The following is a 115,343-nucleotide window of genomic DNA, read 5'->3' as shown; positions in this document are numbered from 1 at the left end:
CATTACCCTCGGTTTCATTTATGGCGCCTATTTCACCGAAACCTTCCGCGGCGCCTTCATGGCGGTGCCGAAAGGGCAGATCGAGGCGGCGACGGCCTACGGGTTTACCGGCGCGCAGATTTTCCGCCGCATTCTGTTCCCGGCGATGATGCGCTTCGCCTTGCCGGGCATCGGCAACAACTGGCAGGTGATCCTGAAGGCGACGGCGCTGGTGTCTATCCTTGGCCTGAACGACGTGGTGAAAGCCACGCAGCTGGCCGGTAAAGGCACCTACCAGCCGTTCTTCTTCGCCATCGTGGCCGGCGTGGTTTATCTGATCTTCACCACCGTTTCCAACGGCGTGTTGCTGTGGCTTGAACGGCGTTATTCATTGGGCGTCAAGAGGGCCGAACTATGATCGACATTTTGCAACAGTATTGGCAGTCGCTGTTGTGGAGCGACGGCTATCGCTTCACCGGCGTGGCGGTGACGCTGTGGCTGCTGATCGCGTCGGTGGTGATGGGCGGCCTGCTGGCGATCCCGATGGCGGTGGCGCGCGTTTCCGCCATCAGATGGGTGCGCTTTCCGGTGTGGCTCTATACCTACGTGTTTCGCGGCACGCCGCTGTACGTGCAGCTGCTGGTGTTCTACTCCGGCATGTACAGCCTGGAGATCGTGCGCGGCAGCGAGTTCCTCAACGCGTTTTTCCGCAGCGGGCTCAACTGCACCATTTTGGCGCTGACGCTCAACACCTGCGCCTACACCACCGAGATCTTCGCCGGGGCGATCCGTTCGGTGCCGCACGGTGAAATCGAGGCGGCCAACGCCTACGGCTTTTCCCGCTTCAAGATGTATCGCTGCATTATTTTGCCCTCGGCGCTGCGCACCGCGCTGCCGGCCTACAGCAACGAAGTGATCCTGATGCTGCACTCCACCGCGCTGGCGTTTACCGCCACCGTGCCGGACCTGCTGAAGATCGCGCGCGACATCAACGCCGCGACCTATCAACCGTTCTATGCGTTCGGCATTGCGGCGGTGCTGTATCTGATCATCTCCTACGTGTTAATCAGCCTGTTCCGCAAAGCCGAGAAACGCTGGATGGCACACGTTAGCCACTGATAAATGACGGGAAGAAACCATGTCTGAGAATAAATTAGCCGTCACGGAACTGCATAAGCGCTATGGCGACCACGAGGTGCTGAAAGGCGTGTCGCTGGCGGCCAACGCCGGCGATGTGATCAGCATCATCGGTTCCTCAGGGTCCGGCAAAAGCACTTTCCTGCGCTGCATCAACTTCCTCGAAAAACCGAGCGAGGGTTCGATCAGCCTGAACAATGAAGATATCCGCATGGTGCGCGACAAGGACGGCCAGCTGAAGGTGTTCGACAAGAAACAGCTGCAGCTGCTGCGCACCCGCCTGACCATGGTGTTCCAGCATTTTAACCTGTGGAGCCACATGACGGTGCTGGAGAACGTGATGGAGGCGCCGGTGCAGGTGCTGGGGCTCAGCAAGGCCGAAGCGCGCGAGCGCGCGGTGCGCTACCTGGACAAGGTCGGCATCGACGAACGCGCGCGCGGCAAATACCCGGTGCATCTGTCTGGCGGCCAGCAGCAGCGCGTTTCCATCGCCCGCGCGTTGGCGATGGAGCCGGAGGTATTGCTGTTTGACGAACCGACCTCGGCGCTGGATCCCGAGCTGGTGGGCGAAGTGCTGCGCATCATGCAAAAGCTGGCGGAGGAGGGGAAAACCATGGTGGTGGTGACGCACGAAATGGAGTTTGCGCGCCACGTTTCCAGCCATGTGATTTTCCTGCACAAGGGGCTGATTGAAGAGCAGGGGCCGCCGGCCGAGCTGTTTGGCAACCCTAAAAGCCCGCGCCTGCAGCAGTTCCTGTCCGGCGCGTTGAAATAATCCCCTCAGCGGGCCGCCGCGGCCCGCTGATTGATAACATCGTCCAGCGCCTGCTCCAGTTCCAGATAGCGGAAATGGAAGCCGGCTTCCTCCAGACGTTTCGGCACCGCCCGCTGGCCGCCGAGCACCAGCACCGCGGCTTCCCCCATCAATAAACGCATGGCGAAAGCCGGCACCCGCATAAACGCCGGGCGGTCGAGCACGTTGGCCAACTGGGCGGCGAACTGTTCATTGTGCACCGGATAAGGCGCGACCATATTGAACGGGCCCTGCAGGGTTTCGTGCTCCAGCAGGAAGACGATGCCGTTGACCATGTCTTCCAGGTGGATCCACGGCAGGTACTGCCGGCCGTCGCCAATCGGGCCGCCGAGGCCCAGCCGGAACGGCGGCAGCATTTTGGCCAAAGCGCCGCCCTGCGGCGCCAGCACCACGCCGGTGCGCAGCAGGCAGACCCGGGTGGCGTCGCTCTGCGCCCGCAGCGCCAGGGATTCCCAGCGTTGGCACAGCTGGTGGGTGAACTCGTCATGCGGGGCTTCTTCTTCCGTAACCACCGCCTGCCCCTGATCGCCGTAATAACCGACGGCGGAGCCGGAAATCAGCACCCTGGGCGGCGTGCTGCCGGCCTTGATCAGCGCCGCCAGCCGTTCGGTCAGATCCCAGCGGCTGCGGCACAGGCGCTCTTTCTGCGCCGCGCTCCAGCGTTTGTCGGCGATGGGTTCGCCGGCCAGGTTGATCACCGCATCGAATTCGTCCAGCGAGGTCCGGTCATCCAGCGTCTGCCAATAGTCGGGCAGCTCGCCGAGGCGGCTGCGCGCCCGCTGCAGGTCGCGCGTCAGCACGGTTATCTGGTGGGAAAGCGCCAGCAAGCGCGCCGTCAGGCTGCTGCCGATCAATCCCGTTGCGCCGGTGATCAGGACTCGCATGATCTGTCTCCCTGAGTTAGTCCCGGCGATAGCTCATGGTCATGGAAACCGAGTCGGCATAGCGCAGGGCCAATAGTTTATCTATCTCTACTTCAGCATAGGTTACCCAGGCGTGTTCTTTCACGATATCGAGCACATCCTGAGTTAATTTTTCCAGCAGGGCGAAGCGGTTATCCTCAACGTGACGAATGATCGCCTTGGTGATGGTGCGGTAGTTGAGCGCATCGTCGATATTCTCGCTGTTGCGCGCTTTATCTGCCGGGTAGTGGATCACCACGTTAATCAGGATGTCCTGGCGGTTGTTGATTTCTTCTTCCTTGATACCGATGAAAGTACGCAACCGCAGATTTTTGATACGAATAATGGCGTCGGGTTGACTGAATGACATCAGAGATTCTCCACAGGTCTGATTATTGGCGCTCAGAATACACGGAAAGTGGGGAAATGATAACGAACGGGCTAACTCCCCGCTCGGCCGGGGAGTCGGGAAGGCTTAAGCCTGCTCGGCCAGCTTGTAGGCGCGTTCGGTCGCCGGCCGGTTGCTGATGCGTTCGAACCAGTTGCGCACCGCCGGGTAATCCGCCAGGTCAACGCGCTGGCGCGGATGCGACACCACCCAGGGGTAGGTGGCGATATCGGCGATGCTGTAATTGTCGCCGCCCAGGTACGGGTGTTTTTGCAGCTCGGCTTCCAGCACGCCATACAGCCGTTTGGTTTCCAGATGGTAACGCTCGATGGCGTACGGCACCGGCTGCGGGGCGTAGTGGTTGAAATGATGGTTCTGCCCGAGCATCGGCCCGAAGCCCGCCACCTGCCAGAACAGCCACTGCAGCGTGGCGGCGCGCTCGCGCAGCCCTTTGCTCAGCAGTTTGCCGGTCTTCTCCGCCAGATACAGCAGAATTACGCCGGACTCGAACAGGCTGATTGGCGCGCCGCCGTCCACCGGCTGTTGGTCGACGATGGCCGGGATCTTGTTGTTGGGGGAAATGCTCAGGAACGCCGGCTTGAACTGGTCGCCGGCGCCGATGTTTACGCGGTGGATACGGTAGGGTAAGCCGACCTCTTCCAAAAATAGGGTAATTTTATGACCATTGGGAGTAGGCGCGTAATACAGGTCAATCATGTTGCCTCCTGCGGTAAGGTGATCTGTAATTCATTACACGTTGCTGCGGTCTTCGCCGCGCACAAAGGTATTTCAGCGATCTGACTATAGGGATACCAACAATAGCAGCTAAGGATAGCAGGCTATGTGAGATTCGTCCGATGCTATCTGCGCAAGCGGGATCACAATTCTCGCCGGACGAACGCGGCCGGGCAGCGGGCGTTTCAACGCAAAAAATCTTCGCGCTGCGGCGTAAAGGTATCCAGCAGCGTGCCGGCCTCCAGGCAGACGCAGCCGTGCACCACGTGCGGCTTTTTGTACAGGGTGTCGCCGGCGGCCACTTCGCGCGTTTCATCGCCGATGGTGAAGCGAAAACGCCCGGATAACACATAGGTCAGCTGCTCGTGCGGGTGGCTGTGCAGCGGGCCCACGGCATTTTTCTGAAAATTGACCTCAACCGCCATCAGGGCGCCGCCGTGGGCCAATATGCGCCGCGTTACGCCATTGCCCAGGTCTTCCAGTGCGGTGTGCTGCTTATGGATAAACATGCGATGCCTCGGTATGAAATGGCCCAGGGGGTTAGGGCCGGGTTAAATCAAAATATCATTTCATTATTTTAGAAAAGTGATGCCGGCGCAATCCCGGGTGGCCGTTCGCTGCGTCTGTTTCTGCTAGCCGTGTCGCATAAATGATTTTTACCCCCCTCGGCCTCGTATGCTAACCCCCGCGCCGACGTTGCGCTAGAATAGGGGTTATTTCCCTGTTAAAGGCATGGTTATGAAGCTGATGTTTGCCTCGGATATCCACGGTTCGCTGCCCGCGACCGAACGCGTGCTGGAACGCTTCGCACAAAGCGCCGCCGACTGGCTGATTCTTCTGGGCGATTTGCTGAATCACGGCCCGCGCAACGCGCTGCCGGCCGGCTATCAGCCGGCTCAGGTTGCCGAACGATTGAATCGCTATAGCGACAAGATCATCGCCGTTCGCGGCAATTGCGACAGCGAGGTCGACCAGATGCTGCTGGCGTTTCCCATCACCGCGCCCTGGCAGCAGGTGCTGTGGCAAAAAAGACGATTGTTTTTGACCCACGGTCACCTTTATCATCCCTCGACACCGCCGCCGTTATCTTCCGGCGATGTGCTGGTCTACGGCCACACGCATCTGCCGCAGGCGGAGCGGCGGGGGGATATTTACTGCTTCAATCCGGGTTCGGTCAGCATTCCCAAGGGGGCTTTCCGGCCAGTTATGGCATACTGGATCGGGGCATTTTGAGTGTGGTCACGTTGGACGGCGGCGAGGCTGTTGCAGAGGTGGCGTTAACGCACTAATTTATACACACACCATAAAAATCTTTGAAAAACACTCATTGATTAACCAGTGCGCGGGATGCATCGCGCCAAAATAGAAGGTTTTAGAGGATGGCGGAACAGGGTCAGGCTGCAGATACCGAGTGGGTTGATATCGTCAACGAGCAAAACGAGGTGATTGCTCAATCCAGTCGTCAACAGATGCGGGCTCAACGGCTGCGTCATCGTGCTACCTATATTGTGGTGCATGATGGAATGGGAAAAATTCTGGTGCAGCGTCGCACCGATATCAAGGACTTCTATCCGGGCTGGCTGGACGCCACCGCGGGCGGCGTGGTGCAAAGCGGGGAAAACGTGCTGGATTCGGCGCGCCGCGAGGCGGAAGAGGAGCTGGGCATTGCCGGCGTGCCTTTCGCCGAGCACGGCCTGTTCTACTTCGAGGAAGAACAGTGCCGGGTGTGGGGCGCGCTGTTCAGCTGCGTGTCGCACGGTCCTTTTGCGTTGCAGGAAGAGGAAGTGGTCGAGGTGAACTGGCTGACGCCGGAAGAGATCACCGCACGCTGCGACGAGTTCACGCCGGATTCGCTGAAGGCGCTGTCGCTGTGGCTGACGCGCAACAACGAACAGGCCTATGGCAAACCGCTGCGCGATGCGGATGAAAACGCCTGACTTCTCGGCATGCAAAAGATAAAAAGCCGGCTGACAGACAGCCGGCTTTTTTATGCTCCGGATTCAGCAGCTGTCGCGCCGGCACAGCGTCGAGGGCAGGGAGCCTGCCTGACGCCAGGGTTCATCGTTCAGCCGCGCCAGCAGCGCCTGGCCGGCCTGAATGCCGATCTCACGGTGCGGGATGGTCATGGTGGTCAACGGCGGCTGACACACCCGGCTGAACTCACCGTTGCCGAATCCCACCACCGCCAGCTGATCCGGCACCTTGATGCGCCGGCGCTGGCATTCATACAGCGCGCCGCAGGCCAGCTCGTCCGAGGCGCACACCAGCGCGTCCAGCTCCGGCCAGGCCAGCAGAAACTCCGGCAGCTGCTGTGCGCCGGTGCTGAAGCTGGCGGGCTGCGCGGCGTTGATCACCCGATGCGGCGACATGTGGTTGCGCAGCAGCGCCTTGTGCCAGCCCTGCAGGTGCTGCTGGAAAATCCACTGCTCCTGATTGGCGCACAGCAGGCCGAGGTTTTGATAACCGCTGGCGATCACCGTTTGCGTCAGCTGATACATGGCCGCCACGTAATCGATGCCGATATTCATATCGATCGGGTCGGCGCGCATCGCGCCGATTTCCACCACGGGAATATTGGCGGCGATCAGCGCGTTGCGGGTATTTTGCGAATGCTCGACGCTGAGCAGCACCGCCGCCGCCAGGTTATACGACAGCAGGGTTTCCAGCAGCTTCTCTTCGCGTTCCAGGTGGTGTTGCGACTCGGCCAGCATGATTTGATAACCCGCCGGCTGCAGCACTTTCTGCAAGCCGGCGAACATGTCGGCGCAGCCCGATTCGGACAGGCTGGGCACCACCATGGCGACGGTATAAGACGAGGCCGACGCCAACGAGCTGGCGGCCAGGTTGGGCAGATAGCCCAGCTCGCTGACCGCCGCTTCAATCTTCTCTCTCAGTTTGTCTGAAACCTGCTCCGGGGTGCGCAGCGCCCGCGAAACGGTCATGGTGCCGACGCCCGCCAGCTGCGCCACGTCGGCCAGCGTCACCCTTCCTGTGCTGCGTCGTTTTTTACCGATCGACATTCGTAATCCCGACTGAAATGCGCATGCCGCGCATAAAAATTGTGATGATGGGAAGCCGGCAAAGCGGCTTCGACGATCCCAGTATGCGACACATTCTAACCCGTTACCCCGGCCAGCGATAAAAAATTGTGGTTAACGCCATCCTGCGGCCCGGCGTTTTGATAGCGCTATCACAGATCTGCATGATAGAACTTTGGTAGCGCTATCTTTGTGATGCGAATCACAGTGTGCCGCCGGGGCGTTGATTAAAGTTTTACCGTCGCCGGGGAGTGGTTCTTCGGCGCGGGGCTAACACATTGACCATCGGGGGATACGTGCTGAAAGACTGGCTGAGCGCCGAGCATATACAGCTGTGCGAGCGGGTGGAGGACTGGCGGCAGGCGGTGACGCTGAGCGCCCGGCCGCTGCTGCAGCGCAATATCATCACGCCGGATTATCTGACGGCGATTTTTCGGCAGCACGCGGCGCTGGGGCCGTATTTCGTGTTGGCGCCGGGCATCGCCATGCCGCACGCCCGGCCGGAAGAGGGCGCCAACGCGCTGGGGCTGTCGCTGCTGAAGGTTCATCAGGGGGTGCGCTTTCACTCCGAAGATAACGACCCGGTGTGGATAGTGGTGATGCTCTCCGCACCCGACAGCAGCAGCCATATTGAATTAATCTCGCAGCTGGCGGAGTTGTTTTCGGATAGCCCGGCGATGGACGCCTTATTTCAGGCGCGAGACAAACAACAGATCGAGGATATTATTGCCCGCTACTAATTTTTAATCACCAGGCCGAATAATGACGTCTTGCTCCGTCAGATTTATTTCTGACGGCGCTACCCTACATGCGAAATTTAACAGGTGAATACAATGAAAATCATGGCGATTTGCGGTTCAGGTCTTGGCAGCAGCTTTATGGTGGAAATGAACATCAAAAAAGTGCTGAAAAAAATGGCGATAGAAGCCGAGGTCGAACACTCCGATCTCTCTTCCGCCACGCCCGGCGCCGCCGATATTTTCGTGATGGCGAAGGACATCGCCGACAGCGCCAGCGTGCCGGCGGAACAGCTGGTGGTCATCAGCAATATCATCGACATCAATGAGCTGGAAGCCAAGCTGCGCGCTTACTTCGAAGCTCACTCAATCATCTGAATAAACCGATTGGCGAGGTGGATATGTTTATCCAGGAAACGCTTAAGTTTGTGGTTGATATATTAAAGGTGCCTTCAGTGCTGGTCGGTCTTATTGCCCTGATCGGTTTGCTGGCGCAAAAAAAATCATTCTCCGACGTGGTGAAGGGCACGGTAAAAACCATTCTCGGCTTTATTGTGTTGGGCGGCGGCGCCACCGTGCTGGTGGGCTCGTTGAACCCGCTCGGCGGCATGTTCGAACACGCCTTCAATATTCAGGGCATCATTCCGAATAACGAAGCGATCGTCTCCATCGCGCTGGAGAAATACGGCGCCTCCACCGCGTTGATCATGGCGTTCGGCATGGTGGCGAACATCGTGGTGGCGCGCTTTACCCGGCTGAAATACATCTTCCTGACCGGCCACCACACCTTCTACATGGCCTGCATGATCGGCATCATCCTGACGGTGGCGGGCTTTGAAGGCGTGCCGCTGGTGTTTACCGGCGCGCTGACGCTGGGGCTGATCATGGCGTTCTTCCCGGCGATCGCCCAGCGCTATATGCGCCGCATCACCGGCAACGACGACATCGCCTTCGGCCACTTCGGCACCCTGGGCTATGTGTTGTCCGGTTGGATCGGTTCGAAGGTCGGCAAAAACTCGCGCTCCACCGAGGAAATGAACCTGCCGAAAAACCTCAGCTTCCTGCGCGACAGCTCCATTTCCATCTCGATGACCATGATCGTCATCTACCTGATCCTGGCGATCTGCGCCGGGCGGGCCTACGTCGAGGGCCAGCTCAGCGGCGGCCAGAACTACCTGGTGTATTCGATTATTCAGGCCATCACCTTCGCCGCCGGGGTGTTCATCATCCTGCAGGGCGTGCGCCTGATCCTGGCGGAAATCGTACCGGCGTTTACCGGCTTTTCGGAAAAACTGGTGCCTAACGCGCGGCCGGCGCTGGACTGCCCGGTGGTTTATCCCTACGCCCCCAACGCGGTGCTGATCGGCTTTCTGTTCAGCTTCCTCGGCGGCCTGGCCGGGCTGTTCCTGCTGGGGCAGCTGAAGATGGTGCTGATCCTGCCCGGCGTGGTGCCGCACTTCTTCACCGGCGCCACCGCCGGGGTGTTCGGCAACGCCACCGGCGGCCGCCGCGGCGCGATGCTGGGCGCCTTCGCCAACGGCCTGCTGATCACCTTCCTGCCGGTGTTGCTGTTGCCGGTGCTGGGGGCGCTGGGCTTCGCCAACACCACCTTCTCCGACGCCGACTTCGGCGTGGTGGGCATCCTGCTGGGCAACATGGCGCGCTTTATGTCGAAAGAAATGATCATGCTGGCGATCGTCGCCGTGTTTGCGCTGTTGGTGGCGCACAACTTCCTGGGAAAACGCAAAAGCGCGCCTGCCGCCGACCGCGTTGAAAAATAAGCGAGGACAGTTCTGATGAGTCATACAATCACGGAAATTGAAGAGTTGCGCACCCTGGCGCGCGATATTCGCCTGGAAACGCTGAAGGCGCTGACCGGGCTGGGTTTCGGCCACTACGGCGGCTGCATGTCGGTAGTGGAAACGCTGGCGGTACTGTACGGCGGCGTGATGCGCATCGATCCGGCGGATCCGGACTGGCCGGAGCGCGATTACTTCGTGCTGTCCAAGGGCCATGCCGGCCCGGCGCTGTACAGCACGCTGGCGATCAAGGGGTATTTCCCGCAGGCGGAGCTGAAGACGCTCAACCAGAACGGCACCCGGCTGCCGAGCCACCCGGACCGGCTGCGCACCCGCGGGGTGGACGCCACCACCGGGTCGCTGGGGCAGGGCGTGTCGATCGCCGCCGGCATGGCGCTGTCGCATCGGCTGGCGGGACGGCGCAATCGGGTATTCAGCATCCTCGGCGACGGCGAGCTGAACGAAGGGCAGTGCTGGGAAGCCTTCCAGTTTATTGCCCATCACAACCTGAACAACCTGACGCTGTTTATCGATTACAACAAGCAGCAGCTGGACGGCCTGCTGGACGAGGTGATCAAGCCGTTCGATCTGGCCGGCAAGTTCCGCGCCTTCGGTTTTGAGGTGCAGACCATCAAGGGCGACGACATCGCCGCGTTGCATGAGGCGGCGGCGCCGGCGCGCGGCGGCGAACAGCGGCCGCTGGTGATCGTGCTCGACAGCATCAAGGGGCAGGGCGTGAGCTATCTGGAGAACCTGCAGAACTCGCATCACCTGCGTTTGACGCCGGACGTACAGCAAGAAATCGAAAAAGCCATCGCCGAACTGGAGGCCGCCCATGTTTAACGTAGTGACCGAGTTGGAAAACGACGCTATAGAGATGCGCAAAGTGTATGCCGGCATGGTGCGCCGGCAGATTGAGGCGGATACGCCGATCATCGCGCTGGAGGCGGACCTGATGAGCTCGATGGCGATGGACGGGGTGCACAAGGACCATCCGCGGCACGTGATCAACTGCGGCATCATGGAGGCCAACGTGATCGGCGTGTCCGCCGGGCTGGCGCTCACCGGCCGGGTGCCTTTCGTGCACACCTTCACCGCCTTCGCCAGCCGCCGCTGTTTCGATCAGCTGTTCATGTCGCTGGATTACCAGCGCAACAACGTCAAGGTGATCGCCTCCGACGCCGGGGTAACCGCCTGCCACAACGGCGGCACCCATATGTCGTTCGAAGACATGGGCATCGTGCGCGGCCTGGCGCATTCGGTGGTGCTGGAAGTGACCGACGCCACCATGTTCGCCGATATCCTGCAGCAGCTGATGGATTTGCAAGGCTTCTACTGGGTGCGCACCATCCGCAAGCAGGCGACGCGCATCTATCAGGACGGCTCGCGCTTCACCATCGGCAAGGGCAACCTGCTGCGCGACGGCGACGACATCACGCTGATGGCCAACGGCATCATGGTGGCCGAAGCGCTGAAGGCGGCGCAGATGCTGGAACAGCGTGGCGTCAGCGCGGCGGTGATCGACATGTTCACCCTCAAGCCTATCGACCGCGACATCATCAAAACCTATGCCGCCAAGACCGGCAAAATCGTCACCTGCGAGAACCACAGCATCCACAACGGCCTGGGTTCGGCGGTGGCCGAGGTGCTGGCGGAAGAATGCCCGGTGCCGATGCGGCGGGTGGGGGTGAAAGAGCGCTATGGCCAGGTGGGCACCCAGGCGTTTCTGCAGCAGGAGTACGGCCTGACCGCCGAGCATATTTTGGATGCGGCGCAGCAGTTGTTGTAACTGCAGGGCCGGCAATGCCGGCCCTCAACAGTGTCATTCCCCGCGCGTTGCCAGATCCAGAGCCGTTTATCAACGCGTTACCGACCGCAAAGTCCCTTAGGGGACTTTTTGGATTTTTATTGATAATAAGTGGTCAGTTTTGAGACGAAAAGCGATAATGAGGAAATAAATTCAATAAATACATATTGTTATATTCAAGGAGTGAATGATAACAACAATAAGCCGAAGGATGCCGATTCCAAACGCTTCTGGCAGCGCAGTTTCTCGCTGAAAATCAGTGACGGCCAGATTTCGCAGGTTATTGTCAGCGCAGAGTAATAAAGCCAAAGAGGGATGATAGGCATAACGCTTGAGAGAGTGCCGTTGGGTAACGATATCATTGGCATAACACGAGATTCTTGGTTGATAGAATTCGGTAGTACACAGTACGAATAATAGACTCTATTACAGCGCAGATAAGCGTCTTCTTATACCTAAGGGGATCGTTATATTTCTGCACCATAAGTTACATTCGGTTCTCAAGGAGGAGATTATGGCCGTGGTTCCATTACTGCCGCCAGGCGGTTTTACCGTTCTCGCCAGAAACTTGCGCGAGGCGCGCAGGCAGGGGCAACCGCGCAACATGGCGTTGCCTGGTACTTACTATTGGTTCTACCATCAGGTAAAAAATCGGGGCCCCTGGGATTACAAACAGCAAAATCGCGCCTTGGCTAACTTTGGTAATTTCAATTATGGTGCAACCGGTACCGCGGCTGGAATTCCCGCAGATATTTTGTTGATGGGCGCTGGATTTGCTCAGTCACGTGCAGGAACATCGCGGTTAGAATGGAGTCATTGGTATCAACGCCCGCCGTATGGTGATGACCCTCGGGATCAATATTGGATCAAACAAGGAATTGATTATGCAACTCGGCATGGTTACTAAATGGGCTCATCGGCTATTGACGACGGTTTTGTTGGTTATTGTCGTTGGCTTTGTGGGGTATTGGTATGCCACCCGCGATACTTATGACGATAAGCTCTACAGCAAAAAGCAGTTGACCGACGAGATTTGGCTCTATGTCACCGAGTACCAGAATGCGGGGGCCACCGACACGGATGTGTATCGTTACTATTTGAACGGAAGCCTGGATGGCGACCCTATCAACGTGCTGAGTCAAAGCGCGCCAATTTTGACGGCGGATCGGGCTGATGCAACTATCCGCGGCGAGGGCAACCGCGTCACCATCAATTTTTCCGGGAAGGTGTATTCCTTTACGAATTCGGCATTTTTCTATGCCAAGAACAGCCAAACACCCGTCATGCCTACCGTTGATTTTTCTGCGCGGGGCGTCAGCGCCTGGCGATGATGGAGTATGCAGCGGGGGCGGATATTGCCTAAAACAGCATTATCGCCAAAAGTATCAGGCATAAAAAAAGCCAGTCAGGATTAACTGACTGGCTTTTTTTTAACGGTTTATTACGCCTTGGCGGCGGCGTCAGCCTGGGAAGACTGGATCGCCGTCAGCGCGACGGTATACACGATATCGTCTACCAGTGCGCCGCGCGACAGGTCGTTCACCGGCTTGCGCATGCCTTGCAGCATCGGCCCGATGGACACCAGATCGGCGGAACGCTGTACCGCTTTATAGGTGGTGTTGCCGGTGTTCAGATCCGGGAAGATGAACACGGTAGCCTGGCCGGCGACCGGTGAGTTCGGCGCCTTGGACTTGGCGACGTCGGCCATGATGGCGGCGTCGTACTGCAGCGGGCCGTCGATGATCAGATCCGGGCGTTTTTCCTGCGCCAGACGGGTCGCTTCGCGCACCTTCTCAACGTCGCTGCCCGCACCGGAGTTGCCGGTGGAGTAGGAGATCATCGCCACGCGCGGTTCGATGCCGAAGGCGGCGGCGGAATCCGCCGACTGGATGGCGATTTCAGACAGCTGTTCGGCGGTCGGATCCGGGTTGATCGCGCAGTCGCCGTAGACCAGAACCTGGTCAGGCAGCAACATGAAGAACACGGAAGACACCAGCGAGCTGCCCGGCGCGGTTTTGATCAGCTGCAGCGGCGGGCGGATGGTGTTGGCGGTGGTGTGAACCGCGCCGGATACCAGACCGTCGACTTCGCCTTTTTCGAGCATCAGGGTGCCGAGCACCACGTTGTCTTCCAGCTGCTCGCGGGCAACCACTTCGGTCATGCCCTTGCTTTTACGCAGCTCGACCAGGCGCGGCACGTAGTTTTCACGCACGGCGACCGGATCGACGATCTCGATGCCTTTGCCCAGTTCAACGCCCTGCGCAGCGGCAACGCGCTGGATCTCGTCCGGGTTGCCCAGCAGCACGCATTCCGCGATGCCGCGTTCGGCGCAGATGGCCGCCGCTTTCACGGTGCGCGGCTCGTCGCCTTCCGGCAGCACGATGCGCTTGCCGGCTTTGCGCGCCAGCTCGGTCAGCTCGTAACGGAACGCCGGCGGCGACAGGCGACGCGAACGCTCGGAGGTGGCGGTCAGCGACTCGATCCACTCGGCGTTGATGTGGCTGGCCACGTAGTTCTGCACTTTCTCGATGCGCTGATGGTCGTCAGACGGCACTTCGAGGTTGAAGCTCTGCAGGCTGAGCGAGGTCTGCCAGGTGTTGGTGTCGACCATGAATACCGGCAGGCCGGTCTGGAAGGCGCGTTCGCACAGCTTTCTGATCGGCTCGTCGATGGCGTAGCCGCCGGTCAGCAGGATGGCGCCGATTTCCACGCCGTTCATCGCCGCCAGGCAGGCGGAAACCAGCACGTCGGGGCGGTCTGCGGAGGTCACCAGCAGGGAGCCCGGGCGGAAGTGTTCCAGCATGTGCGGGATGCTGCGCGCGCAGAAGGTCACGGATTTCACGCGGCGCGTCATGATGTCGCCTTCGTTGACCACGCGGGCCTTCAGGTGGCGAGCCATGTCGATGGCGCGGGTGGCGATCAGATCGAAGCTCCACGGCACGCAGCCCAGCACCGGCAGCGGGCTGTTGGCGAACAGCTGCGCCGGATCGACGTTGGTGACGCTGGCCTTGGTGGAGTCGTCGAAGATTTCAGACAGGTCAGGGCGGGTGCGGCCCTGCTCGTCGACCGGGGCGTTCAGCTTGTTGATGATCACGCCGGTGATGTTTTTGTTCTTGCTGCCGCCGAAGCTGCTGCGCGCCAGTTCGATGCGCTCTTTCAGCTGCGCCGGGGAATCGTTGCCCAGCGCCAGCACGAAGACGATTTCCGCATTCAGGGTCTTGGCGATTTCGTAGTTCAGCGCGTTGGCGAACTGGTGTTTACGGGTCGGCACCAGGCCTTCGATCAGCACCACTTCCGCGTCTTTGGTGTTTTCGTGGTAGCGCGCCACGATCTCTTCCATCAGTACGTCCTGCTGGTTGGAGCTCAGCAGGCCTTCGACGTAGCTCATGCGCAGCGGTTCGGCCGCCGGGATGGTGGAGTTGCTGCGGATGATGGTGGTGGTCTGGTCGAGAGAGTCGCCGCCGGAGCGCGGCTGGGCGATGGGTTTGAACACGCTCAGGCGAACGCCTTGCTGCTCCATGGAGCGGATGACGCCCAGGCTGACGCTGGTCAGACCGACGCTGGTGCCGGTGGGGATCAACATAATTGTACGTGACACAGAATAGTCCTCTTCACGATTAACATGAGGCTAAAACAACACCGTCAGCCTGGGCTGACGGTGTTTGAGAGCATTACGCGGTCAGGCGGGATGCGTCCTGCGCGATGACCAACTCTTCGTTGGTCGGGATCACCAGCGCCAGGCGGCTGCCGTCTTTGGTGATGGCGCCGGATTTGCCGAAGCGCGCGGCCATGTTGCGTTCGTGGTCGATTTCGAAGCCCAGCAGGCCCAGTTTGTCGAGGGTCAGCTCACGCACCATGCCGGCGTTTTCGCCGATGCCGCCGGTGAAGATCACCGCGTCCAGACGGCCCTCCATCAGCGCGCTATAAGCGCCGATGTATTTGGCCAGGCGGTGGCAGAATACGTCCATCGCGCGTTTGGCGTCGGCCTTGCTGTCGTAATTGTCTTCAACATAGCGGCAGTCGCTGGTGACTTCGGTCAGGCCCAGCAGGCCGGACTCTTTGGTCAGCATTTTATTGATCTGGTCAACGCTCATGCCCAGGGAGTCGTGCAGGTGGAAGATGATCGCCGGATCGATGTCACCGCTGCGGGTGCCCATCACCAGGCCTTCCAGCGGGGTCAGACCCATGGAGGTGTCAACGCATTTGCCGTTGCGCACCGCGGTGACCGAGCCGCCGTTGCCCAGGTGGCAAGTGATCACGTTCACTTCTTCCACCGGCTTGTTCAGCATCTTCGCGGCTTCTTGCGTCACGTAGAAGTGGCTGGTGCCGTGCGCGCCGTAGCGGCGAACGCCGTGGTCGCGGTACAGGCTGTACGGCAGAGCGTACAGGTAAGATTCTTCCGGCATGGTCTGATGGAACGCGGTGTCGAACACGGCGACGTTTTTATCAGCCAGTTTCGGGAAAGATTTCAATGCTTCAGCGATACCGATCAGGTGCGCCGGGTTATGCAGTGGTGCAAACGGCACGGAATCTTTGATACCCTGCAGGACTTCGTCGTTGATCACGGCGGAGGCGGTAAACTTCTCGCCGCCGTGCACGATGCGGTGGCCGATAGCGGTCAGCTGGGCTGAAAGCTCCGGTTTTTGTGCCAGAATAGTATTAACAATGAAGTTCAGCGCTTCGCTGTGTGCAGCGCCGGCACCCAGGGCAGCTTCGTGTTTGGCGCCGTCCATTTTCCACTTGATGCGGGCTTCAGGCAGGTGGAAACACTCGGCCAAACCGGAGAGGAATTCTTCACCGTTAACGGCGTCGATGATGGCGAATTTCAGGGAAGAACTGCCGCAGTTAAGAACCAGTACTAGCTTACTCGACATGGAAGTACCTACTTAATAGTTCGTGTTGTTAAAGAAAAACCAAAAACACGTGGTGAATTAATCGTCAATCAGACAACAAGCGTAGCGCATAATGCCGTTGACATTTATGATTAACATCATGTGAATTGCACAAATCGCATGATGATGAAAAAACCGATGATTTCTCTGCGGTTTAAATAATCTTGATTTTTATAGGGCTAAAAGTTGACAGAATTCTTGTCGTCTTCTACCGGCCAAAAGGCCGGCTTAGGATACCGATAGCCCGCAGCAAACACAAAATAAATTTAAAGCTTCAAATTTTTTAGTATTGTGTCTGCAGACGCCTTTTATTTTTTACGTGAAGTTGAGGTACGCGATGACGAGCAAACCGTCCGGTTCCGTAAGCTGGTTTCAGGTCTTCCAGCGCGGGCAGCATTATATGAAAACCTGGCCGTCAGACAAACGTCTGGCTCCGGTCTTTCCGGAGAATCGCGTTGCGCGTGCCACCCGTTTTGCCATCCGCTTTATGCCGCCGCTGGCGATATTTACCCTGACCTGGCAAATTGCGCTGGGCGGCCAGCTCGGCCCGGCGATCGCCACCGCGCTGTTCGCCTGCAGCCTGCCGATGCAGGGGCTGTGGTGGCTGGGCCGCCGCTCGGCGACGCCGTTGCCGCCGACGCTGCTGCAGTGGTTCCATGAGGTGCGCAACAAGCTGGCGGAAGCCGGCCAGGCGGTGGCGCCGGTCGAAGGCACGCCGACCTATCAGGCGCTGGCCGATCTGCTGAAGCGCGCCTTCAAGCAGTTGGATAAAACCTTCCTCGACGATCTGTAAGCGAAAAGGGCCGCGCCGAGCGCGGCCTTTTTGACGATAGCGCCAATAACCCCGGTTTAAATCAAAGAACGGTCGAGTTGTGATTTCCTGCGATATTGCGCTGTGCGATGCTCTCGCCATCATACAGAAACGAGGAAATCCTGATGGAAATGACCCATGCCCAACGGCTGATCCTGTCGAATCAGTACAAGATGATGACCCTGCTCGATCCGGACAACGCCGATCGTTATCGCCGGTTGCAGACCATCATCGAGCGCGGCTTCGGCCTGCAGATGCGCGAGCTGGATCGCGATTTCGGCGAACTGAGCGAAGAAGTGTGCCGCACCATCATCAACGTGATGGAGATGCATCACGCGCTGCAGGTCTCCTGGGGCAACCTGAAGGAAAAACAGGGGCTGGATGAACGCCGTCTGGCGTTTCTCGGCTTCGACGCCGCCACCGAAGCGCGCTACCTGAGCTACGTGCGTTTCCTGGTCGGCACCGAGGGGCGCTATACTCACTTCGATTCCGGCAGCCACGGCTTTAACGCCCAAACCAAGATGTGGGACAAATACCAGCGCATGCTGGCCGTCTGGCTGTCTTGCCCGCGTCAGTACCATTTGAGCGCCGTTGAGATAGCGCAAATTATCAATGCTTGATTAAAAAGAGGTTTCCTGTGGAGTGTAAGGGTTTTCTGTTCGATCTTGATGGCACCCTGGTAGATTCGCTGCCGGCGGTGGAGCGCGCCTGGATTAACTGGGCCAAACGCCGCGGCGTCAGCCCGCAGGACGTACTGGATTTCATTCACGGTAAACAGGCCATTACCTCCTTGCGCCACTTTATGCCGGGCGAAAGCGAGGAAGCCATCCAGCGGGAATTCTTGCTGCTGGAACAGGTGGAGGCGCAGGATACCGACGGCGTCCGTGCGCTGCCGGGCGCGGCCGCGCTGCTGGCGCAGCTGAACGCGCTGGGCATCCCCTGGGCGATCGTCACTTCGGGTTCTGTCCCGGTGGCCAGCGCTCGCCGTCAGGCCGCGGGGCTGCCGCAGCCGGAGGTGTTCATCACCGCCGAACAGGTGCGACACGGCAAACCCCAGCCCGACGCTTACCTGCTGGGCGCCGAGCGCCTGGGGCTGGCGCCGCGGGACTGCGTGGTGGTGGAAGATGCGCCCGCCGGCATCCTGTCCGGCCTGGCGGCCGGTTGCCAGGTGATCGCGGTCAACGCGCCGGCCGACGCGCCGAAGCTGGATCGGGTCGATCTGCGGTTGTCTTCGCTGGAGCAGATCGCCGTCAGCAAAAGCGCCGCCGGCGCCAGCATCACCCGGGTGGACTGATCGCCGTTATCTTCACCCAAATTGATTAGACCCCGCATCGGCGGGGTTTTTTTATGCTAGTTTTTAGGCCCCTGGATATGTTGCCGGATGAGGCCGTTTTGAACAGCGAATTACTGTGGGTGCTGAGTTTACTGTTAATCGCCATCGTGCTGTTTACCACCAACAAGCTGCGAATGGACGTGGTGGCGCTGCTGGTGATCATCGCCTTTGTGCTGAGCGGCACGCTGAGCATGCAGGAGGCGACGGCCGGCTTCAGCGATCCCAACGTGATTCTGATCGCCGCGCTGTTCGTGATCGGCGAAGGGCTGGTGCGCACCGGCGTGGCCTATCAGGTGGGGGACTGGTTGGTTAAGGTGGCCGGCAGCAGCGAAACCAAAATGTTGATGCTGCTGATGGTGACGGTGACCGGGCTGGGCGCCTTCATGAGTTCGACCGGCGTGGTGGCGATCTTCATTCCGGTGGTGCTCAGCGTGACGGCGCGGATGAAAATCGCGCCGGGGCGGCTGATGATGCCGCTGAGCTTCGCCGGCCTGATCAGCGGCATGATGACGCTGGTGGCGACGCCGCCGAACATGGTGGTGAACAGCGAGCTGGTGCGCGAAGGCATCGTGGGGTTCGGCTTCTTCGGCGTCACGCCGATCGGCCTGGCGGTGCTGGTGCTGGGCGTGGGCTATATGCTGGTGGCCCGGCGCTGGCTGGGCAACGACGCCGCCGGCAAGGCGAGGGAAACCTGGCAGCGCCGCACCTTCCGCGATCTTGTTCGCGACTATAAGCTGGCCGGCCGCGCGCGGCGTTTGGCGGTTCGCAGCGCTTCGCCGCTGATTGGCCGTTCGCTGGACGAGCTGCACCTGCGCGCCCGCTACGGCGCCAACGTGGTGGGCATCGAACGCTGGAAACGCTTCCGCCGGGTGATGATCAGCGCCTCCGGCAGCACCGAGCTGCGCGAAGGCGATGTGTTGCTGATCGACATGTCCGACAGCCAGGTCGATCTGCGCGAATTCTGCGGCGAGCAGCAGCTGGAGCCGATGGTGCTACGCGGCGACTACTTCTCCGAGCAGTCGCGCAACGTCGGCATGGCGGAGGTGACGTTGATCCCCGATTCGGCGCTGCTGGGCACCAGCCTGCGCGAGGCGGCGTTCCGCAGCCGCTATGATCTGAACGTGGTGGGCATTCGCCGCAGCGGCGAGACGCTGGCCGGCAAGCTGGTGGACGAACCGCTGGCGCTGGGCGACATTCTATTGGTGATCGGCGACTGGAAGGCGATACGCCAGCTGCAGGCCAACACCCATGACTTTATCGTGCTTAACCTGCCCGCCGAGGTGGATGAGGTGGCGCCGGCCATCACCCAGGCGCCGCATGCGCTGTTCTGTCTGGCGTTGATGGTGGCGATGATGCTGACCGATGAAATCCCCAACCCGATCGCCGCGCTGGCAGCCTGCCTGCTGATGGGCAAGTTCCGCTGCATCGACATGGCAAGCGCCTACAAATCTATCCACTGGCCGAGCATCATTTTGATCGTCGGCATGATGCCGTTCGCTCAGGCGCTGCAGAAAACCGGCGGGGTGGACCTGATCGTGCGCGGCCTGATGGACGTCGCCGGCGGCGCCGGGCCGCGGGTGATGCTGCTGTGCCTGTTCGTGCTGTGCGCCACCATCGGGCTGTTTATTTCCAATACCGCCACCGCGGTGCTGATGGCGCCGATCGCCATCGCCGCCGCGCGGGAAATGGGGGTGTCGCCGTACCCCTTCGCCATGATTATCGCCATTGCCGCTTCCGCCGCCTTTATGACGCCGGTCTCGTCGCCGGTCAACACGCTGGTGCTGGGGCCGGGCAACTACAGGTTCGGGGATTTCGTGCGCATCGGCGTGCCTTTCACCCTGCTGGTGATGGCGGTCAGCGTGATGGTAGTGCCCTGGTTATACGCTTTTTGACGGCGCGACGGTCGCCGCGCCGGCGGGATCACAGCGAGGCGTCGAGGCTGATTTCATCCAGCGACAGGCTGAAGCTCGGGATAAACACCTCCATGAAGTAGTCCATTTCCGGGCTGCGGCGCTGCTGCAGGGTTTTGTCCAGGCGCGCCTTGGCCAGCGTGAATTCGTTATTGCCGGCGGACAGTTCCTCCAGGCATTTGAGGTAGGCGCACAGCGCATCGGCCTGCTTCACCAGCAGCTTTTCATCTTCGCTGTAGTAGTGCTCATCGAGGATCGAGCGGAAATCGTTGCGCAGCTCCGCCGGGATCATGTCCAGCAGCTTTTGCTGGGCGATCTTTTCGATCTTCTTGTACTCGTGGGCGATCTGCGGATTGTAATACTTGATCGGCGTCGGCATGTCGCCGGTGATCACTTCGCTGGCGTCGTGGTACATCGCCAATAGCGCCACCCGGTCGGCGTTCAGATTGCCATTGAACTTGCGGTTCTTGATCACCGCCAACGCGTGGGCGACAAACGCCACCTGCAGGCTGTGCTCGGAGACGTTTTCGGTACGCACGTTGCGCATCAGCGGCCAGCGGTTGATCAGTTTCAGGCGGGACAGGTGGGCAAAAAAATGGCTCTGGCTCATGGTGCTCTCTTTTACAACGGCAAGTGAGGGCTCCATTGTGAAGCAGTGACCTGAAGTTATGCAACCGGCGTGTGCAGGGAAGGGGCGCAGCAGAGCGCTGCGCCCGCGGCGATTACTGGCGATAGCTTTCCAGGAAGCGGCCCAGCTTGCCGACCGCCATTTCCAGCTCGTCCACGCGCGGCAGGGTGACGATGCGCACGTGGTCCGGATACGGCCAGTTGAAAGCGCTGCCCTGTACCAGCAGCACTTTTTCCTGCAGCAGCAGATCCAGCACCATTTTCTGGTCGTCGTGAATGTTGAAACGCTTGGCGTCGATGCGCGGGAACATATACAGCGCACCCTGCGGCTTCACGCAGGAAACGCCCGGGATGTCGTTGAGCAGTTCCCAGGTGCGGTTGCGCTGTTCATACAGGCGGCCGCCGGGCTGGATGAACTCGCTGATGCTTTGATAGCCGCCCAGCGCGGTCTGGATGGCGTGCTGCATCGGCACGTTGGCGCACAGGCGCATCGAGGCCAGCATTTCCAGCCCCTCGATGTAGCCCTTGGCGTGTTTCTTCGGCCCGTTGAGCACCATCCAACCCTGGCGGAAGCCCGCCACGCGATAGGTTTTCGACAGCCCGTTGAAGGTGACGGTCAGCAGGTCCGGCGCCAATGCGGCGATCGAGTGGTGCTCGGCTTCGTCATACAGGATCTTGTCGTAAATCTCGTCGGAGAAAATGATCAGGTTATGCTGCCGGGCGATCTCGACGATCTGCTCCAGCAGGGCCTTGCTGTAGACCGCGCCGGTCGGGTTGTTCGGGTTGATGATCACGATGCCGCGGGTGCGCGGCGTGATCTTGCTGATGATGTCGTCCAGATCCGGGAACCAGCCGGCCTGCTCGTCGCACAGGTAGTGCACCGCCTTGCCGCCGGACAGCGATACCGCCGCGGTCCACAGCGGGTAATCCGGCGCCGGCACCAGCAGTTCGTCGCCGCTGTTGAGCAGCGCCTGCATGGACTGGACGATCAGCTCGGATACGCCGTTGCCAATGTAGATATCCTCAACGGTAACGTCACGCATGTTGCGCGCCTGGTAGTGCTGCATGATCGCCTTGCGCGCCGAGAAGAGCCCCTTGGAATCGCAATAACCCTGCGCGGTCGGCAGGTTGCGGATCACGTCGACCAGGATTTCATCCGGGGCGTCGAAGCCGAACGGGGCCGGGTTGCCGATGTTCAGTTTCAGGACCTTATTGCCTTCTTCTTCAAGACGTTTAGCTTCTTTGAGCACCGGGCCGCGAATGTCATAACAGACGTTGTCCAGTTTGCTGGATTTCTCAATGGGGGACATAGAAAGTTGAGCCTTTTGCTGGGATAGGGGCGTTCCTACCGTGGAACGCCGCAACCCGCCCAATGTACTCCTGGCGCTGATGCTTTTGAAGGGTTATGCACGCCTTTGGTGCAAACGCATGGCGCAAGGCGGAATTTTAGTGATGATAAACAAAGGAAAACGATGTTTGTGGTCTATAATGCCTTTGTTTATCATTTTGTTGGGGTTTTATTCTGATTTAAGCGGCGTATGTAAACGTTCTTGCCCCACCTGGCGGCGCCCGGCGGCGGGCACTGATAAGCGGCGGGGGAGGATAGCGTCAGATAAACTGTAAAGAAATGATAATACCGGAGTAGTCTGATGGCAGCCTGGCGTCAGCCGAACCACACTGGCTTAAACGGTTAATTACATTAGCGATGCTTTATCTTGTATCTTAAGAAAAGGTTAACTGACTATCGGAATATTATTGATTGGGAAAATCTTACTGATTGAATTTATTAAAATCAGGCGGGGATGAAACGGCGAACGCGGCGAGTCTCGTTTATATTTTTGGCCGACAAAAGGTCGGCGCCGCCCTGAGGTTCGGCGTTCTCTACAGCACGAATGGAGTGGTAATTGGGCGACGAGCATGAGTAAAATCTTTCATTTGGTAAAAGTTAAACACTTTTACTCGTATTAACCCCCCGCGTTCTATAAGCGTTTGCGATAGATCGCATTTTAAAAAGCGATAGAGGTAACGAAATATAAGTAATTTTTTTGCCCTCCACTAATGAGTGGGGTACTGTCATAACAGGCATCGTCCCTTTTCAACGATGTCTTGGAAACACACCAGGGTAGTTTGTAAATTAGAATTTAAAAAAGTGAAGAATACACTATGACAACTGCAAATCGTCCGATACTTAATCTCGACCTCGATCTGCTAAGAACCTTTGTTGCTGTTGCTGATTTGAATACCTTTGCGGCCGCGGCGGTCGCCGTTTGTCGCACTCAATCAGCGGTCAGTCAACAAATGCAGCGGTTAGAGCAACTGGTAGGCAAGGAACTGTTTGCCCGCCATGGGCGCAACAAACTCTTGACTGAGCACGGTATCCAGCTTCTCGGCTACGCCAGGAAAATCCTGCGTTTCAACGACGAAGCCTGTACCTCTCTGATGTACAACAATATAAAGGGCGTTCTGACTATCGGTGCTTCAGACGACACTGCCGATACCATTTTGCCTTTCCTGTTGAACCGCGTGACCTCGATTTACCCCAAGCTGGCGATCGACGTGCGGGTAAAACGCAGCCCGCAGATGGTCGACATGCTGAAAGAAGGCGAGGTCGATCTGGCGATCACCACGGCAGACGCCGAGGGGCAGCCGCATATCGTGCTGCGCACCTCGCCGACGCTGTGGTATTGCGCGGCGGATTATCACTACCAGGCCGGTGAACCCATTCCGCTGGTGGTGATGGACGAACCCAGTCCGTTCCGCACCATGGCCATCAAGCATCTGGACGAGGCCGGCATTCCGTGGCGCATCGCCTACGTGGCCTCAACGCTGTCCGCCGTTCGCGCCGCCTGCAAGGCCGGCCTGGGCGTAACCGTACGGCCGGTTGAGATGATGAGCCCTGACCTGCGGGTGTTGGGCGCCGCAGAGGGCCTGCCGCCGTTGCCGGATACCCAGTATGCCTTATGTAAAGACGCCCGGTGCGACAACGAGCTGGCGATGGCCATCTTCAGCGCGATGCAGGGCGGCAACGACAGCTATAACCTCAACGGGCAGGGCGGTACGGCGCAAGACGACGCCAGCCTGGTGGATGAGGAAGAATAACGCCGGACTGCGTTGACCATGACCAGAAAACCTCCGCTTCGGCGGAGGTTTTTTTTGGCCTTTTTTTAAGAAAATCGGCTGTTATGCGCATTTGGCTGAGGTTTTGTCATGAGTTGGTTATTTGTTTAACTCTTTCCATTAATTAAAAACCGGCTCAGGCCGCCGCAGACGAAAATCGTTTGCTTTATGACCAATTGGGTCGGAGCGTAAAGGCATGGAAATAATATGGTTATTTTGTTAGATTATGGCGAACGTTTTTTCGGCTGAATTTGACAAAAATTGTTAAAGGCCCACACTTTTTTTGAGGATTTATGCTGAAAACGTGTCCTGGATCAAAAAAATACCCCTAGGTAGTGAGTGGAAGAACAGGGAATTCCTGAGACAATGATATAGTAAAACTGAAATATGCATGACGGCTTATATCTGTCTGTTTCTACACAAAAATTAACTGACACGATTTAGCCTGAGCCTGGCGCATCAAATGTTAATCAAATGATGCGTATGTAAACTAGTGTGTAGATACTTTTGTCAAAGTTGACAAAAGGTTATAGAAAGGAGTAAAAAGCCCACAGTAAAACGCTGCCTAACTCGCTGTAAAAGCAGTTTGTTTGTGTGGTTAATTTATCCTTCCCTTAAATCGATGTGGTGCACTAACTGCCGGGTACAAGAGCAGAGCGATCGACGCCACTTTTGATGAGTAAGCATAGAGTATGTCAACAACCACTGAAGTTATCGCTCATCACTGGGCGTTCGCCGTATTTCTTGTCGTGGCTATCGGGCTCTGCGGCTTAATGCTGCTGGGTGCGTTCTTCCTGGGCGGGAGAGCCCGGGCGCGCGCCAAACACACCCCGTTCGAATCCGGGATCGACTCGGTCGGTACGGCGCGCATGCGTCTGTCCGCCAAGTTCTACCTGGTCGCCATGTTCTTCGTAATTTTCGACGTTGAAGCCTTATACCTGTACGCCTGGTCGGTCTCGGTTCGCGAGAGTGGCTGGGTAGGCTTTATCGAAGCCGCCATTTTCATTTTGGTGCTATTGGCCGGCCTGGTTTATCTGGTGCGCATCGGCGCGTTGGATTGGACTCCGGCGCGTTCCCGACGCCAGAGCAAACCCGGCACCATCACTAACACCAACAGTCATCCGCAGTAACAGCGAGGCATTAAGATGGACTATACGCTCACCCGCATAGACCCGAACGGTGAGAACGACCGTTATCCCCTGCAAAAACAGGAGGTCGTCGCCGATCCCCTGGAACAACAGGTCCACCGCACGGTTTACATGGGTAAACTCGAGCATGCATTGCATGACATGGTGAACTGGGGGCGTAAAAACTCTATTTGGCCATATAACTTTGGCCTTTCGTGCTGTTACGTGGAGATGGTGACGTCGTTTACCGCCGTTCACGACGTGGCGCGTTTCGGCGCTGAAGTGTTGCGCGCATCGCCGCGTCAGGCTGACCTGATGGTGGTCGCCGGCACCTGTTTCACCAAGATGGCCCCGGTCATTCAGCGCCTGTACGAGCAGATGCTGGAACCCAAGTGGGTGATCTCGATGGGCGCCTGCGCCAACTCCGGCGGCATGTACGACATCTATTCCGTGGTGCAGGGCGTGGACAAGTTCCTGCCGGTCGACGTGTACATTCCCGGCTGCCCGCCGCGTCCGGAAGCCTATATGCAGGCGCTGATGCTGTTGCAGGAATCCATTGGCAAAGAACGCCGCCCGCTGTCGTGGGTTGTCGGCGATCAGGGCGTTTACCGCGCCAACATGCAGTCTGAAAGAGAGCGTAAACACGGCGAGCGCATCGCGGTGACCAACCTTCGGACGCCTGACGAGATTTAAGACGTTCATTTAACGTCCATCTTAGTGCGCTATTGGTTAACACAGCGAAAGTGAAAATTGCGGCGAAATAACCCTTTAGTGTGGTGAAAAAAATTATGACAGATTTGACGACGCACGACGCCTTGCCTGCCTGGCAAACCCGAGATCACCTTGACGACCCGGTGATCGGCGAACTGCGCAACCGTTTTGGGCCGGAAGCCTTTACTGTTCAGCCCACCCGTACCGGAATGCCCGTGGTATGGGTCAAGCCTGACCAGTTGCTGGAAGTAATGACGTTCCTGAGAAAACAGCCGAAGCCTTACGTCATGCTGTTCGATCTGCATGGCGTGGACGAGCGTCTTCGCACCCACCGTGACGGTTTGCCCGCCGCGGATTTTTCTGTTTTCTATCATCTGATTTCCATCGAACGCAACCGCGACATCATGCTGAAAGTGGCGCTGTCTGAAAAAGACCTGCACGTGCCCACGGCCACCAAGGTTTTCCCTAACGCCAACTGGTATGAGCGCGAAACCTGGGAGATGTTCGGTATTACCTTCGACGGCCACCCGCACCTGTCGCGCATCATGATGCCGCAGACCTGGGAAGGCCACCCGCTGCGTAAAGACTACCCGGCGCGCGCCACCGAGTTCGATCCTTTCGTGTTGACCAAACAGAAAGAAGATCTGGAAATGGAATCGCTGACCTTCAAGCCGGAAGACTGGGGCATGAAGCGCGGCACCGAAAACGAGGACTTCATGTTCCTCAACCTCGGCCCTAACCACCCGTCGGCGCACGGGGCTTTCCGCATCATTCTGCAGCTGGACGGCGAAGAGATCGTCGACTGCGTGCCCGACATCGGCTACCACCACCGCGGCGCCGAAAAAATGGGCGAGCGCCAGTCCTGGCACAGCTACATTCCGTATACCGACCGCATCGAGTACCTCGGCGGCTGCGTAAACGAAATGCCTTACGTGCTGGCGGTCGAGAAGCTGGCCGGCATCAAGGTGCCGGAGCGCGTCGACACCATCCGCGTGATGCTGTCCGAACTGTTCCGCATCAACAGCCACCTGCTGTACATCAGCACCTTCATTCAGGACGTCGGCGCCATGACCCCGGTGTTCTTCGCCTTTACCGATCGGCAGAAAATCTACGACCTGGTGGAAGCGATTACCGGTTTCCGCATGCACCCGGCCTGGTTCCGCATCGGCGGCGTCGCGCACGACCTGCCGCGCGGCTGGGATCGCCTGCTGCGCGAGTTCCTCGAGTGGATGCCGAAGCGCCTGGACTCTTACGTCAAGGCGGCGCTGAAGAACAGCATTCTGAAAGGCCGCTCCGTCGGCGTGGCGTCTTATAACGCCAAGGAAGCGCTGGAGTGGGGCGTGACCGGCGCCGGCCTGCGCGCCACCGGCATCGAGTTTGACGTGCGCAAATGGCGCCCGTATTCCGGCTACGAGAATTTCGACTTCGAAATCCCGGTCGGCGACGGCAACAGCGACTGCTACACCCGCGTGATGCTGAAGGTGGAAGAGCTGCGCCAGAGCCTGCGCATCCTCGAACAGTGCCTGAACAACATGCCGGAAGGCCCGTTCAAGGCCGATCACCCGCTGACCACGCCGCCGCCGAAAGAGCGCACGTTGCAGCATATTGAAACGCTGATCACCCACTTCCTGCAGGTTTCCTGGGGCCCGGTGATGCCAGCCAACGAATCATTCCAGATGATTGAAGCCACCAAAGGGATCAACAGCTACTACCTGACCAGCGACGGCAGCACCATGAGCTACCGCACCCGGGTACGTACGCCAAGCTTTGCGCACCTGCAGCAGATCCCGGCGGTAATCCGTGGCAGCCTGGTCTCCGACCTGATCGTCTATCTGGGCAGTATCGATTTTGTTATGTCAGATGTGGACCGCTAATTATGCACTCTCAAAAAGACAATCACGCAGTCAACGATGCGCTTGAGCCCATCAATGCAGCCGCTCCTCAGAGCGGCGCTGATGCATTTGAGCTGAGTGCGGAAGAACGTGAGGCGATCGAGCATGAAAAGCACCATTACGAGGATCCGCGCGCCGCTTCCATCGAAGCACTGAAAATTGTGCAGAAGAAGCGCGGCTGGGTTCCGGACGGTGCGATTTACGCCATCGCGGAAGTGCTGGGCATCCCGGCCAGCGACGTAGAAGGCGTGGCCACGTTCTACAGCCAGATTTTCCGTCAGCCGGTAGGACGTCACGTGATCCGTTATTGTGACAGCGTTGTTTGTCACATCACCGGTTACCAGGGCATTCAGGCCGCCATTGAGAAGAAGCTGAACATCAAACCGGGTCAAACCACCTTTGATGGCCGCTTCACTCTGCTGCCGACCTGCTGCCTGGGCAACTGCGATAAAGGGCCGACCATGATGATTGATGAGGACACTCACAGTCAGCTGAAGCCTGAAGATATCGAGACGCTACTGGAGCAGTATCAATGATTAAAGACATTGTGCGCACTCCCGAAACGCATCCGCTGACCTGGCGTCTGCGCGACGACAAACAGCCGCTGTGGCTGGATGAATATCGCAGCAAGAACGGCTATGCCGGTGCGGAAAAAGCCCTCAAGGGCCTGGCTCCCGACGAAATAGTCGGCCTGGTGAAAGACTCCGGGCTGAAGGGCCGCGGCGGCGCAGGCTTCTCCACCGGTTTGAAGTGGAGCCTGATGCCGAAAGACGAGTCCATGAACATCCGTTACCTGCTGTGTAACGCCGATGAAATGGAGCCGGGCACCTATAAAGACCGTCTGCTGATGGAGCAGCTGCCGCACCTGCTGGTGGAAGGCATGCTGATCTCCGCGTTCGCGCTGAAGGCTTACCGCGGTTACATCTTCCTGCGCGGCGAATACGTCGAAGCGGCGGTGCACCTGCGCCGCGCCATCGCGGAAGCCACCGAAGCCGGTTACCTGGGCAAGAACATTCTCGGCACCGGCTTTGATTTCGAGCTGATCGTGCACACCGGCGCCGGCCGCTATATTTGCGGCGAAGAAACCGCGCTGATCAACTCGCTGGAAGGCCGCCGCGCCAACCCGCGTTCCAAGCCGCCGTTCCCGGCCTCCGCCGGCGCCTGGGGCAAGCCGACCTGCGTCAACAACGTGGAAACGCTGTGCAACGTGCCGGCCATTCTGGCCAACGGCGTTGAGTGGTACACCGGCATCTCCGCCAGCGAAGACAAAGGCACCAAGCTGATGGGCTTCTCCGGCCGGGTGAAAAACCCGGGCGTCTGGGAGCTGCCGTTCGGCACCACCGCACGCGAGATCCTCGAAGATTACGCCGGCGGCATGCGCGACGGCTTGCGCTTCAAGGCCTGGCAACCGGGCGGCGCGGGCACCGACTTCCTGACCGCCGATCACCTCGATCTGCCGATGGAATACGGCGCAATCGGCAAGGCCGGCAGCCGTTTGGGCACCGCGCTGGCGATGGCGGTGGACCACGAAATCGGCATGGTTCCGCTGGTGCGCAACCTGGAAGAGTTCTTCGCCCGCGAGTCCTGCGGCTGGTGTACGCCATGCCGCGACGGCCTGCCGTGGAGCGTGAAGATCCTGCGCGCGTTGGAAAACGGCGAAGGGCAGCCGGGGGATATCGAAACCCTCGAGCAGCTGTGCCGTTCCCTCGGCCCGGGCAAAACCTTCTGCGCCCACGCGCCAGGTGCCGTAGAGCCACTGCAAAGCGCGATTAAATATTTCCGTGAAGAGTTCGAAGCGGGTATTGCCGTTAAGCACTACGGCAACGCACATGCGATTGGCGGCATTCAGCCGAACAACCTGCTGAAGCAACGCTGGTAAGCCGGCTAGCTCGCAACACGGCCAGAATTTTTGATTAACGCCTGCCGCAAGGCAGGCCACTTGGAAGCATGCTGACTATGGCTACGATTCATGTAGACGGCAAAGAATACGACGTAGACGGAGCGGACAACCTGCTGCAGGCCTGTCTCTCCCTCGGGCTCGATATTCCTTACTTTTGCTGGCATCCGGCGCTGGGAAGCGTCGGCGCTTGCCGCCAATGCGCGGTAAAGCAATACCAAAACGCGGAAGATACGCGTGGCCGTTTGGTGATGTCCTGTATGACACCGGCATCCGATGGAACCTTTATTTCCATCGACGATGGCGAAGCGAAACAGTTCCGCGAGAGCGTGGTCGAGTGGTTGATGACCAACCACCCGCACGACTGTCCGGTCTGTGAAGAAGGCGGTAACTGTCACCTGCAGGATATGACGGTAATGACCGGCCACAGCTTCCGTCGCTACCGTTTCACCAAGCGCACCCACAACAACCAGGAGCTGGGGCCGTTTATCTCGCACGAGATGAACCGCTGCATCGCCTGCTACCGCTGCGTGCGTTATTACAAAGACTACGCCGACGGCACCGACTTCGGCGTGTACGGCGCGCACGACAACGTCTATTTCGGCCGTCCGGAAAGCGGCACGCTGGAAAGCGAGTTCTCCGGCAACCTGGTGGAAGTGTGCCCGACCGGCGTATTCACCGACAAGACGCACTCCGAGCGCTACAACCGTAAATGGGACATGCAGTTTGCGCCCAGCATCTGCCAGCAGTGCAGCATCGGCTGCAACACCAGCCCGGGCGAGCGCTATGGCGAGCTGCGCCGCATCGAGAACCGTTACAACGGCAGCGTGAACCACTACTTCCTGTGCGACCGCGGCCGCTTCGGCTACGGCTACGTCAACCAGAAGGATCGCCCGCGTCAACCGCAGCAGCTGCGCGGCAACGACTGGATCACCCTGAACGCCGAACAGGCGATGCAGGGCGCGGCGGACATCCTGCGTCAGGCGAAGAAAACCATCGGCATCGGCTCCCCGCGCGCCAGCCTGGAAAGCAACTTCGCGCTGCGCGAGCTGGTCGGCGCCGAGAACTACTACACCGGCATCGCTCAGGCCGAGCAGTCGCGCCTGGCGCTGATGCTGAAGGTGCTGAAAAACGGCGGCGTTCATACCCCGGCGCTGCGTGAAATCGAAGAGTACGACGCGGTGCTGGTGCTGGGTGAAGATCTGACCCAAACCGGCGCGCGCATCGCGCTGTCGGTGCGTCAGGCCGTCAAGGGCAAGGCCCGCGCGATGGCGGCGGCGCAGCGCGTCGCCGACTGGCAGATCGCGGCGGTGCAGAACATCGGTCAGCACGCCAAGTATCCGCTGTTCACCACCAACGTCGACGACACCCGTCTGGACGACATCGCCGCGTGGAACTATCGCGCGCCGGTCGATGAACAGGCGCGCTTCGGTTTCGCCATCGCCCATGCGCTGGATAACGCGGCGCCGGCGGTGAACGATTTGGCCGCAGGCCTGAACAAGAAGGTCGACATCATCGTGCAGGCGCTGACCGGCGCCCGCAAACCGCTGATCGTCACCGGCAGCAACGCCGGCAGCGAAGCCATCATCGAAGCGGCGGCCAACATCGCCAAGGCGTTGAAAGGCCGCGGTTCCGACGTCGGCATCACCTTCGTGGCGGGCGCGGCCAACAGCATGGGCCTGGCGATGATCGGCGGCGGTTCGCTCGATCAGGCGCTGGAACAGCTGGCCAGCGGCGCAGCCGACACCGCCATCGTGATGGAGAACGATCTCTATCGCCATGCGCCGGCGGCGAAAGTGGACGCCGCGCTGGCCAAGGTCAGCAACCTGATCGTCGCCGATCATCAGCGCACCGCCATCATGGACAAGGCCAACCTGATCCTGTCGGCGGCCAGCTTCGCCGAGAGCGACGGCACCCTGGTCAACCAGGAAGGCCGCGCGCAGCGCTTCTTCCAGGTTTACGACCCGGCCTATTACGATGACGCCAAGAAGAATCAGTTCACCGTGATGCTGGAAAGCTGGCGCTGGATGCACTCGCTGCACTCCACCTACACCAGCCGCCACGTGGACTGGACCCAGCTCGATGACGTGATTGCCGCCTGCGTTGAGGCGTTGCCGCAGCTGCAGGGCATCGTCGAAGCGGCGCCGGACGCGGCCTTCCGCATCCGCGGCCAGAAGCTGGCGCGCTCTCCGCATCGCTCCAGCGGCCGTACCGCCATGCGCGCCAACATCAGCGTGCACGAGCCGCGTCAGCCGCAGGACAAAGACACCATGTTCTCCTTCTCGATGGAAGGGAACAACAGCCCGCTGGCCGATCGTCAGCAGATCCCGTTCGCCTGGGCGCCAGGCTGGAACTCACCGCAGGCGTGGAACAAGTTCCAGGCCGAAGTGGGCGGCAAGCTGCGCCACGGCGATCCGGGCGTACGCCTGATCGAAGCGGGGGAGGGCAGCCTGGGCTACTTCACCGAGGTGCCTGCCGCGTTCAATGCGGCCGATGGCTGGCGCGTCGCGCCTTACTACCATCTGTTCGGCAGCGATGAAATGTCGCAGCGCTCCAACGTGATCCAGCAACGCATGCCGGAAGCCTACGCGATGGTCAACCCGGCCGACGCCGCCGCGCTTGGCGTTAACGCCGGTGCATTGGTGGAGTTCAGCTGTGCGGGCCAGACGCTGCGTCTGCCGGTGCGTCTGAGCGAAACCCTGACCCAGGGCCAGGTTGGTTTGCCGCTCGGCTTGCCAGGGATCCCGCCGATTTTGGTGGGTGCAACGGTTGAAAATCTGCGGGAGGCGGCACGATGAGCTGGTTTACCCCTGAGGTGATCGACATCCTGATCGCCATTCTTAAAGCGGTAGTGATCCTGCTGGTGGTCGTGGCCTGCGGCGCCTTCATGAGCTTCGGCGAACGCCGCCTGCTCGGCCTGTTCCAGAACCGCTACGGACCTAACCGCGTCGGCTGGGGCGGCTCGCTGCAACTGGTCGCCGACATGATCAAAATGTTCTTCAAGGAAGACTGGGTACCGAGATTCTCCGACCGGGTGATCTTCACCCTGGCGCCGATGATCGCCTTTACTTCCCTGTTGCTGGCATTCGCCATCGTGCCGGTCAGCCCGACCTGGGCGGTGTCCGATCTCAACATCGGTATTTTGTTCTTCCTGATGATGGCCGGCCTGGCGGTATACGCCGTGCTGTTCGCCGGCTGGTCGAGCAACAACAAATACTCGCTGTTGGGCGCGATGCGCGCCTCCGCGCAAACCCTGAGCTATGAAGTGTTCATCGGCCTGTCGCTGATGGGCGTGGTGATGCAGGCTGACTCGTTCAACATGCAGGCCATCGTTGAATCTCAGGCGCACGTCTGGAACGTCATACCGCAGTTCTTCGGCTTCGTGACCTTCGCGATCGCCGGGGTTGCGGTGTGTCACCGCCACCCGTTCGACCAACCGGAAGCCGAGCAGGAACTGGCCGACGGTTATCACATCGAATATTCCGGCATGAAGTTCGGTCTGTTCTTCGTGGGGGAATACATCGGTATCGTCACCGTGTCCGCCCTGATTGTGACGTTGTTCTTCGGCGGCTGGCAGGGTCCGTTCCTGCCGCCATTCATCTGGTTCGCACTGAAAACGGCCTTCTTCATGATGATGTTCATTCTGATTCGTGCTGCCTTGCCGCGCCCGCGCTACGACCAGGTGATGTCTTTCGGCTGGAAAGTGTGCCTGCCGCTGACGCTGCTGAACCTGCTGGCAACCGCCGCGGTCATTTTGTACAACGCTCAATAAGGGGTGAATAAACCATGACATTGAAAGAGTTATTGGTTGGTTTCGGCACCCAGGTGCGCAGCATTTGGATGATTGGCATGCATGCCTTCGCCAAGCGCGAAACCCAGATGTATCCGGAAGAACCGGTTTACCTGCCGCCGCGCTACCGCGGCCGCATCGTGCTGACGCGCGATCCGGACGGCGAAGAACGCTGCGTCGCCTGTAACCTGTGTGCGGTTGCCTGCCCGGTCGGCTGTATCTCGCTGCAAAAAGCGGAACAGAAAGACGGCCGTTGGTACCCGGAATTCTTCCGCATCAACTTCTCGCGCTGCATCTTCTGCGGCCTGTGCGAAGAGGCTTGCCCGACCACCGCTATCCAGCTGACGCCGGATTTCGAACTGGGCGAGTACAAGCGTCAGGATCTGGTGTACGAAAAAGAAGATCTGTTGATCTCGGGGCCGGGTAAATATCCGGAATATAACTTCTACCGGATGGCCGGTATGGCGATTGACGGCAAAGCCAAAGGCGAAGCCGAAAACGAAGCCAAACCGATCGACGTCAAAGGTCTGTTGCCCTAAGGAGCCAGCAAGCATGGAAATCGCATTTTATCTGGCAGGCTTGATTGCGGTGGTCGCGACGATTCGCGTGATCACCCATACCAACCCTGTGCATGCGCTGCTGTATCTGATCGTCTCGTTATTGGCGATCTCGGCAGTCTTCTTCTCCCTCGGCGCCTACTTCGCCGCCGCGCTGGAAATCATCGTTTATGCGGGCGCCATCATGGTGTTGTTCGTGTTCGTGGTGATGATGCTGAACCTCGGCAACGTGCAGCAGCAAGAGCGCGACTGGATGAAGCCGAGGGTATGGATCGGGCCTGGCCTGATGTCGCTGGCGTTGCTGGTGGTGCTGATTATCGCTATCCGCAGCGTCTCCGATCAGGGTATCAGCGGCGAGATGGTGGACGCGAAGGCGGTGGGCATCAGCCTGTTCGGTCCTTACGTGTTGGCGGTTGAGCTGGCTTCAATGCTGCTGTTGGCGGGCCTGGTTGTCGCCTTCCACATCGGCCGTGAGCACAAGCCCGGCGAAGTGCTGAGCAACGCGCCGGCGAGTGGCGAAATGGCGAGAAGAAAATCGGAGGAGCAAGCATGATCCCTCTTCAACACGGCCTGATCCTGGCGGCTATCCTGTTCGTGCTCGGGCTGACCGGGCTGCTGGTGCGCCGCAACCTGCTGTTTATGCTGATCAGTCTGGAAGTGATGATCAACGCCGCGGCGTTGGCGTTTATCGTGGCGGGAAGCTATTGGGGCCAGGCGGACGGGCAGGTGATGTACATCCTGGCGATCAGCCTGGCGGCAGCCGAGGCCAGTATCGGCCTGGCGCTGTTGCTGCAGCTCTACCGTCGTCGTCATACCCTGAATATCGATACTGTCAGTGAGATGCGCGGATGAACCTATTATATTTAACAATTCTGCTACCGCTGATCGGGTTCCTGCTGTTGGCATTTTCCCGCGGTCGCTGGTCCGAGAACACCTCGGCAACCGTCGGCGTGGGCTCCATCGGCCTGGCCGCGCTGGTGACGGTTTATGTGGCGATGGACTTCTTCGCCCAGAAAGCCGCCGGCGTGCAGCTGTTCGAACAAAGCCTGTGGACCTGGATGTCGGTCGGCAATTTCAATATCGGCGTAACCCTGACGCTGGACGGCCTGTCGCTGACCATGCTGTCGGTGGTGACCGGCGTCGGCTTCTTCATCCACATGTTCGCGTCCTGGTACATGCGCGGTGAAGAGGGCTACTCGCGCTTCTTCGCCTACACCAACCTGTTTATCGCCAGCATGGTGGTATTGGTGCTGGCGGACAACCTGCTGCTGATGTACCTGGGTTGGGAAGGCGTGGGCCTGTGCAGCTACCTGCTGATCGGTTTCTACTACAAGGATCCGGCCAACGGCGCGGCGGCGATGAAAGCCTTCATCGTGACCCGCGTCGGCGACGTGTTCCTGGCGTTCGCGCTGTTCATTCTCTACAACGAGCTGGGCACCCTGAACATCCGTGAACTGATGATCCTGGCGCCGCAGAAGCTGGCGGTAGGGGATACGGCCATCACCTGGGCAACCCTGATGCTGCTGGGCGGCGCGGTCGGCAAATCGGCGCAGCTGCCGTTGCAAACCTGGCTGGCGGACGCGATGGCGGGCCCGACCCCGGTTTCCGCTCTGATCCACGCGGCGACCATGGTGACCGCGGGCGTTTACCTGATCGCCCGCACGCACGGCCTGTTCCTGATGGCGCCGGAAGTGCTGCACCTGGTGGGCATCGTCGGTGCGGTGACCCTGCTGCTGGCCGGCTTCGCCGCGCTGGTGCAGACCGACATCAAACGCGTGCTCGCTTACTCCACCATGAGCCAGATTGGCTACATGTTCCTGGCGCTGGGCGTACAGGCGTGGGACGCGGCGATCTTCCACCTGATGACCCACGCGTTCTTCAAGGCGCTGCTGTTCCTGTCGTCCGGTTCGGTGATCCTGGCCTGCCACCACGAGCAGAACATCTTCAAGATGGGCGGCCTGCGCAAGAGCATTCCGCTGGTTTACGCCTGCTTCCTGGTGGGCGGCGCGGCGCTGTCGGCCTTGCCGCTGATTACCGCCGGCTTCTTCAGTAAGGATGAGATCCTGGCGGGCGCGATGGCGAACGGCCACATCAACCTGATGATTGCCGGTCTGGTCGGTGCGTTCATGACCTCGCTGTACACCTTCCGCATGATTTTCATCGTGTTCCACGGCGAAGAAAAAATCAAAGCGCATGCCGGTAAAGGCATCACTCACCACCTGCCGCTGCTGGTGCTGCTGGTGCTGTCCACCTTCGTCGGCGCGATGATCGTGCCGCCGCTGCAGGGCGTACTGCCGGACACCACCGAGCTGGCGCACGGCAGCGTGCTGCAGCTGGAGATCGCTTCCGGCGTGGTGGCTGTGGTCGGCATCTTGCTGGCGGCCGCGCTGTGGCTGGGCAAACGCAGCCTGGTCACCCGCATCGCCAACAGCGCGCCGGGCCGCTTCTTCTCGACCTGGTGGTTCCATGCCTGGGGCTTCGACTGGCTGTACGACAAAGTCTTCGTCAAACCTTATCTGGGCATTGCGAAGCTGTTGCAGCGCGACCCGCTGAACTCGCTGATGAACCTGCCGGCCATCTTCTCCCGCTGGGGGAACCGTGGCCTGACGGTGAGCGAGAACGGCCAGGTGCGTTGGTATATAGCGTCTATGGGTGTGGGTGCAGTGGTCGTATTGGCTCTGTTGATTTTGGTGTAACAGAACAATTCGAATACGGTTATCGGGCGTAGCGCTCCTTATAGTCAGCGCTATGTACAATGTTTTTGCTTTATACCCAAGGATTTCGGGTTGTGGCCAGGCGGCAAGTGCGTGAATCCCCGGGAGCTTACTGAAGTAAGTGACCGGGGTGAGCGAACGTAGCCAACGACGCCACAGCGTGAAAGACAAAGGTAGAATAAGGGACACAAAACGCCATGCTATTACCTTGGCTAATTCTTATCCCCTTTATCGGCGGTCTGCTGTGCTGGCAGCTGGAGCGCTTCGGTACTAAGGTGCCGCGCTGGATAGCGCTGATCGCAATGGGGCTGACGTTGGCGCTTTCCCTGCAGCTGTGGTTGCAGGGTGGCTACACATTGACTACGCCGAAAGGCATTCCGCAGTGGCAGAGCGAGTTCCTGCTGCCGTGGATCCCGCGCTTTGGCATTTCCATCCACCTGGCGCTGGACGGCCTGTCGCTGCTGATGGTAGTGCTGACCGGCCTGCTGGGCGTGCTGGCGATCCTCTGTTCCTGGCGTGAAATCCAGAAATATCAGGGCTTCTTCCACCTCAACCTGCTGTGGATCCTGGGCGGCGTTATCGGCGTGTTCCTCGCCATCGACATGTTCCTGTTCTTCTTCTTCTGGGAAATGATGTTGGTGCCGATGTACTTCCTGATCGCCCTGTGGGGTCACAAGGCGTCGGACGGTAAAACCCGCATCACCGCGGCCACCAAGTTCTTCATCTATACCCAGGCCAGCGGCCTGGTGATGCTGATTGCGATCCTGGGCCTGGTGTTCGTGCACTACAACGCCACCGGCGTGTGGACCTTCGATTACGAAGACCTGCTGCAAACCCCGATGTCCCACAACGTGCAGTATCTGCTGATGCTGGGCTTCTTCATCGCCTTCGCGGTGAAAATGCCGGTGGTGCCGCTGCACGGCTGGCTGCCTGACGCGCACAGCCAGGCGCCGACCGCCGGCTCCGTCGACCTGGCGGGGATCTTGCTGAAAACCGCGGCCTACGGCCTGCTGCGTTTCAGCCTGCCGCTGTTCCCGGAAGCTTCGCACGAGTTCGCGCCCATCGCCATGTGGCTGGGCGTGATCGGCATCTTCTACGGCGCCTGGATGGCGTTCGCGCAGACCGACATCAAGCGCCTGATCGCCTACACCTCGGTTTCCCACATGGGCTTCGTGCTGATCGCCATCTACACCGGCAGCCAGCTGGCTTACCAGGGCGCGGTGATCCAGATGATCGCGCACGGCCTGTCCGCCGCCGGCATGTTCATCATCTGCGGCCAGCTGTACGAGCGTCTGCATACCCGCGATATGCGTCAGATGGGCGGCCTGTGGGGGCGCATCAAGTTCATCCCCGCGCTGTCGCTGTTCTTCGCCGTGGCGACGCTGGGGATGCCGGGCACCGGTAACTTCGTCGGTGAGTTCATGATCCTGTTCGGCAGCTACCAGGTGGTGCCGGTGATCACCGTGATTTCTACCTTCGGTCTGGTGTTCGCTTCGGTTTACTCGTTGATCATGATGCAGCGCGCCTACTACGGCAAAGCCAAATCTGACCAACCGTTGCCGGGCATGACCGCGCGCGAACTGTTCATCATTCTGCTGTTGGTGGTATTGCTGGTTCTGCTGGGGTTCTACCCGCAGCCGATTCTGGATACCTCACATGCGGCGATGAGCAACGTGCAACACTGGTTTGGTTCGTCAGTTTCAGCAATTTCAACAACAAGGCCGTAATTCGCCATGACAATAACTCCTCAACAACTGATCGCACTGTTGCCGCTGTTGATCGTCGGATTGACGGTGGTGGTTGTGATGCTAGGCATTGCGTGGCGACGCGACCACTTTATCAACGCCACCCTGACGGTGATCGGTCTCAACCTGGCACTGCTTTCGCTGTACTTTGTCGGCCAGGCCGGCCCAATGGACGTCACCCCGCTGCTGCGGGTTGACGGTTACTCGATGTTCTATACCGGGCTGGTACTGCTGGCGAGTCTGGCGACCTGCACCTTCGCCTACCCGTGGCTGGTCGGTTACCCGGACAACCGCGAAGAGTTCTACCTGCTGGTGCTGATTGCCGCGCTGGGTGGCATTCTGCTGGCGAGCGCCAACCATCTGGCGTCGCTGTTCATCGGTATCGAACTGATCTCGCTGCCGCTGTTCGGCCTGGTGGGCTATGCCTACCGCCAGAAGCGTCCGCTGGAAGCCGCCATCAAGTACATGCTGCTGTCCGCCGCCGCCTCGTCATTCCTGCTGTTCGGCATGGCGCTGCTGTACGCTGAGTCCGGCGACCTGTCGCTGGCCGGCCTGGGCAAAAGCCTGCAGGAAAACATGATGCACCAGCCGCTGATCCTGGCCGGCATGGGCATGATGATCGTCGGCCTGGGCTTCAAGCTGTCGCTGGTGCCGTTCCAGCTGTGGACGCCGGACGTGTATCAGGGGGCGCCTGCGCCGGTCTCGACCTTCCTGGCCACCGCCAGCAAGATTGCGATCTTCGCGGTAGTGATGCGCCTGTTCCTGTACGCCCCGGCGGCCGACAGCGAGGCGCTGCGCCTGGTGCTGTCGATCATCGCCTTCTGTTCGATCCTGTTCGGCAACCTGATGGCCATCAGCCAGACCAACATCAAGCGTCTGCTGGGCTACTCGTCGATCGCTCACCTGGGCTATCTGCTGGTGGCGCTGATTGCGGTGCAAACGCATCAGCTGTCGCTGGAAACCGCCGGGGTTTACCTGGCCGGTTACCTGTTCAGCAGCCTGGGCGCGTTCGGCGTGGTCAGCCTGATGTCCAGCCCGTACCGCGGGCCGGATGCGGATTCGCTGTTCTCCTACCGCGGCCTGTTCTGGCATAAGCCAATCCTGTCCGCGGTGATGACGGTGATGATGCTGTCGCTGGCCGGTATCCCGATGACCCTGGGCTTCATCGGCAAGTTCTTCGTGATTGCGATGGGCGTCAGCGCGCACCTGTGGTGGCTGACCGGCGCGGTGGTGGTGGGCAGTGCCATTGGCCTGTACTACTATCTGCGCGTCACCGTCAGCCTGTTCCTCAGCGCGCCGGAATCGCTGCAGCGCGATACCCCGAACAACTGGGCGTTGACCGCCGGCGGCGTGGTGGTCTTGATCTCCGCGGCGCTGGTGCTGCTGCTGGGGGTTTATCCGCAGCCGCTGATTACCCTGGTGCAGATGGCGCAGCCGATGTTCTGATCGGGGTTCAGACAGCAAAAAGGTCGCTTCGGCGACCTTTTTTTGTCAGCCCTAAACCACCTCCTGGGGAGGTGGTTTAGGGCTGACAATCAAAGCGGGAGGGTTAACCCTCCCGCTTTGATTTCCACCAGTCAAATTCTGCATGTAGCCAGATGGCCAGCATGACGATGCAAGAGATGAACATCGTCTCAGGCCAACGGGTGAACCCCGTCGCAACAGATAGCGCAGAAAGTAAGCCGGCAAACCTGACGAAACCACGTTTAGCCATGGACTAAATAACCTCGGCGTAAAAAAGGCCCATCTGCGTGGGCCTTATTGGGGTGATATCCTGGTGTTGGAGTGTTTACCTATTAATACCATTTATTTGATCGAAATTGACAATCGATTACACAGATCAATATTTCGATTTCGATCGGTTTTGGCGATCAACTAGGCCCACCGTACAAACAAAAAAAAGCCGGCATTTCGCCGGCTTAATTTTCATGTAACTATTTATTTTCTATCTTTTTTGTCGGATATAAACCAAGTTAAACCGTAGATGGCCAGGGCAGCAATGAAGATAACCACCGGCCACACGACACGCATAATGCCTTCGCTCAGGAACCCAGTCATGAACATCCCTAACACACCGACGGATATCACCAGCGCCCCGGAGACCTCAGCAATAACCTTCCTGATGACTCTAAATATTTTCGATAGCACTGATAAATTTCTCCGTGTTTTGCGGATTATTGCGCAGTTCGCGCCCAGCAGCGATGTAAGGCTTCAACGGCTCTTCAAAGAGGAAGTACAGCATATCGTAGTCATGCACCGACAAGCGCCGCCACAGGCCAGGGTTTTCATGCTGCAAGCGACGCGAGGTAGAGCATGCGCGGGAGATAAGCCCTTGGGTTACTATGCCACCCAGCATAGCGCCTGTGGTTCCACGCACGGCTAATTTCGTCATCACCGGCAAGAGCATGCCGCCTAAAACTTTGGTGCCCAGGTAGGTAGATATGGCGATTTGCAGGGCTGCACGAGAGGCGAATGTAATACCGCCACCAACCAATTTATCATGGATTTTTTGCAGTGTTGGCTGGGGGAGACGGTCGAGAACATCATTGACAATGAGTTCAGCAACTTTTCTTATCGTATTCCTGTCGCGGATCGGATTCCGGAGAGCGCGCATGACCCGTAAGTCATCAGCCATATTCCTGCGCTGCGTGAATGATCTGCCGTCCGACAGGCCGAAATCCTGTAGCGTTCGCTCAACACCGAGGTAGATATCTTCAGGTATGGAGATTAGGCCTGAGGCAATCGCCTGGACGGTCATCTTAGCATCCATTGCTTTTCCTTATTGGTTATCCTCCCGTTACGATAACCAATGGCTCCAGTCGATTCAATTACCTTGCGGCGTTTTGTTTCGGACTGTCCAGTATCGCCTATTTTTTGAGGTGTTCGCAGTCCGGATTCTATTGCAATTCAGTCCGAAATTTTTCGCCGCGCTACAGGGGCGGGGATTATAAGATCGTCTGCGCCGGGCGGCAGCGATATAGCGCCGCCAGCTTTTCCCGGGTTTTCTTCTGCGGTTTAGAATCTACGGCTTCCCATTGGGACACGGCCGATTGGGTGGTACCCAAGCGTTCGGCCACTTCATGCTGCGACAAGCCGCGGAAAAGTCGCCACGCGGCGATCAGGCTGACGTCTTGATCCAACATGATGGAGATCACCTCGTGAGGCACCGTCTCATCGTCGTTCTCGTCAGCTTGATAGGAAATGGCTTTATATTCATCTCGCTGGTTCACCAGCTTTTTATATTCATCGAGAGGCAGCACCACATACAAGGGTTTGCCCGATTCATCATGGATATACTGCAACTTGGCCATCTGGCACACCTCGGGTCATGTATTTCTACTTATCGCGGCTCAGTAAGTCGTCGATGTTCTGCGCTTGATCTGCTGGATTAGGCACACTGTCGGTTTACCATCGATTATATCGAAAATAACGCGATAACTGCCGACGCGTAGCCGGTATTGATTATCGATGCCCTGCATTTTTTTAATGTCTACTCTGGCGGGGGGAAACATACTCAGCACATCGACTCTGTCTTTAATGGCTGAGCGATCCTGTAAGGCAGCGTCATCAATTGTTTAAGTGCCTTGCGCGACCAGTCAATCTTTACCATCGTTCCCTCGGCGTCGGCGGCACGTCCTGTGCGAAAATTAGATAATAAGATTATTATCTAATAATGACAATGCAAATAGAGCAAGAAAGGGAATGGGGGTCAGGCATGCTCCCCCCGAGTGGGCGCCATCAGCCGGGGTTGCGGGTGAACGACTCTTCCAACGCGCTTACCACCGCGCGCACCCGGGCGGCGCGCTGCAGATCGGGGTGCAGCACCAGCCAGATATCCACCCAGTCCTTATTCTCCGGCAAGATGCGCACCAGGTCCGGATCCTTGTCCGCCAGGAAGGCGGACAGCAGGCCGATGCCCAGCCCGTTTCGGGTGGCCGAGCGCAGCAGCAGCTGCGAATTGCACTGCAGCACCACGTTGGGGTCGAGCAGCGCTTCGCCGCAAAAATCGTTCCAGTGGCGCGGCACCAGCTCGCGTGGGAACATCAGCAGGTCGTGGCCGCGCAGATGATCGCCCTGGGTCGGCATGCCGTGCCTGTCGAGATAATCCTGAGTCGCGTACAGCCCCATTTCGATGGTGGCCATGCGTTTGATGATCAGCTCATCGGCATCCGGGCGTGCGCCGCGGATCGCCAGGTCGGCGCCGCGATACGAGATATCGGAGATATTGACCGCCGTCAGCAGCGTGACGGTGATCGACGGATACCGTTCGCGCAGCTGTTTCAACGCCGGAATGACAAAGGCTTCGGCCAGGGTGTCGGTGGTGGCGATGCGCACGTTGCCGCGCAGGCTGTCGTCTCCGCTGGTGGCCTTGCGGCCTATCGCCTGCACCGAATTTTCCATATTCATCACGTCCGCCAGCATCTCTTCGCCCAGCGGGCTGAGGGAGAAGGCCTTCGGCGTGCGGATAAACAGTTTTGAGCCCAGCGCCTCTTCGAAGGCGGCGATGCGCCGCCCGACGGTGGCCTGGTCGACGTGAAGTTCGTTGGCGGCTTTCCGTAGCGTACCGCAGCGGGCGACGGCCAGAAAGAAGCGTGCATCATCCCAATTCATCATGCCATTTCCTTTATGCCGGCTGGTCGGGGGCGATCATTTTCACCCGGCGCACAGGCCGGTTTATGCTGAAAATAACGCCGGTATATCATAATTATTTATTCTGTTTCAGGCTGTTAATAAATGCATCAGCCTGCCGCTGAACGTCAATGTTACCTTAACGCCAGTATCGGCGATGCATTAATGAATCACCCCGATGCATTCTTGGCTATTCTGCGCGTCATGGCCGGGCGGTATGATGCATGCCTTTTCGTTCAGAGCAGGGTAATCATCAGGCTGTTGCCTGAGAGGCCCGGGAGTAATGATGTCAAATACCGCCGCCGTTGAAGAAACGGCTAAAACGCAGCTGGGCGCGTCGCATTGCGCCATTCTGCTGTTTTTGGCGCTGGCGCTCATGTCGGCGCTGCTGAACAGCAGCGCCCCTACGCCGCTATATCCGCTTTATCAACATCAGTTGGGGTTGAGTTCAGTCAGCCTGACGATGATCTACGGCGCCTATGCCGCCGGCGTGCTGATTTCGCTGTTCGGCGTGGGCAACATGGCCGGCAAGGTGAAAGATCTGCGCGGCATGATCGTGCCGGCGCTGTTGGTGGTGCTGGCCGGCGCCTGGCTGTTCGCGCTGGCGGATTCCTTCTTCATGCTGCTGATGGCGCGGCTGCTGGCCGGGATCGGCACCGGGGCGCTGACCGGCGCGGCGAACATTGCGCTGGTGCGCTTCGGGCCGAAAGACGGCGGCAAAAGCGCCGCCCTGATCGCGACGTTGTCCTTCACCACCGGCCTGGCGCTGGGGCCGATTTTTAGCGGCGTCGCATTGCAAACCGGCTTTCACGCCACCTCGACGCCGTTCGTTATCATCATGGGCGTGGCCGCCGTCGCCGCCCTGGGGGTGATGCTCAAATGGCCGCGCGCGCCGGAGACCGCCGCGGCAGCGGGGGGGCAACTGGAGGAGCCGGCCGCGAAAAGCGCATTGGCCGACGGCCTGCGCGCCACCGGCGGCAGGTTTTTCCTCTGCGCCGGCGCCTTGTTCATCTGTTGGGCGATAGCCGCCAGCATTCTGGCGATTGGCCCGAGCGTGTCGGAAAAGCTGCTGGGCATGCACAGCCGCGGCGCCTTCGGCTATGCGATCGCGGTTTACCTGATCATCGCCGGTATCAGCCAGCTGCTGAGCCGCCGCATCAACGCGCGCCACTCGCTGCTGTGCGGCTGCCTGACGCAGGCGCTGTCGGTGGGCATATTCGCCGCCGCGATCCAGCTCCATTCATTGGGGCTGGCCGCCGTCGGCATGGCGATTGCCGGTTACGCCTACGGGGCCATTTTCGTCGGCAGCGCCACCCTGGTGAACCTGATCTCGCCGCCGGCCAGCCATGCGCGGCTGATATCGTTGTTCTATGTTATCGCCTATATCGCCAATTGGGTGCCGATCCTGTTGGGCGTGGTGATCGACCATGCCGATCTGCAGCTGGCGGCCAACCTGCTGTTCCTGGCCAGCGCCGCAGTTTGCCTGCTGTTGAGCCTAATGGTGACCCGTGCGGGGCTCCCGCGCTGATGCTGGCTCTGTTTTGTGATTTACAGCACTATTTTGAAATTTAGTTTTCCGTTATTGCATTGTTTGTGTGACTCATATCACTTGATGTTGCCGGTTTTCGCGTAAACTGCGCGCTTTCTCTGCTGCGGGTCGGTTTATGAACGTTCTTTTCGCCATTGCTGTGACTACCGGGATCCTTTCCGGCGTTTGGGGATGGGTGGCCGTCAGCCTGGGATTGATCGGCTGGGCCGGTTTCCTCGGCTGCACCGCCTATTTCGCCTGCCCGCAGGGTGGGTTGAAAGGGTTGTTGATCGCCACGCTCACCTGCTGCAGCGGGGTCTTTTGGGCGATGGCGATCGTTCACGGCAGCAAACTGGCGCCGGAATGGAATATGCTGGGTTACCTGTTGACCGGCGCAGTGGCTTTTCTGATGTGCATCCAGGCCCGGCAGCAGTGGCTGAGCTTCGTGCCCGGCACCTTTATCGGCGCCTGCGCCACCTTCGCCGGCGGCGGCGACTGGCCGCGGGTGACGATGTCGCTGCTGGTGGGATTGCTGTTCGGCTATGCGATGAAAAACAGCGGCCTGTGGCTGGCGGCGCGCGGCGAAAAGGCGCGGCGGCCGCAGGCTACGCAGCGAGGCGCCGAATCAAATAGTGCCGCCGAGTGAGATGCGGTAGTGCAGGTCGACGCGCTCGATGCAGGGCACGCCTTTAATGCGTTTCAGCAAGATTTCGGTGGCCACCTTGCCCATATCAAAACGCGGGGTGATCACGCTGGCGATGCCCGGGGTGGTGGCCTGGCCGATCTCCAGGCCGTGAAAGCCAGACAGGGCGATATCCTGCGGCACCCGCAGCCCCAGCCGCAGGCAGGCCTGCAGCACGCCTACCGCCAGATCGTCGTTGGTGCACAGGATGGCGTCCAGCTCAGGATAGAGGCGGCGCGCCGTCGCCAGCATGTCGGCGCCGACCGACACCGAAGAAACCCGGTGCGGGGTGATCTGCCGCGGCGTCAGCCCTGGCTTTCCATCGCCCGGCAATATCCCTGATAACGCTTGTTGTCGCGCGCGTCTGACATGGCGCCGAAATAGACCACCTGCCGCTTGCCGCTGGCGAGCAGCGCTTCGGTCATGTCGTAACCCGCCTGATGGTTGTCGAAACCTACCGCGATCCGCCCCGGCGGCCCGTCCAGATCCATCACCTGCGCCACCGGGATTTTCGCCGCGGCGAGGTATTTTTCCGCCCGCAGGGTATGCGCCGAATCGGTGAGGATCAGCCCGGCTATCGGGTAAGCCAACAGCTGGGCGATATGTTCTTCTTCGCGTTGCTGGCTGTAATCATAGTTCACCACCAGCGTCTGATAGCCTTGTTCCAGCGCGATGGATTCGATGCCCGCCAACAGGTCGGCGAAGATTTGATTATTGAACGACGGGATCAGCACGCCGATGCGCGGTTTCTGATTGGCGCGCGCGCCGTCGCCGTCGGTAAAGTTCACTTCCTGCATCACCTGAGCAATGCGCGCGGCGGTGTCGGCCGCCACCTTTTCCGGCGTACGCAGATAGCGGCTGACGGTCATTTTGGTCACGCCGGCGAGCAGCGCAATATCCTGCAGCGTAACGCGTTGGTTTTTCATTCGGCGCCTTAACGGGGTGAGGCATGGCTGATAGGCCATGTTAACAAATCGATCCGGTGATAACAATCGATGCCGATAACTATAAAAATCATATAATTCAATAAGGTGTAAGGCATTGCCGGCGCAATTCACTGCGCGGCTTCACGTTAAGGGTAACAGGGTTTAGTAACATGATTTTAAGTGATCTCAATCACGTTTTTACCGGTAACAATCCGCTGAGATAGACGCCTGTCCTAATCAGAACGAGATTGCCGGGGAATGTTATGAACAACCTGTTTTCGCTGGATAATAAAAAAATATTGATTACCGGCGCTTCGCGCGGCATCGGTTTCCTGCTGGCGCGCGGTTTGGCGCAGTATGGCGCGCATATCCTGGTCAACGCGACCACCGAAGAGAACGCCCTGCGCGCGGTCGACAGCCTGCGCAGCGAGGGATTCGGCGCCGACGCGGCGGCTTTTGACGTTACCGACACCCAGGCGATCCACGCCGCCATCGAGCGCATCGAGGAGAAGGTCGGCGCGATCGACGTGTTGATCAATAACGCCGGCATCCAGCGTCGCCATCCCTTTACCGATTTCCCGGAACAAGACTGGGACGACATTATCGCCGTCAATCAGAAGGCGGTGTTTATGGTGTCGCAAGCGGTAGCGCGCCATATGGTTCAACGCCAAAGCGGCAAGATTATCAATATCGGTTCGATGCAGAGCGAGCTGGGCCGCGACACCATCACCCCTTACGCCGCTTCCAAAGGGGCGGTGAAAATGCTGACGCGCGGCATGTGCGTTGAGCTGGCGCGCTACAATATTCAGGTGAACGGCATCGCCCCCGGCTATTTCAAAACCGAAATGACCCAGGCATTGGCCGACAATCAGGAATTCACCGCCTGGCTGACCAAGCGCACTCCGGCGGCGCGCTGGGGCGATCCGCAGGAACTGATCGGCGCGGCGGTGTTCCTGTCTTCCAAAGCGTCCGATTTTGTCAACGGCCACCTGCTGTTTGTCGATGGCGGCATGTCTGCGGCGGTGTAACGCGCCCACTTTGGAGAGCTGAGATGAAAATTCAAACCCAGTCCTGCGTGGTCAACGGCAAATATGACGTGGCGGTGGTGGCGCAGGAGGTGAATTACCGGGGGCAGGGCACGCTGGTGAAAATCAGCCGCGGCGGCATCTGCGGATCGGACCTGCATTACTATCAGGAAGGCAAAGTCGGCAGTTTTCAGGTGCGTCAGCCGATGGTGCTGGGGCACGAAGTGATCGGCGAGGTGGTCGCCAGCGATTCGCCGCGGCTGACGTCGGGGCAGAAGGTGGCGCTCAACCCCAGCAAACCCTGCGGACAGTGCAAGTACTGCCTGGCGCAGCAGCAAAACCAGTGCACCGGGATGCGCTTCTTCGGCAGCGCGATGTACTTTCCGCACGTCGACGGCGCCTTTACCCAGTACAAGATCGTGGACAGCGCGCAATGCATCGCCTTCGACGCCGATCGCGACGACAAGGTGATGGTGTTCGCTGAACCGCTGGCGGTGGCGATCCACGCCGCGAAACAGCCGGGCGACGTGGCGGGCAAGAAAGTGTTCGTGTCCGGCGTCGGTCCGATCGGCTGCCTGCTGGTGGCGGCGTTGAAAGCGCTGGGGGCCGGCGAGATCGTCTGCGCCGATCTCAGCCCGCGCTGCCTGGCTATCGCCGGCGAAATGGGGGCCGGCGTCCGCCTGCATGCCGCCGAGGCGGATTTCAGCGGTTATCTGCAGGACAAGGGGTATTTCGATATCGCCTTTGAGGTGGCCGGCCATCCGTCTTCCCTGCAGCGCTGCCTGGAAATCACCCGCGCCAAAGGCACGGTGGTGCAGGTGGGCATGGGCGGCAGTTTCCCCGACTTCCCGCTGATGCTGCTGATTGCCAAAGAGCTGAACCTGTTGGGGTCATTCCGCTTCGTCGAGGAGTTTGAGCTGGCGGTGGCCTGGCTGGCGCAAGGAAGGATCGATCCGCTGCCGCTGTTGTCCGCCGAGTTTGACAATCATCAGCTGGCGCAGGCGCTGGAATTTGCCGGCGACAAAAGCCGTGCCGCCAAGGTACAGCTGGTGTTTTAGGGCAAAAGTCTGATGGCCGCGGTCGGCGATCCTTGTCTATAGTTAAGGAATGTTTAATTTTTCAACCACGGAGAACTCACTATGGCGAGAAATACGGATGCCGATCAAACCACGCTCGACGACGATCTGAGAATGTTGACCGACACGCTGGAGGAGGTGCTGCAGTACTCCGGCGATCGCGCCGATCAGGCTTACGTCGACATCAAGGCACACGCCGAGCAGGCGCTGAGTGAGGTCAAGTCGCGGCTGGCGGACACCACCGAGTCTTATTATGCGCGGGCCAAAGACGCGGTGTATCGCACTGACGACTACGTGCGTGAAAACCCCTGGCACAGCGTAGGCATTGGCGCCACCCTGGGGCTGGTGTTAGGCCTGCTGTTGGCGCGCAAATAGCGAAAACGGGCGCAGCGATGCCGCGCTCTCGTCATCACCGCCCCAGCGTCACCTCAACCTGATGGACCTTCCCATCGTCGACCAGCGCGATGGTCGGCTCCGGCTGCACGGCGCCGTCTACGCTGACCTGAGTTTCCCCCTCGCCCTGACGCACCACCAGCCGATATTCGCTGCCGCCTTCGCGGTAACTGAGCGTCACCTGCGGCCAGTCGGCCGGCAGGCGGGTGTTGACGGTGAGCCGATCGCCGCGGCGTTTCAGCCCCAGCAGCGACTCCAGGATCAGCCGATACATCCAACCGGCCGAGCCGGTATACCAGCTCCAGCCGCCGCGGCCGATGTGCGGTTCTACCGCGTAAATATCGGCGGTGACCACGTAAGGCTCGACCTTGTAACGCTCGGCGGCGGTGCTGTCCAGGCTGTGGTTGATCGGGTTAATCAGCGCCATCAGCTGCCAGGCGCGTTCGATATCGCCCATTTCGGCGAACGCCATCACCGCCCACACCGCGCCGTGGGTATATTGACCGCCGTTTTCCCGCACTCCGGGCAGATAACCGCGGATATAGCCGGGGTTGGGGCCGTTGCCGTCGAACGGCGGCGTCAACAGTTTGATCAGCCCGGCCTGTGAATCGACCAGGTGTTTATCCAGCGATTGCATCGCCTGCCGGCTGCGCTGCGGTTCGCCCGCGCCGGACAGGATAGACCAGCTCTGCGCGATGGCGTCGATGCGGCACTCCGCCGCCAGGTGCGAGCCCAGCGGCTCTCCGCCGTCGAAGTAGCCGCGGCGATACCACTCGCCGTCCCAGGCGTGCTGGTGCAGATTGCCCTTCAGCGTGGCGGCCTGCTCGCGGCACTGTGCGGCCAGCTCGGCGTCGTTGCGGCGTTCCGCCAGCGCGGCGTAACGCTGCAGGATATGGAACAGGAAGAAACCCAGCCAAACGCTCTCGCCGCGCCCCTCCAGCCCGACCATGTTCATGCCGTCGTTCCAGTCGCCGGCGCCCATCAGCGGCAGCCCGTGCCCGCCGAAGGTCAATCCGTGTTTCAGCGCCCGCACGCCGTGCTGATACAGCGATTCGCGGGTGGCGCTCTGCGCCGGCTGTTCGTAAGAAGACTCTTCGCCCGGCGCCAGCTTGCGCGCTTCCAGGTAACCGACCTGCTCTTCGAGTATGCCGTGATCGTCGGTGGCGTCCAGATAGTGGCAGATCGCCAGCGGCAGCCACAGATAATCGTCGGAGCAGCGGGTGCGTACCCCGTTGCCCTGCGGCGGATGCCACCAGTGCTGCACGTCGCCTTCGATAAACTGACGCGAGGCGCACAGCAGGATTTGTTCGCGCAGCCGCTGCGGCGCGGCGTGGGTCAGCGCCAGCGTATCCTGCAGCTGATCGCGGAAGCCAAAGGCGCCGCCCGACTGATAATAACCGCTGCGCGCCTGAATGCGACAGGAGAGGGTCTGGTACAGCAGCCAGCCGTTGGCCAGCAGATCGACCGCCGGGTGCGGCGTACCGATCTGCACCTTGTTCAGCATGCCGTCCCAGTGCGCGGCGACCCGTTGCCGCTCGTCCTGCAGTGCGTCCTCGCTCAGGTAGCGCTGCAGCAATGCTTCGGCCTCGTCGGCGTTTTGCCCCAGCCCCAGTGCGAACACCAGGCTGCGCTGGTCGCCGTCGATCAGGCTGAGCGCCGACTGCACCGCGCCGCAGGGATCCAACCCGGCGCCGACCTTGCCGGACAGCCGGCGCAGCTTCAGCACCGCCGGATTGGCCAGCGAGCCGTTGCGGCCGATAAATTCGCGCCGATCGCCGCTGAAGGAACAGTGCGCACCGGTGACGCCAAAGAAGGCGGTGCGCTCGGAGCCGCTGCCGCCGTAGTGGTTGGTGGCTAAAATACCGCAGCCGCCTTCCGGCGCGGCGGCCTGGGTGACGATATGCATGGCCGATTTGTTGCGCAGGTCGCCGAGGATGAACTCCATATAGCCGGTGGCGGACAGCTTGCGGGTGCGGCCGGAGTTGTTGGTCAGCGTCAGCAGGAACAGTTTCACCGGCGCCTCTTGCGCCACCAACAGGGTGAGCTGGCTGTCGATGCCGCCTTCGCGGTGCTCGAACAGGCTGTAGCCGAAGCCGTGGCGCGTCAGGTAGTGGCCGCGGCCGCGGGCCGGCAGCGGCGTGGGCGACCAGACGTGGCCGCTTTCTTCGTCGCGCAGGTAGAACGCTTCGCCGCCGCGATCGCAGACCGGGTCGTTATCCCACGGCGTCAGCCGGTACTCATGGGCGTTTTCATACCAGGTATAGGCCTGGCCGCTCTCCGAGACCACCGTGCCGAACAGCGGATTGGCGATGACGTTCGACCAGGGCGCCGGGGTTACCTTGCTTTCGTTCATCGCGATGACGTATTCGCGCCCGTCGGCGGAGAAGCCGCCCAGCCCGTTATAGAACTGCAGGTCGTCGATGGCCGGCAGCTGCGGCGAATGCAGATTGCGCGGCAGATTGTCCACCGTCGCCAGCTTCGACGAGGCGGTGACCGGCGACAGCGGCTGCTGCAGGGTTTGCGGCAGCTGCAGGCGCTGATTGAGCTGCTCGGTCAGCCCGCCGCGGCGATCGTCGAGGTAAATGTGCGCGACGCTGAGCAGCAATCGGTGATCTTCCACCGACATGTGTTCGCTGGTGCGCACAAAAATACCGCCCGGCTTGTCGGTCAGCGTGGATTCCATGCCGGCGGCGATCAGGCCCATGATCTGATTTTGCAGATCCTGCCGGTAACCGCCGGAATCTTCGTTGAGGATCACCAAATCCACCAGCAGCCCCTTCAGCCGCCAGTAGTTGTGCGCCTGGATCAGCTGTTGCACCAGCGCGATGTTCTCGCCGTCGCTGACCGTCAGCAGCACGATCGGCAGATCGCCGGAGATCGAATGCCCCCACAGCCCGGACTGGCCGCGGCGATTGCTGATGATTTCGCTGCTGGCGGCGCGCATTTCCTGCGCCGGGAACACCACCGCGCCGGCCAGCCGGTTGAACAGGTTGGCGTCTTCCTCCGTGGCGTTCAGCTGGCGCAATACCACCTGGCTGTGCGACCAGGCCAGTTCGAAGACGCGGTCCGCCAGGTGGCGATCGCGATATTTCTCCAGCATCGCCAGGCTGGCCGCGCGGTCTTCGCACACGCCATAGAAAATATCCAGCGTCAGCGGCACGTTGGGCTCCAGCACCACCCGCTGGCGAATGGCGATGATCGGATCGATGACCGGCCCGGCGCTGTTGGTCAACGGCGCATTCTGATACAGCGCCTGCGGATTGGCCGGCGTGCGGCCGCGGCCGATGAACCTGGCGCGGTCGGTTTCGAACGAGGTCTGGCTGCTGTTGCCCTGCACGGTCATCATATGCAGCAGCCACGGGCTTTTCTCCTTGGGTTCGCGCGGGCGGCGGTGGCACAGAATGGCCTCCTGTTCCGGCAACAGTTCGGTTTGCACGAACAGGTTGCTGAACGCCGGGTGGGCCAGATCGTTGTTCGCCGGCGCCAGCACCACTTCGGCATAGCTGGTGATCTCAAGGGTGCGCGGCTGTTTGCCGCGGTTTACCAGCGTCAGGCGGCGCAGCTCGATATCATCTTCCGGCGAAACCACCACCTGGGTTTTGACCGACAGCGAACCCTGCCGGCGCTGGAACTCGGCGCCGGCGTCGTTGAACACCGCGCGATACCCCTTGGCGGCGGCGCCGATCGGCTGCCAGGTATTGCTCCACACCTCGCCGGTCTGCGGATCGCGCAGATAGCAGAAGGCACCCCAGTTATCGCAGGTGGCGTCTTCGCGCCAGCGGGTCAGGGCCAGGTTCTGCCAGCGGCTGTAGCTGCCGCCGGCCTGGGTCAGCATCAGGTGATAATTGGCGTTGGACAGCAGCTGCACTTCCGGCACCGGCGTGTCGACGCGGCTGAACTCGCGCGCGCTGAAGCTGGCCGGCTGAATGGTGCCCTCGTGCGTTTCGAAGTGGCGGCGGGTGCTGTACAGTTCGACCGCATCCGGCACCCGTTCCTGCAGCAGCAGGCGCGCCGACTGGAACGCCGGGTAATGCGCGAAGCGCTCCACCATCGGCGCATCCAGCAGCAGGTGCGACAGCGCCAGGAAGCTCATGCCCTGGTGGTGCGCCATATAGGAACGAACAATCACGTACAGCTGGCCGCGGCTCAGGCGCGCGGTGGTGTAGTCCAGCGCCTCATAGAAACCGTAGCGCCCCTTGGCGCCGTTTTGTTCCAGCGCGATCAGGTTGCTGCAGGCGGCATGCGGATCGACGATCAGGGCCATCACCGTGGCGTAGGGGGCGATGACCATGTCGTCGCCGAGTCCGCGCCTCAGGCCCAGCCCCGGCACGCCAAAGGCGTGGTACTGGTAGTTTTGCTGGGCGTCGAAGCCGAAATAGCCGGATTCGGAAATGCCCCAGGGCACGCCGCGCTCTTTGCCCCAGGCGATTTGCCGTTCTACCGCCGCCCGGCACATTTGCACCAGCAGCGAGTCGGGGTAGGCGGGCATCACCAGCTGCGGCATCAGGTATTCGAACATCGAACCGCTCCACGACATCAGCGCCGGTTCGTTTTCGATCAGGGTAAACAGCCGGCCGAGCGCAAACCAGCTGCGCTGCGGCACCTGGTTGGTGGCGATGGCGACGTAATTGGTCAGGCGAATCTCCGACGCCAGCAGGTCGTATTTGCTGCCGTCCATGCGGTTTTGGTCGCAGTTGAAGCCGACGGCCAGCAGGTGGGTCGATTCGTCGTACAGGAAGTTGAAGTCCATCCGCGCCATGTTTTCCAGCCGCTGCCGCAGGCTGTCCATCTGCGCCAGGCGTTCCTGCGCCAGCGCGCCGGCGGCGTCGAGCCGGCTCTGCTGCTCGGCCGACAGCGCAAGCGGGACGGGCGGGTTGGCCAGCCAGCGCAGGCTGGGCGCCTGCTCCAGCTCGGGCTGGGTATCGCTCAGCCAGCCGAACCACTGCGCCCATTCTGCGCACAGTTCGCCAAGCTGCTGATGCAGCGCGGCGGCCCAGCGTTTGGTTTCTTCGCCGTGATTCAGCGCCGGCTCCTGCAGGCCGTTGCTGTAGTTGCGCATGGCGTTCAGCTCCGCCAACAGGCCGGCTAGCGGGCTGTTTTGCGCTTGTTCCCAGTGTTTGCGCAGCTTGGGCAGGTTTTTCGGCGCGGCGTCTCCCCAGTGCTGCTCCAGCAGCTCCAGGCTGTCGCCGAGCCCGGCCAGCACCCGCTGCGGGTCGATCACCGGCTGGTTGGCCAGCGCGGGCAGCCCGGCGCACAGCGTCAGCAGGTGGCCGGCCAGGTTGCCGCTGTCGACGCTGGAAATATAGCGCGGGTTCAGCGGCTCCAGGGTACGGGTGTCGTACCAGTTGTACAGATGGCCGCGGTAGTGCTCCATACGATCCAGGGTATTGAGCGTCAGCGCGATGCGCCGCAGCGCCTCGCTCAACGTCAGGTAGCCGAAGTCGCAGGCGGTGAGGTTGGCCAGCAGCGACAGGCCGATATTGGTCGGCGAAGTGCGGTGCGCCACCACCGGCTCAGGGATCTCCTGGTAGTTGTCCGGCGGCAGCCAGTTTTCCTGTTGGTTGACGAAGGTGTTGAAGAAATCCCAGGTCTGGCGGCTGGTGTGGCGCAGGAAGCGGCGCTGTTCGTCGTTCAACGCCGTTTTGCTGCGCTGCGGTTCCAGGCTGAGGTAACACAGCAGGAACGGCGCCAGGATCCACAGGGTAGCAAACGGCAGGGTGATCAGCAGCGCCATGGGGTTATGCAGACAGGTGAGGATCAGCAGCGCGACGCCGGCCAGCGGGTTGATCCACATCGCCCGGTAGAAGTTGGCCGGCGTCACCTGCTGGCGCGATTTGCTCCGATCGTAGCTGGTCCACTCCTGCAGGTTGCGCCGGGTGACCAGCAGCCGCCACAGGGTGACGGCGATCGCCTTCAGGCTGAACAGCGACTCGTGCGGCAGCGTCGCCAGCCGCAGGCCGACCTGCGCCAGCCGGTGCAGCGCCCCGTTCAGCGCCAGCCGCAGGTGCTGGTGGAACGGCCGGCGCGGCGGCTTGCGCACCACATCCTGCAGCAGCGCCAGCAGGGTCGGCAGCAGCAGAATGATGGCGAATACCGCCAGCCAGTAACGGGTGTTCGGCAGCCAGACAAAGCCGCAGAACAGCAACAGCAGCAGGCTGGGCGCCGCCAGGCTGCGGCGCAGGTTGTCGAACAGTTTCCAGCGCGACAGGGTGCTCAGCGGGTTGGCGCAGCGGCTGCCGTCGGCCGTTTTCACCCGCGGCAGCAGCCAGTTGAGCAGCTGCCAGTCGCCGCGGATCCAACGCGAACGGCGCGCCACGTCGACCAGATAGTTGCTGGGATACTGCTCGTACAGCAATACGTCGCTCAGCAGCCCGGAGCGGGCGTAGCAGCCTTCCAGCAGGTCGTGGCTCAGCACCAGGTTTTCCGGGCAGGTGCCCTGCAGGCTGCGTGAGAACACGTCCACATCGTAGATGCCCTTGCCGATAAACGACCCTTCGCCGAACAGATCCTGATAGATGTCCGACGCCATCAGCGTATAGGGATCGTTGCCCGGCGTGCTGCTGCACAGGGCGGCGTAGCGGCCCTGACCGTAGCTGGGGATCTCTTCGGCCATGCGCGGCTGCAGAATGGCGTAGCCTTCCACCACCCGTTGCTTGTCGGCATCGTACTGCGGCCGGTTGAGCGGATGCGCCATGGCGGCGATCAGCTGATGGGCGCTTTCGCGCGGCAGCACGGTGTCGCTGTCGAGCGTGATGACGTATTTGACGTTTTTCAGCACCTCCATCCCGATGCCAACCTGGCTGCAAAAGGCGTTGTCGCGGTTGCGCAGCCAGTCGTTCAGCGCATTGAGCTTGCCGCGTTTGCGCTCCAATCCCATCCACACGCCCTGCTTTTCGTTCCATTGGCGGTCGCGGTGGAACAGGAAAAAGTGGCTCGGCCCTTCGCAGGGGTAGCGCGCATTCAGCGCTTCGATTTTTTCCGTGGCGTAGGCCAGCAGCGCGGCATCGTCGGCATGGTGCTGCTCAGATCCGTCGTTGAAGTCGGTGAGCAGGGCAAAGTGCAGGTGTTTCATCGCGTTGCCCAGGTAACAGACCTCAAGCGCATTGGTCAGCTTGTCGATGCCGCCTTTGCCGTCGAGCAGGGTCGGTATCACCACCAGCGAGCGGAACTCGGACGGAATGCCGCAGGAAAAATCGAGCCGCGGCAGGGGCTGCGGCGCTCGGCTGCGGGTGGTCACTTCGCTGAGCAGGTTGAGCACAAACTGGCTGACGACGATCGCCAGCGGGAAAAACAGCAGCGCCAATCCCCAACCGATGCCGCTGCCGTAGGCGTGGCGCAGCAGCTCCGCGCAGCAGGCGGTGGTGATCAGGCTGAGGCTGCCGAGCCAGGACAGCAGCGGCGCCTGGCTCAACGCATGGCGCAGCCGGGTGATGCGATCGAGCCGCACCTCGAGCTGCTGTTCCAGCTCCGGCCGGCCGTCGTCGATCAGGTAGTAGCCGATGTGATGCAGGCGCGGATCGGCGGCGGGATCTTCGGCCGCCACGCGCGCCATGTTGAGCACATGCCGGGCCACCTGCACCTCGTTGTGCCGGCTGTGGCGCGCCAGCATCTCGATCACGTGGCGGTAGTGGTCGCGGGTGTCGAAGTGCATCATCGGGTAGACCCCGGCCGGATCCTCGCGCAGCGTTTGATCGACCTGGCTCATGGTCTCGACAAATTCCGCCCAGTCCATTTCGCTCAGTTGGCGCAGGCCGGCGATGCTGTTGCTGACCGACAGCTGGCTGGCCGCCAATTGCTGGTTGAAGCGGTGGATCAGTTCGTCGGAGGTCATGCTGACCTCCGCCAGACGCTGTTCCACCCAGGTGAGCGGCAGCGCCAGCATGGTGCCGTGCCCCTGCAGCCGGCGCACCAGCTCGGCGACGAAGGCGCTGGTGCGCGGCGGGTTGGAGCGCGCCATGTCGGCAATCACCACGATCAGGTTGGCCGGATCGTTTTCCGCCGACTCGAGCATTTTGGTCACCCAGTCGTCGGCCAGGTTGCGTTCCCGCTGCGCCTGCGCCACCTCAACGCTGACGCGCCGCAGGTTCTCGATCAGCGCCAGACGCAGCATGCCGGGCAGCGCCCAGAGCTCACCCAGCGTCAGGTTGGTTTCCTTTTGATAGGCGGCGATATAGCGCGTCAGGCTTTCGGCGTCCCAGCGGCCGTCGCCGTGGGCGATAGCTTCGGCGGCGACGTCGTAAATGCGCGGGCAGTTGTGCGGGGCGGCCAGCTGCGGCAGGCCGCGGCCGAAGGTTTTCGGCAGATGGTGGCGTACCACGCGGATCTGCTCTTCGATCAGATAGTAGTTGTCGAGCAGCCATTCTCCGGCGGGCGTCATGCTGGCCTTTTTACCGTTGCTGAGCTGGCGGCAACTTTCCGCCAACACCCGTTCGTTATCATCCAGACGTTTCAGTAAATAGTAGGGGGTCTTACGTGTTGCCAGCTTGTGTGAGCGCGCCAGACGTTGGCCGTAACGTTCCATTTGGTCGACGGAAAACAGTTCGGCCTTGATGGTGCCGCCGAGGGGCTCGGGTTCACCCTTGCCTCGCCGGTCGGCCGACGGTTTTATCCTGGGTGACTTGCGCTGTTTTTTTAACCAATTGATAAGTATTTCTTTCACACAAAAGCTCCTTACATCTGACCAAAAGGGCAGCCGGTGAAACCGCTGGGAGATCGTGAACATCCTGTTTTTCGCGCTGGGCAGATCTGATATGGGTTCGCAGCAGGCAGGAACATGCCTTCTCAGTATAGCCGCTTAATGCCGCGCTGGCTGTTTTTTGAGCTAATTGTTTAGCGTTAATAAACAGTTGTTGGGTGAGGGCCTTGATTCCGCGCCTTTATTTTTTCGCCCGTCTGCGCGGACGGCCCTTTTTTATCGGCGGGCCTTTGGCCTGGACGGCGGAGCTTGTGATGTTTATGTGATTTTTATGTTTTGTTGTTGTGATGAATCTGCGTATTGACCGGCATAAAGTCGCGGAGATATACGGCGTTCTTGCGCTGGCGCAAAAGTTGGCAAAACAACACCCCATATAATACCGGGCATAACTTTTGGCGCGGCAGCGCCAGAGAGGGCCTCAGCCAACTGACCTGTGAGCGAACTATGTCGACAAGTGTTTTTAATCGCCGATGGGCGGCATTGCTGTTGGAAGCGCTGTCCCGCCATGGGGTGCGGCATGTCTGTATCGCTCCGGGCTCGCGTTCCACGCCGCTGACGCTGGCTGCGGCGGCCAACGGGTCTTTTATCTGCCATACCCATTTTGACGAACGCGGGCTGGGCCATTTGGCGCTCGGCCTGGCGAAGGCGACGCGTGAGCCGGTGGCGGTGATCGTCACCTCCGGCACCGCCGCGGCCAATCTTTACCCCGCGCTGATCGAAGCGGGGCTGACGGGCGAAAGGCTGGTGTGCCTCACCGCCGATCGGCCGCCGGAGCTGATCGACTGCGGCGCCAATCAGGCCATTCGCCAGAATGGCCTCTACGCCAGCCACCCCGCATTGCATCTCGATCTGCCGCGCCCGACGCCGGATATTCCGGCCAGTTGGCTGGTGTCCAGCGTTGACAGCGCCATGGCGCGCCTGCAGCACGGCGCATTGCACATCAACTGCCCGTTTGCCGAACCGCTGTACGGCGGTGATGAACGGCGTTATGCCGAGTGGTCGGCGGCGCTGGGCAGCTGGTGGCAAGACGGCGCCCCCTGGCTGCGCGAGCAGGACGCGCGCGCGGTGCAGCCTGAGCCTGACTGGTTCTTCTGGCGGCAGAAACGCGGCGTGGTGGTGGCCGGGCGGATGAGCGCCGAAGAAGGGGCGATGCTGGCCGAGTGGGCCGCCATGCTCGGTTGGCCGGTGATCGGCGACGTGCTGTCGCAGACCGGGCAACCGTTGCCCTGCGCCGATCTCTGGTTGGCGCGGCCGCAGGCTCAGCGCATTTTGCAGGAGGCGCAGCTGGTGCTGCAGTTTGGCGGCAGCCTGACCGGCAAACGCCTGCTGCAGTGGCAGGAAGGGTGCCGCCCCGAAGAATATTGGCTGGTCGACGCGCTGCCGGGGCGGCTCGATCCGGCCCATCACCGCGGGCGCCGCATCTGCGCGGCGATAGCCGAGTGGCTGCCGCTGCATCCGGCACAGCCGCGCAGCCCCTGGGCCGGCGAATTGGCGCGGCTGGCGGAGCAGGCGCTGGACGCGGCTTCCTCCCATCTGATTCATCGCTTCGGCGAGGCGCAGCTGGCGCATCGGCTGCCTGAGCTGCTGCCGGAAAACGGCCAGCTGTTCCTCGGCAACAGCCTGGTGGTGCGTCTGGTCGATGCGTTGACCCGGCTGCCGGCCGGCTATCCGGTCTACAGCAATCGCGGCGCCAGCGGCATCGACGGCCTGATATCCACCGCCGCCGGCGTGCAGCGCGCCACCGCCAAACCGACGCTGGCGCTGGTGGGCGACCTTTCCGCACTGTATGACCTCAACGCGCTGGCGCTGCTGCGGCAGTGCTCCGCGCCGACGGTGCTGTTGGTGGTCAACAACAACGGCGGCCAGATTTTCTCGCTGCTGCCGACGCCGGAAGACGATCGTCAGCGTTTTTACTGCATGCCGCAGGACGTGGAATTCAGCCACGCGGCGGCGATGTTCGGGCTGCGCTACGCGCGGCCGGAAAGCTGGGACCAGCTGCAGCAGGCGGTGGCTCAGGGGTGGCGCCGCGTTGGCGCGACGCTGATCGAGCTGCAGGTGCCGCCCAGCGACGGGGCCGAGAGCCTGCAGCAGCTGATACGACAGATGGCGGTGCAATGATGCTGGCGACACGCGTTTTACAGCGGGGCGAGGCGGATCGTCCCTGGCTGGTTTGGCTGCACGGCCTGCTGGGCAACAACAATGAATGGCGGGTGATCGCCGCGCGCTGCCCCGAATGGCCGTCGCTGGCCATCGATCTGCCCGGCCATGGCGATTCGGTCGCCGTGGCTTGCCGCGGCTTTGACGATATCAGCGCGCAAATCAGCGCCACGCTGCAGCTGCATGACATTGAACGCTACTGGCTGGTGGGGTATTCGCTGGGCGGGCGCATCGCCATGTATCACGCTTGCCATGGCCGGCTTCAGGGCCTGCAGGGGGCGATCATCGAAGGCGGCAATCCGGGGCTGGACAGCGAAGCACTGCGCGGCCGCCGCCGCGAACAGGATGCCGCCTGGGCCGAGCGTTTTCGCCATCAGCCGGTCGCCGAGGTGCTGGCGGACTGGTACCGGCAGCCGGTGTTTACCGAGCTCAGCCAGGTGCATCGGCAGGCGCTGATCGCCGCGCGCTCCGGCAATAGCGGCGCGGCGGTGGCCGATATGCTGGAGGCCACTTCGCTGGGCCGGCAGCCCTGTCTGGCGCCGCAGCTGCGGCAGCTGGCGGTGCCGCTGCGGGTATTGTGCGGTGAGAACGACCCCAAATTTCAACGGCTGGCGCGCGACGCCGGGTTGCCGTTGCGCATTGTGCCGCAGGCCGGACATAACGCGCACCTGGCCAACCCGCAGGCGTTCGTCGCCGAGCTGCAGGATTTTCTCGTTAACCCAGGTTAAGGAACCGAATATGCGCTATCCGAATGAAGAACAGCTGTACGCCGCCGTCGACTGGCGGGATTGCTCCGGCGATTTCACCGACGTTCTGTATCACAAGTCCGCCGACGGCATCGCCAAGATCACCATCAACCGGCCGCAGGTGCGCAACGCATTTCGCCCGCACACGGTAAAAGAGATGCTCGACGCGCTGGCCAACGCCCGCTATGACGACGGTATCGGCAGCATTATTCTCACCGGCGCCGGCGATCGGGCCTTCTGCTCCGGCGGCGATCAGAAAGTGCGCGGCGATTACGGCGGCTACCGCGACGACAGCGGCGTGCATCACCTCAACGTGCTCGATTTCCAGCGCCAGATCCGCACCTGCCCGAAACCGGTGGTGGCGATGGTGGCCGGCTACGCGATCGGCGGCGGCCACGTGCTGCACATGATGTGCGATCTGACCGTCGCCGCGGACAACGCCATTTTCGGCCAGACCGGGCCTAAGGTCGGCTCTTTTGACGGCGGTTGGGGCGCATCCTACATGGCGCGCATCGTCGGCCAGAAGAAGGCGCGTGAAATCTGGTTCCTGTGCCGCCAGTATGACGCCGCCGCCGCGCTGGAGATGGGGTTGGTCAACACCGTGGTGCCGCTGGCCGATTTGGAAAGGGAAACCGTGCGCTGGTGCCGTGAAATGCTGCAGAACAGCCCGATGGCGCTGCGCTGTCTGAAAGCGGCGCTGAACGCCGATTGCGACGGCCAGGCCGGGCTGCAGGAGCTGGCGGGCAACGCCACCATGCTGTTCTACATGACCGACGAAGGCCAGGAAGGGCGCAACGCATTCAATGAAAAGCGCCAGCCGGACTTCAGTAAATTCAAGCGTAACCCGTGATGCGTAGCGCGACGCTGTACCGCTACAGTGTGCCGATGGATGCGGGCGTGGTGCTGCGCAATCAGCGGCTGAAAACCCGCGACGGCCTGCTGGTTCGGCTGCGGCAGGGCGAACGGCAGGGCTGGGGCGAAATCGCGCCGCTGCCGGGGTTCAGCGAGGAAACCCTGGCGCAGGCGGAACAGGCCGCGCTGGCCTGGCTGCCGCACTGGCAGGCGGGAGATGACCCGGTCGACAGCCCGCTGCCGTCGGTGGCGTTCGGCCTCAGCTGCGCGCGGGCCGAGCTGGAGCAGCGGCTGCCGCCGCAGGCGGATTACCGCAAGGCGCCGCTGTGCACCGGCGATCCCGATGCGCTGTTCGAGGCGCTGGCCACGCTGCCGGGCGAGAAGGTCGCCAAGGTGAAGGTGGGGCTGTATGAGGCGGTGCGCGACGGCATGATTGTCAACGTGCTGCTGGAGGCGTTGCCGGAACTGCGCCTGCGGCTGGACGCCAACCGCAGCTGGAGCCGCGCCAGGGCCGACGGCTTCGCCAAGTACGTTAATCCGGCGTTGCGCGATCGCATCGCCTATCTCGAAGAACCCTGCCGGACCCGCGCGGAATCGCGCGCATTTGCCCGAGATACCGGCATCGCCATCGCCTGGGACGAAAGCGTGCGCGAGCCCGACTTCGTGGTGCGGGCCGAGCCGGGCGTGGCGGCGATCGTCATCAAGCCGATGCTGACCGGCAGCCTGGAACGTTGCCGCGGGCTGGTGGATCAGGCCCATGCGGCGGGGCTGACGGCGGTGATCGGCTCGAGCATCGAGTCCAGCCTGGGCTTGACCCAGCTGGCGCGCATCGCCCACTGGCTGACGCCGAACACCGTTCCGGGTTTGGATACGCTGGGGTTGATGCAGGCGCAGCTGCTGCGGCCCTGGCCGGACTGTCGGTTGCCGCTGTGGGGTACATCCGCGCTGGCGTGTCTATGGCGCCGTTGAACGATTGGCCGTGGCGCCATTGGGCGCAGCGCCAACCGCAGGCCACGGCGCTGATCGTTGGCCGGCAGCCGGTGAGCTGGCTGGCGCTGCGGCGCCAGGTGGATGAACTGGCGGCGCATTTTCAGCATCAGGGCGTGCAGGCGGGGAGCGGCGTGGCGCTGTGCGGCAACAACAGTTATCCGTTGCTGCTGGCCTATCTGGCGCTGCTGCAGTGCGGCGCACGGCTGTTGCCGCTAAATCCGGCGCTGCCGGCGGCTCAGCTGACCGCGCTGTTGCCCGAGCTGGCGGTGGCTTTCGCTTTCAGCCCCGACGCGCTGCCGGCGTTGCCGACGTGCGTCATCCCACTGACTTCGCCGTCTACCGAGCCGCGCCGGGCCGACCCGCCGTCCTGGGATCCGCGGCGGCTGGCGACGCTGACGCTGACCTCCGGCTCCAGCGGCATGCCCAAGGCGGCGGCGCACAGCTATGCCAATCACCTGGCCAGCGCCGCCGGCGTGCGGCAATTGATGGACTTCCGGCGGCAGGATCGCTGGCTGCTGTCGCTACCGCTGTTTCACGTTTCCGGGCAGGGCATCGTATGGCGCTGGCTGTCGGCGGGCGCCGCGCTGGTGGTGCGCGACAGGCTGCCGCTGGCCGAGGCGCTGGCGGGCTGTACCCATGCCTCGCTGGTGCCGACCCAGCTGTGGCGGCTGTTGGCGCAGCCGCTGGCGGGGCTGAGGCTGAAAGCGGTGCTGTTGGGCGGCGCGACTATCCCGCCAGACCTGACCGGGCAGGCCGAGGCGGCGGGCATTCGCTGCTGGTGCGGTTACGGCCTGACCGAACTGGCCTCGACGGTGTGCGCCAAGCGCGCCGATGCGCGGCCGGGCGTCGGTTTGCCGCTCGCCGGTCGTGAGATAAAACTGGTGGACGAAGAGGTATGGATCCGTGCGGACAGCCTGGCGCTGGGCTACTGGCGTGATGGCGGCCTGCAGCCGCTGGCGGACGCTCAGGGCTGGTTCCGCACCCGCGATCGCGGCGTGATGGCGCAGGGTGAGCTGCGCATTCTCGGCCGGTTGGACAATCTGTTCTTTAGCGGCGGCGAGGGCGTTCAGCCGGAAGATATCGAACGCCTGCTGCTGACCCATCCGCAGATTACGCAGGCGTTCGTGGTGCCGGTGGACGACGCTGAGTTCGGTCAGCGGCCGGTAGCGGTGATCGACAGCGCAACGTCGCTGACGCTGGGGGCGCTGCTGGCGTGGTCGCAGGGCAAGCTGGCCAACTTCCAGCGCCCGGCGGCGCTGTTCGCCTTGCCCGACGAATTGAAACAGGGCGGCATCAAGATCTCGCGCCGCCGGCTGCAGCAGTGGGTGGCGGCGCAGACGTCGCTCGCATAAAAAACTGCACCTTACTCAGTTGGGTGTCCAACTTTTGGGGTGCAGTTCAGGGGCGCGGGCGGCTTTAATTCAGACCCTGCGGTTTACTTCAGGCCCAGCGCTTTGGCCACGCCGGCGCCGTAATCAGGGTGCACCCTGGTGAACAGATCGACCTGGCGGCGCTGGATCTGCTCCGGCACCTGCGACAGTTCGCCGGCGATGCGGGTGAACATGCGCTGGTGTTCTTCGGCGCTCAACAGGTTAAACAGCGCACGCGGCTGGCTGTAGTAATCGTCGTCTTCGCGGTGGTTCCAGTGGTCGGCCGCGCCTTCGATGCTCAACGGCGGTTCGCTGAAGTCCGGCTGCTCCTGGAACAGGCCGAAACTGTTCGGCTCGTAGGTGGCGCCGTTGCCGCTGTTGCCGTCCACCCGCATCGCACCGTCGCGGTGATAGTTGTGGAACGGACATTTGGCGCCGTTGACCGGGATCTGATGATGGTTGACGCCCAGGCGGTAGCGGTGCGCATCGCCGTAGGAGAACAGCCGCCCCTGCAGCATCTTGTCCGGCGAGAAGCTGACGCCCGGCACCACGTTGGCCGGGTTCATCGCCACCTGCTCAACTTCGGAGAAATAGTTGTCCGGGTTGCGGTTCAGCTCGAAGAAGCCGACGTCGATCAGCGGATAGTCGCCATGCGGCCACACCTTGGTCAGATCGAACGGGTTGTAAGGGGTTTGCGAGGCTTCGTGCTCCGGCATGATCTGGATCTGCAGCTTCCAGCGTGGGAAATCACCGCGTTTGATCGCCTCGAACAGGTCGCGCTGCGAGCTTTCGCGATCCTTGGCGATGATCGCTTCCGCCTCGTCGTCCATCAGGTTCTCGATGCCCTGTTGGCAACGGAAGTGGAATTTCACCCAGAAGCGTTCATTGTCGGCATTGATAAAGCTGAAGGTATGGCTGCCGAAACCGTGCATGTGACGGTAGGATTTCGGGATGCCGCGGTCGCTGAAATCGATGGTCAACTGGTGCAGCGACTCCGGCAGGTGGGAGAAGAAGTCCCATTTGTATACCGGGTTGCGCAGGTTGGTGTGCGGATCGCGTTTCACCACGTGGTTGAGGTCGGGGAATTTCAGCGGATCGCGCAGGTAGAATACCGGCGTATCGTTGCCCACCAGATCCCAGTTGCCTTCTTCGGTATAGAACTTCATCGCGAAGCCGCGGATATCGCGTTCGGCATCGGCGGCGCCGCGTTCACCGGCGACGGTGGAGAAGCGGATGAACATGTCGGTCTGCTTGCCGATTTCAGAGAAGATTTTCGCGCGGGTGTATTGGGTAATGTCGTGGGTGACGGTAAAGGTGCCGTAGGCGCCGGAACCTTTGGCGTGCATGCGGCGCTCGGGGATCACTTCGCGGTCGAAGTGGGCCAGTTTTTCCAGGAACCACACGTCTTGCAGCAGCATCGGCCCGCGTTTGCCCGCGGTGATCACGTTGTTGTTATCGACAACCGGTGCGCCGGCTGCGGTAGTCAGTCCTTTCTTGCTCATCACTTGCTCCTTATCGTATTGCAACTGAGTTGATACTCGGGCGGTTTAAGCGTTCATCATCATAGTCCTGCCGGTAGGCTTTTCCCCTGACCGGGGTCAAAACCACTACTAGTTGTAGACCTTTAGCCGCCGCTCGGCAAATAGGTGCGAGTTATCGCTGGCGTCGGCGCCGCGAATTTGATTTCTGTTTTCACAAATTTACATTTCTTTGATTAGTTAAGCATTTTTTCGCTTTTATCCCTTAAAGAGTCGTTGTGCTTTGGTATAGACTCGTGACGGTATTATTGGCAGTTGACTCGATCATTCTGAATGGATGACAAAACCAGAGGGAAAGATGATGAAAAAGACTTGGGTCGCGTGCGCGGCAGGCCTGCTGTTGGTGACCGGTTCGGCGAGCGCCGTCAGCCTGTCTGGCGAAGCCGGGGAGCATTATACCAATCTGGGCGTCGGCATGAGCACCGGTTCTTCCGGCCTGGGCCTGACCGGTAACTGGGCGCGCAGCGACCATGACGGCAACGTCGGCAGTCTGGGGTTGAACTTCGGCGTGCCGCTGGGGCCGTTGACGGCGACGGTGGGCGGCAAGGCGCTGTACCTCAGCCCCAAAGACGGAAAAAGCGGCGGGGCGCTGGCGCTGGGCGGCGGCCTGGAGTGGGTGATTAACCGCTATTTCAGCCTGCACGGCGAAGGGTACTTCGCGCCGGAGTCGTTGACCAGCGGCGTCAAGGCCTATAACGAGGCCAGCGGCGGCCTGCGCTGGAATGTCTTCCGTCCGCTGAGCGTGGACGTGGGTTACCGCTACATGCAGATGGCAGGCAAGGACGGGCGCCGCGACAACACGCTGGCCGATGGTCCGTACATCGGCGTTGGCCTGAGCTTCTGACGCAGCAAAAAGGGGGCTTGCGGCCCCCTTGTTTCGACAACCAATGAGTTACCCCACCGCGGGCAGCATGCCGCTGGCGATGCCCAGCTGAATGGCAATGACCGTGACCCCGCAGACAAACACCAGCGCCAGCGCCGGCGTGCCGCCCCAGACGCGGTATTGCGCCTGATGCTTCTGACGCGTTTTCCACACCAGCAGCGACGGCAGCAGCAGCGCCAGCACCGACAGCGCGATGGCGGCGAAGCCCAGCGCCAGCACGAAGCCGCGCGGATAGAACAGGGCGAAGGCCAGCGGCGGCAGGAAGGTGATGGCGCCGGTCTGCAGGCGGCCGCGCACGTTATCCCGCCGTTTGAACAGGTCGGCCAGGAAATCGAACAACCCGAGCGCCACGCCGAGGAACGAGGTGGCCAGCGCCAGATCGGCGAACAGATGCACCGCCAGCTCCACGTGCGGTGAGGCTACCGCGTCGCGCACCGCCTGCAGCAAGCCGTTCAGCCCGGCCTGCTGGGCCAGGATGCCGACGAAGGTGTCGGAGCTGATGCTGCCCAGCGTGGCCAGCTGCCAGAAGATGTAGGCCACCAGCGGAATGGCGCTGCCGATGATGAATATCCAGCGCAGCCGGCGAATGTTGCCGCCCATGTAGTTGACGATGCTCGGCACGCTGCCGTGAAAACCGAAAGAGGTGAAGATCACCGGGATGGCGGAGAGCGCCAACCCTTGCTCCAGCGGCAACGTCATCAGGTTGGTTTGGTGAATATTCGGCAGCATCAGACCGAGCATCACCACCAGGAACACCACCTTGGCGCTGAACAGGATGCGGTTGAACAGGTCGACCGAATGGGTGCCGATGCAGACTACGCCGCCGGCCACCAGGGTAAACAGCAATACGCCGAGCGTGGTGGGGAAGTCCTGCGACGTCCACTGGCTGATGCTGGTCGCCAGCAACTCTCCGGCGCCGCTGATGTAGGCGGCGGTCAGGGCGTACATCAAAAACATCATGCTGAAGCTGGTCAGCCATTGGCCGCCGCCGCCGAGGTAGCGTTTGGCGAGGGTGCCGAGGCCGGTATCCGCCTTCTCGTGCTGGTAAACCTCAACCAGCAGCAGCGCGGTGTAACACATCAACAGCCACAGCCCGACCAGTAAAGCCAGGGTAACGCCGAAGCCGACGCCCGCCGCCGCCAGCGGCATCGCGAGCATGCCGGCGCCGATGGAGGTGCCCGCCACGATAAAAACACTGCCAAGAGTGCGATTCTTCACGTTTTTCTCTACCAGCCAAAGATTTTGGAAAATTATAGGTAACTAATTCTGAGTGCGGCAGGATAGTTGATCGACTATTTTGTGTCAAACCGACGTTACGGCTTGTGTTCAATAATGTTTACGCCGGGGTGGGCGGCGCGGCGGCGCTAAAAAATGCCCCTGAGCGAAATTATCCGGCGACGCTTAGTGAAAAGTTATTTACAGGCTTCTATAGTGGAATGACCAGAAAATGTGGGAGAGATCAATGTTAAGGGTGGAGATGCTCAGCACCGGTGACGAAGTGCTGCACGGGCAAATTATTGATACCAACGCCGCCTGGCTGGCGGACTTTCTGTTCCAGCAAGGCATGCCGATGAGCGGGCGCGAAACGGTAGGGGACAGCCTCTCCTCTCTGGTCGAAACGCTGCGGGAGCGCAGCCATATCGCCGATGTGCTGATCGTCAACGGTGGGCTGGGGCCGACCAGCGACGACCTCAGCGCGCTGGCGGCCGCCACGGCCAGCGGCGTCGGGCTGGTCGAACACGCCGAATGGCTGGCGCGCATCGAAGCTTATTTTGCCGAACGCGGCCGGCCGATGGCCGCCTCCAACCGCAAGCAGGCGCAGATCCCGGCCAACGCCGAAATGCTGGACAACCCGGTCGGCACCGCCTGCGGTTTTGCGCTGCGGCTGAACAAATGCCTGATGTTCTTCACGCCGGGCGTGCCCTCCGAATTTAAAGTGATGGTCGAACAGCAGATAGTACCGCGTTTGCGCCAGCGATTTACCCTGCCTGAACCGCCGTTGTGCCTGCGCTTGACCACCTTCGGCACCTCGGAAAGCGATCTGGCCGCCGAACTCGACGGCATGCCGTTGCCGCCGCAGGTGGTGCTGGGGTATCGCTCTTCCAGCCCGATTATCGAACTGAAGCTGACCGGCCCGGTCAGCCAGCGCGCAGCGATGGAGCAGGCCTGGGAGCGGGTGCGCGCCGTGGCGGGGGACAACTGCATCTTTGAAGGCACGGTCGGCCTGCCGGCCCTGCTGGCGCAGCGCTTAACGCAGCAGGGGCTGAAGCTGGCGCTGAGCGAGCAGTTCAGCGCCGGGCTGATCAATCTGCAGCTGCAGAGCGAAGCCGCGCCGCTGGCCGGCGGTGAATTGCTGCCCGCCCACTGTGTCGAAACGCTGGAAACCAGCCTGGCGCGCGCCCGTTCGCTGGCGGAGCTGACCGGCGCGCCGCTGGCGCTGGCGGTCAGCGCCATGAGTGACGAGCAGGTCAGCGTGGCGCTGCATACGCCGCGCGGCGGCATCGGCCAGACCGTACGTTATCGCGCATCTCGCCACGGGCTACGCCTGCGCCAGGAGTCGGTGGCGATGCTGGCGCTGGACATGCTGCGGCGTTGGCTGAATGGCGAGCAGGCATGTGGTAAAAACGCCTGGTTGGAGATCGTTGAAGTCATCGAGTAACAATGCTTGATGGTGGTGATATATCCCTTATTAATCATAATATTATAGGGGATATTCGCGGTGGGAGAATGCTGTTACTCTCAGTGCGGGTGCTTGAGACTGTTCGTCTTGGGCATTGTGTGACAAGGCGGATAGATGAAAGCCCCAGACTGACTCTCAATCAGAATGGGGCTGCACATACCGCCTAGACACCGGTATGGTAGCCCCTTCACAGCAAGGAGGCAAGCATGTATAAAAAACATGCGCTATACGCGTTAACTGTTGTATGTATTACGGTTTTGATATTTGTATGGATGATGAAAGATCGCTTTTGCGGGTTGGAAATCTACCAGAAAGATATCACTGTCCTAATGACGTTAACCTGTATGTGAAGCGGTAAATCATAGGGCGGGGGCAACCCCGCCTTCTGGTCTCCTGGCGCGGTTTCAGGCACCCAACCCATTAGATTTCCAGCTCGATATCGGTCAGCGGCATGCAGCAGCAGGGCAGGATTTCGCCGTCGTTGATAAACGCCAGCGGCTGTTGGCGATAGGTCACTTCCCCTTTCACCAGCTTCAGGCGGCAGGCGCCGCAATAGCCGGAACGGCACTGATATTCCACCTGCACGTCGTGCAGTTCCAGCACGTCGAGCAGGCAGCTTTCGCTTTTCGGGCAGGGCAGCTGCGCACCGGCGGTGCGCAGCGTTACGGTTGGCGTCGCCATCGCTTAGAGTTCGAAGTCGCTCAGGTCGTCGGCGTGCACTTCCGAGTCGATCTGGCCGACCAGGTAGGAGCTGACTTCCACTTCCTGCGGCGCGACCTGTACGTTGTCGGACACCAGCCAGGCGTTGATCCACGGGATCGGGTTGGAGCGGGTTTCGAACGGCAGGCCGAGGCCGACCGCCTGCATGCGGATATTGGTGATGTACTCCACATATTGGCACAGAATGTCTTTGTTCAGGCCGATCATCGAGCCGTCGCGGAACAGGTATTCCGCCCACTCTTTTTCCTGCTGGGCGGCCAGCACGAACAGATCGTAGCACTGCTGCTGGCACTCGACGGCGATTTCCGCCATTTCCGGGTCATCGGCGCCCGAGCGCATCAGGTTCAGCATGTGCTGAGTGCCGGTCAGGTGCAGCGCTTCGTCGCGGGCGATCAGTTTGATGATCTTGGCGTTGCCTTCCATCAGTTCGCGTTCGGCGAAGGCGAAGGAGCAGGCGAAGCTGACGTAGAAGCGGATCGCTTCCAGCGCGTTGACGCTCATCAGGCACAGGTAAAGCTGCTTCTTCAGCGCGCGCAGGTTAACGGTAACGGTGTTGCCGTTCACCTGGTGGGTGCCTTCACCCAGCAGATGGTAATAGCTGGTCATTTCGATCAGATCGTCGTAGTAGCCGGAAATGTCTTTCGCGCGCTTGAGGATCTCTTCGTTGGTGACGATATCGTCGAACACCAGCGCCGGATCGTTGACGATGTTGCGGATGATATGGGTGTAAGAACGCGAGTGGATGGTCTCGGAGAAGGACCAGGTTTCCACCCAGGTTTCCAATTCAGGAATGGAGATCAGCGGCAGCAGCGCCACGTTCGGGCTGCGGCCCTGGATCGAGTCCAGCAGCGTCTGGTACTTCAGGTTGCTGATGAAGATGTGCTTCTCATGATCCGGCAGCGCCTGATAGTCGATGCGATCGCGGGACACGTCAACTTCTTCCGGACGCCAGAAGAAGGACAGCTGCTTCTCGATCAGCTTTTCGAAGATTTCATGCTTTTGCTGGTCGAAACGGGCAACGTTAACCGACTGGCCGAAAAACATCGGCTCCAGCAGCTGGTCGTTTTTATTCTGAGAAAAAGTGGTGTAAGCCATAAACCTGAATCCATCGTAATAGAAGGGGCCGGAAAATTCCGGCCCGCTGTGTTAAAGCTTTAGATTTTGCAGGCGCCGCTTTCGCAGTCGTCATCGCCGGCCTTGGTTGGCTGCAAATCTTCCTGTACGTCTTCCGCACCGTCGCGGGTGTTTTGGTAGTACAGCGTCTTGACGCCAAACTTGTAGGTGGTGAGCAGGTCTTTCAACAGCTGCTTCATCGGCACCTTGCCGCCCGGGAAACGGGTCGGATCGTAGTTGGTGTTGGCGGAAATCGACTGGTCGATAAACTTCTGCATCAGGCCGACCAGTTGCAGGTAACCGTCGTTGTTCGGCATTTCCCACAGCAGTTCGTAGTCGTTTTTCAGGCGCTCGTACTCCGGCACCACCTGGCGCAGGATGCCGTCTTTCGACGCCTTGATGCTGATATGGCCGCGCGGCGGCTCGATGCCGTTGGTGGCGTTGGAAATCTGCGAAGAGGTTTCCGACGGCATCAGCGCAGACAGGGTCGAGTTGCGCAGGCCGGTTTCCTGGATGTCCTTGCGCAGGGTTTCCCAGTCGTAGTGCAGCGGCTCGCTGCAGACGGTATCCAGGTCTTTCTTGTAGGTGTCGATCGGCAGGATGCCCTGCGAATAGGTGGTTTCGTTGAACCACGGGCAGGCGCCCTGTTCCTGAGCCAGACGGTTGGAGGCTTTCAGCAGGTAGTACTGAATGGCTTCGAAGGTCTTGTGGGTCAGGTTGTTGGCGCTGCCGTCGGAGTAGCGCACGCCGTTCTTCGCCAGATAATAGGCGAAGTTGATCACGCCGATGCCCAGGGTGCGACGCCCCATGGCGCCACGGTGAGCGGCTTTGATCGGGTAGTCCTGGTAGTCCAGCAGGGCGTCGAGAGAACGCACCGCCAGGGTCGCCAGCTCTTCCAGATCGTCCAGGCTGTCGATGGCGCCCAGGTTGAAGGCGGACAGCGTACACAGGGCGATTTCGCCGTTTTCGTCGTTGACGTCGTCCAGCGGCTTGGTCGGCAACGCGATTTCCAGGCACAGGTTCGACTGGCGCACCGGCGCGATCTGCGGATCGAACGGGCTGTGGGTGTTGCAGTGGTCGACGTTCTGGATGTAGATGCGGCCGGTAGAGGCGCGTTCCTGCATCATCAGCGAGAACAGCTCAACCGCCTTCACGCGCTTCTGGCGAATGCTGTCGTCCTGCTCGTACCGGGTGTACAGGCGTTCGAACTCGTCCTGATCGGCGAAGAACGCATCGTACAGGCCCGGCACGTCGGACGGGCTGAACAGGGTGATGTCCTGGCCCTTGATCAGGCGCTGGTACATCAGGCGGTTCAGCTGCACGCCGTAGTCCATGTGGCGCACGCGGTTGCCTTCAACGCCGCGGTTGTTTTTCAGCACCAGCAGGCTTTCCACTTCCAGATGCCACATCGGGTAGAACAGCGTCGCTGCGCCACCGCGCACGCCGCCCTGCGAGCAGGACTTAACGGCGGTCTGGAAATGCTTGTAGAACGGGATACAGCCGGTGTGGAACGCTTCACCGCCGCGGATCGGGCTGCCCAGCGCGCGGATGCGGCCGGCGTTGATGCCGATGCCGGCGCGCTGCGAAACGTATTTCACGATGGCGCTGGAGGTGGCGTTGATGGAATCCAGGCTGTCGCCGCACTCGATCAGCACGCAAGAGCTGAACTGGCGGGTCGGGGTGCGCACGCCGGACATGATCGGCGTAGGCAGCGAAATCTTGAAGGTGGAAATCGCGTCGTAGAAACGTTTGACGTAGTCCAGACGGGTTTCACGCGGGTAGTTGGAGAACAGGCAGGCGGAGACCAGGATGTACAGGAACTGGGCGCTCTCGTAGATCTCGCCGCTGACGCGGTTCTGCGCCAGGTATTTGCCTTCCAGCTGCTTGACTGCCGCGTAGGAGAAGTTCATGTCACGCCAGTGATCGATAAAGGAGTCCATCTGCTCGAACTCTTCAGCGCTGTAGTCTTCCAGCAGATGCTTATCGTACTTGCCCATCTCTACCATGCGGGTCACGTGAGCGTGCAGCTTCGGCGGTTCGAACTGGCCGTAAGCCTTTTTGCGCAGGTGGAAAATCGCCAGGCGGGCGGCCAGATATTGATAGTCCGGCGCATCGCGGGAGATCAGATCGGCAGCGGCTTTGATGATGGTTTCATGAATGTCGGCGGTTTTGATGCCGTCATAAAACTGAATGTGCGAACGCAACTCTACTTGAGAAACCGAGACGTTGTTTAACCCTTCCGCGGCCCAGTCGATGACCCGGTGGATTTTGTCGAGGTTGATGCGCTCTTTACGGCCATCGCGTTTAGTTACAAGCAGACTTTGGTTCATGTGGTGTTTTACCTGTCCGTATGGTGCCCCTAAGCAGAAGTGTAGTAGCTCTGCTCAGTATGTAAACACTATATATAGGGGTTGTATGTCGGTGAGGTAACAAGATAGTGAGAAAACAGGGCGTTTGCAAGTGAACAAAACCGGCCTAATTTGTGGATAACTTGGGGGTGAAATGTGACTTCCTGTTCTGAGTGCGCGCTGTGACTGGCGCGGCAAGCTTGTCAATATCCGGGATAAGATTTTACTGAGGATTTGAAAAACGTGATCGTTTGCCGCTTTATTAAACGTTAGAAAAAAACGGCATATTGATCTGATTTAATATTCTAAAAAACTGTTTACATCGCGCATTTTGATCGAAAATCGGGAAACTGGGTATTTTTCCTAACGCCGATACGGCGCCTGGCCCCGGAGCGCCAGGGCCGGCGCGGCTCAAGGCGATTAACCTTCGTGTTGCGTATGAACCATATAGTTCACATCAACGTTGCGGCCAAGCTTGAAACGATCGGTGATCGGGTTGTAATGCAGGCCGATCATGTGCTTTTCGCGCAGCGGCGTGCCGTCGACCCAGCCGATCAGTTCGGAAGGGCGGATGAACTTCTTGTGGTCATGGGTGCCCTGCGGCACCATCTTCAGAACGTATTCCGCGCCGATCACCGCCATCAGCCAGGCTTTGGTGTTGCGGTTGATGGTGGAGAAGAACACGTGGCCGCCCGGCTTCACCAGATGGGCGCAGGCGCGCACCACCGAGGCGGGATCGGGAACGTGCTCCAGCATTTCCATGCAGGTGACCACGTCGTAGCGCTGCGGGTTCGCCTGGGCGTGGCTCTCGACGGTTTCCTGCACGTAGGTGACGTTCACGCCGCTCTCCAGCGCGTGCAGCCTGGCGACCTGCAGCGGCTCGCCGCCCATGTCCAGGCCGGTCACCTGCGCGCCTTCGCGCGCCATGCTTTCAGCCAGAATGCCGCCGCCGCAGCCGACGTCGAGCACCTGCTTGTCAAAAATGCCGTCGGCGCGCTGCATGATGTAGTTCAGGCGCAGCGGGTTGATGCGGTGCAGCGGCTTGAATTCGCCTTCCAGATCCCACCAGCGGGAGGCGACGGCCTCGAACTTGGCGATTTCCTGTTGGTCAACGTTTTGCGCGCGGCTGGATGATTCTGCATTCATGGGCTTGTCTGGCTCCTTGTTCTCGTTGCGCGGATTATACATGTTCCGGCGCAGCCCCGTCTGCGCCGATGCGTTTTTACCGCACTTATCTGCATAATTTCCGCGAAACAGCGGCGGTTATTTTCCCGTAAAGCGTGCTTTGTGATATAGTTTTACACCTTTGCCACTATGGCAGCGGGCAGATGAATCATTAGTAGAGGGATAGCAGCTCCATGAGCGACCTTGCCAGAGAAATCACACCGGTAAACATCGAAGACGAGTTGAAAAACTCGTATCTGGACTACGCGATGTCCGTTATTGTCGGACGTGCGCTGCCAGATGTTCGTGATGGACTGAAGCCGGTTCACCGCCGCGTTCTGTACGCGATGAGTGTATTGGGTAACGACTGGAATAAACCATACAAGAAATCGGCCCGTGTCGTCGGGGACGTGATCGGTAAATACCACCCGCACGGTGACAGCGCGGTTTACGACACCATCGTGCGTATGGCTCAGCCGTTTTCACTGCGTTACATGCTGGTGGACGGTCAGGGTAACTTCGGTTCCGTCGACGGCGACTCCGCCGCGGCGATGCGTTATACCGAAGTGCGCATGTCCAAGATTGCTCACGAACTGCTGGCGGATCTGGAAAAAGAAACCGTCGACTTCGTGCCTAACTACGATGGCACCGAGCAGATCCCGGCCGTTATGCCGACCAAGATCCCGAACCTGCTGGTCAACGGCTCGTCGGGTATCGCCGTGGGCATGGCCACCAACATTCCGCCGCATAACCTGTCAGAGGTCATCAACGGCTGTCTGGCCTACATCGATGATGAAAACATCAGCATCGAAGGGCTGATGGAACACATCCCGGGGCCGGACTTCCCGACGGCGGCGATCATCAACGGCCGCCGCGGCATCGAAGAGGCCTACCGCACCGGGCGCGGTAAAGTCTACCTGCGCGCGCGCGCGGAAGTGGAAGCCGACGCCAAAACCGGTCGCGAAACCATCATCGTTCACGAGATCCCGTATCAGGTGAACAAGGCGCGTCTGATCGAGAAGATCGCCGAGCTGGTGAAAGAAAAACGCGTCGAAGGCATCAGCGCGCTGCGCGATGAATCCGACAAAGACGGCATGCGCATCGTCATCGAAGTCAAACGCGACGCGGTGGGCGAGGTGGTGCTGAACAACCTGTACTCGCTGACCCAGCTGCAGGTGACCTTCGGCATCAACATGGTGGCGCTGCATCAGGGCCAGCCGAAGCTGCTGAACCTGAAAGACATTCTGCAGGCCTTCGTGCGTCACCGCCGTGAAGTGGTGACCCGCCGTACCATCTTCGAGCTGCGTAAAGCCCGCGATCGCGCCCATATCCTGGAAGCGCTGGCCATCGCGCTGGCCAACATCGACCCGATCATCGAACTGATCCGTCGCGCGCCGACCCCGGCGGAAGCCAAGGTGGCGTTGGTAGCCCAGCCGTGGGATCTCGGCAACGTCAGCGCCATGCTGGAACGCGCCGGCGACGACGCCGCCCGCCCAGAGTGGCTGGAGCCGGAGTTCGGCATCCGCGACGGCAAGTATTTCCTGACCGAGCAACAGGCGCAGGCGATCCTGGATTTGCGTCTGCAGAAACTGACCGGCCTGGAGCACGAAAAGCTGCTGGACGAATATAAAGAGCTGCTGAACTTTATCGCTGAGCTGATCTTTATTCTGGAAAGCCCGGACCGCCTGATGGAAGTGATCCGCGAAGAGCTGGTGGCCATCAAAGAGCAATACAACGACGGCCGCCGCACCGAAATCACCGCCAATACCTCAGACATCAATATCGAAGACCTGATCAATCAGGAAGACGTGGTGGTTACGCTGTCGCACCAGGGCTATGTGAAATATCAGCCGCTGTCCGACTACGAAGCCCAGCGCCGCGGCGGCAAAGGCAAGTCAGCCGCCCGCATCAAGGAAGAAGACTTTATCGATCGCCTGCTGGTGGCCAACACCCACGATACGATCCTGTGCTTCTCCAGCCGTGGCCGCTTGTACTGGATGAAGGTGTATCAATTGCCTGAAGCCAGTCGCGGCGCGCGCGGTCGCCCTATCGTCAACCTGCTGCCGCTGGAAGCCAACGAGCGCATTACCGCCATTCTGCCGGTGCGCGAGTATGAGGAAGGGCGCCACGTGTTTATGGCGACCGCCAGCGGCACCGTGAAGAAAACCGCGCTGACCGAGTTCAGCCGTCCGCGCAGCGCCGGCATCATCGCCGTTAACCTCAACGAGGGCGACGAGCTGATTGGCGTCGATCTGACCGACGGCAGCAACGAAGTGATGCTGTTCTCCGCCAACGGTAAAGTGGTGCGCTTCCCGGAAACGCAGGTGCGTTCGATGGGCCGTACCGCCACCGGCGTGCGCGGCATCAACCTGGGCGAAGGCGACAGCGTGATCTCGCTGATCGTGCCGCGCGGTGAAGGCGATATCCTGACCGTGACCCAGAACGGCTTCGGTAAACGCACCGCGGTCACCGAGTACCCGACCAAATCGCGCGCCACCCAGGGGGTTATCTCCATCAAGGTGAGCGAGCGCAACGGTCAGGTGGTTGGCGCCGTGCAGGTGGAAACCACCGATCAGATCATGATGATCACCGATGCCGGTACGCTGGTGCGCACCCGGGTGTCGGAAGTCAGCGTGGTGGGCCGTAATACCCAGGGCGTGACGCTGATCCGCACTGCGGAAGACGAGAACGTGGTCGGCCTGCAGCGCGTAGCCGAGCCGGTGGAAGACGAAGAGCTGGACAGTCTTGAGCCGGGCGCGGAAGCGGCGGAAGAAGACGCGACGCCGCTGGACGATGGCGACGATGCGGATATCGCAGATGATGCAGATGATGACAACGCCTAAAGGCTGAAACATCATTGAGACAAAAGGGCCTGGCAGCGATGCTAGGCCCTTTTTCAGTTATATGGTTTAATTGGCGGGCCAAACCGCAGGCTGCGGTTCCGTTGTGAACGCGCGCGCCGCCACTTACTTTCGTATGGTATCCGATTGAAATATTTAGCCTCTTTCCGAACTACGCTGAAGATATCCCGCTATTTGTTCCGGGTGCTGGCGATTATGCTGTGGTCGTTGGGGGCGCTGCTCACCACCTTTTATATTCTGAACATCCTGCATCAAAAAGAATCGGACATCCGGCAAGAGTACAATCTGGATTTCGATCAGGCGCAGGGTTATATCCGCCACTCTGCCGATATTATTCGTGACATCAAGTACATGGCGGAAAATCGCCTCAATGGCTCGGTCAGCAGCATCGATATGTTCAGCGGCGTTTTTCCCGGTAAAGGCAGCCCGCCGCAGTTTTACCCGCTGTATCCGGAATCCAACTGTACGCTGAATACCGCCTACCGCACCTCTTTGGATTCGCTGAGCGGGCTGATCCAGTATTGGAAAGAGAACTTCGTCGCCGCTTACGACCTCAACCGGGTGTTCTTTATCGGCGGCGACAGCCTGTGCATGGCGGAATTCGGCGGCGGCAACGCGGTGACCAACCGCGAGAACGTGCTGAAATCCCTGCACGAACGCATCCTGAAGTACCGCAACGCCAAGAACCAGGACAAGGACAACAACCTGTACTGGATCAGCCCGAGCCAACAGCGGCCGGACGTCGGCTACCTGTATGTGCTGACGCCAATCTATATCGGCAACAAGCTGGAGGCGCTGCTGGGCATTGAGCAGACCATAAGGCTGGAGGATTTCGTCACCGCGGGCAATCTGCCGATCGGCGTCACTCTGCTGGATGAGAACAACGAGCCGGTGCTGCGTCTGGCGGATGGCGAAAGGTACGCCGCGTCGCTCAACAGCTACCCCGACGAGCATGCGTATTTCGGCTATGTCGACAACTACCGCGATCTGATCATGAAGAAGGCGCTGCCGCCGTCGACGCTCAGCATCGTCTATGCGCTGCCGGTGAAGAGCGTGGTGGAGCGTTTCAAGGTGTTGATCCTGAATGCGCTGCTGCTGAACCTGCTGTCGGCCGTGGTGCTGTTCACGCTGGCCTGGCTGTTTGAACGCAAAATGTTCCTGCCGGCGGAGGAAAACGCTTTCCGGCTGGAGGAGCATGAGCAGTTCAACCACAAGATTGTCGCTTCCGCACCGGTGGGCATCTGCATCCTGCGCATCAGCGACGGCACCAACATTCTGAGCAACGAGCTGGCGCACAATTACATCAACCTGCTGACGCACGAAGACCGGGATCGCATAACGCGCATCATTTGCGAGCAGCAGGCGAACTTTGTCGATGTCATGACCAGCAATAACAATAATTTGCAAATCAGCTTCGTGCACTCGCGCTACCGCAACGAAGACGTGGCGATCTGCGTGCTGGTGGACGTGAGCGCCCGCGTGAAAATGGAAGAGTCGTTGCAGGAGATGGCGGCGGCGGCGGAGCAGGCCAGCCAGTCCAAGTCGATGTTCCTGGCCACCGTCAGCCACGAGCTGCGCACGCCGCTGTACGGCATTATCGGCAACCTCGACCTGTTGCAAACCAAGGCGTTGCCGCAGGGCGTCGACCGCCTGGTCAATGCGATGAACAACTCTTCCGGCCTGCTGCTGAAGATCATCAGCGATATCCTCGATTTCTCAAAAATCGAATCCGAGCAGCTGAAAATTGAACCGCGCGAGTTTTCCTGCCTGGAGGTGATCACCCATATCGCCGGCAACTATTTGCCGCTGGTGGTGAAAAAGCGGCTGGGGCTGTACTGCTTTATCGAACAAAACGTGCCGGAGCGCATCTATGGCGACCCGGTGCGGCTGCAGCAGGTGCTGTCCAACTTGCTGAATAACGCCATCAAATTTACCGATACCGGCTGCATCGTCCTGCAGGTGTGCACCCGCGGCAGCTATCTGGAATTCAGCGTGCGCGATACCGGCGTCGGCATTCCGGAAAAGGAGATCACCCGCCTGTTCGATCCGTTCTTCCAGGTCGGCACCGGCGTTCAGCGCCATTTTCAGGGCACCGGTTTGGGGTTGGCGATCTGCGAAAAGCTGATCAACCTGATGGACGGCGATATCGCCGTCGAATCCGAACCCGGCCTGGGCAGCCTGTTCAGCATCCGCATTCCGTTGTTCAACGCCCAGTTCCCGATCCCGCAGGCCAGCGACACCTGGCAGGGCAAAACGCTGTGGCTGGATATCCGCAATCAGCGGTTGGAGAGCTACCTGATGGAGATCCTCGGCGGCTACGGCGCCAGGGTGCTGCGCCATGAAGGGCAGGATACCGCCGCCGGCGAGGTGATGCTCAGCGACCATCCGATCATGGTCAATACGCCGCTGCTGGCGCAGATCCAGTTCTCGACCGAGCACATTGGCCCGTCGTTGGAAACCCGGCCGGGCTATTGGATGCACAGTACCTCCACCCCGCGCGACACGCTGGCGTTGCTCAACCGGCTGTTCGGCGTCGGCGGCGAAGGCGGCCAGGCCCTGATGCAGCTGCCGGTACCGGCCAAGGCCAGCGCGGTGGACAATGGCGATATCCATTTGCTGGTGGTCGACGATCACCCGATCAACCGTCGGCTGTTGTCCGATCAGCTCAGCTCGCTGGGTTATCAGGTCGTGACCGCCAACGACGGCGTGGATGCGCTCGGCGTGCTGGAGCACCAGGATGTCGACATCGTGCTGACCGACGTCAATATGCCGAACATGGACGGTTACCGCCTGACCCAGCGCCTGCGGCAGATGAACTTCACTGCGCCGGTGATCGGCGTGACGGCGAATGCGCTGGCGGAAGAGAAGCAGCGTTGTATCGAAGCGGGGATGGATAACTGTCTGTCGAAGCCGGTAACGCTGGAAACGCTGGAGCAGACGCTGGCGTATTACAGCCAGCAGGTGCGGCGCGACCGTACCGATGCCTGAAAAGCAAAAGGCACGGCGGATGCCGTGCCTTTTTTAGGCTGAGCGCCTGGGCGATCAGTCTTTGTCCAGCGGCGTCATGCTGACGGAGGACAGGTAATTGAGCAGCGCGATGTCGTTTTCGACGCCCAGCTTCATCATCGCCGACTTCTTCTGGCTGCTGATGGTCTTGATGCTGCGGTTGAGCTTCTTGGCGATTTCGGTGACCAGGAAACCTTCGGCGAACAGGCGCAGCACTTCACTCTCTTTTGGCGAGAGGCGCTTGTCGCCGTAACCGCTGGCGCTGATCCGCTCCAGCAGTTTGGAGACGCTTTCCGGCGTGAACTTTTTGCCTTTCTGCAGGGCGGCCAGCGCCTTGGGCAAATCGGTAGGCGCGCCCTGTTTCAGCACGATGCCTTCGATGTCCAGATCCAGCACGGCGCTCAGGATCGCCGGGTTGTTGTTCATGGTCAGCACGATGATCGACAACTGCGGATAGTGGCGTTTGATGTATTTAATCAGCGTAATGCCGTCGCCATATTTATCACCCGGCATCGAAAGGTCGGTGATCAGTACGTTGGCGTCCAGCTTGGACAGATTGTTGATCAGTGCGGTTGAGTCTTCAAACTCCCCAACGACATTCACCCATTCAATTTGCTCAAGTGACTTCCGGATGCCAAACAGTACGATAGGATGGTCATCAGCAATAATTACGTTCAGGTTATTCATGTTGTTGGTTACCTTGCTCCAGCAGTCTGCTGACGAAAAAATCAATCTGACTGATGTTATTCTCGATCTCGAGCGCATCACCGTCCGCGATGTGCTGTTCTAACGACTCACACAGTTGCTTGCCGGGAAGCAGATTTAACATGGCAAACACGCCTTTCAGGCGGTGTGCGGTTTGCGACAGAGCGTTGAAATCACTGCTGCCCGCCTCAGTATACAGTTTTTTGACATCAGCGGGTACTGTATCGACAAACAGACCATAGTAATCGCTTGATTTCAATTGTTTTTCATAGAGTTGGATGTCATCGGCGGTCAGCGAAAGCAGGTTTTCCTCCTGCTCCAGCGCCGCCATTTGCTGCTCGATCAACATCAGCACGGCGTCGATCATTGCGCCGCTCAGGTTATAGTTTACCCGGATGTAACGTTTTTCCAGCTGTTGCCAGCCCGCTTCATCGCTGGTCAGCAGCAGGGTGTAATCATCCGCCCGCCGCGGGTTATCGGTCAAGAGTACGTCGTAATCGCGGTTGATCTGGCGATCGTCGGCCACGATGCAGCTGGCGCCGTAGGCCTGCAGCAGTTGGGTGACGATGCCGCGCACTTCTTCCGAGGTAATGTCCAGCAGGGCGGTCACGCCGTCGAGCAGCTTTTCCTGCTCTTCCGCTTCTTTCTTTTCCATCTCCATGGCGACGCGGATGGTATAGCGGGTGCCGATATCCACCTTGCTGCGAATATCCAACTGGCCGTTGAGCTTTTTGCACAGCTGATTGCACAGGAAGAAGGTGATGCCGGAGCCCTGATTAAAGCGATCCACCAGCGTCTGGCTGAGGAACGGGTAGTTGAGGTTGCTGATTTCCTCGTTGGAGATGCCGGAGCCGGTATCGTTAATGTGGAATATCAGGCGGTCCGGGTGCTCGGGCTCATGGTCGACCACCAGCGAAATCTTGCCGCAGGCGGTAGTGATGATGGCGTAATGCACCAGCAGCGAGATAACTTTGCGCAGCGCATTGGCGTCGCCAATGTAATTTTGCGCGACATCCAGGTGGAAATGGTTGAACAGCGCCAGCCCTTTCTGATTGATGGCGGGCAACGCCTCCAGCAGCAGCTCGTCGATCAGCGCCGCCGGGTTGAATGGCTGCCGCGACGGCTGCCAGTCCTGCGTTTCCAGGCGGGTGAGCAGGGTGATGTTTTCAATCAACCCCAGTACCGAGGACGACTCCGCCGTCAGCTGATTCAGCAGCGCCTGGCGCTGCTCTTCATCCGGCTGGTGGCGCAGGCGATCGGCCAGATCGTGCATCTGGCGCACCGGCTGGTTCAGTTCGATGCCCAGGTTATGCAGCATCAGCTTGCGCGCCTGGACGTTTTTATCGTATTCGCGCCGCGCCTGCTGCAGCCGTTTATTGACCATCACCTCTTTGTCCTGATCGTTCAGCAGGAACAGGTAGGTTTCCGGCGACAGCTGGCTGCGGAAGATGCGGATTTCATAGACTTCATTATTCACCGTGGCCTGGATCACGCCGTGGTGCTGCTCGGCCATATGGGCGATTTTTTGCAGGCTGAGGTGCGGCAACAGGTGCTCGGCGATTTTATTGCTGGCGATCACCGCATTGCTGGCGAAGTTGTAGACCAGCAGGCCGGAGGGCAGGCTGGCGATGATCTCCTGATTCAGCGCGCGTTCGGCTTCCAGCTCCACCGCCATGCTCTCGCTGGGGCGGATGTATTGGCGGCGGATGAAATAGATGCTCATCATCGACAGCCCCAGCAGCAGCAGGTTGATGACGATCAGCCAGATATTGTTGCGCAGCAGATCGATGGCCAGATTGAGGGCCGAAACGCGATAAACCACCTTCAGCGGCGCATTGGGCAGCGCCGCGCTGAACTCTACCCAGCTGCCGTCCATCGCCACGCCGGTGCCGAGGGCGGTTTCCGCCGGTATGACGCTGTCGTCCAGGTCGACATCGTCGGGCTGCAGCAGGAAGCTTGAGCGCGCCATATTGGTCGGGATGATGTCGTTGATCGGCAGATCGAAGGCGATCACCGTGGCCAGATGCCCCGGCTGGTTAAAGGTGGTGCGGATCGAGAACGAGTAGGCGTTCTGGAAACGTTGCTTGCGTAAAGCGGAGAAGCTCTCGCGTTCGTCGAGCATGTTGGCTTGCTGCAGCATTTCGGCGCGCCGATCCTCCGCCGACGTGGTCAGATAGCTTTCCCTGAAGCGCGAGGCCAGCTCTTTCAGCGGCTGGGTGGTGATCAGGCTGAGGCTGTTATCCTGGCCGTTGAGATAATACATGGCGTAATTCTCGGTTTTGGCGCCCCAGTAGGTATCCAGATAGGCCGAGATATTGGCGATCATCGCCAGCGTGCCGTCGTCGTGGCTGCCGAAAATCACCGCATCGGTTTTCTTGTGCGGCTTTTCGACGTAGTAGACATCCGGGCGCAGCCGGGTTTCCTGCAGGCTGGGATCGAGGCTCAGCGACGGCGCGTTGCCGAACTTGTCATAGACCTGGTAGGTCATATAACGGTAAGTGTCGATGCGTTTCTGCAACGCGGTGGCGATGTTGTTCAGCGCGTATTTCTTTTCCGTCAGCCAGGCGTTGGTGTAGTTGTAGCCGTACAGGCCAATGCCGATCAGCAGCAGCACGATAAACAGCAGGAAGCTGCGGGTAATATTGTTTGAGCTGATGGTCAGTTGTTTGTTTTGCATAGATGGCTGCGCATTCCTGAATCAGCGGGTGATGGCTCTGGCGCTGGCGGTGACCGCCAGCAGCAGCGCGGCGACGCAGGCGAAGGCCACCGTCAGGTTGGAGAACTGAGCGATAAAACCAATTAACGCCGGCCCGGCGAGGATGCCGGCATAGCCCACGGTGGTGACGGAGGCGATCGCCAGGTTGGCCGGCATATCGTGCTGATTGCCCGCCGCGCTGAACAGGATCGGCACCACGTTGGAGGCGCCCAGGCCGACCAGCATAAAGCCGATCAGCGAAACGGTGGCGTGATTGAAGACGATGGCCAGGCTCAGACCGATTGCGGCGCACAGGCTGCCCAGCAGCAGCACCCGATACCTGCCCAGGGCGTTCACCACCCGGTCGCCGTTCAGCCGGCCGATCGTCATGGTAATGGAGAACAGGGCATAGCCCAAGCCGGCCTGGCTGTGTTCGACGCCGCGCAGGGTGGTCAGGAACAGCGCGCTCCAGTCGAGCATCGAGCCTTCCGCCAGGAACATGATAAAGCACAGTATGCCGATGAACATCACCCAGCCGCGCGGCAGCACGAACATCGGCCCGCCTTCGCTGGCGCCGCTTTCGCGCAGCAGGTTGCGGCTGGCGAGCGCCAGCAGAGCGAAAACCACCAGCACGGTAGCCAGCGTCGCCAGCAGCGGCGACAGCCCCAGCCACAGCAAGATGCTGACGCCGCCGGCGCCGGCAATGCCGCCCACGCTGAAAAATCCGTGAAAGCCGGACATCATCGCTTTGCCGCTGGCGCGTTCGACGATCACCGCCTGCACGTTCATCGCCACGTCTATCATACCGATGGCCGCGCCAAACAGCAGCAGCGCCACGGCCATGCCGCCGATGGAGTTCATCAGCACCAGCAGCGGCAAATCGATGCACAAGGCCAGCCCGGCCAGCAGGATCACCGGGCGGCAGCCCAGTTTGCCGGTCAAAAAGCCGGTGAGCGGCATCGCCAGCATCGAGCCGGCGCCAATGCACAGCAGCAGCAGGCCCAGCGAGCCGTCGTCAAGGCCGATGCGCGCCTTGGCGAACGGCACCAGCGGCGCCCAGGCGGCCATGCCCAGGCCGGCGACAAAAAAAGCCAGACGCGTGGCGATCTGTTGAGGAACGCCGGGAGTTTGCTGTTCATTGCACAAGGTGGAAGTCATGTAGGCGTCAGGATCTATGGTGAAAATGCCGGCTGAAAGTTATGGACTGTTTTTATCACAATACGCGATCCGGGTCGAAAAGATTCGCGCTGTCATCGCGCTGCGCTCCGCCCCGGCGCACCAGCCACAGGGCGATCACCTGCACGATATAGTCCTTCTGCCGTTGATCCAGCGCTTGCCCTGGGGGATGCCGTGCCATTTGGCCAGGCAGCCGAAGCCACAGCCGGTCGGGTTGGAATATCATCAATGAGCTTATTGCGGACATGCTGGTTTTTTTCAGGCTGCCAGAAGCGCGGCGGCGCTGCCAATATAACCTTAAATCATCCCGTTAAGCGGGGAAACGGCGGCGGAGAATTTTTTTGCCGAAGCAAATGCGGTTAACTTGTAGCCTAAAATAGCCAGAAAAATTAGCTATTAGTGCGGAAGTTAATTAGCGGAATAATATCATCGGGTTATTTGTTTTGGTCGGGATCGGCGCGGTTGCCGAATTGTGAGGTAAATGTGGAGAAAATAAAAACCGGCCATAAGCCGGTTAAAAGGTATAGAAATTATCTTTCGATAATGAAGGTAATAATGAAAATAATGATGATAGCGAGGTGATTATAGCGTCGGAGCTCAGCGGGCGTTTTGGCACAATGTGCTTATTGGTCGCCAAGATTGTATGGTTAGCTTTTTTTTCTTAAAGTTTTGTATAACTGCATGATTTTTTGTCTGTTAATCTATTTTTTATCATTATGTGCTTTATTTTGTTTGTCTGTAATGTTTTGTGAAAGTTCGCGCGTATTTACATTTTGAAACCTTTCATAATTACAATGAAACACTATCGGATACTTGGTATCATTTTCTTTCTGGATTAATATAAACCTTGTTACCAGAATGGTAATGCACAGTCGCGCTAATAATGCTCAGAAGGGCAGTGGCCATAGCTCGACATAATTAATGAGGATAATAACGATGAAACTTCGAGTACTCTCCCTGATGGTACCCGCACTGCTGGTTGCAGGCACGGCTGGCGCGGCGGAAATCTACAACAAAGACGGTAATAAACTGGATTTGTTCGGTAAAATCGATGGTCTTCACTATTTCTCCGATGATAACGGGTCCGACGGCGACCAGTCTTATATGCGTTTCGGCCTGCGTGGCGAAACTCAGATCAGCGACCAACTGACCGGTTACGGCGAGTGGGAATATCAGGCAAACCTCAACCGCGCTGAAAGCGAAGACAACAACAACTTCACCCGCGTTGGCTTTGCGGGCCTGAAGTTTGGCGATTACGGCTCTCTGGACTACGGCCGTAACTATGGCGTGCTGTACGACATCGGCGCATGGACCGACGTTCTGCCTGAGTTCGGCGGCGACACCTACGGCGCGGACAACTTCATGTTCCAACGCGCTAACGGCGTGCTGACCTACCGCAACAACGACTTCTTCGGTCTGGTGGACGGCCTGAGCTTTGCCCTGCAGTATCAGGGTAAAAACGACAGCGCCACCGAGTCCAACAATGGCCGTGACGTGCTGGCGCAGAACGGCGACGGTTACGGCATGTCCGCGACCTACGACCTGGGCTACGGCATCAGCGCCGCGGCGGCTTACTTCTCTTCCGACCGTACCAACGAGCAGAACGGCAACAACAACCCGGGCATCCTGGGGCGCGGCGACAAGGCTGACGCCTACAGCGGCGGTCTGAAATATGACGCCAACAACGTCTACCTGGCGGCGATGTACACCCAGTCTTACAACGCCACCCGCTTCGGCAGCAGCGGCAGCACCACCTACGGCTACGCCAACAAAGCGCAGAACGTTGAAATCGTGGCGCAGTACCAGTTCGACTTCGGCCTGCGTCCTTCCGTGGCTTACCTGCAGTCTAAAGGCAAAGACATCGACCGCGGCTGGGGCGACCAGGATCTGATGAAATATGTTGACGTGGGCGCGACCTACTACTTCAACAAAAACATGTCCACCTATGTTGACTACAAAATCAACCTGCTGGACGACAGCGACTTCACCAAATCCGCCGGCATCAACACCGACGACGTGGTTGCCGTGGGCCTGGTTTACCAGTTCTAAGCGACAGCGTGTGAATATGACAGCGCGGCCTTCGGGCCGCGTTTTTTTTTGCCTGCGATAGGGCACGGATTGATCTCTGAGCGGCACCGATTGCCATTCTGGCGCGGTGGCGATGGCCTAGGCTGTAGCTGTAGAGACGAACCGGGAGGTCATATGCAACTTAAAATCGAACGGGTAATTGAAACCGTGCTGTACGTGCGCGATATCGAGCGCGCCGACGACTTTTACCAACGAGTGTTGAAGCTGCCGACGATGGTGGCTAACGAACGCTTCCGCGCCTACAACGTGGGCGGCCAAAGCGTGCTGCTGCTGTTTATCGAAGGGGATTCGCTGAAGGGGGCGCATTACCCTGAAGGCTATATCCCGGCGCATGACGGCGCCGGGCCGCTGCATATCGGTTTGGCGGTGACGAAAGAACAGCTGCCGCACTGGGAGCGGCAGCTGGCGGCCAATGGCGTCGAGATCGAAGGACGGATGCGCTGGGAGCATGGCGGAGAAAGCATTTATTTTCGCGATCCCGACGGCCATCTGCTGGAGCTGGTAACGCCGGGCATCTGGGCCAACTACTGAGCGAACCCGCCTTTGGCCAGGGTTTGCAGCATTTCTTTCAACAGCCGCAGCGCTTCCTGCGGCTGCCGCTCAATCTGAACCTTCACGATCGCCCCGTCGATCAGCATCGCCAGCATGGCCGCCCGTGGCTGTTGCTCCGGGCCTTCGGGCAGATGACGGGCAATTTCGTCGGCCATCTGCCGTTTGTGCTGCTGCGCGAGGCGCAGGCTTTCCGGCAGCATGTCCGCCAGCTCCACCGCCGTATTGATGAACGCGCAGCCGCGATAGTGCGGATCGCCGAACCACTCCTCCAGACAGAGCGGCAATGCCGACAGCAGGCCGCCGGATTGAGCGACATGCCGCGCCAGAGAGCCGCTGAACCACGCCAGCCACTGCTGGTGGCGGTAGTTCAGGAAAGCCTGAATCAGCTCGTTCTTGCTGGGAAAGTGGCGATAGAAGGTCACCTTGGTGACGCCTGATTCCTTGATGATCCGATCGATGCCGGTGGCGCGGATCCCTTCCCGGTAAAACAGATCGTGCGCCGTCAGCAGGATGCGCTGGCGGGCGGGGGGCGCCTTGGGGGCAATCGACATGGCGGTTCTCCTGAGATTTTAGCTGCAATGATTGTAGACAACTCTGTCTACGTGCGCTAGCGTAAACGTGTAGACAGAGTTGTCTACATAATTGCAACCGAGGAGATCCGCATGAGCATCAAACCCCCATTGCCGCCCTTTAGCCGCGAATCGGCGATCGAAAAAGTCCGCCTGGCGGAAGATGCCTGGAACAGTCGCGATCCCGAGCGGGTTGCGCAGGTTTACTCCCCTGACACCCATTGGCGCAACCGGGCGGAATTCGTCGAGGGTCGCCAGGCGGTGTGCGCATTCTTGCGGCGTAAGTGGGCGAAAGAGTTGGAATACCGCTTAATCAAGGAGCTGTGGGCCTTTGACGGCGCGCGCATCGCCGTGCGTTTCGCTTACGAATGGCGCGACGACTCCGGCAACTGGTATCGCAGCTTCGGGAACGAGAATTGGGAGTTCAATCAGGACGGGCTGATGATCAACCGGCACGCCTGCATCAACGACATGCCGATCCGCCAGCAGGATCGCCGCTTCCATTGGCCGCTCGGTCGTCGCCCGGACGACGTTCCCGCCCTGAGCGATTTTGGATTCTGAACGCCGTTAAGCGCCGCTGCAGTGTCGAAGACGGGGGAGGCGAGCGTCAGCCGCAATTTTCGCTGTGTGGCCCGCCGCGTCATCCGCAGAAAAAACGCACCGATAGATAAAGTGAAATTTGTCGAAAAGTCTTTCTTCTTCTAGACTTAGGAGACAATAAACGCACTCCAAGAGGACAAGCTATGACGAAGAAGCTGGTTTTGGCCGTTTGCACAGCGGCGGCATTTTCCATTCTTGCTGGCTGTACTGCGTATGACCGAGCCACCAGTTATGTTAATGAACCGGTGGTCAGCGACGTAAAAGTAGGGATGACTAAACAACAGGTGCGGGCAATCGCCGGCCCTCCGTCCACGACGGCGACCCTGGTTCATGCGCAGGGCACCTGCGATACCTATGCGGTAGCGCCGCGCGACGGCAAGGTGCAGACCTATTTTGTCAGTTACAACGACACCGGCCACGTGATGAACAAGGGCTATCAGTCCTGTTCGGAGTACGACTCGCAGCCTAAATAATCGGCATCTCGCTGAGCAAAAAAGCCCCGCTTTCGCGGGGTTTTTCATTTTTTCACCGCTAGCGGCCTGAAGTTTAAGCAAATGCGCTTTCGGCAGCATTTTTTTTCATGAAAACGGTAGACATTTCATAACGGTACCGTTAATATCTGCGCCCATTGGAAGGATGGCCGAGTGGTTTAAGGCAACGGTCTTGAAAACCGTCGAGTGTAACAGCTCCCAGAGTTCGAATCTCTGTCCTTCCGCCAAATTTAGCCGGCTTAGCTCAGTAGGTAGAGCAACTGACTTGTAATCAGTAGGTCACCAGTTCGACTCCGGTAGCCGGCACCATAAAAGAAGCCCCAGCAGCGATGCTGGGGCTTTTTGCTTTTTGCTTTTTGTCATTGCCGGCTGGCGGTTCTCTGCAAGCGCCTAAAGAAAAAACCCGACAGCGCTGTCGGGGTTTTGGCATCGGAGGGTCCGCATGGTTACGGCATGGCTATCGCTTTTGCCTGCTGGCGACCGATAATGGTCTTGCCCAGTTTGATGCCCGGTTTCTCAATAAAGCGATACAACAGCGTCGCGATCCCGTAGGTGACAGGAACAATAATCGCGGATGCGGCGACGAATCTGACGGCTGAAGGCAGTTCCGCAAATTGAGTATTGGACAGCAGGTAGGCGATGACCGGCAGCACAATTAACAAATGCAGCAAGTAAACGGAGTAGGAGACATCGCCAATAAATACGCTGAATTTGTTAGTTAAAATCCAACGAGGGAAACGCAGTATGTTCGCCCATGTGCTCCCTTCGGTGCGCGGCCACAGGATAGCCGCCATCCCCAGGATCATGCCGATTTCCGCCAGGAAGCGCATTTTGTTCAGATTGCCTTGCATCAGATAGAGGCTGACGAAGGCTGCGACCAGAGCGCACGCCAGGTAGGCGATACTCTTACCGCGAATGGCTTCCGCAATAAACATCCCCGCGATAAACAGATTCAGCTTGAACAGGATCATCGATGGCATCGGGAAGGCTGAAAAGTAGCCAGGCAGCAGATACTTGGCGATAGCGCACAGTGCGATAACGCTAAAGCAGGCGCGCGCAAAGCCCCATTTCATTACAGCTAACATGATGAATGGGAAGAGGAAATAGAACTGCATTTCCAGCCCAATGCTCCAGTCAGGCAAGACGGTATTGAATGAAAACTCCGGCAGTAAACCAAACATAAAGCTGACATGGGTGAAAACGTTTAAAAATGAATGATCGCTATAGCGCGAGCTGTTGGTTTGAGTGGCGCTATAAAAACTACTGATAGTGTCTCTGGCTTCGCCAAAGTAGCTGCCAAAACCAATGGCGAAAATCAGTAATACGTAGTAAAGCGGGGCAATGCGGAAAAAACGGCGTAACCAAAACTTTTTAAAGGTGGCTGAGTCGGTCCACGGCTCTTTTTCTTTGCGCTCCACATAGTTTTTCGCCATCAGATAACCGGAGAGCAGAATGAAGAGATCAACGCCGATAGCTGGATCGGAAAGGATGGGGAAGTGAAAATTGGTTAAAATGCATATGTGGCCTAAAACGACCCAAAGAGAGGCCAGGCCTCGTAGCCCTTCTAATTCTTGTGACCATTTTTTAACAGGGGGCTTAGAGTGCCCCTCAGAATCGTACCCCATTACAGCTCCCAGTATTTAGGTAAACTTTGTTCAATATAGCATGCGGAATACGCTGAGTTTACTGGGCCAATTCTGAATCTGTTGGCGGGAAGCGCGGGGCTGTGGGAATGGCGGTCACTTCTCTGGCGGCACAAAAAAACCAACCGCAAAGGGTTGGTTTTTAAAGGTGTTTTGGTCGGCATGAGAGGATTCGAACCTCCGACCCCCGACACCCCATGACGGTGCGCTACCAGGCTGCGCTACATGCCGACGCTATGGAAAATCATACTACCTGTTCCCGATGTTAATGCAAGAGCCTCTCCATCCGATTGCTTTTGTTTTAAGCAGTTAGTTGGCGATAAAGCGTTTTACATCGGTCAGCACCTGCAACAGCAGGGCAAGCTGAGGTTTTTCGTCTTTTATCTCTTTGTCGTCTTTATCGTACGCGCGGTAGTTGCCGTTGTTGTCCAGCACCAGCGTCTGCGTTGGCGTGGTGATGACCAACAGGTTGCTGTCCCCGGTGGCGATCCAGTTGTTGCGGCGCTGGGCGGCGAACAGGTCTTCGCCCTGCGAATAATCCTTCGCCGTGGTTTTCACATGCAGCAGGCGCTGCATCAGCGTACGCATCACATCGTTATGGCCGGTGAGCTTATTGATGGTCTGCGCCGGGGTGCCCGGCCAGTGGATCACCAGCGGCACATGCAGCTGAGGCTGGCTGAAGCTGCTGCCGGCGCCCCATTGGCCTTTGCCGGTGTCGTTGAATTCGACGCCGTGCTCGGCCGTGATCACCACCACGGTTTTCTCCAGCAGGCCGCGTTGTTTCAGGGTGTCCAGCACCTGGGCTATCTGCGCGTCCACCTCTTTGGCGCCGCTGCGATAGCGCTGGATGAAGTCGGCCGGCGCCGGCGTTTTTTCATCGGCGGCCGGTTCGGCGCCGCTGAAGTTGATATAGGAGAACCAGGGTTCCCGGCTGCCCTGATCCGTCAGCCAACGCTGCCACTGCCGGGTGGTCATTTCGTCGCTTTGTTTGACCGGCGCCGGCAGCGAGAAATCGGTCAACAGAGCCTGGCGATACAGGCCGGCGTTAAAGCCGTCGGACGAGAACAGGCCGAACTGATAGCCCTGATCGCCAAGCGCATTCACCAGCGCCGAAGGCTTGCGCGCGGCGAGAACGCTGTCCAGATAGGTCGGCGAAATGCCGTAAAACAGGCCAAACAGGCCGGTGTCGGCATGATTTCCCGAACTGTAGTGGTCGCTGAAGCGCACATTTTCCTGCGCAAAGCGGGTCAGGGCGGGCATGTCCTGCGCCATATCCTGAGGGCGCATGCCGTCCACCACGATCATCAGCAGGTTGTAACCGCTGCCTTTATCGCTGTAGCTGAGGTCGCTGAGCGGGTACTCCACCGCCACGGCTTCCGGGTTGCCCTGCTGCACCAGGCGCCGTTCATATTCCTGCTGATCGAGCAGGCCGTGTTTCTCAAGGAACTTACGCGCGGTCATCGGGTACGACAGCGGCAGGTTGGCGCGCTGCATGGTGATCGGGCGATAGAAGTTGGCGTCGGCCCAGATGTAAATCAGGTGCGAGGCGAAAAAGGTGCAGATGAACAGCACCGCCAGCGGTTTGCCGAAACGTTGCCGGTTGAGGCTGCGCAGCTTCTGCCAGCTCCAGGTGCCGAACAGCATCTCCGCCAGGAAGATGATCGGCACGCAGATGAACATCAGCTGCCAGTCGCGCGCCAGCTCGCTTTGATCCGGGTTGACCACCAGTTCCCACACCACCGGATTGAGGTGAAGGTGGAAATGGGAGAAGACCTCGCTGTCGACCAGCAGCAGCGTCAGCCCTGCGGTCGCCAACGCGGCGGAAATAAAGCGCAGCAGCCGCTGCGACATCACCACGAAGGTGAGCGGGAAGATCACCAGCAGGTAGCCGGCGAACACGATAAAGCTGAAGTGGCCCAGCAGGCTGACCAGGGCGTAGATCCGGCCCAGCAGCGAAGAGGGCCAATCGGTGACAAACAGGTAGCGGCTGCCCAACCCGAGGGCGAGCAGGATATTGAATAAGGCGAACCAGTGCCCCCAGCTAATCATCTGGGAGACTTTTTCACGATAACGCTGACGGTTTGTCACCATAAGTAAGTATTAATGCGCTTTATCTTCACGAATAGAAGCCTGCAGGGCTTCAGCAAACGATCTCGCCAGGGTTTTCCGCTGCGCGGGAGCAACGCTGGTGTTGATCAGATTAGTTACCATGTTGCCCAGCACCATCAGAGAAAGATCGGTGGGAGTATGGTGTTTTTCCAGAACGTTGGCCAGCTCTGAGAGCAGTTGTTCAACGTGTTCGTCACTGTAACGAGATGATTGTGGCATAAGATTGCGCTTAGTAACCTGACAAAGTCCCATATCTTACCGTATAGGGCAGTGATTTTCCGCTCTTTTATCGCCCCCTTTCGTACTTGACGTCGCCGCATCGACGAGTTTGCGGATTGCCCGCGCTGTTTCGGGTTTTGGTATTGCAGGTCGAAGCCTTCGGTGTTTGAATACGCGGCTAAAGAACAGGAGGATTTACCATGAGTCTGGATATCGACCAGATCGCTCTGCACCAGTTGGTTAAACGCGACGAGCAAACGCTGGACGTGGTGCTGCGCGATTCCCTGCTTCCGGCCAACGCGGCGGTGGAAGAGATGATGGCGGAACTGCATCGCGTTTACAGCGCCAAGAGCAAGGCCTATGGCCTGTTCAACGAAGGCAGCGAACTGGCGGAAGCGCTGCGCACCTGCCGCAAGGACGACAAGGACTTTCTGGCGTTCAGCCGCGCGGCCACCGGGCGTTTGCGCGATGAGCTGGCCAAGTACCCGTTCGCCGAAGGCGGCGTGGTGCTGTTTGGTCAATACCGCTACCTGGCGGTGGAGTATTTGCTGATTGCGGTGCTGAACAGCCGCAACAGCATGCGCGTCAACGAAGAGCTGGATATCAACACCACCCATTATCTGGACATCAACCACGCCGACATCGTGGCGCGCATCGATCTGACCGAGTGGGAAACCAACCCGGAGTCAACCCGCTACCTGACCTTCCTGAAAGGGCGGGTGGGGCGCAAGGTGTCCGATTTCTTTATGGATTTCCTGGCGGCGGCCGAAGGGCTCGACACCAAGGCGCAGAACCGCGGGCTGCTGCAGGCGGTCGACGATTATTGCGCCGATGCGCAGCTGGATAAAAACGAGCGCCAGTCGGTGCGCCAGCAGGTGTACAGCTACTGCAACGAGCAGCTGCAGGCCGGTGAAGAGATCGAGCTGCAGGCGCTGTCGCAGGAAATCGCGCCGGTCGGCGAGAAGGATTTCATGCAGTTCTCCAGCGAGCAGGGCTACCAGCTGGAAGACAGCTTCCCGGCGGATCGCGGCACCCTGCGCCAGCTGACCAAATTCGCCGGCAGCGGCGGCGGCATCAGCATGAATTTTGACGCCATGCTGCTGGGCGAGCGCATTTTCTGGGACGCGGCGACGGACACGCTGACCATCAAAGGCACGCCGCCGAACCTGCGCGACCAGCTGCAACGCCGTTTGAACGGCGGCAATAAGTAAACCTGGCCGAATCGCAGACAATAAAAAACGCCGCAATTGCGGCGTTTTCTACTTCGGCGTCCCGAAAAGCTCGAATACGTTGCGATTACGCGCGAACGAAGTCGATGTGGGCCAGCTTCGGCTTGAACGGGTGACGCTGTACAGCCTGAACCTTAACTTTGGTTTCTTTACCGTCGATAACCAGAGTTACTGCTTCGCTGTAGAATTCTGGTTTAGCTTCCATGTTCTTTACGGAATCATGGTCCAGTTCGATGGAAACTGGCGCTTCTTCGCCACCGTAAACGATAGCTGGGAATTTATTTGCTGCACGCAGGCGGCGGCTCGCACCCTTACCCTGGTCTTTACGTACTTCTACATTGATAGTGAACATTGTTTTTTCTCTTAAAAGAAAATTTACCTCGCTACAGGCGACCCAGTAGCGAGTTCGATAACCTGCTTCAACGCCGGGCGAACCCGGGCAAAGCGGGCGGCATTTTAGCGGAAAGCGGCCCGCAGGGCAATGAAAACCTGCCCGCCGCCGCCGTTAATACAGATCGTTGGCGCGGCGAAAGCGGCCCTGATAATCGAACACTTTTTCCCGCACCTGCCAGAATTGGCCGCGTTTGCGCGCCACCACGAAGTCCGGGTGGCGCAGCGCCGCCTGCTGGGCCAGCACGTCGGCGGCGGTGTGCCAGTTGAACGGCACGCCGGGCGCGCGCTGATGCGGGCGCAGGAACAGCATGTCGAACGCCTTGCGCTGCGCCGGCGTTTGCAGGCGGAAACGCTCGCTGGTGCCGGTGCCGTCCTCGTCATAGTAGGTGGCCTTCAGCCATTCGCCCTTGTCGTCGCGGCCGCTTTGCAGCGCCATGCCGCCGCAGCGCAGCACCAGGGCGTCTTTCAACTTCAGCGCCGCCTTGAGCATATCGTCGGGATCGACCAGCACCGCCTGGCATTGGTGGCAGCGGCGCGCGGCAATGTCATTCTCGGCGCCGCAGTGCGGGCAGCTTTTGAAGCGAAAGCGGTAGTCGCACTGTTCGCGGTGGCCCTCATCGTCCTCCAGCCAGCCCTGACAGCGGCGGCCGTAATGCTCGATAATATCGCCGTTTTCGGTGCATTTGCCCCAGAACAGGTTGGCGAAGCCGCAGCCCGGGCAGAATACCTGCACCGGCTGGCTGTCGCCGTGCGGTTTGCTGGCGCCGACCTCCGGCGTGAACAGGTCGTGGGGGTTGCCGGCGTAGTCGAGGATCAGGCAGTCCTGCTTGCCGGGCGCCAGGCGCAGCCCGCGGCCGACAATCTGCTGATACAGGCTGACGGATTCGGTGGGGCGCAAAATGGCGATCAGGTCGACGTGCGGCGCATCGAAGCCGGTGGTCAGCACCGCCACGTTGACCAGATAACGCAGCCGCTGCCGTTTAAAGGCCTCGATCAGCGCGTCCCGCTCGGCGGCGGGGGTCTCGGCGCTGACCAACGCCGCCGAGCCGTCAGGCAACAGCCCGTGGATCTCGCGTGCGTGCTCGACGGTGGAGGCGAAGATCATCACCCCTTTGCGGTCTTCGGCATACTCCACTATCTGGCTGATGATGTGCGGGGTGATGCGATCCTGCCGCTTCAGTTCGCGGTTCAGGTCCGCTTCGCTGAACAGCCCGTTGCTTCTGGCCTCCAGCCGGCTGAAGTCGTACTGCACGATCGGCATGTCCAGCCGTTCCGGCGGCACCAGGTAGCCGTTTTTGATCATATAGCGCAGCGGCAATTCATAGATGCAATCGCGGAACAGGCTGCCGCCGTCGCCGCGGGTAAAGCCGTGGTAGTGGTATTGATAGATCCATCCCTTGCCCAGCCGATAAGGCGTGGCGGTCAGCCCCAGCAGCCGCAGCTGCGGGTTGGACTTTTGCAGATGCTGGATGATCTGCTGATACTGGCTGTCGTCGTCGTCGCTGATGCGGTGGCATTCGTCGATAATCAGCAGGGAGAAGGCGCCGTCAAACAGCGCCAGGTTGCGCGCCACCGACTGTACGCTGCCGAACACCACCTTGCCGGCGCTGTCTTTCTGCTGCAGGCCGGCGGCGAAGATATCCGCTTCCAGCCCGTAGGCGCAGTATTTGGCGTGGTTCTGCGCCACCAGCTCCTTGACGTGGGCCAGCACCAGCACCCGGCCGCGCGCGCGTTTCGCCAGCTCGGCGATCACCAGGCTTTTGCCGGCACCGGTCGGCAGCACGATCAGCGCCGGTTCGGGGTGCTGACGGAAATGTTTGATGGTGGCTTCGACCGCTTCCAGTTGGTAGGGGCGCAGGGTAAATGCCATAAATTAACGCCGTGAGTTGAGAAGGGCCGCCGGGAACAGCTTTTGTAACATCTGATCCCACAGAAACAGTGACATTTTACTCCCCAGACGGCCAAAAAATTTCTATTATTATGCCCTCTGAGCGCTCGCGGTGCGAGAAGCGCGGAAATACCCCTGTCAGGGGACGGTTTCCGCCGCTATACTTGTGTGACAGCAATCGCTGTTTCCCCACGCGATTTCCCCTTCGAACCTGCCATTTGCACCCGGTGCAACGGCGGGGCGTCATATTTTGGCAATACGATCAATGCGATCATAACAACGACAGGCAAAGCAGATCCAATGCGACTGGACAAGTTTTTATCTCAGCAGTTAGGTATTAGCCGTGCGCTGGTAGCGCGCGAACTTCGGGCCAAACGCGTCACCGTGGACGGTGAAGTGGTGAAGAGCGGGGCGCTCAAGCTGACCCCGGAGCAGGAGGTGACGTTCGACGGCAATCCGCTGCTGCAGCAGAACGGCCCGCGTTATTTCATGCTCAACAAACCGCAGGGCTACGTCTGTTCCACCGACGATCCCGATCACCCGACGGTGCTGTACTTCCTCGATGAACCGGTTGCCTACAAGCTGCATGCCGCAGGTCGGCTGGATATCGACACCACCGGCCTGGTGCTGATGACCGATGACGGCCAGTGGTCGCATCGCGTGACCTCGCCGAAACACCACTGCGAGAAAACCTACCTGGTAACGCTGGAGCACCCGTTGGCGGAAGATACCGCGCAGCGTTTCGCCGAAGGCGTGCAGCTGCACAACGAAAAGGACCTGACCCGTCCCGCGCAGCTGGAGCAGATTGAAGATTGCCTGGTGCGTTTGACCATCAGCGAAGGGCGTTACCATCAGGTGAAGCGCATGTTCGCCGCGGTCGGCAACCGGGTGGTCGAGCTGCATCGCGAGCGCATCGGCGCCATCGTGATGGATGAGGATCTGGCGCCGGGCGAATACCGCCCGCTCACCGAAGAAGAAATCGCCAGCGTGGGTGCGCCGCACCTGCAGGATTGAACTGACTATCGCGGCTGACTAAGGAGTCGTTGAACGTGCAACAGAACCGGACATCTCACCTCGGTTTGATTTTTATTCTGGGCCTGCTTTCCATGCTGATGCCGTTGGCCATCGACATGTATCTGCCCAGCATGCCGGTGATCGCCGCACAGTTTGGCGTCGAATCAGGCAGCGTGCAGATGACGCTCAGCGCCTACATGCTGGGTTTTGCCTTCGGGCAGCTGTTCTATGGCCCGATGTCGGACAGCATCGGCCGCAAACCGGTGATCCTGTGGGGAACGCTGATCTTCGCCATCGCCGGCTGCGCCTGCGCCATGGCGCAGTCTATCGATCAACTGATCGGCCTGCGTTTCCTGCATGGCCTGGCCGCCGCCGCCGCCAGCGTGGTGATCAACGCCCTGATGCGCGATATGTTCACCAAGGACGAGTTCTCGCGCATGATGTCGTTCGTCATTCTGGTGATGACCATTGCGCCGCTGCTGGCGCCGATGATCGGCGGCGCGCTGCTGCTGTGGTTCAGCTGGCACGCCATCTTCTGGACCATGGGCGCCGCGGCGCTGATCGGCTCGTTGTTGGTGGCGCTGTTTATCAAGGAAACGCTGCCGCCAGAGCGGCGGCAGAAGTTCCATTTGCGCACCACGCTGGGCAACTTCGCTTCGCTGTTCCGTCACAAGCGGGTGCTGAGCTATATGCTGGCCAGCGCCTTCTCGTTTGCCGGCATGTTTTCGTTCCTCAGCGCCGGGCCCTTTGTCTATATCGAGTTGAATCACGTTTCACCCCAGCACTTCGGCTATTACTTCGCGCTGAACATCGTGTTCCTGTTCCTGACCACGCTGGTCAACAGCCGCAACGTGCGGCGGGTGGGGGCGGTCAGGATGTTCCGCCTGGGGCTGCTGGTGCAGCTGGCGATGGGGCTGTGGCTGCTGGCGGTCAGCGCCCTTGGCCTGGGCTTCTGGGCGCTGGTGATCGGCGTGGCGGTCTATCTGGGCTGTATCGCGATGATTTCCTCCAACGCCATGGCGGTGATCCTGGATGATTTCCCGCATATGGCGGGTACGGCGTCTTCCCTGGCCGGCACGCTGCGCTTCAGCATCGGCGCGCTGGTGGGGGCGGTGCTGTCGCTGGCGCCGGGCAAGAGCGCCTGGCCGATGGTCTCCTCGATGGCGCTGTGCAGCATCGTGGCGGTGCTGTTCTACCTGTACGCCAGCCGGCCGCGCAACCGCGCCGCCTGACTTTCCTCCCAAGCCGGGGCTAAGCGCCGGCTTGGGTCCTGGCCCTACCGGCGGGCCTGCCGGTTGGCAATGAAAAGTTTGTTGCTAAATATTTGCAGGCTAATCAAGTGTCCTTCAGCGCGACTGTGTGCTTTTTGTTAAAAAAGTGCGGCGTTCCCCTGCGTGATTATCACCGTCTGCGCGGGTATTCTCCGGCCCCGCCGTTTGGCGGCGGTTTGCGTTAGTCACAAGCTAAATCAACGCATTAGGCGTATCGCACGCGGTGGCGCATAAAGTTAAATGTTTCTGCAATGTAAAATTATGGCGGCTAGAAAGTAGCCGTATTGCAAGAAAAAAGAGTTGAGATCGCTGCGGGAAAGGGTTACATATAACGCAAAAATGCGAGCTGAGTCGCAAAATGCCGTGAAACGACACCGCACGGCGCATGAAAAACAGCATGACATCAGCACGCGCAGGGCTAGGTTAACGAACTGTGACAAATTTTACATTCAAATAACATTTGTTCGCGGCAGAGTCGGTGGTCAGCGGCTATAACTTAGTAACCCTGTCAGGTAAAAAGTGTTTCACCTTTTCAAACTAGGGATTTCATGTGGAGAGTATCCAACTTTCGGTAGTGCATCGCTTGCCGCAAAGTTATCGTTGGCTATCTGGTTTCACCGGCGTCAAGGTTGAACCGATTCCGCTGAGCGGAATAGACGAAGATAACAACCTGATTGGCCTGAAGCTGCTCAGCCATGAAGGGGCCGAGGCCTGGCAGGTCATGCAGCAGCTCAACCTGTCGCTGCAGGAGATCCAGGTCGACTGCGCCGTCGTCGAATGGGAAGGGGAACCCTGCCTGTTTGTGCAACGCAGCGACGAAAGCGCCACCATGTGCCGGCTTAAAAACGTCGGCGCGGCGATTGCCGAGCAGCTTAGCGCACAGTACCCTTTCTGATCCCGCCGCTAATCCGCCAGCTGCAGCAGCTGTCGGGTATAGTCGGCAGCGGGCGAGGTGAAAATCGTCCGGCAATCCCCCTGTTCAACCACTTCCCCCTGCCGCAGCACGATGACCTGATGGCACAGTGAGCGCACCACCTGCAAATCATGGCTGATAAACAGATAGGCCAGCCGGTGGCGCCGTTGCAGCGACTTCAGCAAGGTCAAAACCTGCGCCTGCACCGATTTGTCCAGCGAAGACGTCGGCTCATCGAGGATCAGCAGCTGCGGCTGCAGGATCAGCGCGCGGGCGATGGCGATGCGCTGACGCTGGCCGCCGGAGAACTCGGTGGGATAGCGATGGCGCAATTGCGCATCCAGCCCAACCTCCTGCAGCGCCGCGATCACCCGTTGCTCCCGCTGTTCGGCGCTCAGTTTCTGGTGCACCTCCAGCCCTTCGGCGATGATCTGCTGCACGGTCAGCCGCGGATTCAGCGCGGAATAAGGATCCTGGAAGACTATCTGCATGCGGCTGCGGTAGGGCAGCATCTGCTTCATATTGAGCGCGTGCAGGGGCTCGCCGTCGAACCACATCGCGCCCTGAAAGGCCAGCAGGCGCAGCAGCGCCAGCCCGGTGGTGCTTTTTCCGGAGCCGGACTCCCCTACCAGCCCGACGCTTTCCCCGGCGCGCAGTTCGAAGCTCAGGCCGTTCAACGCGTAGTGGTAGTCTACCGTACGGCGCAGCAGGCCGCGGCGAATGGGGAACCGGACCTGCAGGCCTTCCACCTTGAGCAGCGGGCAGGCGCCGCCGGGGGGCGGTTCAGGCAGCGGCAGCGGTTCGCCGACGTCTTCGGCGGCCAGCAGGCGTTGGGTATAGGGGTGCTGCGGCCGGCTGAACAGCAAGGCGCGCCGGTTCTGTTCCACGCAGCGCCCCTCGCGCATGACCGCCACGTTATCCGCCAGGCGGCGCACGATATTCAGGTTATGGGTGATGAACAGCAATCCCATGCCCATTTCCTGCTTCAGCTCCTGCAACAGCTTCAGGATCTGCGCCTGAATGGTCACGTCGAGGGCGGTGGTGGGTTCGTCGGCGATCAGCAGCTTGGGCCGGGTCAGCACCGCCATGGCGATCATCACCCGCTGGCGTTCGCCGCCGGAGAGCTGGTGCGGATAATCTTTCAGCCGGGTTTTGGCACTGCGGATGCCGACCCGATCCAGACACTGAATAATCTCGCTGCGCGCCGCGTCGCGCCGCATGCCGCGGTGCAGCATCAGCACTTCCGCCAGCTGTTTTTCGATGTTGTGCAGCGGATTGAGCGACACCATGGGTTCTTGAAATATCATCGCTATCTGGTTGCCGCGCACTTTGCGCAGCTCAGACTCGGGCGCATGCAGCAGCGAGGCGCCGTTGAAGCGGATATCGCCGCCGGGATAGACCACCGGCGGCGACGGCAGCAGGCGCAGCACCGACAGCGCGGTAACGCTTTTGCCGGAGCCGGATTCGCCGACCAACGCCAGCGTTTCGGCCTGCTCTATCTGCAGCGACAGGCCGTTGACCACCGGAACCAGCGCCTCTCCCTGTCGGAAGGCGACGCTGAGATCCTGAATCGAAAGCAGTGGAGTGCTAGCCATATCAATGCGCCTTGCTGGGGTCAAAGGCGTCGCGCACCGCTTCGCCGATAAAAATGAGTAACGACAGCAGCACCGCCAGCACCAGGAAGGCGGTTATGCCGAGCCACGGCGCCTGCAGGTTGTTTTTACCCTGCAACAGCAGTTCGCCGAGCGACGGGGAACCGATCGGCAGTCCAAAACCGAGGAAGTCGAGCGAGGTCAGGGTGGTGATCGACCCGCAGAGGATAAACGGCAGGAAGGTCAGCGTCGCCACCATGGCGTTGGGCAGCATGTGGCGATACATGATGATGCGATCCGGCACCCCCATGGCGCGCGCGGCGCGGATGTAATCATAGTTGCGGGTACGCAGGAATTCGGCGCGCACCACGCCCACCAGGCTCATCCAGCCGAACAGAATGGTGATGCCCAGCAGCCACCAGAAATTGGGCTGCACGATGCTCGACAGCAAAATGATCAGGAACAGCGTCGGCATGCCCGACCAGACCTCGATAAAGCGTTGCCCCCACAGGTCAAATCGCCCGCCGTAATAGCCCTGGGTAGCGCCGACGCACACGCCAATCAGGCTGGAAAACAGCGTCAGCGCCAGGCCGAACAGCAGCGAAATGCGAAAGCCGTACAGCACCCGGGCCAGCACGTCGCTGCCGTTGCCGTCGGTGCCGAGCAAATTATGGCGCGAAGGGGCGGAGGGGAAGGGCACCTCGGTGGCGAAGTTGATGGTGTCGTAGCTGAAGCGGATCGGTGCCCAAACGGCCCAGCCGTGGCGTTCAATCTGCCGCAGCACGAAGGGATCCTGATAGTCGGCGGCGGTATCCAGCTCGCCGCCGAAGGCGGTTTCGCTGTAGTTGACCATAAAGGGCAGGTACAGCCGCCCCTCATAGCGCACCAGCAGCGGCTTGTCGTTGGCGATCAGATCGGCGGCCAGGCTGAGGACAAACAGCGCCAGGAAGATCCACAACGACCAATAGCCGCGGCGATTGCTGCGAAAGCGCGCCCAGCGCGCCTGATTGTTCGGGCTCAGACGGCTCATTGGCGGGCCTCGAAATCAATGCGCGGATCGACCAGGGTATAGGTGATGTCGCTGAGAATATTCAGCAGCAGGCCAATCAGCGTGAAGATATACAGCGTGCCGAACATCACCGGATAATCGCGCTGCAGCGTGGCGTCGTAGCCCAGCAGCCCGAGGCCGTTGAGCGAGAACATCACTTCAATCAGCAGCGAACCGGTAAAGAACATGCTGATGAAGGTGGCGGGAAAACCGGCGATCACCAGCAGCATGGCGTTGCGGAACACGTGGCGGTAGAGGATTTTCCGCTCGTCCAGCCCCTTGGCGCGGGCGGTGATGACGTACTGCTTGCGGATCTCATCGAGAAAGGCGTTTTTGGTCAACATGGTCAGGGTGGCGAAGCCGCCGATCACCGTCGCCAGCACCGGCAGGGTAATGTGCCACAGGTAGTCGGTGACCTTGCTGTACCAGGGCAGGGTGTCGAAGTTGCTGGAGACCAGCCCGCGCAGCGGGAACCAGTCCAGGTAGCTGCCGCCGGCGAACAGCACGATCATCAGGATGGCGAACAGGAAGGCCGGAATGGCGTAGCCGATGATGATCAGCGTGCTGCTCCAGGTATCGAAGGCGCTGCCGTTGTGGATAGCCTTGCGGATGCCGAGCGGGATCGACACCAGGTAGATGATCAGCGTGCTCCACAGCCCCAGGGTAATGGAGACCGGCAGGCTCTGGCCAATCAGTTGCATCACCGACGCGCCGCGAAACAGGCTGTCGCCAAAGTCGAGGCGCATGTAGTTCCACAACATGTTGAAGTAACGCTCGTGCAGCGGCTTGTCGAAGCCGTAACGCCGGGTGATCTCGGCGATCACCTCCGGATCCAGCCCGCGCGCACCGCGGTATTGGCTTTCGGCGGCGCTGGCGACGCCGACCCGCGCATGGCCCGCGCCTTCACCCGTTCCGCCGCCGCCGAAGCCGCTGCTTTGGCCCATTTCGATGTTGGCGATCGCCTGATCGACCGGGCCGCCGGGGGCGACTTGCACGATAAAAAAGTTGATGGTGATGATCGCCCACAGCGTGGGGATCACCAGTAACAGCCTGCGTATCAGATAAGCCGCCATCGCAGACTCCTTATTGCCGTTGGGCCGGCAAGCGCGCCGCCTTGTTGACGTCGAACCACCAGTTGTCGAAGCCGATGGCGTAAGGCGGGCGGATCGACGGCCTGGAGAACTTGTCCCAATAGGCGTAGCGGTCGTGGTTGGAATACCACATCGGCAGCATGTACATATTCCAGGTCAACACCCGATCCAGCGCGCGGCCGAGCGGCAGCAGGGCTTTCTCGTCGCCCTGGTGGCGCATGATTTGCCGCACCAGGCTGTCGACGGCCGGATCGCTGACGTGCGGGGTATTCCAGCTGGAGTCGATATATTTTGAGTCCCAGCTGGTTTCCAGGCTGGAGCCCGGGAACGGCATCGCCAGATAAACCGTGGGCATCATATCGAAATCGCCGTCGCGCATGCGCTTGGTGAACTGGCTGACATCGATATCGCGGATCTGCATATCGATGCCCAACCGCTGCAGGTTGTGCTGGAACGGCAGCACGTACTGAAAGTTGCTGCCGCTCAGCAGCATCAGTTCGAAGCTGAAAGGCTGGCCGGTTTTCACGTTGACCAGCTTTTGGTTTTTGACCGTCCAACCGGCCTCTTTCAGCAGCTGGGTCGCCTTCAGCAGGTTTTGGCGATCGTTGCCGCTGCCGTCGGAGGACGGCGGCTGATAGAGGCTGGTGAACACCTCCGGCGGCACCTGGCCCTTGAGCGGCGCCAACAGCGCCAGTTCGGCGGCGTCCGGATAGCCGGCGGCGGCGTACGGGGTGTTTTGGAAATAGCTGTTGGTGCGCTGGTAGGCGTTGTAATACAGCGCCTTGTTCATCCAGTCGAAGTCGAAGGCGAGGGTAATCGCCTGCCGCACCCGGCGATCGGCAAACAGCGGGCGCGTCATATTGAACGCCATCCAGCGGGTGTTCTGCGCCGACTGATTGATTTCGTCCTGCTTGATGATGTAGTTGCGCGCAAAGTTGCCGCCCTGATACTGGGTGGCCCAGCTTTTGGGCGAGCTTTCGATGCGGAAATCATAAGCGCCGGCCTTGAACGCCTCAAGCGCCACCTTGTCGTCCAGGTAGTAGTCGTAGCGGATGCTGTCGAAGTTGTAGCGGCCGCGGTTGACCGGCAGGTTGGCCGCCCAGTAGTCGCGTACCCGCTGATAGGTGATGTATTGGCCGAGGCGGTAGCCGCTGATTTTATAAGGGCCGCTGGCCAGCGGCGGCGTATTGAGCGGTTCGTTGAGCAGGTGGTTTTGCCAGAAGCTGGCCGGCAGGATCGGCAGGCCGAACAGCCCCAGCATTTTATCCTTGTCCGGCTGCGGGAATTCCATGCGCACCGTCAGCCGCGAAATGGCTTTGACCGTTACGCCCTTATAAGCCAGGCGGAACTGCGGCACGCCTTCGGTCATGAACTTGTTAAAGGTAAAGGCCACGTCGGCCGCGGTGATCGGGCTGCCGTCGTGGAAGCGCGCGCGGGCGTTGATGTCGACCTCAACCCAGCGCATGTCGGCCGGAAAGCGGGCCGATTCGGCAACCAGCGGATAGTAGCTGCCAATTTCATCGTCGGAGGTGGTGAACAGCGAATCGTAAAGCTGTTCCGTGCGCTCGCCGGGCACGCCGCGGGTGGCGTAGCGGTTAAAGTTGTCGTAAGTGCCGATGGCCGACAGCCGCACGTCGCCGCCCTTGGGCGCCGCCGGGTTGACGTAGTCGAAATGGCTGAAGTCGGTGGCGTATTTCGGATCACCGATCAGGGCGAAAGCATAGCTTTCATTGAGCGTTTCGGCCTGCAGGCCGAAACTGAGTGCCGAGAGCACCAGAGCAGCAAAAACGCGCACGGACATCAGACGGTAAGCTCCTGCTGTGTAATGAAATTAACCTGCGCCCAGCATAACATTCTCCGCATGGTCGCAGGGTAAAGAAGTTTAAAGATCGGATCGTTGCGCCTGATAATCAAACACCTGACGGGCGTTGCAGTAGGCGACGAAGTTCTCGATGCTCAGCGGCTTGCTGTAATAATAGCCCTGCATAAAGGTCACCCCGTGTTCTTGCAGAAAATGCACCTGCTCGGCGGTTTCCACCCCTTCGGCCACCGTCAGCATTTTCAGCTTTTTGGCCAGTGAAATCACCGCGTCCAGCACCGGGGCGGTGACCGTGTCCTGGCCGATCGAGTTGACGAAGCCGCGGTCGATCTTCAGGTAGTCCATGCTGAAACGCTCGAGATAAATCAGCGCGCTGTGGCCGGTGCCGAAGTCGTCGATCGCGATCTCGATGCCTTGTCTGTGCAGCCAGTCGAATTCCGCCAGCGCGTTATCCTCCTCCACCATACCGCGTTCGGTGATTTCAAACACCAGCGTAAAGTAGTTGGGCGGCAGTTGGGCCAGCAGTTCGTAGACATCCTGATGGAAGGACGGCGCGCTGAGATGCGAAGGGGAGATATTCAAACCGATCTTGGCGCCCTGCGGCAGCGCCTTGGCCAGCTGCGGCGCATCTTCGGCGATCAGGCGGAACAGGTGGCGGGTCAGCGGCACGATCAGCCCGCCGCTTTCCGCGTAGGGGATGAACAGGTCCGGCGGAATGCGCCCTTCGATCGGGTGCTGCCAGCGGATCAGCGCCTCCAGCCCGCCGATGGCGCCGCTGCGGGTATGCAGCACCGGTTGGTATTCGATAAAGAATTCGTTGCGTTTGATGCCGCGCAGCAGCGCCCGTTCGGGGCTTTGGCGCAGCAGCAGCATGTAGTAGCAGAGCACGCCGAGCATCAGCGACAGCACCAGGCTGCCCAACAGGGTCAGGCGAATGTCGTTGGGCGTCAGCTTTTCGTTGTAGAACATGATGCTGAGCGGCAGGCCGGCGATGGTCAGGCTGTCGGCCTTGTCGCGCGGCAGCTGGCTGACCGGCATCAGGTTCGGGCTGAAGGTGGTCAGCGCGCGATCGCCCATCACGATGGCGATGCCCGGCGCCTGGGCATCGTGCGAGGTGAACAGCATGTAGGGCATCAGATCGATGTCCAGCGTGGCCAGGATGCCGGTATCCTGCGCGCCGGGCTGGCGCAGCCAGACGGCGACCGCCGGTTTGCCCGGCACGATGGGCGTGCCTTGCTGCAGCTTGAGATCGAGCCGCCGGCTCCCGTCTATTTCCGGATAAAGATTTTTCAGCGTCATATTCATGTCGCCGGTGGCGGAAGAGCAATAGGCGAAGCCGTTTTTCACCAGCAGAAAGGTGCGCACGCCGGAGGTAAACGCCGCCTGATAGGTAATATCCGCCTGGCTGGACAGGCAGGGTTTGGCGGTGAGCGGCAACATTGTCTGCATGGCTTGCGTCAGGCTGTTGATATAGCCGAGGGCGAATTTTTGCGTGCGCGCTTCGACCGCGCGCTGATATTGCACGCGTTGATGGGTAATAAGCGACAGGGTGACGGCGGTGAACAGGATAAAAAAGACCAGGGCAGCAATGCTGCTTTTAACCAGGCTGCGCTGTCGGTGCGACACGCTGCGGGCAAATGCCCTTTTCAAACCCATAAAGCTGCCCCCTGAGCATGGCGTAGCCATCTGTTATTATTTTGGCGATAGGGTTTCATATATCTCAATAACGGCATTTCAGCGATTTCTCATCGTTACCCACCGGGGGGCTTGGCGCATTTTCTGGCGGCGGCGTGAAACTCCCCGGGATTTTAAAGAATATTTATCGTTCAGGCGCAGTTTAAATAACGCATCACCACCGTTACCGTCATTTGACGATAATAGGCGAGTTTTTCGTCGGCGGTGCGATTTCCTTCAAACAACGTGTCAAAAGTATATTGGTTGGCGGCGTGATGGAAACACAGCGAGCTGATGATGCGGTGCAAATCGCGCGCCTGGGTTTCGGCGGGGAACAGGCCCTCGCGCACGCCGCGCTGCAGAATGTCTTCCAGCGTCTGCAGCGCGCTGGTATTGAGCTGCTTCAGCTTTTCGGACTGCCGGGCATATTGGCCGCGCTGCATGTTTTCCAGGCTGACCAGGCGGATAAAGGCCGGGTGCGCCGCATGATAATCGAAGCTGGCCTCCACCAGCCGCTGCATCGCCTCCATGGGCGGCAGGGTCGCCAGATTGAGGGCGATTTCGTCCTGTCGTATATGGGTGTAGGCGTATTCCAGCACCGCGATATACAGCGCCTCTTTATTCTTGAAGTGATACACCACCATGCGTTTGGTGGTGTCGGCCTGCTCGGCGATGCGTTCGAGGCGCGCGCCCTTCAGACCGGACTCGGAGAACTCCGCCAGTGCGCTTTCAAAAATGCGCTGTTTCAGGCCTTCGGGATCGTTTTTACGCGGGCTTTTGGCTGGGGGATCGCGATGAACGCTCAAAATAGGCTCCGTTATATGGCTGGCTCAAAAACTGGGGACGTTGAACAATCTAAGAGCAGGGGAGGTAAAGTGCAAACATCGCGGCCGATGCCTGCGGAAAAAAAACGCCGCCCGAAGGCGGCGTCTTATCGCTCGTTTGGTATTCAGGACAATCAGGTATTTCGCCGTCAGCTGCTGGTCAGCACCCGACGCGCTTCGCGATAACGTTTATTCCAGTAGTTATCGGTCAGCTTGGAAATCATCACGCCGCTGCTGGTGGAGGCATGAACGAATTGATCGTTACCCAAATAGATGCCGACGTGGCGCCCGGTAGAGCCGGCGCGGAACAGCACCAGATCGCCTGGACGCAGTTTGGTGCGCTGGATTTTCTTGCCGACATCTTCCTGTTGATAGGTAGAACGCGGTAAGTCCATGCCAAACTGTTCGCGGAAGGTGCGCTGTACAAACGCCGAGCAATCGATGCCGCGCTTGGTTTCACCGCCTAAACGGTAGCGAACGCCTTTCCAGTCTGCATACTGATCCATAATCTTTGACTTGACGTCAACGTTACGAACCATGGCTTCGAATTCATCCTGAGAGGCTTGCAGTAAAAGACCGTCTTTGTCATTAACTGCACGCATCTCAGTTTGTGCGTTATTCAAGTTCGAAGTGTGAGTCGAGCTGCACGCGGAGAGCATGACCGCGGCGGCAATTGCAGGGATCGCCCGCAAAAAATATCTCAAAAACGGTTGAGATTTGACCATTGTTGTTGTTTTCCCTTGAAGTCCTTAACGACGAAAGTCGCTACCTGAAAAATGCCAAACGGAACGAGACTAATCCGCACCTGTTTCATCGACAATCAGTTACCTCTGAAAACGTGCTGGAACGCACATTTTTAGCGGATTTAATGCTGAGTCGAGTTAAACCAGGCACAAACGCATTTGAGATTACCGGAACAAATAAGGGATTGCGAGCCTTTTTCCATCCTTTTTTATATGAATTTGTGATGTAACATAATGTAAAACTTCATATAAAAAACGATGAGTGTGGGTTGTGCTGACTTGGTGGGGATGAGGTAACGAAATCGTTAACCCGCTGATGCGAAAATAAACCTGGGGCGATGGGAAGCCGGATCGGGAGGCGAAGCGCCTCCCGGCGTCATAGCTGCAGGTTATGACCGGCCTGGCCGATGCTTACCGGGCAACAGGCGGTTCAACCGGTCGATCAGCCAGTCGCTGAACGGCGTCATCAGGCACCAGCTGGCGCCGACCAGCACCACCGACAGCGAGCCGACGGCGATATCGGTGAACCAGTGCGCGCCGATCATCACCCGCGGCAGGGAGAAGAACAGGGTGATCAGCAGCGCCACGGCAAAGGCCCGGCGGTTGAAGTAGCGCAGCATAAAGCAGGAGAAAATGATCAGCATCATGCCGTGATCGCCCGGGAAGCTGTCGCTGGAGGCGTCCTTGGTGGGAATGCCGGTCAGTTCGCTGACGCGGTTGATGGAGTCAAAGGTCAGCGTCGGGCTGGGGTGCTTCACCGGCAGCAGGTGGCCGAGCTGGTTGAGCACCACGGCGGTCAGCAGCATCACCACGCCGGTAATCAATAAACGGCGGCGGCCGGCGGCGTCCTGTTTCAAATAGAAGTACAGGTACAGCAGCCCCATGGCGATCAGTGAAATAACGTCGAAAGCGCGGTTGTTGGTGATGGCGACCAGGTGCAAAAACGCCGGGTCGGTCGCCAGATGGCGGTTAAAGAAAAAGAAAATCGCTGAGTCCAGGGTAAACCACTCGCCATGGTTAGCCGGCAGGAACCAGGACAGGAACAGCGCAATGCCCAGTAAGTTTAATAGAATGATGAAGGGTAAATTGCGGCGCGTCATGACATAACCTGTTGGAAGTATAAATTAAACAATGCGAAATTCGGCGGTTTTCAGCCGGCTTTATCGGCCGGGGCGAAAACCGCGAGGTACCACGGTAATGTTGTTAACTTAAACGAATCTTAAACAATGCCGCTTGCAGGGCGTTCCAGTCGGCGTTTTCGCTGTGGATCAGCTCAATGCGGCTGTCCAGCGGCGCCACCGGGCGGGTTTCTATGCTGAGGTCTTGCCCCTGGCGGTTGATCAGCAGCGTGCCTTCGGCGATGCGCACTACGCCTTTGGCGCGATCCACCGGCGCCAGCCGCACCCATTCCATAAAGCCGACGGTGTCGAACCGGGTCTCGCCGTCAAAAATCCAGCCACAGCCGGTAAACCCTTGTCCCTGGTTGAGCGCCCGGCGCCAGCGTGAATTTTCCGGCAGCCGCAGCGCCGCCAGCCCCTGCGTTTTGGCATGGCTATGATGATGCTGCGCATCCGGCAATTCTGTGCGATTCGTGCGCGGGCTGTCCAGCCACGCCGCGTCGGCCTGTCCTTGCTCGATGCGATGGCAGGGCCGCTGCAGGGGATCCTGCGCCGTCCAGGCCTGCAGCGCCAGCACGTCTTCCGGCCGGTAGGTGTCGCTTTTGCTGGCCAGAATCAGGTCGGCCGCCGCCAGCTGGTCGCGGAAGTTTTCATTGTCGCGGTAGCGGGGCTGGCTAAGCTGGCGGGCATCCAGCAGGCACAGGGTGGCCTGCAAATCTATCCAGCCGGCGTAGCTGTCCTGGGTCAGCAGCGACAGGATTTGTTTCGGATGGCCGAGCCCGGTGGGTTCGATCAGCAAACGGTCGGGTTTGGCCTGCTGCAGCAGCATGTTCAGCCCGACCTGCATCGGCAGGCCGTTCACGCAGCACATGCAGCCGCCGGGGATCTCTTTCAGCACGGCGCCGCTGTCGGCCAGCAGCGCGCCGTCGATGCCGATTTCGCCGAACTCGTTCACCAATACCGCCCAGCGCTCATGCTCGGGTTTTTGCGCCAGCAAATGGCGGATGGTGGTGGTTTTACCGCTGCCGAGGAAGCCGGTAATCAGGTTGGTTTTGGTCATCGATTATTCCTGATTGCAAAAGTTAATCTGATCAATAAGTGAGCGGCGCTGTTCTAATGCCGAATAGCGGACGCCGGCATGTGCGCCATCTCGCAAATTTTGCACGCTACGATGCGCCTTTCAACCGCCAAAATCCATCGTATCAGGTCAGAAAATTCCTAGGTAAAACCATGGATTAGCCATGGAAAATGCGGGGTAGTAGCTTGTTTTTACATGGTTAATGACCCGATTAGCCGACAAATAAATCCCCTTTCCTTGCGATTATTCCTAACAAGATCCTCTATGTTTAAATTGGCTTAACTAAAAATGAGGTTGCCATGAACGTCTTTCGGTTATTTTTGATCGCAGGAATGTTGTTTTCATGGACGGCTGTCAGTCAGGCAGGCGTTGCCGGCGGGGTGATTCGCTTCGTCGGTTCTATCGTAGAAAGTCCTTGCTCGGTCAATATTGCCGATTCTACCGCGAAGACGCAATGTTATCGCAACGGTCAGCATTATCAGGCGCGGCAAACTTTGTCAGGTTTCGATGCTACACGCAAAGAGCTTCCGCTGAATCTCGGCACCACCGAGATGAAGTGGGTGGATCAACAGAAAAAACTGGCTGTCATGACGGTCGTTTATCGTTAAGTCGTTCCGCCATGCCGGAGCGTTGCGCCGGCATGGCTACCCTGGCGGGCCGTTCAGCCCGGCTGCCGCATGACCCAATCCTTCACCGTCTGGCGCGCGCCGCGGTCGCGCAGCGCCAGATAAGCGCGGCTGACCGCCGCCACAAAGGCTTCCTCCGCCGGCAATTGCTCGCCGAATACCGACGTTAGCGCCAGCAACGCCTGCACGCGCCGGCTATCGTCTGGCGTGGCCGCGACCTTTTGCCGCAGGGGTTCCAGCAGCGGATCGCGAATGTCGATAGGCTGACCGGCGTCATCCACGCCGCCGACATAACGCATCCAGCCGGCCACCCCCAACGCCAGGCCGGCATAATCTCCGCCGTGCTGCAGGTGCCAGCGTACCGAATCCAGCATGCGTTGCGGCAGCTTTTGCGTGCCGTCCATGGCGATTTGCCAGGTGCGGTGCTGCAGCGCCGGGTTGCTGTAGCGCGCGATCAGTTCGCTGGCGTAGCCGGCCAGATCGATGCCGCTGACGCTGAGCGTCGGCGCCTGTTCGTTGAGCATCAGACGGTGCGCGGCGCGGCGGTAGTATTCGTCCTCCATGCATTCGTTGATGTACTGATAGCCGCCGAGGTAGCCGAGGTAGGCCAAAAATGAATGGCTGCCGTTCAGCATGCGCAGCTTCATCTGTTCAAAAGGCAGCACGTCGTTTACCAGCTGCGCGCCGGCCAGCTCCCAGGCCGGACGGCCGGCGGCGAACTTATCCTCGACCACCCACTGAATAAACGGCTCGCAGGCGATGGCGCATTCATCGCGCACGTCGCCCAGCTCGGCGGCGATCTCATCCAGCGTCTCCGGCGTGGCGGCCGGGACGATGCGATCCACCATGGTGCTGGGGAAGGTCACCTCGGCGGCGATCCAGTCGGCCAGGGCGCGATCGCGCGCCTGCGCCAGATCGAGCACCGCGTTGCGCAGCACGTGGCCGTTTTCGGGAATGTTGTCGCAGGAGAGCAGGGTGAAGGCGGGAAGGGCGCGCGCGCGGCGCAGCCGCAGCGCCTCGACCAAAATGCCCGGCACGGTGGTCGGCTGCTGCGGCCGGGCCAAGTCGGCGACGATCCCCGGATGCTGCAGATCCAGCCGGCCGCTGCCGGGCTCGATGCAGTAGCCTTTTTCGGTGATGGTCATCGACACGATCGCCACCTGGGGTTCCGCCAGCTTTTCCAGCACCGCTTCGATGCCTTCCAGCTTGCGGTGCTGGCTCTCATGCACCGCGCCGACGACAATGGCCTGGTTCCCGCCGGCGCCTTTCTCCAGCACGCTGTACAGATGATCCTGCCGGCGCAGCGCTTCGAACAGCGGCACGCCGCCGGACAGGCTGATTTCGCAGATTCCCCAATCGCCGCCCTGGCGATTCAGCACCCGGTCGGTGAGCAGCGCCTGATGGGCGCGGTGAAAGGCGCCGAAACCGATATGCGCTATGCGGCTGCGCAGGGCGCGGCGGTCATACTGCGGCTGTTGAACGGCGGCGGGCAGCGGCTGATGGGCGATCGTTTTCATGCTTGGCTCCAAAACGGGGGAAACGACGGGTTGGCAACTTGTTAAAAGTTAGCAGACCAGTTTTTCCGGTCGTAAACAACGATGACGGCGCGGTGCGCCTGAAAATTTAACCGACGCCAGTGTAGAGCGGCTGGCGCATCAATGAAATTGGTCAGTCCAAAATAAGCCAGAATCGTGAAGTGGATCAACCAATGGCGCTTTCGCTTTTGACAGCGTGCGGCGAAAGGGTAAGGTAAAGATAAATGATATCTCGCTTCAATTGGTATAACAGAATCGCCGGCATCGGCGATGCGCACAAGGATAAATAATGGAACAAACATGGCGTTGGTACGGGCCGAACGATCCGGTCTCTCTGGACGACGTGCGCCAGGCCGGTGCAACCGGCGTGGTGACGGCGCTGCACCATATTCCGAACGGCGAAGTCTGGCCGGTCGACGAGATCCGCGCGCGCCAGGCGCTGCTGGCCGAAAAGGGGCTGGTATGGTCGGTGGTCGAGAGCATTCCGGTACATGAAGAGATCAAAACGCACAGCGGCGACTGGCAGCGGCATATCGCCAATTACCAGCAGTCGCTGCGCAATCTGGCGGCCTGCGGCATCGACACCGTCTGCTACAACTTCATGCCGATCCTCGACTGGACGCGCACCGACCTGGAATACCCGCTGCCGGACGGCTCAAAGGCGCTGCGCTTCGACCAGATCGCCTTCGCCGCTTTCGAGCTGCACATTTTACGGCGCGCAGGGGCCGAGCGGGATTATACGCCGGAGGAGCAAAGCCAGGCCGCGGCGCGCTTTGCCGCCATGAGCGAGGCGGAGAAAGCCAGGCTGACCGGCAACATCATCGCCGGGCTGCCGGGCGCGGAAGAGGGTTATACGCTGGATCAGTTCCGCGCCCGCCTGGCGGAATATGACGGTATCGACAAGGCGCAGCTGCGCGAGAATATGGCGGTGTTTCTGCGCGCCATCGTGCCGGTGGCGGAAGAGGCCGGCGTGCGGTTGGCGGTGCATCCGGACGATCCGCCGCGGCCGATCCTCGGCCTGCCGCGCATCGTTTCCACCTTTGAAGACATGCAGTGGCTGAAGCAGACCGTCGACAGCATTCACAACGGCTTCACCATGTGCACCGGCTCTTACGGCGTCCGCGCCGACAACGATCTGGTGCGGATGATTGAAACCTTCGGCGATCGCATCCACTTTACCCATCTGCGCGCCACCTGCCGCGAGGAAAACCCGAAAAGCTTCCATGAAGGGGCGCATCTGCAGGGCGATGTGGATATGGTGGCGGTGATTGAGGCGATATTGACCGAAGAGCGGCGTCGTCACCGGGCGGGCGATCGTCGGCCGATCCCGATGCGCCCCGATCACGGGCACCAGATGCTGGACGACCTGAAGAAGAAAACCAACCCCGGCTATTCGGCGATTGGCCGTCTGAAAGGGCTGGCGGAGCTGCGCGGGGTTGAGTTGGCGCTGAAACGACGCTTCTTCCCGGAACTGCCGTAACGGGAAGAAGCAAGCGAGATAACTTACTCAGCCCGGCTCATGTAGCGGCGTTCGGCGATATGTATGCGGATCTTGTCGCCGGCGCTGAGGTATTCCGGCACCTGAATGGTCAGGCCGGTCGCCATGGTGGCCGGTTTGTTGCGGGCGCTGGCGGAGGCGCCCTTAATGCCCGGCGCGGTCTCGACGATTTCCATATCCACGGTTTGCGGCAGCTCCAGCGCCAGCACCTGGCCGTCCAGCGTCAGCACCTGCATGCCCGGCAGGCCGGCTTCCGGAATGAACAGCAGCTCGTCTTCGATCTGATCCTTCTTGAAGATGTACGGCGTGTAATCTTCATCATCCATAAACACGTATTCTTCGCCGTCGATATAGGAGAAGTTCACCTTGCGGCGCGACAGGGTGATGGTGTCGAGAATATCGTCGCCCTTGAAACGCTCTTCCACCTTCAGCCCGGTGCGGACGTCGGAAAAACGCATTTTGTATAAGGTGCTGGCGCCGCGGGCGCTGGGGCTCTGCACATCGATATCTTTCACCAGCAGCAGTTTGCCGTTGTAGTTGATCGCCATGCCGCGCTTAATTTCGTTAGCTCTTGCCATATAAATTCATCCGCAATGAAGAGGTTTTGAGAAGTTGCGACAAGGTACTCGCGCCGCTGATTTCAGGCAAGAGCCCAGCGCAAAAAACAGTGTGCGACGAGAGAAAGCAGGAGGGCGGGCGCCCTCCCGTTGCGGCGTTAGCGGAACACCGGCAGCAGGCCGAACAGCGACAGCAGGTGCGCGGCGGCGTTGATCAGGCCGAACAGAATAATGAACAGGATCATGCCGCGGCCGCCCGGCGCACGATAGCTTGCCTGCGGGAAGCGGCGGCGGCTGGCGCGCGCCATCATCGCCGGCACCATCACCGCCCAGACGGTGGCCGCCAGCCCGGCGAAGCCGATGGCGTACAGGAAACCGTTCGGGAACAGCAGCGCGGCCAGCGTAGGCGGCGCGAAGGTCACCAGCGCGGTTTTGCTGCGGCCGACGGCGTCATCGCCGAATTTAAAGAAGTCCGCCAGATAGTCGAACAGCCCCAGCGACACGCCGAGGAACGAGCTGGCCAGCGCCATATAAGAGAAGGCGTTCAGCAGTTGGCTGACGGTCTGGCCGCTGGAGACGTTGCCCATCTGCTTCAGCAGGCTGCCGATATTGCCGCCTTCGGCAATCACCTGTTTGAAGGCGTCGCGCGCGATATTGCCCTGGATCACATACTGCCACAGGATGTAGATCGCCAGCGCCAGCAGGGTGCCGTACACCAGGCTGCGCACTACCGCGCCGCTGTCC

The 115,343-nt window shown here is 59.9% G+C and carries 96 protein-coding genes, 3 tRNA genes and 3 pseudogenes (2 of these 102 running past the window's edge); 57 read left to right on the top strand and 45 right to left on the bottom strand.

Features of this window, described 5'->3' with window-relative positions:
- The 3 genes in view from D7I37_RS26485 to hisP are tightly spaced (at most 19 nt apart) and all read left to right on the top strand, a layout consistent with a single transcriptional unit that may run on beyond the window.
- Positions 1-397: the 3' portion of a histidine ABC transporter permease HisQ gene (locus D7I37_RS26485; protein WP_129544713.1), read on the top strand. Its footprint begins 290 nt before the window's first position; the window shows 397 of its 687 coding nt (coding positions 291-687); the start codon falls outside the window, past its left edge; it ends in the stop codon at positions 395-397.
- Positions 394-1,098: an ABC transporter permease gene (locus tag D7I37_RS26480; protein WP_061795777.1), complete on the top strand. Its 705-nt coding sequence runs from the start codon at positions 394-396 to the stop codon at positions 1,096-1,098. Before D7I37_RS26485 ends, D7I37_RS26480 begins: the two co-directional genes overlap by 4 nt.
- 19 nt (positions 1,099-1,117) lie before the next feature.
- The gene (gene hisP / locus D7I37_RS26475; RefSeq protein ID WP_061795778.1) at positions 1,118-1,891 is read left to right on the top strand and encodes a histidine ABC transporter ATP-binding protein HisP; all 774 of its coding nucleotides are present in this window, start codon (positions 1,118-1,120) and stop codon (positions 1,889-1,891) included.
- A gap of 5 nt (positions 1,892-1,896) precedes the next feature.
- On the opposite strand, the gene D7I37_RS26470 is transcribed toward hisP, so the two are convergent.
- From D7I37_RS26470 to D7I37_RS26455, 4 genes are all read right to left on the bottom strand, one after another.
- The gene (locus D7I37_RS26470) at positions 1,897-2,814 is read right to left on the bottom strand and encodes a TIGR01777 family oxidoreductase (protein ID WP_061795779.1); all 918 of its coding nucleotides are present in this window, start codon (positions 2,812-2,814) and stop codon (positions 1,897-1,899) included.
- A gap of 16 nt (positions 2,815-2,830) precedes the next feature.
- Positions 2,831-3,202 carry a dihydroneopterin triphosphate 2'-epimerase gene (folX, locus tag D7I37_RS26465; RefSeq protein ID WP_061795780.1) on the bottom strand — a complete coding sequence of 124 codons (372 nt, stop codon included), beginning with the start codon at positions 3,200-3,202 and terminating at the stop codon, positions 2,831-2,833.
- Positions 3,203-3,307: 105 nt separating this feature from the next.
- Positions 3,308-3,937, bottom strand: coding sequence for a GSH-dependent disulfide bond oxidoreductase (gene yfcG, locus D7I37_RS26460; RefSeq protein ID WP_129544712.1), 630 nt, complete (start codon positions 3,935-3,937; stop codon positions 3,308-3,310).
- A gap of 203 nt (positions 3,938-4,140) precedes the next feature.
- Complete coding sequence (locus D7I37_RS26455; protein ID WP_061795782.1) at positions 4,141-4,464, bottom strand: cupin domain-containing protein; 324 nt, start codon at positions 4,462-4,464, stop codon at positions 4,141-4,143.
- 229 nt (positions 4,465-4,693) lie between these two features.
- On the opposite strand from D7I37_RS26455, the pseudogene yfcE reads away from it, so the two are divergent.
- Both yfcE and yfcD read left to right on the top strand, forming a co-directional pair.
- Positions 4,694-5,244 (top strand): annotated as a pseudogene (yfcE, locus tag D7I37_RS26450) (phosphodiesterase).
- 90 nt (positions 5,245-5,334) lie between these two features.
- Positions 5,335-5,892, top strand: coding sequence for an NUDIX hydrolase YfcD (gene yfcD, locus D7I37_RS26445; protein ID WP_061795784.1), 558 nt, complete (start codon positions 5,335-5,337; stop codon positions 5,890-5,892).
- A 63-nt stretch (positions 5,893-5,955) separates the two neighbouring features.
- On the opposite strand, the gene D7I37_RS26440 is transcribed toward yfcD, so the two are convergent.
- Positions 5,956-6,975, bottom strand: coding sequence for a LacI family DNA-binding transcriptional regulator (locus D7I37_RS26440; RefSeq protein ID WP_061795785.1), 1,020 nt, complete (start codon positions 6,973-6,975; stop codon positions 5,956-5,958).
- A gap of 314 nt (positions 6,976-7,289) precedes the next feature.
- Here D7I37_RS26440 and D7I37_RS26435 point away from each other — a divergent pair, with 314 nt between their 5' ends.
- The 7 genes from D7I37_RS26435 to D7I37_RS26405 all read left to right on the top strand — a co-directional run bounded on the left by D7I37_RS26435 (position 7,290) and on the right by D7I37_RS26405 (position 12,667).
- Positions 7,290-7,733 (top strand): PTS sugar transporter subunit IIA, encoded by a 444-nt coding sequence (locus tag D7I37_RS26435; RefSeq protein WP_061795970.1) that lies wholly within the window; start codon positions 7,290-7,292, stop codon positions 7,731-7,733.
- Between the two features lie 93 nt (positions 7,734-7,826).
- Complete coding sequence (locus D7I37_RS26430) at positions 7,827-8,108, top strand: PTS sugar transporter subunit IIB (protein ID WP_061795786.1); 282 nt, start codon at positions 7,827-7,829, stop codon at positions 8,106-8,108.
- Between the two features lie 23 nt (positions 8,109-8,131).
- Complete coding sequence (locus D7I37_RS26425) at positions 8,132-9,511, top strand: PTS ascorbate transporter subunit IIC (RefSeq protein WP_061795787.1); 1,380 nt, start codon at positions 8,132-8,134, stop codon at positions 9,509-9,511.
- A 15-nt stretch (positions 9,512-9,526) separates the two neighbouring features.
- Complete coding sequence (locus D7I37_RS26420; protein WP_174524341.1) at positions 9,527-10,372, top strand: transketolase; 846 nt, start codon at positions 9,527-9,529, stop codon at positions 10,370-10,372.
- Entirely contained in the window at positions 10,365-11,318 is a 954-nt protein-coding gene (locus tag D7I37_RS26415) for a transketolase family protein (protein ID WP_061795788.1), read from the top strand. Before D7I37_RS26420 ends, D7I37_RS26415 begins: the two co-directional genes overlap by 8 nt.
- A 532-nt stretch (positions 11,319-11,850) precedes the next feature.
- Positions 11,851-12,243 (top strand): polymorphic toxin type 44 domain-containing protein, encoded by a 393-nt coding sequence (locus D7I37_RS26410; RefSeq protein WP_071997811.1) that lies wholly within the window; start codon positions 11,851-11,853, stop codon positions 12,241-12,243.
- The gene (locus D7I37_RS26405) at positions 12,221-12,667 is read left to right on the top strand and encodes a hypothetical protein (protein ID WP_073970248.1); all 447 of its coding nucleotides are present in this window, start codon (positions 12,221-12,223) and stop codon (positions 12,665-12,667) included. Before D7I37_RS26410 ends, D7I37_RS26405 begins: the two co-directional genes overlap by 23 nt.
- A gap of 110 nt (positions 12,668-12,777) precedes the next feature.
- On the opposite strand, the gene pta is transcribed toward D7I37_RS26405, so the two are convergent.
- Entirely contained in the window at positions 12,778-14,934 is a 2,157-nt protein-coding gene (gene pta, locus D7I37_RS26400) for a phosphate acetyltransferase (RefSeq protein WP_061795790.1), read from the bottom strand.
- Between the two features lie 73 nt (positions 14,935-15,007).
- Entirely contained in the window at positions 15,008-16,210 is a 1,203-nt protein-coding gene (gene ackA, locus D7I37_RS26395; protein WP_061795791.1) for an acetate kinase, read from the bottom strand.
- Positions 16,211-16,565: 355 nt separating this feature from the next.
- On the opposite strand from ackA, the gene yfbV reads away from it, so the two are divergent.
- The 4 genes from yfbV (at position 16,566) to D7I37_RS26375 (ending at position 20,264) form a co-directional block, all read left to right on the top strand.
- Positions 16,566-17,021 (top strand): terminus macrodomain insulation protein YfbV, encoded by a 456-nt coding sequence (gene yfbV / locus D7I37_RS26390; RefSeq protein WP_061795792.1) that lies wholly within the window; start codon positions 16,566-16,568, stop codon positions 17,019-17,021.
- Between the two features lie 143 nt (positions 17,022-17,164).
- Positions 17,165-17,659 (top strand): YfbU family protein, encoded by a 495-nt coding sequence (locus D7I37_RS26385; RefSeq protein ID WP_061795793.1) that lies wholly within the window; start codon positions 17,165-17,167, stop codon positions 17,657-17,659.
- Between the two features lie 17 nt (positions 17,660-17,676).
- Positions 17,677-18,333, top strand: a complete 657-nt coding sequence (locus tag D7I37_RS26380) for a sugar phosphatase (RefSeq protein WP_061795794.1) — start codon at positions 17,677-17,679, stop codon at positions 18,331-18,333.
- Between the two features lie 53 nt (positions 18,334-18,386).
- Complete coding sequence (locus D7I37_RS26375; RefSeq protein ID WP_129544711.1) at positions 18,387-20,264, top strand: SLC13 family permease; 1,878 nt, start codon at positions 18,387-18,389, stop codon at positions 20,262-20,264.
- Between the two features lie 28 nt (positions 20,265-20,292).
- Here D7I37_RS26375 and yfbR read toward each other — a convergent pair whose 3' ends face one another.
- Positions 20,293-20,892 carry a 5'-deoxynucleotidase gene (gene yfbR / locus D7I37_RS26370; RefSeq protein WP_061795795.1) on the bottom strand — a complete coding sequence of 200 codons (600 nt, stop codon included), beginning with the start codon at positions 20,890-20,892 and terminating at the stop codon, positions 20,293-20,295.
- A 112-nt stretch (positions 20,893-21,004) separates the two neighbouring features.
- On the bottom strand, positions 21,005-22,219 hold the full coding sequence (locus tag D7I37_RS26365) for a pyridoxal phosphate-dependent aminotransferase (RefSeq protein ID WP_061795796.1): 1,215 nt from the start codon (positions 22,217-22,219) through the stop codon (positions 21,005-21,007).
- Positions 22,220-23,072: 853 nt separating this feature from the next.
- On the opposite strand from D7I37_RS26365, the gene lrhA reads away from it, so the two are divergent.
- From lrhA to nuoN, 14 genes are all read left to right on the top strand, one after another.
- Positions 23,073-24,008: a transcriptional regulator LrhA gene (gene lrhA / locus D7I37_RS26360; RefSeq protein WP_061795797.1), complete on the top strand. Its 936-nt coding sequence runs from the start codon at positions 23,073-23,075 to the stop codon at positions 24,006-24,008.
- 710 nt (positions 24,009-24,718) lie between these two features.
- Entirely contained in the window at positions 24,719-25,156 is a 438-nt protein-coding gene (locus D7I37_RS26355) for an NADH-quinone oxidoreductase subunit A (RefSeq protein ID WP_061795798.1), read from the top strand.
- A gap of 15 nt (positions 25,157-25,171) precedes the next feature.
- Positions 25,172-25,846 carry an NADH-quinone oxidoreductase subunit B family protein gene (locus D7I37_RS26350; RefSeq protein WP_061795799.1) on the top strand — a complete coding sequence of 225 codons (675 nt, stop codon included), beginning with the start codon at positions 25,172-25,174 and terminating at the stop codon, positions 25,844-25,846.
- Positions 25,847-25,941: 95 nt separating this feature from the next.
- Positions 25,942-27,738 carry an NADH-quinone oxidoreductase subunit C/D gene (nuoC, locus tag D7I37_RS26345; RefSeq protein ID WP_061795976.1) on the top strand — a complete coding sequence of 599 codons (1,797 nt, stop codon included), beginning with the start codon at positions 25,942-25,944 and terminating at the stop codon, positions 27,736-27,738.
- A gap of 2 nt (positions 27,739-27,740) precedes the next feature.
- The gene (gene nuoE, locus D7I37_RS26340) at positions 27,741-28,292 is read left to right on the top strand and encodes an NADH-quinone oxidoreductase subunit NuoE (RefSeq protein ID WP_061795800.1); all 552 of its coding nucleotides are present in this window, start codon (positions 27,741-27,743) and stop codon (positions 28,290-28,292) included.
- Entirely contained in the window at positions 28,289-29,635 is a 1,347-nt protein-coding gene (gene nuoF / locus D7I37_RS26335) for an NADH-quinone oxidoreductase subunit NuoF (RefSeq protein ID WP_061795801.1), read from the top strand. The genes nuoE and nuoF overlap by 4 nt, the downstream gene beginning before the upstream one ends.
- Before the next feature lie 77 nt (positions 29,636-29,712).
- Complete coding sequence (gene nuoG / locus D7I37_RS26330; protein ID WP_129544710.1) at positions 29,713-32,451, top strand: NADH-quinone oxidoreductase subunit NuoG; 2,739 nt, start codon at positions 29,713-29,715, stop codon at positions 32,449-32,451.
- Positions 32,448-33,425: an NADH-quinone oxidoreductase subunit NuoH gene (gene nuoH / locus D7I37_RS26325; protein WP_004936022.1), complete on the top strand. Its 978-nt coding sequence runs from the start codon at positions 32,448-32,450 to the stop codon at positions 33,423-33,425. Before nuoG ends, nuoH begins: the two co-directional genes overlap by 4 nt.
- Positions 33,426-33,439: 14 nt before the next feature.
- Positions 33,440-33,982: an NADH-quinone oxidoreductase subunit NuoI gene (gene nuoI / locus D7I37_RS26320; RefSeq protein ID WP_061795803.1), complete on the top strand. Its 543-nt coding sequence runs from the start codon at positions 33,440-33,442 to the stop codon at positions 33,980-33,982.
- A 13-nt stretch (positions 33,983-33,995) separates the two neighbouring features.
- Entirely contained in the window at positions 33,996-34,553 is a 558-nt protein-coding gene (nuoJ, locus tag D7I37_RS26315; RefSeq protein WP_061795804.1) for an NADH-quinone oxidoreductase subunit J, read from the top strand.
- Positions 34,550-34,852, top strand: coding sequence for an NADH-quinone oxidoreductase subunit NuoK (gene nuoK / locus D7I37_RS26310; protein WP_004936014.1), 303 nt, complete (start codon positions 34,550-34,552; stop codon positions 34,850-34,852). Before nuoJ ends, nuoK begins: the two co-directional genes overlap by 4 nt.
- A complete protein-coding gene (gene nuoL / locus D7I37_RS26305) occupies positions 34,849-36,696 on the top strand; it encodes an NADH-quinone oxidoreductase subunit L (protein WP_061795805.1) in 1,848 nt (615 codons plus the stop codon). The genes nuoK and nuoL overlap by 4 nt, the downstream gene beginning before the upstream one ends.
- Before the next feature lie 215 nt (positions 36,697-36,911).
- The gene (nuoM, locus tag D7I37_RS26300) at positions 36,912-38,441 is read left to right on the top strand and encodes an NADH-quinone oxidoreductase subunit M (RefSeq protein ID WP_061795806.1); all 1,530 of its coding nucleotides are present in this window, start codon (positions 36,912-36,914) and stop codon (positions 38,439-38,441) included.
- Between the two features lie 6 nt (positions 38,442-38,447).
- Positions 38,448-39,905, top strand: coding sequence for an NADH-quinone oxidoreductase subunit NuoN (gene nuoN / locus D7I37_RS26295; protein ID WP_061795807.1), 1,458 nt, complete (start codon positions 38,448-38,450; stop codon positions 39,903-39,905).
- A 682-nt stretch (positions 39,906-40,587) separates the two neighbouring features.
- Here the strand turns inward: nuoN and D7I37_RS26285 are convergent.
- From D7I37_RS26285 to D7I37_RS26270, 4 genes and pseudogenes are all read right to left on the bottom strand, one after another.
- Positions 40,588-41,229, bottom strand: coding sequence for a hypothetical protein (locus tag D7I37_RS26285; RefSeq protein WP_207205549.1), 642 nt, complete (start codon positions 41,227-41,229; stop codon positions 40,588-40,590).
- A gap of 175 nt (positions 41,230-41,404) precedes the next feature.
- Positions 41,405-41,770 carry a helix-turn-helix domain-containing protein gene (locus D7I37_RS26280; RefSeq protein ID WP_129544709.1) on the bottom strand — a complete coding sequence of 122 codons (366 nt, stop codon included), beginning with the start codon at positions 41,768-41,770 and terminating at the stop codon, positions 41,405-41,407.
- A gap of 39 nt (positions 41,771-41,809) precedes the next feature.
- Positions 41,810-42,069, bottom strand: a pseudogene (locus tag D7I37_RS27780) (type II toxin-antitoxin system RelE/ParE family toxin).
- A 128-nt stretch (positions 42,070-42,197) separates the two neighbouring features.
- Positions 42,198-43,073 carry a LysR family transcriptional regulator gene (locus D7I37_RS26270; RefSeq protein ID WP_095098545.1) on the bottom strand — a complete coding sequence of 292 codons (876 nt, stop codon included), beginning with the start codon at positions 43,071-43,073 and terminating at the stop codon, positions 42,198-42,200.
- Positions 43,074-43,374: 301 nt separating this feature from the next.
- On the opposite strand from D7I37_RS26270, the gene D7I37_RS26265 reads away from it, so the two are divergent.
- Both D7I37_RS26265 and D7I37_RS26260 read left to right on the top strand, forming a co-directional pair.
- A complete protein-coding gene (locus tag D7I37_RS26265) occupies positions 43,375-44,616 on the top strand; it encodes an MFS transporter (RefSeq protein ID WP_129544830.1) in 1,242 nt (413 codons plus the stop codon).
- Between the two features lie 136 nt (positions 44,617-44,752).
- Entirely contained in the window at positions 44,753-45,262 is a 510-nt protein-coding gene (locus D7I37_RS26260; protein WP_129544708.1) for a DUF1097 domain-containing protein, read from the top strand.
- Here D7I37_RS26260 and D7I37_RS26255 read toward each other — a convergent pair.
- Positions 45,242-46,224 (bottom strand): annotated as a pseudogene (locus D7I37_RS26255) (LacI family DNA-binding transcriptional regulator). The gene D7I37_RS26260 and the pseudogene D7I37_RS26255 overlap by 21 nt on opposite strands.
- Before the next feature lie 263 nt (positions 46,225-46,487).
- On the opposite strand from D7I37_RS26255, the gene idnO reads away from it, so the two are divergent.
- From idnO to elaB, 3 genes are all read left to right on the top strand, one after another.
- Positions 46,488-47,252: a gluconate 5-dehydrogenase gene (idnO, locus tag D7I37_RS26250; protein ID WP_061795812.1), complete on the top strand. Its 765-nt coding sequence runs from the start codon at positions 46,488-46,490 to the stop codon at positions 47,250-47,252.
- A 23-nt stretch (positions 47,253-47,275) separates the two neighbouring features.
- Entirely contained in the window at positions 47,276-48,307 is a 1,032-nt protein-coding gene (idnD, locus tag D7I37_RS26245; RefSeq protein ID WP_129544707.1) for an L-idonate 5-dehydrogenase, read from the top strand.
- A gap of 81 nt (positions 48,308-48,388) precedes the next feature.
- Complete coding sequence (elaB, locus tag D7I37_RS26240) at positions 48,389-48,700, top strand: stress response protein ElaB (RefSeq protein ID WP_061795814.1); 312 nt, start codon at positions 48,389-48,391, stop codon at positions 48,698-48,700.
- Positions 48,701-48,734: 34 nt separating this feature from the next.
- On the opposite strand, the gene D7I37_RS26235 is transcribed toward elaB, so the two are convergent.
- Complete coding sequence (locus D7I37_RS26235) at positions 48,735-57,377, bottom strand: glycoside hydrolase family 94 protein (RefSeq protein WP_129544706.1); 8,643 nt, start codon at positions 57,375-57,377, stop codon at positions 48,735-48,737.
- A 480-nt stretch (positions 57,378-57,857) separates the two neighbouring features.
- Here D7I37_RS26235 and menD point away from each other — a divergent pair, with 480 nt between their 5' ends.
- The 5 genes from menD to menE are packed head-to-tail and all read left to right on the top strand — an operon-like array spanning position 57,858 to position 63,510.
- Positions 57,858-59,531 carry a 2-succinyl-5-enolpyruvyl-6-hydroxy-3-cyclohexene-1-carboxylic-acid synthase gene (menD, locus tag D7I37_RS26230; protein WP_129544705.1) on the top strand — a complete coding sequence of 558 codons (1,674 nt, stop codon included), beginning with the start codon at positions 57,858-57,860 and terminating at the stop codon, positions 59,529-59,531.
- The gene (menH, locus tag D7I37_RS26225) at positions 59,528-60,298 is read left to right on the top strand and encodes a 2-succinyl-6-hydroxy-2,4-cyclohexadiene-1-carboxylate synthase (protein WP_061795818.1); all 771 of its coding nucleotides are present in this window, start codon (positions 59,528-59,530) and stop codon (positions 60,296-60,298) included. Before menD ends, menH begins: the two co-directional genes overlap by 4 nt.
- Before the next feature lie 10 nt (positions 60,299-60,308).
- Positions 60,309-61,166 (top strand): 1,4-dihydroxy-2-naphthoyl-CoA synthase, encoded by an 858-nt coding sequence (gene menB / locus D7I37_RS26220; RefSeq protein WP_095098538.1) that lies wholly within the window; start codon positions 60,309-60,311, stop codon positions 61,164-61,166.
- Positions 61,166-62,137: an o-succinylbenzoate synthase gene (gene menC / locus D7I37_RS26215; protein ID WP_095098536.1), complete on the top strand. Its 972-nt coding sequence runs from the start codon at positions 61,166-61,168 to the stop codon at positions 62,135-62,137. The genes menB and menC overlap by 1 nt, the downstream gene beginning before the upstream one ends.
- Entirely contained in the window at positions 62,125-63,510 is a 1,386-nt protein-coding gene (gene menE / locus D7I37_RS26210) for an o-succinylbenzoate--CoA ligase (protein WP_129544704.1), read from the top strand. Before menC ends, menE begins: the two co-directional genes overlap by 13 nt.
- An 83-nt stretch (positions 63,511-63,593) precedes the next feature.
- Here the strand turns inward: menE and katA are convergent, their stop codons facing one another.
- A complete protein-coding gene (katA, locus tag D7I37_RS26205; RefSeq protein WP_061795822.1) occupies positions 63,594-65,030 on the bottom strand; it encodes a catalase KatA in 1,437 nt (478 codons plus the stop codon).
- 337 nt (positions 65,031-65,367) lie between these two features.
- Between katA and D7I37_RS26200 the strand changes: the two genes are divergently transcribed.
- Positions 65,368-65,910: a YfaZ family outer membrane protein gene (locus D7I37_RS26200; RefSeq protein WP_061795823.1), complete on the top strand. Its 543-nt coding sequence runs from the start codon at positions 65,368-65,370 to the stop codon at positions 65,908-65,910.
- 48 nt (positions 65,911-65,958) lie between these two features.
- Here D7I37_RS26200 and tyrP read toward each other — a convergent pair whose 3' ends face one another.
- Positions 65,959-67,167 (bottom strand): tyrosine transporter TyrP, encoded by a 1,209-nt coding sequence (gene tyrP / locus D7I37_RS26195; protein WP_061795824.1) that lies wholly within the window; start codon positions 67,165-67,167, stop codon positions 65,959-65,961.
- 244 nt (positions 67,168-67,411) lie between these two features.
- Between tyrP and D7I37_RS26190 the strand changes: the two genes are divergently transcribed.
- Both D7I37_RS26190 and D7I37_RS27610 read left to right on the top strand, forming a co-directional pair.
- Positions 67,412-68,608 carry a nicotinamide mononucleotide deamidase-related protein YfaY gene (locus tag D7I37_RS26190; protein ID WP_129544703.1) on the top strand — a complete coding sequence of 399 codons (1,197 nt, stop codon included), beginning with the start codon at positions 67,412-67,414 and terminating at the stop codon, positions 68,606-68,608.
- 227 nt (positions 68,609-68,835) lie between these two features.
- On the top strand, positions 68,836-68,979 hold the full coding sequence (locus tag D7I37_RS27610; RefSeq protein ID WP_073970250.1) for a Hok/Gef family protein: 144 nt from the start codon (positions 68,836-68,838) through the stop codon (positions 68,977-68,979).
- Between the two features lie 70 nt (positions 68,980-69,049).
- On the opposite strand, the gene yfaE is transcribed toward D7I37_RS27610, so the two are convergent.
- From yfaE to ubiG, 4 genes are all read right to left on the bottom strand, one after another.
- Positions 69,050-69,310, bottom strand: a complete 261-nt coding sequence (gene yfaE, locus D7I37_RS26180; protein WP_061795826.1) for a class I ribonucleotide reductase maintenance protein YfaE — start codon at positions 69,308-69,310, stop codon at positions 69,050-69,052.
- A 3-nt stretch (positions 69,311-69,313) separates the two neighbouring features.
- Positions 69,314-70,444, bottom strand: a complete 1,131-nt coding sequence (gene nrdB, locus D7I37_RS26175; protein WP_061795827.1) for a class Ia ribonucleoside-diphosphate reductase subunit beta — start codon at positions 70,442-70,444, stop codon at positions 69,314-69,316.
- Between the two features lie 59 nt (positions 70,445-70,503).
- Positions 70,504-72,792: a class 1a ribonucleoside-diphosphate reductase subunit alpha gene (nrdA, locus tag D7I37_RS26170; protein WP_061795828.1), complete on the bottom strand. Its 2,289-nt coding sequence runs from the start codon at positions 72,790-72,792 to the stop codon at positions 70,504-70,506.
- 438 nt (positions 72,793-73,230) lie between these two features.
- Positions 73,231-73,956 carry a bifunctional 2-polyprenyl-6-hydroxyphenol methylase/3-demethylubiquinol 3-O-methyltransferase UbiG gene (ubiG, locus tag D7I37_RS26165; protein ID WP_061795978.1) on the bottom strand — a complete coding sequence of 242 codons (726 nt, stop codon included), beginning with the start codon at positions 73,954-73,956 and terminating at the stop codon, positions 73,231-73,233.
- 212 nt (positions 73,957-74,168) lie between these two features.
- Between ubiG and gyrA the strand changes: the two genes are divergently transcribed.
- Together gyrA and rcsC are read left to right on the top strand one after the other, a co-directional pair.
- Positions 74,169-76,817 carry a DNA topoisomerase (ATP-hydrolyzing) subunit A gene (gene gyrA, locus D7I37_RS26160; protein WP_061795829.1) on the top strand — a complete coding sequence of 883 codons (2,649 nt, stop codon included), beginning with the start codon at positions 74,169-74,171 and terminating at the stop codon, positions 76,815-76,817.
- A gap of 144 nt (positions 76,818-76,961) precedes the next feature.
- Positions 76,962-79,823 carry a two-component system sensor histidine kinase RcsC gene (rcsC, locus tag D7I37_RS26155; protein ID WP_061795830.1) on the top strand — a complete coding sequence of 954 codons (2,862 nt, stop codon included), beginning with the start codon at positions 76,962-76,964 and terminating at the stop codon, positions 79,821-79,823.
- A 54-nt stretch (positions 79,824-79,877) separates the two neighbouring features.
- On the opposite strand, the gene rcsB is transcribed toward rcsC, so the two are convergent.
- Genes rcsB through D7I37_RS26135 form a run of 4 tightly spaced genes read right to left on the bottom strand, consistent with a single transcriptional unit; the run spans position 79,878 to position 84,598 of the window.
- Positions 79,878-80,528: a response regulator transcription factor RcsB gene (gene rcsB, locus D7I37_RS26150; RefSeq protein ID WP_061795831.1), complete on the bottom strand. Its 651-nt coding sequence runs from the start codon at positions 80,526-80,528 to the stop codon at positions 79,878-79,880.
- On the bottom strand, positions 80,521-83,223 hold the full coding sequence (gene rcsD / locus D7I37_RS26145; RefSeq protein ID WP_061795832.1) for a phosphotransferase RcsD: 2,703 nt from the start codon (positions 83,221-83,223) through the stop codon (positions 80,521-80,523). The genes rcsB and rcsD overlap by 8 nt, the downstream gene beginning before the upstream one ends.
- 21 nt (positions 83,224-83,244) lie before the next feature.
- The gene (locus tag D7I37_RS26140; RefSeq protein ID WP_129544702.1) at positions 83,245-84,399 is read right to left on the bottom strand and encodes an MFS transporter; all 1,155 of its coding nucleotides are present in this window, start codon (positions 84,397-84,399) and stop codon (positions 83,245-83,247) included.
- Positions 84,400-84,454: 55 nt separating this feature from the next.
- The gene (locus D7I37_RS26135; RefSeq protein WP_242502746.1) at positions 84,455-84,598 is read right to left on the bottom strand and encodes a hypothetical protein; all 144 of its coding nucleotides are present in this window, start codon (positions 84,596-84,598) and stop codon (positions 84,455-84,457) included.
- Between the two features lie 755 nt (positions 84,599-85,353).
- Between D7I37_RS26135 and D7I37_RS26130 the strand changes: the two genes are divergently transcribed.
- Positions 85,354-86,466 carry a porin OmpC gene (locus tag D7I37_RS26130; protein WP_061795834.1) on the top strand — a complete coding sequence of 371 codons (1,113 nt, stop codon included), beginning with the start codon at positions 85,354-85,356 and terminating at the stop codon, positions 86,464-86,466.
- Between the two features lie 153 nt (positions 86,467-86,619).
- Positions 86,620-87,036, top strand: a complete 417-nt coding sequence (locus tag D7I37_RS26125) for a VOC family protein (RefSeq protein ID WP_095098507.1) — start codon at positions 86,620-86,622, stop codon at positions 87,034-87,036.
- On the opposite strand, the gene D7I37_RS26120 is transcribed toward D7I37_RS26125, so the two are convergent.
- Positions 87,030-87,608: a TetR/AcrR family transcriptional regulator gene (locus D7I37_RS26120; RefSeq protein ID WP_095098504.1), complete on the bottom strand. Its 579-nt coding sequence runs from the start codon at positions 87,606-87,608 to the stop codon at positions 87,030-87,032. The genes D7I37_RS26125 and D7I37_RS26120 overlap by 7 nt on opposite strands.
- A gap of 111 nt (positions 87,609-87,719) precedes the next feature.
- Between D7I37_RS26120 and D7I37_RS26115 the strand changes: the two genes are divergently transcribed.
- The 4 genes from D7I37_RS26115 to D7I37_RS26100 all read left to right on the top strand — a co-directional run bounded on the left by D7I37_RS26115 (position 87,720) and on the right by D7I37_RS26100 (position 89,026).
- Positions 87,720-88,187, top strand: coding sequence for a nuclear transport factor 2 family protein (locus D7I37_RS26115; protein WP_061795837.1), 468 nt, complete (start codon positions 87,720-87,722; stop codon positions 88,185-88,187).
- A 182-nt stretch (positions 88,188-88,369) separates the two neighbouring features.
- Complete coding sequence (gene osmE, locus D7I37_RS26110) at positions 88,370-88,699, top strand: osmotically-inducible lipoprotein OsmE (RefSeq protein ID WP_061795838.1); 330 nt, start codon at positions 88,370-88,372, stop codon at positions 88,697-88,699.
- A gap of 157 nt (positions 88,700-88,856) precedes the next feature.
- A tRNA-Ser gene (locus D7I37_RS26105) sits at positions 88,857-88,944 on the top strand.
- A gap of 6 nt (positions 88,945-88,950) precedes the next feature.
- Positions 88,951-89,026, top strand: a tRNA-Thr gene (locus D7I37_RS26100).
- Positions 89,027-89,163: 137 nt separating this feature from the next.
- On the opposite strand, the gene D7I37_RS26095 is transcribed toward D7I37_RS26100, so the two are convergent.
- From D7I37_RS26095 to D7I37_RS26080, 4 genes are all read right to left on the bottom strand, one after another.
- A complete protein-coding gene (locus tag D7I37_RS26095) occupies positions 89,164-90,342 on the bottom strand; it encodes an acyltransferase (RefSeq protein ID WP_061795839.1) in 1,179 nt (392 codons plus the stop codon).
- Positions 90,343-90,514: 172 nt separating this feature from the next.
- Positions 90,515-90,591 (bottom strand) — tRNA-Pro (locus tag D7I37_RS26090).
- Between the two features lie 78 nt (positions 90,592-90,669).
- A complete protein-coding gene (yejM, locus tag D7I37_RS26085) occupies positions 90,670-92,451 on the bottom strand; it encodes an LPS biosynthesis-modulating metalloenzyme YejM (RefSeq protein ID WP_061795850.1) in 1,782 nt (593 codons plus the stop codon).
- A 9-nt stretch (positions 92,452-92,460) separates the two neighbouring features.
- Complete coding sequence (locus tag D7I37_RS26080; protein ID WP_129544701.1) at positions 92,461-92,688, bottom strand: YejL family protein; 228 nt, start codon at positions 92,686-92,688, stop codon at positions 92,461-92,463.
- 200 nt (positions 92,689-92,888) lie between these two features.
- Between D7I37_RS26080 and yejK the strand changes: the two genes are divergently transcribed.
- Positions 92,889-93,899, top strand: coding sequence for a nucleoid-associated protein YejK (yejK, locus tag D7I37_RS26075; protein ID WP_061795851.1), 1,011 nt, complete (start codon positions 92,889-92,891; stop codon positions 93,897-93,899).
- 85 nt (positions 93,900-93,984) lie between these two features.
- Here the strand turns inward: yejK and rplY are convergent, their stop codons facing one another.
- Positions 93,985-94,269, bottom strand: coding sequence for a 50S ribosomal protein L25 (gene rplY / locus D7I37_RS26070; protein ID WP_061795852.1), 285 nt, complete (start codon positions 94,267-94,269; stop codon positions 93,985-93,987).
- A 153-nt stretch (positions 94,270-94,422) separates the two neighbouring features.
- The gene (locus D7I37_RS26065; protein WP_061795853.1) at positions 94,423-96,180 is read right to left on the bottom strand and encodes a DEAD/DEAH box helicase; all 1,758 of its coding nucleotides are present in this window, start codon (positions 96,178-96,180) and stop codon (positions 94,423-94,425) included.
- Positions 96,181-96,498: 318 nt separating this feature from the next.
- Here D7I37_RS26065 and rsuA point away from each other — a divergent pair, with 318 nt between their 5' ends.
- From rsuA to D7I37_RS26050, 3 genes are all read left to right on the top strand, one after another.
- Entirely contained in the window at positions 96,499-97,212 is a 714-nt protein-coding gene (gene rsuA / locus D7I37_RS26060; RefSeq protein ID WP_061795854.1) for a 16S rRNA pseudouridine(516) synthase RsuA, read from the top strand.
- 35 nt (positions 97,213-97,247) lie between these two features.
- Positions 97,248-98,444 (top strand): Bcr/CflA family multidrug efflux MFS transporter, encoded by a 1,197-nt coding sequence (locus D7I37_RS26055; protein WP_061795980.1) that lies wholly within the window; start codon positions 97,248-97,250, stop codon positions 98,442-98,444.
- 589 nt (positions 98,445-99,033) lie between these two features.
- On the top strand, positions 99,034-99,378 hold the full coding sequence (locus D7I37_RS26050; RefSeq protein ID WP_061795855.1) for a YejG family protein: 345 nt from the start codon (positions 99,034-99,036) through the stop codon (positions 99,376-99,378).
- Positions 99,379-99,386: 8 nt separating this feature from the next.
- Here the strand turns inward: D7I37_RS26050 and yejF are convergent, their stop codons facing one another.
- The 9 genes from yejF to D7I37_RS26000 all read right to left on the bottom strand — a co-directional run bounded on the left by yejF (position 99,387) and on the right by D7I37_RS26000 (position 110,365).
- The gene (gene yejF, locus D7I37_RS26045; RefSeq protein ID WP_129544700.1) at positions 99,387-100,991 is read right to left on the bottom strand and encodes a microcin C ABC transporter ATP-binding protein YejF; all 1,605 of its coding nucleotides are present in this window, start codon (positions 100,989-100,991) and stop codon (positions 99,387-99,389) included.
- Between the two features lies 1 nt (position 100,992).
- Positions 100,993-102,018 (bottom strand): ABC transporter permease, encoded by a 1,026-nt coding sequence (locus D7I37_RS26040; RefSeq protein WP_061795857.1) that lies wholly within the window; start codon positions 102,016-102,018, stop codon positions 100,993-100,995.
- Complete coding sequence (locus D7I37_RS26035) at positions 102,015-103,109, bottom strand: microcin C ABC transporter permease YejB (RefSeq protein ID WP_061795858.1); 1,095 nt, start codon at positions 103,107-103,109, stop codon at positions 102,015-102,017. The genes D7I37_RS26040 and D7I37_RS26035 overlap by 4 nt, the downstream gene beginning before the upstream one ends.
- 10 nt (positions 103,110-103,119) lie before the next feature.
- A complete protein-coding gene (locus D7I37_RS26030; protein ID WP_061795859.1) occupies positions 103,120-104,928 on the bottom strand; it encodes an extracellular solute-binding protein in 1,809 nt (602 codons plus the stop codon).
- 81 nt (positions 104,929-105,009) lie between these two features.
- Positions 105,010-106,602 carry a cyclic di-GMP phosphodiesterase gene (locus D7I37_RS26025; protein WP_061795860.1) on the bottom strand — a complete coding sequence of 531 codons (1,593 nt, stop codon included), beginning with the start codon at positions 106,600-106,602 and terminating at the stop codon, positions 105,010-105,012.
- Between the two features lie 170 nt (positions 106,603-106,772).
- On the bottom strand, positions 106,773-107,426 hold the full coding sequence (locus D7I37_RS26020; RefSeq protein ID WP_129544699.1) for a TetR family transcriptional regulator: 654 nt from the start codon (positions 107,424-107,426) through the stop codon (positions 106,773-106,775).
- Positions 107,427-107,593: 167 nt separating this feature from the next.
- Positions 107,594-108,169, bottom strand: a complete 576-nt coding sequence (gene mepS, locus D7I37_RS26015; protein ID WP_061795862.1) for a bifunctional murein DD-endopeptidase/murein LD-carboxypeptidase — start codon at positions 108,167-108,169, stop codon at positions 107,594-107,596.
- Positions 108,170-108,576: 407 nt separating this feature from the next.
- Positions 108,577-109,287 (bottom strand): phosphatase PAP2 family protein, encoded by a 711-nt coding sequence (locus D7I37_RS26005; RefSeq protein WP_061795863.1) that lies wholly within the window; start codon positions 109,285-109,287, stop codon positions 108,577-108,579.
- A gap of 103 nt (positions 109,288-109,390) precedes the next feature.
- A complete protein-coding gene (locus D7I37_RS26000; RefSeq protein WP_061795864.1) occupies positions 109,391-110,365 on the bottom strand; it encodes a GTP-binding protein in 975 nt (324 codons plus the stop codon).
- Between the two features lie 317 nt (positions 110,366-110,682).
- Between D7I37_RS26000 and D7I37_RS25995 the strand changes: the two genes are divergently transcribed.
- Positions 110,683-110,991, top strand: coding sequence for a type 1 fimbrial protein (locus D7I37_RS25995; RefSeq protein ID WP_061795865.1), 309 nt, complete (start codon positions 110,683-110,685; stop codon positions 110,989-110,991).
- 53 nt (positions 110,992-111,044) lie between these two features.
- On the opposite strand, the gene D7I37_RS25990 is transcribed toward D7I37_RS25995, so the two are convergent.
- On the bottom strand, positions 111,045-112,526 hold the full coding sequence (locus D7I37_RS25990) for a mannitol dehydrogenase family protein (protein ID WP_129544698.1): 1,482 nt from the start codon (positions 112,524-112,526) through the stop codon (positions 111,045-111,047).
- 41 nt (positions 112,527-112,567) lie between these two features.
- A complete protein-coding gene (locus D7I37_RS25985) occupies positions 112,568-112,846 on the bottom strand; it encodes a hypothetical protein (RefSeq protein WP_129544697.1) in 279 nt (92 codons plus the stop codon).
- On the opposite strand from D7I37_RS25985, the gene uxuA reads away from it, so the two are divergent.
- Positions 112,834-114,024: a mannonate dehydratase gene (gene uxuA / locus D7I37_RS25980; RefSeq protein WP_061795867.1), complete on the top strand. Its 1,191-nt coding sequence runs from the start codon at positions 112,834-112,836 to the stop codon at positions 114,022-114,024. The genes D7I37_RS25985 and uxuA overlap by 13 nt on opposite strands.
- Positions 114,025-114,047: 23 nt before the next feature.
- On the opposite strand, the gene yeiP is transcribed toward uxuA, so the two are convergent.
- Entirely contained in the window at positions 114,048-114,620 is a 573-nt protein-coding gene (gene yeiP / locus D7I37_RS25975) for an elongation factor P-like protein YeiP (protein ID WP_061795868.1), read from the bottom strand.
- Between the two features lie 137 nt (positions 114,621-114,757).
- On the bottom strand, positions 114,758-115,343 hold the 3' end of the coding sequence (gene mtr, locus D7I37_RS25970) for a tryptophan permease (RefSeq protein WP_061795869.1). It continues 659 nt past the right edge of the window; the window shows 586 of its 1,245 coding nt (coding positions 660-1,245); its start codon lies beyond the right edge, outside the window; it ends in the stop codon at positions 114,758-114,760.

The organism is Serratia sp. 1D1416 (assembly GCF_003641105.1).
Lineage (GTDB): Bacteria > Pseudomonadota > Gammaproteobacteria > Enterobacterales > Enterobacteriaceae > Serratia > Serratia ficaria.
The sequence above is the reverse complement of the archived record's forward strand: the minus strand, read 5'-3'. Positions and strand labels throughout refer to the sequence as shown.

Coding starts and splice junctions, on each gene's coding strand:
- D7I37_RS26030 (WP_061795859.1), bottom strand. CDS start 104,928: ATGTCCGTGCGCGTTTTTGCTGCTCTGGTGCTCTCGGCACTCAGTTTC.
- yejF (WP_129544700.1), bottom strand. CDS start 100,991: ATGGCTAGCACTCCACTGCTTTCGATTCAGGATCTCAGCGTCGCCTTC.
- yfbV (WP_061795792.1), top strand. CDS start 16,566: ATGACGAGCAAACCGTCCGGTTCCGTAAGCTGGTTTCAGGTCTTCCAG.
- nuoM (WP_061795806.1), top strand. CDS start 36,912: ATGCTATTACCTTGGCTAATTCTTATCCCCTTTATCGGCGGTCTGCTG.
- D7I37_RS26005 (WP_061795863.1), bottom strand. CDS start 109,287: ATGACGCGCCGCAATTTACCCTTCATCATTCTATTAAACTTACTGGGC.
- nuoC (WP_061795976.1), top strand. CDS start 25,942: ATGACAGATTTGACGACGCACGACGCCTTGCCTGCCTGGCAAACCCGA.
- D7I37_RS26190 (WP_129544703.1), top strand. CDS start 67,412: ATGTTAAGGGTGGAGATGCTCAGCACCGGTGACGAAGTGCTGCACGGG.
- osmE (WP_061795838.1), top strand. CDS start 88,370: ATGACGAAGAAGCTGGTTTTGGCCGTTTGCACAGCGGCGGCATTTTCC.
- menH (WP_061795818.1), top strand. CDS start 59,528: ATGATGCTGGCGACACGCGTTTTACAGCGGGGCGAGGCGGATCGTCCC.
- nuoG (WP_129544710.1), top strand. CDS start 29,713: ATGGCTACGATTCATGTAGACGGCAAAGAATACGACGTAGACGGAGCG.
- rplY (WP_061795852.1), bottom strand. CDS start 94,269: ATGTTCACTATCAATGTAGAAGTACGTAAAGACCAGGGTAAGGGTGCG.
- idnD (WP_129544707.1), top strand. CDS start 47,276: ATGAAAATTCAAACCCAGTCCTGCGTGGTCAACGGCAAATATGACGTG.
- D7I37_RS26410 (WP_071997811.1), top strand. CDS start 11,851: ATGGCCGTGGTTCCATTACTGCCGCCAGGCGGTTTTACCGTTCTCGCC.
- D7I37_RS26285 (WP_207205549.1), bottom strand. CDS start 41,229: ATGGATGCTAAGATGACCGTCCAGGCGATTGCCTCAGGCCTAATCTCC.
- D7I37_RS25995 (WP_061795865.1), top strand. CDS start 110,683: ATGAACGTCTTTCGGTTATTTTTGATCGCAGGAATGTTGTTTTCATGG.
- nuoE (WP_061795800.1), top strand. CDS start 27,741: ATGCACTCTCAAAAAGACAATCACGCAGTCAACGATGCGCTTGAGCCC.
- D7I37_RS26080 (WP_129544701.1), bottom strand. CDS start 92,688: ATGCCACAATCATCTCGTTACAGTGACGAACACGTTGAACAACTGCTC.
- D7I37_RS26130 (WP_061795834.1), top strand. CDS start 85,354: ATGAAACTTCGAGTACTCTCCCTGATGGTACCCGCACTGCTGGTTGCA.
- nuoL (WP_061795805.1), top strand. CDS start 34,849: ATGAACCTATTATATTTAACAATTCTGCTACCGCTGATCGGGTTCCTG.
- hisP (WP_061795778.1), top strand. CDS start 1,118: ATGTCTGAGAATAAATTAGCCGTCACGGAACTGCATAAGCGCTATGGC.
- D7I37_RS26430 (WP_061795786.1), top strand. CDS start 7,827: ATGAAAATCATGGCGATTTGCGGTTCAGGTCTTGGCAGCAGCTTTATG.
- yeiP (WP_061795868.1), bottom strand. CDS start 114,620: ATGGCAAGAGCTAACGAAATTAAGCGCGGCATGGCGATCAACTACAAC.
- nuoK (WP_004936014.1), top strand. CDS start 34,550: ATGATCCCTCTTCAACACGGCCTGATCCTGGCGGCTATCCTGTTCGTG.
- D7I37_RS26350 (WP_061795799.1), top strand. CDS start 25,172: ATGGACTATACGCTCACCCGCATAGACCCGAACGGTGAGAACGACCGT.
- nuoH (WP_004936022.1), top strand. CDS start 32,448: ATGAGCTGGTTTACCCCTGAGGTGATCGACATCCTGATCGCCATTCTT.
- D7I37_RS26265 (WP_129544830.1), top strand. CDS start 43,375: ATGTCAAATACCGCCGCCGTTGAAGAAACGGCTAAAACGCAGCTGGGC.
- menC (WP_095098536.1), top strand. CDS start 61,166: ATGCGTAGCGCGACGCTGTACCGCTACAGTGTGCCGATGGATGCGGGC.
- yfcD (WP_061795784.1), top strand. CDS start 5,335: ATGGCGGAACAGGGTCAGGCTGCAGATACCGAGTGGGTTGATATCGTC.
- rcsD (WP_061795832.1), bottom strand. CDS start 83,223: ATGCAAAACAAACAACTGACCATCAGCTCAAACAATATTACCCGCAGC.
- D7I37_RS26040 (WP_061795857.1), bottom strand. CDS start 102,018: ATGAGCCGTCTGAGCCCGAACAATCAGGCGCGCTGGGCGCGCTTTCGC.
- ackA (WP_061795791.1), bottom strand. CDS start 16,210: ATGTCGAGTAAGCTAGTACTGGTTCTTAACTGCGGCAGTTCTTCCCTG.
- nuoN (WP_061795807.1), top strand. CDS start 38,448: ATGACAATAACTCCTCAACAACTGATCGCACTGTTGCCGCTGTTGATC.
- idnO (WP_061795812.1), top strand. CDS start 46,488: ATGAACAACCTGTTTTCGCTGGATAATAAAAAAATATTGATTACCGGC.
- yfbR (WP_061795795.1), bottom strand. CDS start 20,892: ATGAGCCAGAGCCATTTTTTTGCCCACCTGTCCCGCCTGAAACTGATC.
- D7I37_RS25985 (WP_129544697.1), bottom strand. CDS start 112,846: ATGTTTGTTCCATTATTTATCCTTGTGCGCATCGCCGATGCCGGCGAT.
- D7I37_RS26120 (WP_095098504.1), bottom strand. CDS start 87,608: ATGTCGATTGCCCCCAAGGCGCCCCCCGCCCGCCAGCGCATCCTGCTG.
- D7I37_RS26425 (WP_061795787.1), top strand. CDS start 8,132: ATGTTTATCCAGGAAACGCTTAAGTTTGTGGTTGATATATTAAAGGTG.
- D7I37_RS26440 (WP_061795785.1), bottom strand. CDS start 6,975: ATGTCGATCGGTAAAAAACGACGCAGCACAGGAAGGGTGACGCTGGCC.
- yfaE (WP_061795826.1), bottom strand. CDS start 69,310: ATGGCGACGCCAACCGTAACGCTGCGCACCGCCGGTGCGCAGCTGCCC.
- rcsB (WP_061795831.1), bottom strand. CDS start 80,528: ATGAATAACCTGAACGTAATTATTGCTGATGACCATCCTATCGTACTG.
- nuoI (WP_061795803.1), top strand. CDS start 33,440: ATGACATTGAAAGAGTTATTGGTTGGTTTCGGCACCCAGGTGCGCAGC.
- lrhA (WP_061795797.1), top strand. CDS start 23,073: ATGACAACTGCAAATCGTCCGATACTTAATCTCGACCTCGATCTGCTA.
- D7I37_RS26115 (WP_061795837.1), top strand. CDS start 87,720: ATGAGCATCAAACCCCCATTGCCGCCCTTTAGCCGCGAATCGGCGATC.
- elaB (WP_061795814.1), top strand. CDS start 48,389: ATGGCGAGAAATACGGATGCCGATCAAACCACGCTCGACGACGATCTG.
- D7I37_RS26415 (WP_061795788.1), top strand. CDS start 10,365: ATGTTTAACGTAGTGACCGAGTTGGAAAACGACGCTATAGAGATGCGC.
- D7I37_RS26355 (WP_061795798.1), top strand. CDS start 24,719: ATGTCAACAACCACTGAAGTTATCGCTCATCACTGGGCGTTCGCCGTA.
- D7I37_RS26480 (WP_061795777.1), top strand. CDS start 394: ATGATCGACATTTTGCAACAGTATTGGCAGTCGCTGTTGTGGAGCGAC.
- uxuA (WP_061795867.1), top strand. CDS start 112,834: ATGGAACAAACATGGCGTTGGTACGGGCCGAACGATCCGGTCTCTCTG.
- menD (WP_129544705.1), top strand. CDS start 57,858: ATGTCGACAAGTGTTTTTAATCGCCGATGGGCGGCATTGCTGTTGGAA.
- yejM (WP_061795850.1), bottom strand. CDS start 92,451: ATGGTGACAAACCGTCAGCGTTATCGTGAAAAAGTCTCCCAGATGATT.
- menB (WP_095098538.1), top strand. CDS start 60,309: ATGCGCTATCCGAATGAAGAACAGCTGTACGCCGCCGTCGACTGGCGG.
- D7I37_RS26095 (WP_061795839.1), bottom strand. CDS start 90,342: ATGGGGTACGATTCTGAGGGGCACTCTAAGCCCCCTGTTAAAAAATGG.
- D7I37_RS26365 (WP_061795796.1), bottom strand. CDS start 22,219: ATGTCCCCCATTGAGAAATCCAGCAAACTGGACAACGTCTGTTATGAC.
- D7I37_RS26470 (WP_061795779.1), bottom strand. CDS start 2,814: ATGCGAGTCCTGATCACCGGCGCAACGGGATTGATCGGCAGCAGCCTG.
- gyrA (WP_061795829.1), top strand. CDS start 74,169: ATGAGCGACCTTGCCAGAGAAATCACACCGGTAAACATCGAAGACGAG.
- D7I37_RS26200 (WP_061795823.1), top strand. CDS start 65,368: ATGAAAAAGACTTGGGTCGCGTGCGCGGCAGGCCTGCTGTTGGTGACC.
- D7I37_RS26420 (WP_174524341.1), top strand. CDS start 9,527: ATGAGTCATACAATCACGGAAATTGAAGAGTTGCGCACCCTGGCGCGC.
- D7I37_RS27610 (WP_073970250.1), top strand. CDS start 68,836: ATGTATAAAAAACATGCGCTATACGCGTTAACTGTTGTATGTATTACG.
- D7I37_RS26405 (WP_073970248.1), top strand. CDS start 12,221: ATGCAACTCGGCATGGTTACTAAATGGGCTCATCGGCTATTGACGACG.
- D7I37_RS26000 (WP_061795864.1), bottom strand. CDS start 110,365: ATGACCAAAACCAACCTGATTACCGGCTTCCTCGGCAGCGGTAAAACC.
- D7I37_RS26135 (WP_242502746.1), bottom strand. CDS start 84,598: ATGGCACGGCATCCCCCAGGGCAAGCGCTGGATCAACGGCAGAAGGAC.
- D7I37_RS26125 (WP_095098507.1), top strand. CDS start 86,620: ATGCAACTTAAAATCGAACGGGTAATTGAAACCGTGCTGTACGTGCGC.
- D7I37_RS26385 (WP_061795793.1), top strand. CDS start 17,165: ATGGAAATGACCCATGCCCAACGGCTGATCCTGTCGAATCAGTACAAG.
- folX (WP_061795780.1), bottom strand. CDS start 3,202: ATGTCATTCAGTCAACCCGACGCCATTATTCGTATCAAAAATCTGCGG.
- D7I37_RS26065 (WP_061795853.1), bottom strand. CDS start 96,180: ATGGCATTTACCCTGCGCCCCTACCAACTGGAAGCGGTCGAAGCCACC.
- D7I37_RS26025 (WP_061795860.1), bottom strand. CDS start 106,602: ATGGGTTTGAAAAGGGCATTTGCCCGCAGCGTGTCGCACCGACAGCGC.
- D7I37_RS25990 (WP_129544698.1), bottom strand. CDS start 112,526: ATGAAAACGATCGCCCATCAGCCGCTGCCCGCCGCCGTTCAACAGCCG.
- D7I37_RS26140 (WP_129544702.1), bottom strand. CDS start 84,399: ATGACTTCCACCTTGTGCAATGAACAGCAAACTCCCGGCGTTCCTCAA.
- yejK (WP_061795851.1), top strand. CDS start 92,889: ATGAGTCTGGATATCGACCAGATCGCTCTGCACCAGTTGGTTAAACGC.
- D7I37_RS26375 (WP_129544711.1), top strand. CDS start 18,387: ATGCTAGTTTTTAGGCCCCTGGATATGTTGCCGGATGAGGCCGTTTTG.
- ubiG (WP_061795978.1), bottom strand. CDS start 73,956: ATGAATGCAGAATCATCCAGCCGCGCGCAAAACGTTGACCAACAGGAA.
- nuoJ (WP_061795804.1), top strand. CDS start 33,996: ATGGAAATCGCATTTTATCTGGCAGGCTTGATTGCGGTGGTCGCGACG.
- nrdB (WP_061795827.1), bottom strand. CDS start 70,444: ATGGCTTACACCACTTTTTCTCAGAATAAAAACGACCAGCTGCTGGAG.
- katA (WP_061795822.1), bottom strand. CDS start 65,030: ATGAGCAAGAAAGGACTGACTACCGCAGCCGGCGCACCGGTTGTCGAT.
- mepS (WP_061795862.1), bottom strand. CDS start 108,169: ATGGTCAAATCTCAACCGTTTTTGAGATATTTTTTGCGGGCGATCCCT.
- rsuA (WP_061795854.1), top strand. CDS start 96,499: ATGCGACTGGACAAGTTTTTATCTCAGCAGTTAGGTATTAGCCGTGCG.
- D7I37_RS26280 (WP_129544709.1), bottom strand. CDS start 41,770: ATGGCCAAGTTGCAGTATATCCATGATGAATCGGGCAAACCCTTGTAT.
- nuoF (WP_061795801.1), top strand. CDS start 28,289: ATGATTAAAGACATTGTGCGCACTCCCGAAACGCATCCGCTGACCTGG.
- nrdA (WP_061795828.1), bottom strand. CDS start 72,792: ATGAACCAAAGTCTGCTTGTAACTAAACGCGATGGCCGTAAAGAGCGC.
- D7I37_RS26455 (WP_061795782.1), bottom strand. CDS start 4,464: ATGTTTATCCATAAGCAGCACACCGCACTGGAAGACCTGGGCAATGGC.
- D7I37_RS26035 (WP_061795858.1), bottom strand. CDS start 103,109: ATGGCGGCTTATCTGATACGCAGGCTGTTACTGGTGATCCCCACGCTG.
- menE (WP_129544704.1), top strand. CDS start 62,125: ATGGCGCCGTTGAACGATTGGCCGTGGCGCCATTGGGCGCAGCGCCAA.
- D7I37_RS26270 (WP_095098545.1), bottom strand. CDS start 43,073: ATGATGAATTGGGATGATGCACGCTTCTTTCTGGCCGTCGCCCGCTGC.
- D7I37_RS26260 (WP_129544708.1), top strand. CDS start 44,753: ATGAACGTTCTTTTCGCCATTGCTGTGACTACCGGGATCCTTTCCGGC.
- yfcG (WP_129544712.1), bottom strand. CDS start 3,937: ATGATTGACCTGTATTACGCGCCTACTCCCAATGGTCATAAAATTACC.